Source organism: Acidimicrobiales bacterium, from assembly GCA_041394245.1.
Classification (GTDB): Bacteria; Actinomycetota; Acidimicrobiia; order Acidimicrobiales; family Aldehydirespiratoraceae; genus JAJRXC01.
Genome location: JAWKIR010000004.1, coordinates 287,406 through 399,125 on the forward strand (window position 1 = coordinate 287,406; position 111,720 = coordinate 399,125).

121 protein-coding genes (2 of these 121 running past the window's edge) are annotated in these 111,720 nt (G+C 68.8%); 71 read left to right on the forward strand and 50 right to left on the reverse strand.

Annotation, left to right across the window (positions count from 1 at the left end):
• The 3 genes from R2707_20110 to R2707_20120 form a co-directional block, all read right to left on the reverse strand.
• Positions 1-110, reverse strand: the start of a protein-coding gene (locus R2707_20110) for a phosphotransferase family protein (GenBank protein MEZ5247403.1). It extends 937 nt beyond the left edge of the window; only the first 110 of its 1,047 coding nucleotides appear in the window; it begins with the start codon at positions 108-110; the stop codon falls past the left edge of the window.
• 13 nt (positions 111-123) lie between these two features.
• Complete coding sequence (locus R2707_20115; GenBank protein MEZ5247404.1) at positions 124-537, reverse strand: cyclic nucleotide-binding domain-containing protein; 414 nt, start codon at positions 535-537, stop codon at positions 124-126.
• A 68-nt stretch (positions 538-605) separates the two neighbouring features.
• A complete protein-coding gene (locus R2707_20120; protein ID MEZ5247405.1) occupies positions 606-1,565 on the reverse strand; it encodes a cyclase family protein in 960 nt (319 codons plus the stop codon).
• A gap of 72 nt (positions 1,566-1,637) precedes the next feature.
• On the opposite strand from R2707_20120, the gene R2707_20125 reads away from it, so the two are divergent.
• Positions 1,638-2,165: an NfeD family protein gene (locus R2707_20125; protein MEZ5247406.1), complete on the forward strand. Its 528-nt coding sequence runs from the start codon at positions 1,638-1,640 to the stop codon at positions 2,163-2,165.
• Between the two features lie 64 nt (positions 2,166-2,229).
• Positions 2,230-3,564 carry an SPFH domain-containing protein gene (locus R2707_20130; GenBank protein ID MEZ5247407.1) on the forward strand — a complete coding sequence of 445 codons (1,335 nt, stop codon included), beginning with the start codon at positions 2,230-2,232 and terminating at the stop codon, positions 3,562-3,564.
• Positions 3,565-3,567: 3 nt separating this feature from the next.
• Here the strand turns inward: R2707_20130 and R2707_20135 are convergent, their stop codons facing one another.
• On the reverse strand, positions 3,568-4,212 hold the full coding sequence (locus R2707_20135) for a Crp/Fnr family transcriptional regulator (GenBank protein MEZ5247408.1): 645 nt from the start codon (positions 4,210-4,212) through the stop codon (positions 3,568-3,570).
• 71 nt (positions 4,213-4,283) lie between these two features.
• On the opposite strand from R2707_20135, the gene R2707_20140 reads away from it, so the two are divergent.
• On the forward strand, positions 4,284-4,907 hold the full coding sequence (locus R2707_20140; GenBank protein MEZ5247409.1) for a TetR family transcriptional regulator: 624 nt from the start codon (positions 4,284-4,286) through the stop codon (positions 4,905-4,907).
• A 15-nt stretch (positions 4,908-4,922) separates the two neighbouring features.
• Here the strand turns inward: R2707_20140 and R2707_20145 are convergent, their stop codons facing one another.
• A complete protein-coding gene (locus R2707_20145) occupies positions 4,923-7,094 on the reverse strand; it encodes an EAL domain-containing protein (protein ID MEZ5247410.1) in 2,172 nt (723 codons plus the stop codon).
• Positions 7,095-7,307: 213 nt separating this feature from the next.
• Here R2707_20145 and R2707_20150 point away from each other — a divergent pair, with 213 nt between their 5' ends.
• From R2707_20150 to R2707_20180, 7 genes are all read left to right on the forward strand, one after another.
• On the forward strand, positions 7,308-8,225 hold the full coding sequence (locus tag R2707_20150) for an SDR family oxidoreductase (protein MEZ5247411.1): 918 nt from the start codon (positions 7,308-7,310) through the stop codon (positions 8,223-8,225).
• 2 nt (positions 8,226-8,227) lie between these two features.
• Positions 8,228-9,010, forward strand: coding sequence for an SDR family oxidoreductase (locus R2707_20155; protein MEZ5247412.1), 783 nt, complete (start codon positions 8,228-8,230; stop codon positions 9,008-9,010).
• A gap of 184 nt (positions 9,011-9,194) precedes the next feature.
• Entirely contained in the window at positions 9,195-10,901 is a 1,707-nt protein-coding gene (locus R2707_20160; GenBank protein ID MEZ5247413.1) for an ABC transporter substrate-binding protein, read from the forward strand.
• Between the two features lie 69 nt (positions 10,902-10,970).
• Positions 10,971-11,975: an ABC transporter permease gene (locus R2707_20165; protein ID MEZ5247414.1), complete on the forward strand. Its 1,005-nt coding sequence runs from the start codon at positions 10,971-10,973 to the stop codon at positions 11,973-11,975.
• A gap of 52 nt (positions 11,976-12,027) precedes the next feature.
• Positions 12,028-12,924 carry an ABC transporter permease gene (locus tag R2707_20170; protein MEZ5247415.1) on the forward strand — a complete coding sequence of 299 codons (897 nt, stop codon included), beginning with the start codon at positions 12,028-12,030 and terminating at the stop codon, positions 12,922-12,924.
• A 7-nt stretch (positions 12,925-12,931) separates the two neighbouring features.
• The gene (locus tag R2707_20175; protein MEZ5247416.1) at positions 12,932-13,993 is read left to right on the forward strand and encodes an ABC transporter ATP-binding protein; all 1,062 of its coding nucleotides are present in this window, start codon (positions 12,932-12,934) and stop codon (positions 13,991-13,993) included.
• A complete protein-coding gene (locus tag R2707_20180; GenBank protein ID MEZ5247417.1) occupies positions 13,993-14,997 on the forward strand; it encodes an ATP-binding cassette domain-containing protein in 1,005 nt (334 codons plus the stop codon). Before R2707_20175 ends, R2707_20180 begins: the two co-directional genes overlap by 1 nt.
• Positions 14,998-15,000: 3 nt before the next feature.
• Here the strand turns inward: R2707_20180 and R2707_20185 are convergent, their stop codons facing one another.
• The 6 genes from R2707_20185 to R2707_20210 are packed head-to-tail and all read right to left on the reverse strand — an operon-like array spanning position 15,001 to position 20,496.
• On the reverse strand, positions 15,001-15,996 hold the full coding sequence (locus tag R2707_20185) for an MBL fold metallo-hydrolase (protein MEZ5247418.1): 996 nt from the start codon (positions 15,994-15,996) through the stop codon (positions 15,001-15,003).
• On the reverse strand, positions 15,996-16,580 hold the full coding sequence (locus R2707_20190; GenBank protein ID MEZ5247419.1) for a DUF4202 domain-containing protein: 585 nt from the start codon (positions 16,578-16,580) through the stop codon (positions 15,996-15,998). The genes R2707_20185 and R2707_20190 overlap by 1 nt, the downstream gene beginning before the upstream one ends.
• Positions 16,581-16,593: 13 nt before the next feature.
• Positions 16,594-18,384, reverse strand: a complete 1,791-nt coding sequence (locus tag R2707_20195) for a nitrite/sulfite reductase (protein MEZ5247420.1) — start codon at positions 18,382-18,384, stop codon at positions 16,594-16,596.
• Positions 18,381-19,160 carry a uroporphyrinogen-III C-methyltransferase gene (cobA, locus tag R2707_20200; protein MEZ5247421.1) on the reverse strand — a complete coding sequence of 260 codons (780 nt, stop codon included), beginning with the start codon at positions 19,158-19,160 and terminating at the stop codon, positions 18,381-18,383. Before cobA ends, R2707_20195 begins: the two co-directional genes overlap by 4 nt.
• Positions 19,157-19,804, reverse strand: a complete 648-nt coding sequence (locus R2707_20205) for a bifunctional precorrin-2 dehydrogenase/sirohydrochlorin ferrochelatase (protein ID MEZ5247422.1) — start codon at positions 19,802-19,804, stop codon at positions 19,157-19,159. Before R2707_20205 ends, cobA begins: the two co-directional genes overlap by 4 nt.
• Complete coding sequence (locus R2707_20210) at positions 19,801-20,496, reverse strand: phosphoadenylyl-sulfate reductase (protein MEZ5247423.1); 696 nt, start codon at positions 20,494-20,496, stop codon at positions 19,801-19,803. Before R2707_20210 ends, R2707_20205 begins: the two co-directional genes overlap by 4 nt.
• A gap of 144 nt (positions 20,497-20,640) precedes the next feature.
• Here R2707_20210 and R2707_20215 point away from each other — a divergent pair, with 144 nt between their 5' ends.
• Complete coding sequence (locus R2707_20215) at positions 20,641-20,901, forward strand: hypothetical protein (protein ID MEZ5247424.1); 261 nt, start codon at positions 20,641-20,643, stop codon at positions 20,899-20,901.
• A gap of 5 nt (positions 20,902-20,906) precedes the next feature.
• On the opposite strand, the gene R2707_20220 is transcribed toward R2707_20215, so the two are convergent.
• Together R2707_20220 and R2707_20225 are read right to left on the reverse strand one after the other, a co-directional pair.
• Positions 20,907-21,179: a hypothetical protein gene (locus R2707_20220; GenBank protein MEZ5247425.1), complete on the reverse strand. Its 273-nt coding sequence runs from the start codon at positions 21,177-21,179 to the stop codon at positions 20,907-20,909.
• Positions 21,176-21,982 (reverse strand): SDR family oxidoreductase, encoded by an 807-nt coding sequence (locus tag R2707_20225; protein MEZ5247426.1) that lies wholly within the window; start codon positions 21,980-21,982, stop codon positions 21,176-21,178. Before R2707_20225 ends, R2707_20220 begins: the two co-directional genes overlap by 4 nt.
• 107 nt (positions 21,983-22,089) lie before the next feature.
• On the opposite strand from R2707_20225, the gene R2707_20230 reads away from it, so the two are divergent.
• The 4 genes from R2707_20230 to R2707_20245 are packed head-to-tail and all read left to right on the forward strand — an operon-like array spanning position 22,090 to position 25,874.
• Positions 22,090-22,953: a CoA-transferase gene (locus R2707_20230; GenBank protein ID MEZ5247427.1), complete on the forward strand. Its 864-nt coding sequence runs from the start codon at positions 22,090-22,092 to the stop codon at positions 22,951-22,953.
• On the forward strand, positions 22,950-23,735 hold the full coding sequence (locus R2707_20235; protein ID MEZ5247428.1) for a CoA-transferase: 786 nt from the start codon (positions 22,950-22,952) through the stop codon (positions 23,733-23,735). The genes R2707_20230 and R2707_20235 overlap by 4 nt, the downstream gene beginning before the upstream one ends.
• Positions 23,735-24,880, forward strand: a complete 1,146-nt coding sequence (locus R2707_20240; GenBank protein ID MEZ5247429.1) for an acyl-CoA dehydrogenase family protein — start codon at positions 23,735-23,737, stop codon at positions 24,878-24,880. The genes R2707_20235 and R2707_20240 overlap by 1 nt, the downstream gene beginning before the upstream one ends.
• 4 nt (positions 24,881-24,884) lie before the next feature.
• Positions 24,885-25,874 (forward strand): acyl-CoA dehydrogenase family protein, encoded by a 990-nt coding sequence (locus R2707_20245; GenBank protein ID MEZ5247430.1) that lies wholly within the window; start codon positions 24,885-24,887, stop codon positions 25,872-25,874.
• A gap of 3 nt (positions 25,875-25,877) precedes the next feature.
• On the opposite strand, the gene R2707_20250 is transcribed toward R2707_20245, so the two are convergent.
• On the reverse strand, positions 25,878-26,060 hold the full coding sequence (locus R2707_20250; protein MEZ5247431.1) for a hypothetical protein: 183 nt from the start codon (positions 26,058-26,060) through the stop codon (positions 25,878-25,880).
• 133 nt (positions 26,061-26,193) lie between these two features.
• On the opposite strand from R2707_20250, the gene R2707_20255 reads away from it, so the two are divergent.
• A complete protein-coding gene (locus R2707_20255) occupies positions 26,194-27,528 on the forward strand; it encodes a hypothetical protein (protein ID MEZ5247432.1) in 1,335 nt (444 codons plus the stop codon).
• Positions 27,529-27,535: 7 nt separating this feature from the next.
• Here R2707_20255 and R2707_20260 read toward each other — a convergent pair whose 3' ends face one another.
• On the reverse strand, positions 27,536-28,411 hold the full coding sequence (locus R2707_20260; protein ID MEZ5247433.1) for an S-layer homology domain-containing protein: 876 nt from the start codon (positions 28,409-28,411) through the stop codon (positions 27,536-27,538).
• Positions 28,412-28,674: 263 nt separating this feature from the next.
• Between R2707_20260 and R2707_20265 the strand changes: the two genes are divergently transcribed.
• Genes R2707_20265 through murA form a run of 6 tightly spaced genes read left to right on the forward strand, consistent with a single transcriptional unit; the run spans position 28,675 to position 32,940 of the window.
• On the forward strand, positions 28,675-29,451 hold the full coding sequence (locus R2707_20265) for a hypothetical protein (GenBank protein MEZ5247434.1): 777 nt from the start codon (positions 28,675-28,677) through the stop codon (positions 29,449-29,451).
• On the forward strand, positions 29,448-30,095 hold the full coding sequence (locus R2707_20270; GenBank protein MEZ5247435.1) for a hotdog fold domain-containing protein: 648 nt from the start codon (positions 29,448-29,450) through the stop codon (positions 30,093-30,095). The genes R2707_20265 and R2707_20270 overlap by 4 nt, the downstream gene beginning before the upstream one ends.
• Positions 30,088-30,657, forward strand: a complete 570-nt coding sequence (locus R2707_20275; protein MEZ5247436.1) for a hypothetical protein — start codon at positions 30,088-30,090, stop codon at positions 30,655-30,657. The genes R2707_20270 and R2707_20275 overlap by 8 nt, the downstream gene beginning before the upstream one ends.
• A 3-nt stretch (positions 30,658-30,660) precedes the next feature.
• The gene (locus tag R2707_20280) at positions 30,661-31,323 is read left to right on the forward strand and encodes an AzlC family ABC transporter permease (GenBank protein MEZ5247437.1); all 663 of its coding nucleotides are present in this window, start codon (positions 30,661-30,663) and stop codon (positions 31,321-31,323) included.
• Entirely contained in the window at positions 31,320-31,646 is a 327-nt protein-coding gene (locus tag R2707_20285; GenBank protein MEZ5247438.1) for an AzlD domain-containing protein, read from the forward strand. Before R2707_20280 ends, R2707_20285 begins: the two co-directional genes overlap by 4 nt.
• A 4-nt stretch (positions 31,647-31,650) precedes the next feature.
• Positions 31,651-32,940, forward strand: coding sequence for a UDP-N-acetylglucosamine 1-carboxyvinyltransferase (gene murA, locus R2707_20290; GenBank protein MEZ5247439.1), 1,290 nt, complete (start codon positions 31,651-31,653; stop codon positions 32,938-32,940).
• A gap of 1 nt (position 32,941) precedes the next feature.
• Here murA and R2707_20295 read toward each other — a convergent pair whose 3' ends face one another.
• Positions 32,942-33,121 carry a hypothetical protein gene (locus tag R2707_20295; GenBank protein ID MEZ5247440.1) on the reverse strand — a complete coding sequence of 60 codons (180 nt, stop codon included), beginning with the start codon at positions 33,119-33,121 and terminating at the stop codon, positions 32,942-32,944.
• Positions 33,122-33,225: 104 nt separating this feature from the next.
• On the opposite strand from R2707_20295, the gene R2707_20300 reads away from it, so the two are divergent.
• Positions 33,226-33,486, forward strand: a complete 261-nt coding sequence (locus R2707_20300; protein MEZ5247441.1) for a NifU family protein — start codon at positions 33,226-33,228, stop codon at positions 33,484-33,486.
• Between the two features lie 6 nt (positions 33,487-33,492).
• Here the strand turns inward: R2707_20300 and otsB are convergent, their stop codons facing one another.
• Positions 33,493-36,063 carry a trehalose-phosphatase gene (gene otsB / locus R2707_20305; GenBank protein MEZ5247442.1) on the reverse strand — a complete coding sequence of 857 codons (2,571 nt, stop codon included), beginning with the start codon at positions 36,061-36,063 and terminating at the stop codon, positions 33,493-33,495.
• A gap of 91 nt (positions 36,064-36,154) precedes the next feature.
• On the opposite strand from otsB, the gene R2707_20310 reads away from it, so the two are divergent.
• Positions 36,155-37,009 (forward strand): rhomboid family intramembrane serine protease, encoded by an 855-nt coding sequence (locus R2707_20310; protein MEZ5247443.1) that lies wholly within the window; start codon positions 36,155-36,157, stop codon positions 37,007-37,009.
• 17 nt (positions 37,010-37,026) lie between these two features.
• On the opposite strand, the gene R2707_20315 is transcribed toward R2707_20310, so the two are convergent.
• A complete protein-coding gene (locus R2707_20315; GenBank protein MEZ5247444.1) occupies positions 37,027-37,461 on the reverse strand; it encodes an SRPBCC family protein in 435 nt (144 codons plus the stop codon).
• 70 nt (positions 37,462-37,531) lie between these two features.
• Between R2707_20315 and R2707_20320 the strand changes: the two genes are divergently transcribed.
• The gene (locus R2707_20320; protein ID MEZ5247445.1) at positions 37,532-38,221 is read left to right on the forward strand and encodes a hypothetical protein; all 690 of its coding nucleotides are present in this window, start codon (positions 37,532-37,534) and stop codon (positions 38,219-38,221) included.
• A gap of 13 nt (positions 38,222-38,234) precedes the next feature.
• Here R2707_20320 and R2707_20325 read toward each other — a convergent pair whose 3' ends face one another.
• Positions 38,235-38,969: a class I SAM-dependent methyltransferase gene (locus R2707_20325; GenBank protein MEZ5247446.1), complete on the reverse strand. Its 735-nt coding sequence runs from the start codon at positions 38,967-38,969 to the stop codon at positions 38,235-38,237.
• A gap of 49 nt (positions 38,970-39,018) precedes the next feature.
• On the opposite strand from R2707_20325, the gene R2707_20330 reads away from it, so the two are divergent.
• On the forward strand, positions 39,019-40,170 hold the full coding sequence (locus R2707_20330; GenBank protein ID MEZ5247447.1) for a cysteine desulfurase family protein: 1,152 nt from the start codon (positions 39,019-39,021) through the stop codon (positions 40,168-40,170).
• Positions 40,171-40,180: 10 nt separating this feature from the next.
• Here R2707_20330 and R2707_20335 read toward each other — a convergent pair whose 3' ends face one another.
• On the reverse strand, positions 40,181-41,200 hold the full coding sequence (locus R2707_20335; protein MEZ5247448.1) for a beta-ketoacyl-ACP synthase III: 1,020 nt from the start codon (positions 41,198-41,200) through the stop codon (positions 40,181-40,183).
• Between the two features lie 23 nt (positions 41,201-41,223).
• Here R2707_20335 and mnmA point away from each other — a divergent pair, with 23 nt between their 5' ends.
• A complete protein-coding gene (gene mnmA, locus R2707_20340) occupies positions 41,224-42,306 on the forward strand; it encodes a tRNA 2-thiouridine(34) synthase MnmA (protein ID MEZ5247449.1) in 1,083 nt (360 codons plus the stop codon).
• A 112-nt stretch (positions 42,307-42,418) separates the two neighbouring features.
• Here the strand turns inward: mnmA and R2707_20345 are convergent, their stop codons facing one another.
• The gene (locus R2707_20345; protein ID MEZ5247450.1) at positions 42,419-43,309 is read right to left on the reverse strand and encodes a hypothetical protein; all 891 of its coding nucleotides are present in this window, start codon (positions 43,307-43,309) and stop codon (positions 42,419-42,421) included.
• A 61-nt stretch (positions 43,310-43,370) separates the two neighbouring features.
• Between R2707_20345 and ligA the strand changes: the two genes are divergently transcribed.
• From ligA to R2707_20370, 5 genes are read left to right on the forward strand one after another with little or no spacing between them, the layout of a single operon-like run.
• Complete coding sequence (gene ligA / locus R2707_20350; GenBank protein MEZ5247451.1) at positions 43,371-45,428, forward strand: NAD-dependent DNA ligase LigA; 2,058 nt, start codon at positions 43,371-43,373, stop codon at positions 45,426-45,428.
• The gene (locus tag R2707_20355) at positions 45,425-45,832 is read left to right on the forward strand and encodes a hypothetical protein (protein ID MEZ5247452.1); all 408 of its coding nucleotides are present in this window, start codon (positions 45,425-45,427) and stop codon (positions 45,830-45,832) included. The genes ligA and R2707_20355 overlap by 4 nt, the downstream gene beginning before the upstream one ends.
• The gene (locus R2707_20360) at positions 45,829-47,406 is read left to right on the forward strand and encodes a hypothetical protein (protein MEZ5247453.1); all 1,578 of its coding nucleotides are present in this window, start codon (positions 45,829-45,831) and stop codon (positions 47,404-47,406) included. The genes R2707_20355 and R2707_20360 overlap by 4 nt, the downstream gene beginning before the upstream one ends.
• On the forward strand, positions 47,403-48,704 hold the full coding sequence (locus tag R2707_20365) for a diaminopimelate decarboxylase (protein ID MEZ5247454.1): 1,302 nt from the start codon (positions 47,403-47,405) through the stop codon (positions 48,702-48,704). Before R2707_20360 ends, R2707_20365 begins: the two co-directional genes overlap by 4 nt.
• 49 nt (positions 48,705-48,753) lie before the next feature.
• Positions 48,754-49,395: an HAD family phosphatase gene (locus R2707_20370; protein MEZ5247455.1), complete on the forward strand. Its 642-nt coding sequence runs from the start codon at positions 48,754-48,756 to the stop codon at positions 49,393-49,395.
• Here the strand turns inward: R2707_20370 and R2707_20375 are convergent.
• On the reverse strand, positions 49,388-49,813 hold the full coding sequence (locus R2707_20375; protein ID MEZ5247456.1) for a hypothetical protein: 426 nt from the start codon (positions 49,811-49,813) through the stop codon (positions 49,388-49,390). The genes R2707_20370 and R2707_20375 overlap by 8 nt on opposite strands.
• 84 nt (positions 49,814-49,897) lie before the next feature.
• Between R2707_20375 and R2707_20380 the strand changes: the two genes are divergently transcribed.
• A complete protein-coding gene (locus R2707_20380; protein ID MEZ5247457.1) occupies positions 49,898-51,751 on the forward strand; it encodes a PASTA domain-containing protein in 1,854 nt (617 codons plus the stop codon).
• A gap of 7 nt (positions 51,752-51,758) precedes the next feature.
• Here the strand turns inward: R2707_20380 and R2707_20385 are convergent, their stop codons facing one another.
• On the reverse strand, positions 51,759-52,193 hold the full coding sequence (locus R2707_20385) for a hypothetical protein (protein MEZ5247458.1): 435 nt from the start codon (positions 52,191-52,193) through the stop codon (positions 51,759-51,761).
• Between the two features lie 56 nt (positions 52,194-52,249).
• Between R2707_20385 and gatC the strand changes: the two genes are divergently transcribed.
• From gatC to R2707_20405, 4 genes are read left to right on the forward strand one after another with little or no spacing between them, the layout of a single operon-like run.
• On the forward strand, positions 52,250-52,552 hold the full coding sequence (gatC, locus tag R2707_20390; GenBank protein ID MEZ5247459.1) for an Asp-tRNA(Asn)/Glu-tRNA(Gln) amidotransferase subunit GatC: 303 nt from the start codon (positions 52,250-52,252) through the stop codon (positions 52,550-52,552).
• Positions 52,549-53,991, forward strand: coding sequence for an Asp-tRNA(Asn)/Glu-tRNA(Gln) amidotransferase subunit GatA (gene gatA / locus R2707_20395; protein ID MEZ5247460.1), 1,443 nt, complete (start codon positions 52,549-52,551; stop codon positions 53,989-53,991). Before gatC ends, gatA begins: the two co-directional genes overlap by 4 nt.
• The gene (gene gatB, locus R2707_20400) at positions 53,988-55,466 is read left to right on the forward strand and encodes an Asp-tRNA(Asn)/Glu-tRNA(Gln) amidotransferase subunit GatB (GenBank protein ID MEZ5247461.1); all 1,479 of its coding nucleotides are present in this window, start codon (positions 53,988-53,990) and stop codon (positions 55,464-55,466) included. Before gatA ends, gatB begins: the two co-directional genes overlap by 4 nt.
• 39 nt (positions 55,467-55,505) lie before the next feature.
• Positions 55,506-56,531, forward strand: coding sequence for a hypothetical protein (locus R2707_20405; GenBank protein MEZ5247462.1), 1,026 nt, complete (start codon positions 55,506-55,508; stop codon positions 56,529-56,531).
• Here the strand turns inward: R2707_20405 and R2707_20410 are convergent, their stop codons facing one another.
• Positions 56,532-57,854, reverse strand: coding sequence for an MATE family efflux transporter (locus tag R2707_20410; protein MEZ5247463.1), 1,323 nt, complete (start codon positions 57,852-57,854; stop codon positions 56,532-56,534).
• Positions 57,855-57,929: 75 nt separating this feature from the next.
• On the opposite strand from R2707_20410, the gene R2707_20415 reads away from it, so the two are divergent.
• Positions 57,930-59,966 (forward strand): acyltransferase family protein, encoded by a 2,037-nt coding sequence (locus R2707_20415; GenBank protein MEZ5247464.1) that lies wholly within the window; start codon positions 57,930-57,932, stop codon positions 59,964-59,966.
• A gap of 69 nt (positions 59,967-60,035) precedes the next feature.
• Positions 60,036-62,120, forward strand: coding sequence for an acyltransferase family protein (locus R2707_20420; protein MEZ5247465.1), 2,085 nt, complete (start codon positions 60,036-60,038; stop codon positions 62,118-62,120).
• A 30-nt stretch (positions 62,121-62,150) separates the two neighbouring features.
• Here the strand turns inward: R2707_20420 and R2707_20425 are convergent, their stop codons facing one another.
• On the reverse strand, positions 62,151-62,687 hold the full coding sequence (locus R2707_20425; protein ID MEZ5247466.1) for a hypothetical protein: 537 nt from the start codon (positions 62,685-62,687) through the stop codon (positions 62,151-62,153).
• Between the two features lie 193 nt (positions 62,688-62,880).
• On the opposite strand from R2707_20425, the gene R2707_20430 reads away from it, so the two are divergent.
• Genes R2707_20430 through ilvC form a run of 3 tightly spaced genes read left to right on the forward strand, consistent with a single transcriptional unit; the run spans position 62,881 to position 66,253 of the window.
• Positions 62,881-64,686, forward strand: coding sequence for an acetolactate synthase large subunit (locus R2707_20430; protein ID MEZ5247467.1), 1,806 nt, complete (start codon positions 62,881-62,883; stop codon positions 64,684-64,686).
• Entirely contained in the window at positions 64,683-65,171 is a 489-nt protein-coding gene (gene ilvN / locus R2707_20435) for an acetolactate synthase small subunit (protein MEZ5247468.1), read from the forward strand. Before R2707_20430 ends, ilvN begins: the two co-directional genes overlap by 4 nt.
• Before the next feature lie 47 nt (positions 65,172-65,218).
• Positions 65,219-66,253: a ketol-acid reductoisomerase gene (gene ilvC / locus R2707_20440; GenBank protein MEZ5247469.1), complete on the forward strand. Its 1,035-nt coding sequence runs from the start codon at positions 65,219-65,221 to the stop codon at positions 66,251-66,253.
• A gap of 13 nt (positions 66,254-66,266) precedes the next feature.
• Here the strand turns inward: ilvC and R2707_20445 are convergent, their stop codons facing one another.
• Positions 66,267-66,659, reverse strand: a complete 393-nt coding sequence (locus R2707_20445) for a hypothetical protein (GenBank protein ID MEZ5247470.1) — start codon at positions 66,657-66,659, stop codon at positions 66,267-66,269.
• Between the two features lie 62 nt (positions 66,660-66,721).
• Between R2707_20445 and R2707_20450 the strand changes: the two genes are divergently transcribed.
• The 4 genes from R2707_20450 to R2707_20465 are packed head-to-tail and all read left to right on the forward strand — an operon-like array spanning position 66,722 to position 70,274.
• Positions 66,722-67,333 (forward strand): YbhB/YbcL family Raf kinase inhibitor-like protein, encoded by a 612-nt coding sequence (locus tag R2707_20450; protein MEZ5247471.1) that lies wholly within the window; start codon positions 66,722-66,724, stop codon positions 67,331-67,333.
• Positions 67,334-67,335: 2 nt separating this feature from the next.
• Positions 67,336-68,247, forward strand: a complete 912-nt coding sequence (locus R2707_20455) for an ABC transporter ATP-binding protein (protein ID MEZ5247472.1) — start codon at positions 67,336-67,338, stop codon at positions 68,245-68,247.
• Entirely contained in the window at positions 68,244-69,071 is an 828-nt protein-coding gene (locus R2707_20460; GenBank protein ID MEZ5247473.1) for an ABC transporter permease, read from the forward strand. The genes R2707_20455 and R2707_20460 overlap by 4 nt, the downstream gene beginning before the upstream one ends.
• A 60-nt stretch (positions 69,072-69,131) precedes the next feature.
• Positions 69,132-70,274: a hypothetical protein gene (locus tag R2707_20465; protein ID MEZ5247474.1), complete on the forward strand. Its 1,143-nt coding sequence runs from the start codon at positions 69,132-69,134 to the stop codon at positions 70,272-70,274.
• On the opposite strand, the gene R2707_20470 is transcribed toward R2707_20465, so the two are convergent.
• From R2707_20470 to cofC, 7 genes are all read right to left on the reverse strand, one after another.
• Positions 70,271-70,597, reverse strand: a complete 327-nt coding sequence (locus R2707_20470; GenBank protein ID MEZ5247475.1) for a hypothetical protein — start codon at positions 70,595-70,597, stop codon at positions 70,271-70,273. The genes R2707_20465 and R2707_20470 overlap by 4 nt on opposite strands.
• A gap of 2 nt (positions 70,598-70,599) precedes the next feature.
• Positions 70,600-71,343 (reverse strand): hypothetical protein, encoded by a 744-nt coding sequence (locus tag R2707_20475; protein ID MEZ5247476.1) that lies wholly within the window; start codon positions 71,341-71,343, stop codon positions 70,600-70,602.
• A gap of 61 nt (positions 71,344-71,404) precedes the next feature.
• Positions 71,405-72,133, reverse strand: a complete 729-nt coding sequence (locus R2707_20480; protein ID MEZ5247477.1) for a mechanosensitive ion channel family protein — start codon at positions 72,131-72,133, stop codon at positions 71,405-71,407.
• The gene (locus tag R2707_20485; GenBank protein ID MEZ5247478.1) at positions 72,130-72,438 is read right to left on the reverse strand and encodes a hypothetical protein; all 309 of its coding nucleotides are present in this window, start codon (positions 72,436-72,438) and stop codon (positions 72,130-72,132) included. The genes R2707_20480 and R2707_20485 overlap by 4 nt, the downstream gene beginning before the upstream one ends.
• Positions 72,435-73,115, reverse strand: coding sequence for an RNA polymerase sigma factor (locus tag R2707_20490; protein ID MEZ5247479.1), 681 nt, complete (start codon positions 73,113-73,115; stop codon positions 72,435-72,437). The genes R2707_20485 and R2707_20490 overlap by 4 nt, the downstream gene beginning before the upstream one ends.
• A 256-nt stretch (positions 73,116-73,371) precedes the next feature.
• Positions 73,372-74,103 (reverse strand): PIG-L deacetylase family protein, encoded by a 732-nt coding sequence (locus R2707_20495; protein MEZ5247480.1) that lies wholly within the window; start codon positions 74,101-74,103, stop codon positions 73,372-73,374.
• Between the two features lies 1 nt (position 74,104).
• Positions 74,105-74,686, reverse strand: coding sequence for a 2-phospho-L-lactate guanylyltransferase (gene cofC, locus R2707_20500; protein MEZ5247481.1), 582 nt, complete (start codon positions 74,684-74,686; stop codon positions 74,105-74,107).
• Between the two features lie 55 nt (positions 74,687-74,741).
• Between cofC and R2707_20505 the strand changes: the two genes are divergently transcribed.
• Together R2707_20505 and R2707_20510 are read left to right on the forward strand one after the other, a co-directional pair.
• A complete protein-coding gene (locus R2707_20505; protein MEZ5247482.1) occupies positions 74,742-75,743 on the forward strand; it encodes an NAD(P)H-dependent glycerol-3-phosphate dehydrogenase in 1,002 nt (333 codons plus the stop codon).
• Positions 75,743-77,158, forward strand: a complete 1,416-nt coding sequence (locus tag R2707_20510; GenBank protein MEZ5247483.1) for a hypothetical protein — start codon at positions 75,743-75,745, stop codon at positions 77,156-77,158. Before R2707_20505 ends, R2707_20510 begins: the two co-directional genes overlap by 1 nt.
• Here R2707_20510 and R2707_20515 read toward each other — a convergent pair whose 3' ends face one another.
• A complete protein-coding gene (locus R2707_20515) occupies positions 77,159-77,464 on the reverse strand; it encodes a hypothetical protein (protein MEZ5247484.1) in 306 nt (101 codons plus the stop codon).
• 45 nt (positions 77,465-77,509) lie between these two features.
• Here R2707_20515 and R2707_20520 point away from each other — a divergent pair, with 45 nt between their 5' ends.
• Genes R2707_20520 through R2707_20530 form a run of 3 tightly spaced genes read left to right on the forward strand, consistent with a single transcriptional unit; the run spans position 77,510 to position 78,939 of the window.
• Positions 77,510-78,211, forward strand: coding sequence for a ribonuclease HII (locus R2707_20520; protein MEZ5247485.1), 702 nt, complete (start codon positions 77,510-77,512; stop codon positions 78,209-78,211).
• 22 nt (positions 78,212-78,233) lie between these two features.
• Positions 78,234-78,596: a hypothetical protein gene (locus tag R2707_20525; GenBank protein ID MEZ5247486.1), complete on the forward strand. Its 363-nt coding sequence runs from the start codon at positions 78,234-78,236 to the stop codon at positions 78,594-78,596.
• Positions 78,597-78,609: 13 nt separating this feature from the next.
• Positions 78,610-78,939, forward strand: a complete 330-nt coding sequence (locus tag R2707_20530; protein ID MEZ5247487.1) for a hypothetical protein — start codon at positions 78,610-78,612, stop codon at positions 78,937-78,939.
• 36 nt (positions 78,940-78,975) lie between these two features.
• Here R2707_20530 and R2707_20535 read toward each other — a convergent pair whose 3' ends face one another.
• Positions 78,976-79,341 (reverse strand): hypothetical protein, encoded by a 366-nt coding sequence (locus R2707_20535; protein MEZ5247488.1) that lies wholly within the window; start codon positions 79,339-79,341, stop codon positions 78,976-78,978.
• Positions 79,342-79,458: 117 nt separating this feature from the next.
• Between R2707_20535 and R2707_20540 the strand changes: the two genes are divergently transcribed.
• Positions 79,459-80,199, forward strand: coding sequence for a VOC family protein (locus R2707_20540; protein MEZ5247489.1), 741 nt, complete (start codon positions 79,459-79,461; stop codon positions 80,197-80,199).
• 18 nt (positions 80,200-80,217) lie between these two features.
• Here the strand turns inward: R2707_20540 and R2707_20545 are convergent, their stop codons facing one another.
• On the reverse strand, positions 80,218-80,631 hold the full coding sequence (locus R2707_20545) for a cyclic nucleotide-binding domain-containing protein (GenBank protein ID MEZ5247490.1): 414 nt from the start codon (positions 80,629-80,631) through the stop codon (positions 80,218-80,220).
• Positions 80,632-80,840: 209 nt separating this feature from the next.
• On the opposite strand from R2707_20545, the gene R2707_20550 reads away from it, so the two are divergent.
• Complete coding sequence (locus R2707_20550; GenBank protein ID MEZ5247491.1) at positions 80,841-81,263, forward strand: DUF1330 domain-containing protein; 423 nt, start codon at positions 80,841-80,843, stop codon at positions 81,261-81,263.
• Positions 81,264-81,287: 24 nt separating this feature from the next.
• Here the strand turns inward: R2707_20550 and R2707_20555 are convergent, their stop codons facing one another.
• Positions 81,288-81,911: an RNA methyltransferase gene (locus tag R2707_20555; GenBank protein MEZ5247492.1), complete on the reverse strand. Its 624-nt coding sequence runs from the start codon at positions 81,909-81,911 to the stop codon at positions 81,288-81,290.
• A complete protein-coding gene (locus tag R2707_20560; GenBank protein ID MEZ5247493.1) occupies positions 81,908-83,224 on the reverse strand; it encodes a M48 family metalloprotease in 1,317 nt (438 codons plus the stop codon). Before R2707_20560 ends, R2707_20555 begins: the two co-directional genes overlap by 4 nt.
• A gap of 93 nt (positions 83,225-83,317) precedes the next feature.
• On the opposite strand from R2707_20560, the gene R2707_20565 reads away from it, so the two are divergent.
• The 5 genes from R2707_20565 to R2707_20585 all read left to right on the forward strand — a co-directional run bounded on the left by R2707_20565 (position 83,318) and on the right by R2707_20585 (position 86,844).
• A complete protein-coding gene (locus R2707_20565; GenBank protein ID MEZ5247494.1) occupies positions 83,318-83,872 on the forward strand; it encodes a hypothetical protein in 555 nt (184 codons plus the stop codon).
• Positions 83,869-85,041: an S-layer homology domain-containing protein gene (locus tag R2707_20570; protein MEZ5247495.1), complete on the forward strand. Its 1,173-nt coding sequence runs from the start codon at positions 83,869-83,871 to the stop codon at positions 85,039-85,041. The genes R2707_20565 and R2707_20570 overlap by 4 nt, the downstream gene beginning before the upstream one ends.
• On the forward strand, positions 85,038-85,733 hold the full coding sequence (locus tag R2707_20575) for a hypothetical protein (GenBank protein MEZ5247496.1): 696 nt from the start codon (positions 85,038-85,040) through the stop codon (positions 85,731-85,733). Before R2707_20570 ends, R2707_20575 begins: the two co-directional genes overlap by 4 nt.
• 74 nt (positions 85,734-85,807) lie before the next feature.
• Positions 85,808-86,392, forward strand: a complete 585-nt coding sequence (locus R2707_20580) for a hypothetical protein (protein ID MEZ5247497.1) — start codon at positions 85,808-85,810, stop codon at positions 86,390-86,392.
• Entirely contained in the window at positions 86,389-86,844 is a 456-nt protein-coding gene (locus R2707_20585) for a hypothetical protein (GenBank protein MEZ5247498.1), read from the forward strand. The genes R2707_20580 and R2707_20585 overlap by 4 nt, the downstream gene beginning before the upstream one ends.
• 3 nt (positions 86,845-86,847) lie before the next feature.
• On the opposite strand, the gene mutM is transcribed toward R2707_20585, so the two are convergent.
• Complete coding sequence (gene mutM / locus R2707_20590) at positions 86,848-87,663, reverse strand: bifunctional DNA-formamidopyrimidine glycosylase/DNA-(apurinic or apyrimidinic site) lyase (GenBank protein ID MEZ5247499.1); 816 nt, start codon at positions 87,661-87,663, stop codon at positions 86,848-86,850.
• Between the two features lie 25 nt (positions 87,664-87,688).
• On the opposite strand from mutM, the gene R2707_20595 reads away from it, so the two are divergent.
• A complete protein-coding gene (locus R2707_20595) occupies positions 87,689-88,795 on the forward strand; it encodes a hypothetical protein (GenBank protein MEZ5247500.1) in 1,107 nt (368 codons plus the stop codon).
• Positions 88,796-88,802: 7 nt separating this feature from the next.
• On the opposite strand, the gene R2707_20600 is transcribed toward R2707_20595, so the two are convergent.
• Entirely contained in the window at positions 88,803-89,642 is an 840-nt protein-coding gene (locus R2707_20600) for an NAD-dependent epimerase/dehydratase family protein (GenBank protein MEZ5247501.1), read from the reverse strand.
• An 88-nt stretch (positions 89,643-89,730) separates the two neighbouring features.
• On the opposite strand from R2707_20600, the gene R2707_20605 reads away from it, so the two are divergent.
• The gene (locus R2707_20605) at positions 89,731-92,151 is read left to right on the forward strand and encodes a DNA topoisomerase (ATP-hydrolyzing) (protein ID MEZ5247502.1); all 2,421 of its coding nucleotides are present in this window, start codon (positions 89,731-89,733) and stop codon (positions 92,149-92,151) included.
• 9 nt (positions 92,152-92,160) lie between these two features.
• Here R2707_20605 and R2707_20610 read toward each other — a convergent pair whose 3' ends face one another.
• From R2707_20610 to R2707_20630, 5 genes are all read right to left on the reverse strand, one after another.
• Complete coding sequence (locus tag R2707_20610; protein ID MEZ5247503.1) at positions 92,161-92,466, reverse strand: hypothetical protein; 306 nt, start codon at positions 92,464-92,466, stop codon at positions 92,161-92,163.
• Between the two features lie 3 nt (positions 92,467-92,469).
• Positions 92,470-92,745, reverse strand: coding sequence for a hypothetical protein (locus R2707_20615; protein MEZ5247504.1), 276 nt, complete (start codon positions 92,743-92,745; stop codon positions 92,470-92,472).
• Positions 92,746-92,930: 185 nt separating this feature from the next.
• The gene (locus R2707_20620; GenBank protein MEZ5247505.1) at positions 92,931-93,230 is read right to left on the reverse strand and encodes a MarR family transcriptional regulator; all 300 of its coding nucleotides are present in this window, start codon (positions 93,228-93,230) and stop codon (positions 92,931-92,933) included.
• Between the two features lie 95 nt (positions 93,231-93,325).
• The gene (locus R2707_20625) at positions 93,326-93,586 is read right to left on the reverse strand and encodes a hypothetical protein (GenBank protein MEZ5247506.1); all 261 of its coding nucleotides are present in this window, start codon (positions 93,584-93,586) and stop codon (positions 93,326-93,328) included.
• 65 nt (positions 93,587-93,651) lie between these two features.
• Positions 93,652-94,449 carry a sigma-70 family RNA polymerase sigma factor gene (locus tag R2707_20630; protein ID MEZ5247507.1) on the reverse strand — a complete coding sequence of 266 codons (798 nt, stop codon included), beginning with the start codon at positions 94,447-94,449 and terminating at the stop codon, positions 93,652-93,654.
• A 162-nt stretch (positions 94,450-94,611) separates the two neighbouring features.
• Between R2707_20630 and mbhE the strand changes: the two genes are divergently transcribed.
• The 7 genes from mbhE (at position 94,612) to R2707_20665 (ending at position 102,596) form a co-directional block, all read left to right on the forward strand.
• Positions 94,612-97,425 (forward strand): hydrogen gas-evolving membrane-bound hydrogenase subunit E, encoded by a 2,814-nt coding sequence (mbhE, locus tag R2707_20635; protein MEZ5247508.1) that lies wholly within the window; start codon positions 94,612-94,614, stop codon positions 97,423-97,425.
• The gene (locus R2707_20640) at positions 97,422-97,850 is read left to right on the forward strand and encodes an NADH-quinone oxidoreductase subunit K (GenBank protein MEZ5247509.1); all 429 of its coding nucleotides are present in this window, start codon (positions 97,422-97,424) and stop codon (positions 97,848-97,850) included. The genes mbhE and R2707_20640 overlap by 4 nt, the downstream gene beginning before the upstream one ends.
• On the forward strand, positions 97,847-99,340 hold the full coding sequence (locus tag R2707_20645; protein MEZ5247510.1) for a proton-conducting transporter membrane subunit: 1,494 nt from the start codon (positions 97,847-97,849) through the stop codon (positions 99,338-99,340). The genes R2707_20640 and R2707_20645 overlap by 4 nt, the downstream gene beginning before the upstream one ends.
• A complete protein-coding gene (locus R2707_20650) occupies positions 99,337-99,831 on the forward strand; it encodes a Na+/H+ antiporter subunit E (GenBank protein MEZ5247511.1) in 495 nt (164 codons plus the stop codon). The genes R2707_20645 and R2707_20650 overlap by 4 nt, the downstream gene beginning before the upstream one ends.
• Positions 99,828-100,097, forward strand: a complete 270-nt coding sequence (locus tag R2707_20655; protein MEZ5247512.1) for a monovalent cation/H+ antiporter complex subunit F — start codon at positions 99,828-99,830, stop codon at positions 100,095-100,097. The genes R2707_20650 and R2707_20655 overlap by 4 nt, the downstream gene beginning before the upstream one ends.
• 13 nt (positions 100,098-100,110) lie before the next feature.
• A complete protein-coding gene (gene mnhG / locus R2707_20660; protein ID MEZ5247513.1) occupies positions 100,111-100,443 on the forward strand; it encodes a monovalent cation/H(+) antiporter subunit G in 333 nt (110 codons plus the stop codon).
• A gap of 104 nt (positions 100,444-100,547) precedes the next feature.
• Complete coding sequence (locus tag R2707_20665; GenBank protein MEZ5247514.1) at positions 100,548-102,596, forward strand: ATP-binding protein; 2,049 nt, start codon at positions 100,548-100,550, stop codon at positions 102,594-102,596.
• Positions 102,597-102,621: 25 nt separating this feature from the next.
• On the opposite strand, the gene R2707_20670 is transcribed toward R2707_20665, so the two are convergent.
• Positions 102,622-103,971, reverse strand: a complete 1,350-nt coding sequence (locus R2707_20670; GenBank protein MEZ5247515.1) for a YhjD/YihY/BrkB family envelope integrity protein — start codon at positions 103,969-103,971, stop codon at positions 102,622-102,624.
• Between the two features lie 52 nt (positions 103,972-104,023).
• Here R2707_20670 and R2707_20675 point away from each other — a divergent pair, with 52 nt between their 5' ends.
• Positions 104,024-104,932, forward strand: coding sequence for a PD-(D/E)XK nuclease family protein (locus R2707_20675; GenBank protein ID MEZ5247516.1), 909 nt, complete (start codon positions 104,024-104,026; stop codon positions 104,930-104,932).
• Between the two features lie 26 nt (positions 104,933-104,958).
• Here the strand turns inward: R2707_20675 and R2707_20680 are convergent, their stop codons facing one another.
• The 4 genes from R2707_20680 to R2707_20695 are packed head-to-tail and all read right to left on the reverse strand — an operon-like array spanning position 104,959 to position 108,579.
• Positions 104,959-105,234 (reverse strand): hypothetical protein, encoded by a 276-nt coding sequence (locus tag R2707_20680; GenBank protein ID MEZ5247517.1) that lies wholly within the window; start codon positions 105,232-105,234, stop codon positions 104,959-104,961.
• A complete protein-coding gene (locus R2707_20685) occupies positions 105,224-106,012 on the reverse strand; it encodes a ParA family protein (protein ID MEZ5247518.1) in 789 nt (262 codons plus the stop codon). The genes R2707_20680 and R2707_20685 overlap by 11 nt, the downstream gene beginning before the upstream one ends.
• Positions 106,013-106,057: 45 nt before the next feature.
• Positions 106,058-107,365, reverse strand: coding sequence for a DUF1501 domain-containing protein (locus tag R2707_20690; GenBank protein ID MEZ5247519.1), 1,308 nt, complete (start codon positions 107,363-107,365; stop codon positions 106,058-106,060).
• A complete protein-coding gene (locus R2707_20695) occupies positions 107,362-108,579 on the reverse strand; it encodes a DUF1800 domain-containing protein (protein MEZ5247520.1) in 1,218 nt (405 codons plus the stop codon). Before R2707_20695 ends, R2707_20690 begins: the two co-directional genes overlap by 4 nt.
• An 86-nt stretch (positions 108,580-108,665) precedes the next feature.
• Between R2707_20695 and R2707_20700 the strand changes: the two genes are divergently transcribed.
• The 3 genes in view from R2707_20700 to R2707_20710 are tightly spaced (at most 21 nt apart) and all read left to right on the forward strand, a layout consistent with a single transcriptional unit that may run on beyond the window.
• Positions 108,666-109,373: a response regulator transcription factor gene (locus R2707_20700; GenBank protein ID MEZ5247521.1), complete on the forward strand. Its 708-nt coding sequence runs from the start codon at positions 108,666-108,668 to the stop codon at positions 109,371-109,373.
• Entirely contained in the window at positions 109,370-110,551 is a 1,182-nt protein-coding gene (locus R2707_20705) for a HAMP domain-containing sensor histidine kinase (GenBank protein MEZ5247522.1), read from the forward strand. Before R2707_20700 ends, R2707_20705 begins: the two co-directional genes overlap by 4 nt.
• Before the next feature lie 21 nt (positions 110,552-110,572).
• Positions 110,573-111,720 carry the 5' portion of an MFS transporter gene (locus tag R2707_20710; protein ID MEZ5247523.1) on the forward strand. 331 nt of this gene lie beyond the right edge of the window, so only the first 1,148 of its 1,479 coding nucleotides appear in the window; its start codon is at positions 110,573-110,575; its stop codon lies beyond the right edge, outside the window.

The window sequence follows — 111,720 nt, forward strand, 5'->3', positions numbered from 1 at the left end:
CCGGCCGCGATCAGCGAGTACTCGAACGGACCGCTGGCATCGAGATGCTCGTCGAGCCAGCGGCTGACGGCCGCGGTTTCGAGGCCCCGCGCGCCCCCGGTCTCGCTCATCTGACGCTGCGTTCTACTTGACGATGCCCTCTTCGAGTTCGTGGAGTCGTTTGACCGCACCGACGAGGATCTTCTTCGCCAGCTTCGAACTCTCGTCGAGCATCGAGCTGAACTCGCGGCGATTGAGCGCCTCGACGACCATGTCGGTGTCGGCGGTGACCGTCGCGGTGCGAGGAACGCCGGCGATGACGGCGAGTTCCCCGAAGAAGTCGCCGGGTTTGAAGTGGGCGATGACGCGGCCATTGCGACGCACCGTCGCCTCGCCCTCGGCGATGATCATGAACTCGCGACCGGGCTGACCCTGCACGGTCAGATCGCGGCCGGCCTTCACGGTGATGGGCGTCATGTACGACGCGACCTTCTTGAGTTCCTTCTTCGTGAGCTCCGAGAAGAGTTCGATTTCGGCGAGCTGCTCGATGAGCGCCATGGCTACCTCCCGGCAGGCCCGATGCCTGCGTTCTCCCGTGATGTCATAGCACCTGTGTCACGTCGAGGTCAGAAAACCGCGACCGGCACGACGGGCGCGCCGGTGCCGCCGACGAACGGCTCAGGGGTGGCATTGAGGAAGAACGTGTGGCGCCCGTACTCGTTGCAGACCTGCGCGAGTTCCTCGAGATGCCAGTTCTGTCCCTGAGTGAACCCCATGTCGACGATGGCCAGACAGTGCACGGCGAGTGCGTTGTCCCAGTCGGATGGTGGGAACACTTCGAACATGTAGGTGTCGGTCGCCGCGGCCGCGATGTCGTTGCGGCGGAACCATCGCACGGCGTCGATTCCGGGTCCCGGACTGTCGGCGGTGCCCGCTTCGCCCATCGTGTAGGTGTGGGCGCTTCCCCCCAGGTAGTACTGCATCCGACCCGTGCGGATCAGCACGATGTCGCCCGACTGGATGTCGACGCCGGCCCACTCGGCGGCCGCATCGAGGTCGGCCCCGGTGACCTCGTGGTTGTCGGGCAACCGGCCGAGCCCCTTCGAACCGGCGATGTCGAGCAGGACCCCGCGACCGACGAGCGCCTTCACGTGCTCGATCCCGAGCACCGTCGAGCCGTCGCGTGCCGTGATGGTCGATGCGGGAATGCCGTTGTAGAGCTTGTGGTCGTAGCTCACGTGCGAGAGTCCGTCCCAGTGCGTGCCCGCCTGCAGTCCCATCGTGACCATGTCGTCGGAGAAGTGCGGCACCATGCCGTTGCCGTCGGCGTCGCCGAGATCCGCATGGTCGATCGTTCCCATGACATGGACCGGATTGATGCGAGTGGGGATCTGCCCGATCTGGACACCGTCGTGCTTGAGGTCGATCGCCAGTGAGATCGCCCGCCCGTGTTCGACCGATGCCGCGGCTGCGGCGATGGCTTCGGGAGTGATCAGGTTGAGCGTTCCGATGCGGTCGTCGTCGCCCCACCGGCCCCAGTTGCGGACCTCGGCGGCGACCTCGTGGAAGAAAGCGTTGAACGACATGGGCGGGAGCGTAAACCAGCTCGGCGCCGCCCCGCAGACTCGAATCCGTACTAACTTCCGCTCAGATACGAAATGAGCGGGCTCTACCTCTTCTTCCTCGCCGTCGGGGCGCCGTTGTTGCTCTGGATGGTCTTTGTCGGGGATTCCGACGGCGGCGACGGCTTCGGTCTCGATGGCGACAGCGAGCTCACCGTGCTGCCGTTGTCGGCCATCGCCGCCTTCATGGCGACCTTCGGTGGCATCGGGGTGATCGGAGAGCTGACCGGAGCCGGCTTTCTCGCCACCTTCGTTCTCGCGATCGTGCTCGCGCTGGGCGTGGGCTACGCCAGTCATCGCCTGTTCAAGTGGATCAAGACCCCGGGTGCGTCGAGCGAGGTGACCGACGCCGAACTCGAGGGAAAGATCGCGCGGGTGTCGCTCCCCATCAGCGGCGAGTTCCGCGGCAGGATCGTGCTCGACGTTGCCGGTGCTCGCGAACAGATGACCGCGTCGCCCTTCGACGGCTCGGCGATCGATGTCGGCGAACCGGTCGTGATCGTCCGGATCGAACACGGCGTGGCGCTCGTGGCACCGATGACCCCCGATCTCTCACTCGAATGACCGACAATCCTCGGCGGCATGGGCCGCCTCGTGAACGCGTCGTAGACGCAGAAGGAATCTCCACATGGGACTCATAATCGGCGCAGCACTCTTGGTGGTCTTCGTGTTGCTGGCGATCATCTCGATCGCGAGCTCGGTGCTGGTGATCTGCCCGCCGAACCAGGTCGCCATCATCACGGGGCGCAAGCGGGTGCTCTCCGACGGTCGGACCGTCGGCTACCGGATCATCAAGGGTGGTCGGGCCTACAAGATGCCCATCTTCGAGCAGGTGGCGTGGATGGATCTCAACACCATCCCGCTCGAGGTCTCGGTCACCAACGCGTACTCGAGAGGCACGATCCCGCTCAATGTGCAGGGCATCGCCAACGTCAAGATCTCGAGCCGGGAGGGTGTCCTCGAGAACGCGGCGGAGCGTTTCCTCAACGTTCCGAACGCCTCCATCGGCCAGATCGCCAAGGAGACCCTCGAGGCCAACCTCCGGGGCGTGCTCGCCACGCTCTCGCCCGAGGAGGTCAACGAGGATCGGCTGAAGTTCTCCCAGCAGCTGATCGACGAGGCCGACGACGACATGAAGACGCTCGGGCTCGACCTCGACGTCATGAAGATCCAGAACGTCACCGACGACAACCTCTATCTCGAGTCGGTGGGTCGGCGACTCACCGCCGAGGTCGTGAAGGAGGCGCGCGTCGCGGAGGCGAATCGACAGTCCGAGTCGGAGCGGGCCGAGGCCGACGCTCGTCAGCTCGCCGAGATCGCGACGGTCCAGGCGCAGCGGAAGATCGTCGAGGAGCAGAACATGCTCCGCGTCCGCACCGCCGAGCTCGACGCTGTTGCCCGGGCCAAGGAAGAGGAAGCCGCGGTCGCCGGCGACATCGCTCGTGCGGTCGCCGAGCAGGACCTCGAGCAGCAGCGCATCGAGTTGGAGCGGCGCCGACTCGAAGCGAACGTGGTCACGCCTGCCCGCGCCAACCTCGAGGCCAAGCAGCTGTCGGCTCAGGCCGATGCGGCCAGGATCATCGAGGACGGCAAGGCCCAGGTCGAGGTGTTCCGCCGGCTGACCGAGCAGTACAAGGAGGCCGGCGACGACGGCCAGCGGATCTTCGTGCTCAACATGCTTCCCGAGCTCGTCGACAAGATCGTCTCGACCGTCAGTGGCATCTCGATCGACCGGGTCGCGGTCGTCGACGGCGGAGGCGGCGGTGGCGGCGGTGGCATCCCCGGCCTGGTCTCACAGCTCCCGGCTGCAGTCGTGAGCCTCACCGAGCAGATCGAGGCGGCCACCGGCGTCGACATCTTGAAGAGCATGCGACCGGACGACGCGCCGGCCGTGAATGGCGATGACGGTCCGAGTGGATCCGAACTTCCCCCGCCGCCGCCTCCGGCACCGGGTGACGAGTAGCCGCTACCGGGCCAGCCGTTCGAGCAGGGCACGGTCGAGCAGCTCGACCCGGCCCCGACCCACCACGATCGCCCCCTCGGCCTCCGCGGCTTTGAGGGGGCGATTCGCCGTCTGGCGACGAGTGCCGGCCATTGCCGCGATGTCTTCCTGACGCACCCTGATGACGATGGGGGTCGTTCCCTCGTCGAAGGCATCGGCGAGCCTCAGCACGACGCGCAGGACCCGGGTATCGACGGACGTGAAGAGCACTTCCATGAGCTGCGCCATGGTCTCGGCCAGCTTCTCGGCGAGGATCTCGAGGAGCCGGCGATCGACATCTGGATCGGCCCGTCGGAGTTCGTCGAGGCGGGCTCGGGGGAGTGAGAGGGTCTCGGTCGGCTCCAGGGCGGTGACCTTGGCCGTACGTCGTCCGTCGCCGACGATCGCCAACTCGCCCAGCACCTCACCAGGGCCGCGCACCGCGAGGGCCGCGACATCGCCGCGGACCGTCGACACCTCGACCAACACTCGGCCCTTCTCGATGACGTGGAACGTGTCGCCGATCTCGCCCTCGTGGAAGATCGGTTCGTCGCGGGCGTATCGCCGCCGGACCATCTGCTGCCGCCAGGCCGGACCTGCGGGTCCGAGCTCCTCGAGGAATCCGACCATGGGCGAAGCGTACCGGTTCCGCTGTTCGCGGATTTCGCGAACCCGGTGGGCGTCCGGCACACTTTCAGGCCATGTCCACTTCGGCCGAGACGACCACCCCGCCCCGCGGGGCCGACGGAAAGGCGGCTCGCCGCGTCCGTGTGGTCGAGGCGGCGATGAACCTCGCCGCAGAAGGCGGCTACGAAGCGGTCCAGATGCGCGAGGTCGCCGACGCGGCCAATGTCTCGCTCGGAACGATCTATCGCTACTTCGGTGGGAAGGACGACCTGTTGCTCGCCGGACTCGCCGGGTGGGTCCATGTGCTGCGGCGCCAGATCGATCCCGACGCCGTCGGCGAGGAGTCGGCCGCCGACCGTCTTGCGAGGGTGCTCGGGCAGGCGGCGCAGGCGGCGGAAGGCGCACCCGTTCTCATGACGGCGCTCATCACCGCCCTGAGCACGACCGACCCGGAAGCCAAGCAGTACAAGCTTCACATCGAGTCAGAGGTGCGGGCGATGATCGTCAGCGCGATCGGCGACGCGCCAGGGGTCGACGCAGTCGGCATCTCGCGTGTGGTCGGTCATGTCTGGTTGTCGGCCATCACCAGATGGGTCGGCGGCCTCGCGGAGCCGGGCAGTGTCGAGGCCGAGCTCCGCCATGCCGTGACGATGCTCATTCCGGGCGCGTCGCCCATTCCGGGCGCGTCGACCGGCTGACCCGACTCGGCCGGTTCAGTTGGCGCTGAGCGCGTGATCGAACGCGGCGGCCTCTCGCGGTTCGGAGAAGAGGAAGCCCAGCGCCTGGTCGCAGTCGAGCTCGCGGAGCACTGCGAGCTGGTCCTCCGACTCAACACCCTCGGCGATGACGATCAGGCCGAGCGCGTGCGCCAGGTCGATGATCGCCGCCACGATGGTGGCGGCAGCGTGGTCGGAGGCGAGACCCGAGACGAACGACCGGTCGATCTTCAACACGTCGAGGGGGAGGCGTTGGAGGTAGGCGAACTGTGACCAACCGGTACCGAAGTCGTCGATGCCGAGGCTGATGCCGATGCGCCGGAGCTCATCGAGCTGCTCGGTCGCCGCCTGCGCGTCGTCCATGAGCGCCGACTCGGTGATCTCCAGACAGATCTCGTCGGTCGAGATTCCCGCCGCCGCCACGGTGCGCTCGACGAACGGGACCAGATCGGGATCACCGAGCTGACGGGCCGAGAGATTGACCCAGATCCGGACCGGCTCCTGGTCGGGTGTGCGGTGGACCCGCCACAGCGAAGCCTGGCGGCACGCCTCCTGGATCACCCAGCGACCGAGGTCGACGATGATGCCGGTCTCCTCGGCCAGCGGGATGAACTCGCCGGGCGGCACCAGGCGGCCATCGGGACGCTGCCAGCGGACCAGTGCCTCGAATCCGACGATCCGCCCCGAATCGAGGTCGAGTTCGGGCTGGTAGTGGAGCCGGAGTTCGCCATTGTGCACCGCGCGTCGCAGGGCCTCCTCGGTGTCGATGCGTTCGAGGGCGAGCGACTGGTCGGTCTCGTTGTGGATGGCGAACCGACCGCGGCCTTCGTGCTTGGCCTCGTACATCGCGGTGTCGGCATTCTCGATGATGCGATGGGGATCCTCGGAGCCGATGGACGTCGCGATGCCGATCGATGCCCCGATCTCGATCTCGCGACCCTCGAGCACGAAGGGCTGCGCGAAGGCGTCGAGGATCCGACGGGCGACCGCGGTGGCGCCGCGGGCGCCATCCGTGCCGGCGCAGAGCATCACGAACTCGTCGCCGCCGATACGGGCGAGCGTGTCGCCGGGGCGCACGATCGCCGTGAGCCGCTCGGCGACCTTCGTGAGTGCGGTGTCGCCGACGGGATGGCCGAGCGTGTCGTTGATGGTACGGAAGCCGTCGAGGTCGATGAACAGGACACCGATCGGCTGGTTGGAACGCTCACTGATGGCGAGCGCGTGGGTCATGCGATCGAGCAGCAGGGCCCGGTTCGGCAGGCCGGTGAGCTCGTCGTGGAATGCCTGCTTGATCAGGCTCTGTTCGGTTTCGCGTTGCTCGGTGATGTCGCGACTCGACGACTGGAGCTGTCGAACGCCGCCGTCGGGCGCCAGGATCGGCGTGATCACCGACTCGAACCAGCGGAAGGAACCGTTGCGGTGGCGCAGGCGGTGGCGGAACCGGGTCGGTTCCGAGCCGCGGCGACCGGCGTCGTGGATCGCCTGGACGAGCGCGTCGCGAGTGCTGCTGTGGGCGATGTCGACCGGGTGGGTGCCGAGGAGCGCGGCGGGATCGAGATCGAGCAGTCGTCGACACGATGGCGACAGGTAGGTGAACGCGCCGCTCGGATCGTGGAGGCAGACGAGGTCGGAGGTGTGCTCGGCAACGGCTCGGAAGATGTCTTCCGCGGCCGCGAGCGCCTGGGTGGTGGCCTCGATCAGGGCATCGGTCTCGCGAGTGTCGGCGAGGCCACGCAGCTCCACGAGCAGGAGCGTCACCGAGCGGGAGTCGTCGAGGACCGGGGTGAGCGACACGCGACCGGGACGGGGTGCGGCACCACCGATGTCGATGGTTCGCTGCCCGGCGCGGCCCTCGGCGCCGGCCTCGACCAGCGGTGCCAGCGTCGACGAAGGATCGTCGTTGGCCCAGATGGGGGCGGCCCACAGGGCGCGGCCGCGAATCGAGGAACGTTCGACACCGAGCCCGTCGGTGTTGCCGTTCATGTCGAGAATGGTGCCGTCGAGGTCGACGAGCAACGCCGGACCGGACAGGCGGTCGAGCGCATCCCGAGCGGTGATCGCCCTGTTCAGATCGTCGGTTTCCGGGTCGGTGATCCGAGCCAGACGCGCAAGCACGTCGGCGCGGGATCGGTCGCCGGTCACGGTCGCGGTTTCGCGCTCGTGGGTCACGCCTTGCTCCTGCGTCGGTGGGGACTCCAGCCCGCCGCAACGCTACGCCCAGCGACCCGGTCGAGCGCGGATGCTTGTGACGCGCGGTGTTGGATTCGATCACGCGCGGTGAGGGCGCGGCGAGGCGGTGCCGCGAACTAGGGCACGGATGTGCACCGTGGGTAGTCTCGGCGTCGCACTCGTCCCACCCAACGAACACAGGAGCACACGGCTGTGGCCGGATTCCTCGAAGGCAAGAACATCGCAATCACGGGCGCCGGCGCCGGCATCGGCAAGGCCATCGCCCTGGCCGCTGCGGCCGAGGGCGCCAACATCGTCGTCGCCGACTACGGCGTGTCGATGGACGGCAGTGATCCGTCGAGCGACGTCGCCGACGCGGCCGTCGCCGAGATCGAGGCCGCCGGCGGCAAGGCCGTCGCGGTCGCGGGCGACATCAGCCAGTTCGACGTCGGTGAGGCGGTGGTCGCCGCGGCCGTCGACAACTGGGGCACCATCGACGGCGTCGTCTGCCCGGCAGGTGTCCTGCGCGAGCGGATGCTCTTCAACATGAGCGAAGACGAGTGGGACCATGTCATCGCCGTGCACCTCAAGGGTCACTTCAACATCTACCGGGCCGCGTTCGCCCGCATGCGCAAGCAGGAGACCGGCGGCTCGCTCGTCGGCTTCACCTCGGGTGCGTTCACCGCGTCGACGGCGCAGCCCAACTACTCGGCGGCCAAGGGTGGCATCGTCAGCCTCACCCGTTCGGCGGCCATGACCGCGGCGAGCATCAAGCTGCGCGGCGGACCGGCCATCAACGCCAACTGCATCGCTCCGGTCGCGAAGACCCGGATGAGCGAGAACGTGCCGTTCGAGATCGAGACGGGTGAGCCCGAAGACATCGCGCCGATGGCGATCTATCTGATGAGCGACGCCGGGCGCGAGGTCAACGCGCAGGTCTACACGGTGGTGGGTCGCCGCATCTCGGTGTGGAACCAGCCCCAGGAGCTGCGGACGATGTGGGCCGGTGGCGACCAGTGGTCCCCCGAGGAGATCGCGAAGGTGTTGCCCTCGACGGTCGGTCAGGAACCCAACCCGTTCATCGCCGACCTCGAGCGACGGATGGCCGACATGGCGAAGAACGAGGGCTGACGGTGCCATCGCTTCCCCAGGAGCCCGAGGGTCGCAACCTGCTCGCGGGCAAGCGTGTCGTGGTGACCGCGGCCGCGGGCACCGGCATCGGTTCGGCCGTTGCCAAGCGATGCCTGCTCGAAGGAGCGAGTGTCCTCATCTCCGACATCCACGAGCGACGGCTCGGCGAGACCGCCGACCGACTCGAGGAGGAGACCGGCTCTCGGCCGCTCACCCAGATCTGCAACGTCACCGTGGAAGCCGACGTGCAGGCCCTGGTCGACGCGGCGATCGGCGGTCTCGGCGGGATCGACGTGATGATGAACAACGCCGGACTCGGTGGCTCGGTCCGCCTCGTCGACATGACCGACGAGCAATGGAGCGCGGTACTCGGTGTCACCCTCGACGGCACGATGCGCTGCACCCGCGCCGTGCTCCGGCACATGATCGACGCCGGGATCGAGGGCGCCATCGTCAACAACGCGTCGGTGGTCGGCTGGCGGGCCCAGGACGAGCAGTGTCACTACGCCGCGGCCAAGGCCGGGGTGATGGCGCTGACCCGCTGTTCGGCGATCGAAGCGGCCGAGCACGGCATCCGGGTCAACGCGGTCGCGCCGAGCATCGCGATGCACGCGTTTCTCGCGAAGGTGAGCGACGAAGCGTTCCTCGATCAGCTCTCGCAGCGGGAAGCGTTCGGTCGCGCCGCCGAGCCGTGGGAGGTCGCGAACGTGATGGTTTTCCTCGCCAGCGACCTGGCCAGCTACATGACCGGCGAAGTGGTGTCCGTCAGCAATCAACACCCGTAGTGGCGCTCGGTTCCGGTCGTTGCCGCAGCGAATCGGAATTCCGCGCGAAGTTCTCTCGGTGAATGCTTGCGCGTGACGCATTGCATGCACCACAGTGCTAAACCTTGTGGCGCGAGTCACACGACCGACGTTGGTCACCCCCCTGGAGGAGTTCCCCATGTTCACACGATCTTCACGCTCGAGGATGGCGAAACTGCTCGCCGTGCTCTTGGCGTTCACCCTCTTCGCTGTCTCGTGCGGCGACGACGGCGACACCACGGCGACAGACGACGACACCGATACCGACACCACGACACCGGACGACGGTGTGGCGCCGACGACCTCGCTCGACACTGTCGGAGAGGGTGAGGACGAGGCGACCGAGGACAGCCCCGGCGTTCGTGGCGGCACCCTGCGCGTCGCCGTCGAGGCGCCGTCGGACGGCCTGAACCCGACGGCCAACAACTTCGCGACGTCGGCCTACGTCATGGGTTACCAGATCTACGACCCGCTCTTCTATGTCGACACCGACGGCAACTGGTTCCCCTTCCTGGCGGAATCGGCCACCCCGGTGGGCGACGGTTCCAGCTGGGACATCAAGCTGCGTGAGGGCATCACGTTCCACGACGGCACCCCGCTCAATGCCGACGCGCTGATCGCAGCGTTCGAGGCGACGCTCGCCGACCCGATCATCTCCCTCGCGGTGGTGCCGAGCTATCCGGCCGAGAACCGTCAGGAGAAGCTCGACGAATACACCGTCCGCTACAACCTGATCCGGCCCAGCCAGCACTTCCCGGTCAACCTGACGAGTCAGCTCGGCTTCATCCCGTCGCCCGACTATCTCGCAGCGGCTGCGGACGATCCGGCTCTCGACCAGATGCCGATCGGCACCGGCCCGTTCAAGGTCGTCGAGCGCGAGCAGGGCGTCCGCACGCTCCTCGAGCGCAACGAGGACTACTGGCAGGGCACCGACGACATCTATCTCGACGCGATCGAGGTCTTCCCGATCACCGACACCGTGATCGCCGCGGAGCGGGTCGGACGTGGTGAGCTCGACCTGATCATCACCAGCAACCCCGAGGCCCAGCTGACGCTCGAAGACCTCGGCGTTCCCTTCACGTCGAACCTGCTCGGCGCCGAGGACGACATCATGATGAACACGTCGAAGCCGCCCTTCGACGACATCCGGGTCCGTCAGGCGCTCACCTACGCGACCGATCGCCAGACCTACGCCGACGTGATCGCCCAGGGCACCAAGCCAATGGCCGAGACCATGTTCCACCCCGACCTCAAGTGGAACAATCCCGACATCCAGCAGGTGACCGACAGCCCTGAGCTCGCCGCACCGCTGATCGCCGAGTACTGCGCCGAGGTGCCCGAGAGCTGCACCAACGGCAAGGTCAACATGGAGCTGCAGTACTCGGGTCCGTCGGTCACCCAGACGCTGATCATGGACATCCTGGTCAACGGTTGGGAGGACTACTTCAACATCACCCGCGAGGAACTCCTCCAGACCGACCACATCACCGATGTCGCCTTCGGCAACTACGACGTGGTCATCTGGCGCCAGTTCGGTCAGATCGAGCCCGACAACGAGGTCGTCTGGCTCGAGTGCGCGACCGCGAGTTCGGCCATCGCGCTGAACTGGGTCCGGGTGTGCGACCCGGCCCGCGACGAGTTGTTGTACGAGCAGCGGGCCACCACCGACGAGGCCCGCCGGATCGAGATCTGGAAGGAGATCCAGCAGAACATGTTCGACACCTACTCGTACATCTTCACCTTCCACTCCAACTGGGTCCTCGGGTACAACGACAACGTCAAGAACATCTGTGGCACCACCGGACCCGACGGTGAGGACGTCGTCTGCAACAGCGACGGTTCGATCTTCCTGCACAACGCGTGGATCGAGTAGACGACGGCAGTATCTGACCGAACGACGAGCAACGAGGACCAGTTGATGCACGAGGGACGTCCCAAGTAGATGCGCAGTTTCATCCTGCGCCGCGTGCTGCAACTGGTTCTCGTGCTCGTCGCGGTCACGTTCGCGACGTTCGCGTCGCTCAACGTCATCGGTGATCCGCTGGAGAACCTGGTCGGTCCGATCATCGCCGGCACCGACTGCGACGCCGTCGATCGCGGGGAGATCCCCGACGCGAGCTCGACGGGTGGTGGTCGTACGGACTGCGAGATCATCCGGGAGGCCGAGGCCGAGTACAACCTCGACAAGTCGATCCCAGTCCGCTACGGGATCTGGGCCGGCGAGATGCTTCGGGGCGACTTCGGGCGGTCGTTGATCACCGGCGTCGAGACGAAGCAGCTGGTCACCGACCGCCTGCCCCAGACCCTCAAGCTCGTCGTGTTCTCCCAGATCATCGCCCTGGGGATCGCCATTCCGTGGGGCGTGGCGACGGCGCGACGGGCCAACCGTGGATTCGACCGGGCCAGCACGATCGGCTCGTTCGGGTTGCTCTCGATCCCCAACTTCGCCCTCGGGGTGATCCTGTTGTGGCTGTTCGCGCTCCGATGGGAGTTCTTCCCGGCCGGCTACGACGACGACAGTTGGAGCCAGGAGCTGAAGTCGTTGACCCTGCCTGCGCTCACACTGGGACTGGGCCTGGCCGCCACCTACCAGCGCTTGTTGCGCACCGATCTGATCACGACGCTGCAGGACGACTTCGTCCACATGGCCCGGGCCAAGGGCATGCCCACCAACTGGATCATGTACCGTCACGCCCTGCGGCCGTCGCTGTTCTCGGTGGTCACCGTCTTCGGCGTCAACACCGGCGCCCTGATCGGCGGCTCGCTCGTGATCGAGCAGATCTTCTTCATCCCCGGCGTCGGCGCAGCCATCGTCGAAGCGGTGCTGCGCCAGGACCAGCCCGTCGTCGTCGTCCTCGTCGCCCTGGTCGCCGTGGCCTTCGTCGTGATCAACTTCTTCGTCGACCTCTTCTACGGCTGGCTCGACCCGCGGGTGCGCGCGGGATGACGAACATGCACATCGGACGGGGTGCGGCCCCAACGACGACAGCGAGGATCCGGTGACCGACACCATCGATGCGACAGCGGGGGGAATCCTCGAGGATCCGCTCCCCGCCGACGCGGTGAAAAAGTCCCTCGGGTGGGGGTTCTGGCTGTGCATCGGCTGGCTCGCCGGACTGGCGCTGGTCGCCCTTCTCGCGCCGATCCTGCCGATCGACGACCCGACCGATTTCGGCGCCGGCCCCAACAGCGAGGGCCCCTCCTGGGCGCACTGGTTCGGCACCGACAAGGGTGGACGCGACGTCTTCGCCCGAGCAGTGTGGGGAGCCCGTATCTCGCTCGTGGTCGGCGCCTTCGCCATCGGTTTCGGGCTCCTCGTCGGCGGTTCGCTCGGGATGCTGGCCGGCTATCTCCGCGGGTGGGTCGACCAGCTCATCAGCTTCATCTTCTTCACGGTCCTCTCCTTCCCCGCCCTTGTCCTCGCCATCCTGATCGTCACCTCGACCGAGCGCAGCCTGACGACGGTGTCGCTCACCCTCGGCATCCTCGCCGTTGCCCCGGTCGGTCGGTTGGCGCGTGCCCAGACCCTGGTGTTCGCCGAGCGCGAGTTCGTCCAGGCGTCGCGGGTGATCGGCGCCAAGAACGGTCGCATCATCGTGCGGGAGCTCCTCCCCAACGTGTTGATCCCGATGGGTGCCCTCGGCCTGCTCGGCATGGGCATCGCGATCGTCGCCGAAGGTGGACTCGCCTTCCTCGGCCTGTCGGTTGCCGGTGAGGACGCCAGCGGGCTCAGCTGGGGCAAGCTGATCAACGAGTCGCGGAGCATCCGCGACCTGCAGAACATCCCCCACGTGGCGTTCGCGATCATCGGAGTGATGTTCTTGACCATCCTGGCGCTGAACTTCGCGGGCGACCGGATACGGGAATACACCGACGTGCGCGAGACGGCGTTCTAGGAGCACCATGTCGGAACCACAGCTCGTCGTCCGTGATCTCACCGTCCGCTTCCCGACCACCCGCGGGGTGGTCCAGGCCCTCAACGGCGTCAACCTCGAACTCGAGAAGGGCCAGATGCTCGGCATCGTCGGCGAGTCGGGGTCGGGCAAGTCGGTGACGGCGAAGACGCTCATGAACCTCCTTCCCCGCACTGCCGAGGTCGAGGGCGAGGTGCGCTTCGAGGGCAAGGACGTGCGCGAACTGGCAGCCAAGCGCCAGGAGCACTTCTGGGGCGTCGAGATGACGATGGTCTTCCAGGACCCGATGACCTCACTCAACCCGGTCAAGCGGTGTGGCGAACAGATCGCCGAGACGCTGCGCTACCACCTGGGTCACAGCAAGAAGGAGGCGCTGGCCGAAGCCGAGGATCTGCTCGGCCAGGTCGGGGTACCCGAACCCTCCAAGCGGATCCACCAGTATCCGCACGAACTCTCGGGCGGTCTCCGTCAGCGCGTGGTCATCGCGATGGCGTTGGCGTGCCAGCCCAAGCTCCTCATCGCCGACGAGCCGACCACCGCGGTCGACGTGACGGTTCAGCGGCGCCTGCTCAACCTGCTCGACCGGCTTCGCGAAGAGCGGGGCATGTCGATGATCCTCATCACCCACGACCTCGGCGTGGCCCGTGGTCGCTGCGACGAGGTGGCGGTCATGTATGCCGGCCGCATCGTCGAACGCTCCAAGACCGAGACCTTGTTCAGCGACTCACGCCATCCCTACACCGATGCGCTGCTCCGCACGATTCCCCGTGTCGACCAGCCGAGCCACACCCGGCTCGAGCCGATCCCCGGTCGACCGCCCGAACTCATCAACCCGCCCGTGCAGTGCGCCTACGCACCGCGATGCCGGTTCGCCCAGCCCGACTGCCTGGAGGCGATCCCCGAGATCCAGGGGGTCAAGGGAATGCACGAGTTCGCCTGCTTCCATCCGGCCAACACCGACCGCGGCCGCGAGGCGCTCGCCGCCAATGTCGCAGCCGGACAAACGGCCACCGGGCTTCCCATCACCGGCTACGCCGGAGGAGGATCCTGATGGCAGGTTCCGGACACGCTCCCCTTCGCGACGATCCCAATGTGCTCTTGACCGTCAAGGACCTCGTCGTCGAGTTCCCCGTCGGTCGTGGCGCGGTGGTGCATGCGGTGAGCGGTATCTCGTTCGACGTGGCCGAAGGGGAGACGCTCGGCATCGTCGGCGAGTCGGGCTGTGGCAAGTCGACCGTCGCGAAGTCGATCATCCGGCTCAACTCGATCAAGAGCGGAACCGTCGACTACCAGGGCCACAACCTCGCCGAGCTCGAGGGTGAAGCGCTGCGTCGCATCCGGCCGGATCTGCAGATGATCTTCCAGGATCCGATCTCCTCGCTCAACCCCCGGCGCAAGATCCGCGACGTGATCTCCGAGGGTCTGGCGGTGTGGGGCGACCAGCAGGGTTCGTGGTCGCAGGATCGCATCGAAGAACTGATGGTCGCCGTCGGCATCGACCCGAAGTTCGGCGACCGCCGTCCGCACCAGTTCTCGGGCGGTCAATGTCAGCGCATCGGCATCGCCCGGGCCCTTGCGCTCGACCCGAAGGTGCTGATCTGCGACGAGCCCGTGTCGGCGCTCGACGTGTCGGTCCAGGCACAGGTCCTCAACCTCCTCGAGGACATGAAGCAGCGCTACGGCCTCACCCTGCTCTTCATCAGTCACGACCTCTCGGTCGTCAAGAACGTCTCCGACCGCATCATCGTCATGTATCTCGGCAAGGCGTGTGAGATCGGCAACGCCGACGAGCTCTACGAGCATCCTCGGCATCCGTACACGCGGGCCCTTCTGGCGTCGATTCCCGAGCCGGCGCCCACGGTGGATCTCAGCGACGGCGACATCGATGGCGAGCTGCCGTCGCCGATCAATCCTCCGGCCGGCTGCCGGTTCAACACCCGCTGCCAGCACACCACCGAGATCTGCTTCACCGACGAGCCCATGATGCAGAAGGTGGAGGGCACCGATCACTACTTCGCCTGCCACCACCCCGTCGAGGTCTCGGTCGGGCTCTGATCGTCAGGTGAGTTCCCAGGTGGTGGCGGTGGCCATCGGCGACGCCGAATCGATGGCCGGGCGAGCCCTGCCGTCGTCGGCGAGGGCGAGCAGGTGTGCGATCACCGAACGCGAGGCGGGCCGCCACAGCTCCCGGGCGACGGCGGCGTAGAGGACTTCGACGATCTCCCTCACCGACCGGGGCCCCGCCTCGAGCTGCTGCACGATCTGCTGGGTTCGCAGCAGACGGTGGTCGTGCAGCGCCTTCACGTAGGCGGCCGGCTTCGTCACCGGTCCACCGTGGGTGGGGTAGAGGATCTCGTCGTCGCGAGCGAGTAGGAGGCGGAGCGATGCCATGTAGGCGCGCAGGTCGCCGTCGGGTGGCGGAATGATCGTGGTCGACCACCCCATCACGTGGTCGCCCGAGAGCACCGCCTTCTCCTCGGCGACGGCGAAGCAGAGGTGATTCGAGATGTGGCCCGGTGTGTGGAGCGCTTCCACCGTCCAGCCCGGACCTTCGACGATGTCGCCGTGGGCCAGCCGCTGGTCGGGCGCGAAGTCGACGTCCGGTCGGTGCTTGTCGTGGTCGGCGGCTGCCTTCGCCTTCTCCTCGGCGGTCTGCTCCTTGCGTTCCTCGCCGGTGTCCCAGTCGCGGTCGTCGTCGATGTCGTCGTCGCCTTCGCTGGTCGCGGCGTGAGGGTGTGGGCCGAACCCGAGAATCGGGGCGCCAGTGGCATCGGCCAAGCCGCGAGCGGCGGGGGAATGATCGCCGTGGGTGTGGGTGACCAGGATCTGACGGACGCGTTCGCCGTCGAGTGCGGCGAGCAGGGCGTCGACATGCGCGTCGTCGCGCGGCCCCGGGTCGACGACGGCGACGTCGCCGTGGCCGATCACGTACGTGCCGGTTCCGTGGAACGTGAACTTCGAGGGGTTGTCGCAGACCATGCGGCGAAGAAGGGCCGAGACGTCGACGAGTTCGCCGTGGTGTGGTTCGAAGTCGAGGTCGAAGAGTGGCGGCATCAGCTGAGCCCGGCTGCGGCGCGGCGCACGATGTCGGCGGCCCGGTCGTCGAGCGTGATGGTGCCGGCCGCCTCGATGCCCGCCGCACTCATCTTCCTGAGCGTCTTCGTGACCACGTCGACCATCTTGTCGTCGTCGGCCAGCTTGTCGGCTGTGGCCAGGAACTGCGTCTCGACGAACGTGAGGCAGACGGCGTCTTCGAACGTCTGCACCTCGGGGTCGGTGCCGAGCCCCTTCTTCTGGACGATCTCGACGGCCCGGTGCAGCTGGGGGACGGGAATGTCGTCGGCCGTCAGCAGTGTGGTGAGCAACTCCGCATGGCGCTTCTTCTGGTCACGCCGCCAGCGGAGATAGCCGTCGCGGCCCTCCGGGTAGTCGGAGCGAGGGAGCTCCCAGCGCCGAAGGTGATGGGCGCGGGCGGCGAGTTGGAGGGCCGCGCCCGCCTCCGGGTCCAACCGCAGGACCCATTCGTGGGCGCGTCGACCCTGCTCCTGTGCGAGCGGACGGTCGTCGATCCGGTTGGGATCGCCTTCGTTGGCGTCGTCGATGCTGCCGATGGCGCGGGCGAGGAGGTCGGGATCCACGCTGGGATCGTACTCAGGTGGCGCACTCCGACTCGCCGATCTCGGCCACGTAGGGGCCGGTCTCGTCGAAGTCGACATAGAAGTCGGGGTCGTCGTCGTAGGCGGGGAACTCGTCGAGGTCCTTCATCGTCGCGCCGACCGCGGCGGCGCCGCCGGCGCGTTCGAGCCATCCTCGGAACGACTCCCCGGCGGTGCGTTCGTCATTGAAGCGGCGTACGACCCGCACTGCGGCGTGGGCCGCGGCCTTCGCCGGAAGCCGCAGCGCCTTGTCGCCGAAGTGCATCTGCTCCTGGCCGACATAGCCGCCGAGCAGCATCTGGTAGCCGGGCGCCGAGCGGCCGTTGGCCCGACGCTCGGCCCCGAAGAACCCGATGTCGGCCGCGTGATGCTGGCCGCATGAATTGGTGCAACCCGAGATGTTGATACGAAGGCCGCCGACGGTGCCGAGGCCTTCCTCGTCCAGCGCGTCGCCGATCGCCTTGGCGAGACCTCGGCTCTGGGTGACGGCGAGGTTGCACGTGTCGGCGCCGGGGCAGGCGACGACATCGCGCACCAACTCGGCGCCCGGCTCGGCCATGCCGAGTTCGCGGAGGCGCTCGTAGAGAACCGGCAGTTCCGATTCGTCGAGGCCCCGGATGATCAGGTTCTGGCGGTTGGTCAGGCGGATGTCGGCGTCGAACTCGCGTTGGACGGCGGCGATCCCGCGGAACTGGTCGGCGGTGATGTCGCCGAGCTGGGCCCACGCGTAGGCCGAGACCTGTCCGCTGGCGATACCGCGGACCACGTTGGCCTGGAACCAGCGGTCATAGGGTGACGCGCCGCCGATGCTCACCGGGGTGCCCTGGCCGACTTCGGTGACGTGGGCGCGATTGCCGACACCGGCCGGAGCATCGCCATTGACGCGGACCTCGGTCGGGAGCCCGCCGGGATACGACGACGAGGCGAGCAGGAACTTCCGGGTGTTGAGGATCCGCCGCTGGACCTCCTCGAAGCCGAGGTTCTCGACGACCCACTTGAGGCGGGCCCGCAGCTTGTTGTCGCGATTGCCGGTTTGCTCGAAGATGCGGAGGATCGCTTCGATGGTCGGCAGCAGCTCCTCTTTGGGCGTGAAGTCCTCGAGCGCCATCGCCGGGAACGGGGTGGTGCCGAGGCCGCCGGCGATGAAGACCCGGAAGCCTGCTTCGACGGTTCCGTCGTCGAGGGCTCGGGTCGTGGCGATCACGCCGGCGTCGTTGAACATGGCCTGGCCGCAGTCGGTCTCACAGCCGGAGAAGTTGATCTTGAACTTGCGGGGGAGGCGCTGGCCGAGCGGGTTGCGGACGAAGTGCTGGTAGGCGGCCTCGGCCCACGGTGTGATGTCGAGGTGCTCGTGGGGGCAGGCGCCGGCGAGGTGGCAGCCCTGGACGTTGCGAACGGTGTCGCCGCAGGCTTCGCGGGTCGTGAGGCCAACCGACGCGAGGTGCTGCATCACGTCGGGGATCTGGTCGAGCTGCACATAGTGGAACTGGAGGTTCTGGCGTGTCGTGATGTGGGCCCAACCGCGGCTGTAGCGCTCCACGAGGGTCGCGATCATCTCGAACTGTGCGGGGGTCATGGAGCCGTACGGCACCTTGACCCGCACCATCTGGTTGGTCCCGCCCTGGCGTTGGCCGTAGATGCCGTTGGTCAGTCGGAACACGCGGAAGACGTCTTCGCCGATCTCGCCGGACCGGTAGCCGGCGAGTACCTCGCGGAACTTGTCGATGTCGGCCTGGATGTCGGGATCGATCTCGGTGGTCTCGACGGATGGTTCGAGGATCGTCATCGGACGGGTCCTTCCCTTTGCGGATCGGCGCCGGAGGCGGCGGGGGTTCGTTCGGTGAGCGGGAGCAGTTCGAGCACGGATCGGGCGGCGACGCCCCCGATCACGAGAGTCGACGGGTTGACGACCGTGAGGTCGGGGAGCCCGGCGAGGGTCGTGCGCTGCACGTCCTGCTCGGCAGTGGTGGCCGCGTGCACGGCGGCGACGGGCGTCGACGGGTCCATGCCCGCCGCGAGAAGACGTTCGCTGAGCAATGCGGTCCGGCTGGCGCCCATCAACACGACCAGCGTGGTGCCCGTCCTGGCGAGCGCGTCCCAGTCGAGCCACTGGTCGGCGTTGGGGTCCTGATGCGCAGTCACGACGGTGAATCCGCTGCTGACGCCGCGCATGGTGACCGGGATTCCGGCCGCGGCGGGGGCGGCGATGGCCGAAGTGATGCCCGGCACCTCGTCGACGGCGATACCGGCGGCCCGTAGCTCGAGGGCCTCTTCGCCACCGCGGCCGAACACGAACGGGTCGCCGCCCTTGAGACGGACCACGCAGTCGAAGCGACGCCCGCGATCGACGAGGATGTCGTTGATGCGGTCCTGTGCATCGGACGGAGCACCGGGGCGCTTGCCGACGTCGACCAGCTCGGCCCACGGTGCCGCGAGGGCGAGAATCCGTTCGTCCACCAGGCGGTCGAAGACGACCACGTCGGCCCGCTCCAGGAGCCGAACGGCCTTGACGGTCAACAGTTCGGGGTCGCCGGGGCCGGCTCCCACGAGATGGACGGTCATGAGCGCACCTCGCGGGCGGCTTCGCCCGTGATCCCGAGGGATGTCCGCAACACGGCGCGGGCGTCCTCGATCCGGCCGGTGCGCACGAGGCCGAGCAGGTCGGCGTCGAGCGCGTCGTCCCAGCCCTCGACCTCGGAGGTGCCGAACGTGGCACGAGCCTCGGCCCGGGTCTCGGACAGGAGGTCGAGCAGCTGGTCGTAGCCGCCGCTGAGCTCGCGCTCATAGCGCCGGCGGAGCCAGCGGGCCAGCCCGGGGCTGCGGCCGTTGGTCGAGATCGCGACCTGGAGATCGCCGTGGCGGGCGACCGCCGGAAGCGTGAAGGTGCAGTTCGCGGGATCGTCGGCGGAGTTCACGAAGATGCCGGCGGTCTCGCCGTCGGCTGCCACCTGTGCATTCACGAGCGGGTCGCTGGTCGCGGTGATCCCGAGGCGGTACGACGCGACCTCGCCGCGCTGGTACGGGCGGGCGAACCAGCGCACGTCGGGGTCGTCGGCGATGTCGGAGACGGCGTCGGGAGCGACCACGGTGACCGCGGCCCCGGCACGGAGCAGACCGGCGACCTTGCGGGCGGCCACCGGCCCACCACCGACCACGAGTACGGGCCGACCTGACAGGTCGAGATTGACGGGGTAGGCGGTACTCACAGGTGGAGTCCGCATTCGGTCTTCGCGGAACCGGCCCAGCGGCCGGCACGGGGATCGGAGGGGTCGGCCGGTTCGGTGCACGGCCAGCACCCGATCGACGGGTAGCCGTCGAACGTCAGCGGGTTCACGAGGACGTCGTGTTCGAGCATGTGCTGTTCGATCGCGGCCGTCGACCATCCGGCCAGCGGGTTGATCTTGACCAGGCCACGAATGTCGAGATCGATGATCGGCGCGTTGGCTCGCTGCGGACTGTCGTCGCGACGCAGGCCGGACATCCACGCGTCGGCGTTCGCGACGAGATGGCGTTCGAGCGGGGCGACCTTGCGGCTTCCGCAGCAAGTGTCGTTCCCGTGGTTCCACACGTCAGCAGCGGTGGGGGCGGGCCGCAGGACGGTCAGATTGAGCGAGTAGCGGGCCATGGCCCGGCGAACCGTGGCGAGCGTCTCTGCGAAGTGGAAGCCGGTGTCGATGAACACGACCTCGATGTCGGGGTCGACGGCCACGGCCAGGTCGATCAGCAGGGTGTCGGCGAACGATGCACTCAGGCTGAGCCGCGAACCGAACTCGTCGACGGCCCAGCGGATGATCTCCCCAGGGTGACAACCTTCGAATCGGTCGCTCATGGTCGCAGCGTCGGCAGAGTCCCAGCGGGCGTGGGTACGGAGGTTCACGGGGGTGTCGACGAGGCTCATGGGGGCCAATCTGGTTAATTCTGATCGGAACAGTCAGGATTGTCAGGTCACCATAGAGTTCGGTCTGCAGTGAATACACCTAATTCCGATCATTTTTGTCAGGTATTAGTCCGGACAATCATGCGGGTTCGATAGAACAGGGGCATGAAGCGCTCGATCGACGACTACCCGGCCGGCCCTGACGACATCCCGCCGGGTTGGGAGAACGATCTCGCCCCGGTGTCCTGGGCGATCCAGATCAGCGACGACTACGACGACGCTGCGCCGCGCATCGTCCTCACCGTCGAGGAGGTCGGCCGACCCGCCGAAGGTCTCGTGATCCATCTGACCCCGGATCTCGCCAGGCGTCTGCGCGTCGCCATCCGCGACGGCCTCGCGGAGATCGGCGAACGTCCGGACCCCTGATCGATTCAGTCGGGCGGGGTGATCGTGCGGCGGTCGCCGGCACGGACGGCCAGGGTGACCTTCACGGCGATGAAGCCGACACCGCAGGTCAGCACTCCGAGCGTCAGCAGCTGGGCGTAGCCGCCCCGGTCGCCGGGGTTCTCCGGCTTCGGGCCGGCATCGGGGCAGCCGATGATGGTTCGGCACGCGTCGGGGATGTCGTCCTGGGCCGCCGCCGGACCGACGGAGATCACCACCAGCAGCAGTGCGAGGGCGACCGCCCGCATCGAGATCCTCACGATGTCGTCGTGACTTCACCGGTCGACGCGCCGAGGTAGCTCGGCTTGTCGCCGCCGCCGTGGACCGGGATCGTGCAGCCGCTGACCCAACGGGCGAGGGGCGAGGCGCAAAAGAGCACCACGTCGGCGATCTCCTCGGGCACTCCCATGCGGCCGAGCGCCAGCGTGTCGCCGACCGCGGCGATGCCGGCCTCGTCGCCGTAGAACAGATGGGCTTCCTCGGTGACGATGAGCCCGACGACCGGTGCGATCACGCGGATCTTCGGACCCCATTCGACCGCAAGGGTCTCCGTGGCGTTGATGAGACCGGCCTTGGCGGCGCCGTAGGCGACACCGGCAGGATTGGCCCGAGTGCCCGACACCGACGCGATGTTGATGATCACGCCTCCATCGTCCTGTGACTGCATCTGGGCGTGCACGGCCTGGGCGAAGTTGAGTGGTGCCAGAAGATTGAGCGCCACGATCTTCTCGTTGAATCGCGGTGAGACGGTCGCGCTGTCGGCGGGCGGCGCACCTCCGGCGTTGTTGACCAGCACGTCGACCCGGCCGGTGGCTTCGATCGCCGCCGCCACGACTGCGGCGATCTGATCGGGTTCGCGAACGTCGCAGGCGACGAATGTGGCCGATCGCCCGCCGGCTTCGACCGGGGCGTGCGGTTCACGCCGTGCGCAGATGACCACGCTGGCACCTTGTTCGAGGAATCGCTCGGTGATGGCCCGACCGAGACCCTTGGTACCGCCGGTGACGATCACCGTGCGTCCGGTCATGTCGAGAGGATCGCGGGTCGTGACGTCGTCGGCCATGACCGAAACCCTACCCGCACGTGTTCGCACGACTCGCAGCCGTGGCCTACCGTCTGGGCGGTTTCTGACACGGTGTCAGGTCGACAGGTGTCAGTGGAGGAGGCAAGGTGCCGGACAAACGAATGACCGACGACGAGGTCATCGCCGAGCTCGAGAGCGGGATGACCATCGGGATCGGCGGCTGGGGCTCGCGGCGCAAACCGATGTCGCTCGTGCGGGCGATCCTGCGCAGCGATCTGACCGACCTCCACATCGTCTCCTACGGAGGTCCCGACGTCGGCATCCTCACCGCGTCGGGACAGGCCACGAAGGTCACGTACGGGTTCGTGTCGCTCGATTCGATCCCGCTCGAACCTCACTTCCGGGCTGCTCGCCAGGCCGGCACCCTCGAGGACTTCATGGAGCTCGACGAGGGTGCGTTCTACCTGGGCCTCATGGCCGCGGCCCACCGCGTGCCGTTCTATCCGACCCGGGCCGGCCTGGGCACGGCGATGCTCTCGGAGAACCCCGGTCTCAAGACCGTGCGGTCGCCCTACGACGACGGTGAGGATCTCGTGGCCATCCCCGCCTTCGAGATGGACGCGGTGATCCTTCACATGAACCGGGCCGATGCCAAGGGGAACGGGCAGTTCCTCGGCCCCGACCTCTACTTCGACGACCTCTTCGCGATGGCCGGCAAGAAGACCTACATGTCGGCCGAGAAGATCATCCCGACCGAGCAGTTCCTCGACGAAGGGCCGGTCCACACGTTGCGGATCCCGCGCATCCACGTCGACGGGGTGGTCGAGGCGCCCATGGGTGCCCACTTCACCGAGTGCCCGCCCGACTACGGCCGGGACGAGGCGTTCCAGCGCGAGTACGCGGCGACGGCGAAGGACCCGGAGGCGTGGGACACGTTCCGGGCCGACTGGCTCGAGCTCGAATCGCACGAGGCCTATGTGAAGAAGCTCGAGGAGAGGGACCGGACATGAGTGGGGAAGCAATGGCTGAGCCGACGTCGAGCGAGGTCACACTCGACGAGATCTGCATCGTCGCGATCGCGGAGGCGTTCCGCGGCGACGGTGAAGTGCTGTGCAACCCGATGGGACCGGTGCCGGTGATCGCGGGCCGGTTGGCCCGGGCGACCTTCGAGCCCGACCTCATGCTGACCGACACGATCGCCTATGCGATCGAGGGCAATCTCGCGTTCGGTGGCGACGCCGGCGATGCCGTCGTCGAGTCCTACATGCCGTTCCGGACGATCTTCGACCAGGTCTGGTCGGGCAAGCGTCATGTGGTGATGGGGGCGAGCCAGATCGACCGGCACGGCAACCAGAACTTCGCTGCGATCGGCCCGTACCGCAAGCCGAAGGCCCAGCTGCTCGGCATGCGCGGCGCCCCCGGAAACCTGATCAACCACGCCACCACGTATTGGGTGCCGAACCAGGCGCGGGCATTCAGCGAGACCGTCGACGTGGTGTCCGGTCCCGGCTACGACCGGATCGCAGCGTTGCCCGAAGCGAGCCGCGCTCACTTCGAGATCCGCCGGGTGGTCACCGATCTGGGTGCCTACGACTTCGAATCCGAGGACCGCACCATGCGGGTCCGTTCGCTGCACCCGGGCGTCACCCTCGAGCAGGCCCAGGACGCGTCGCCGTTCGAGCTGACGGTCACCGGAGATGTCCCGGAGAGTCGTCTGCCGACCGACGAGGAACTGGCGCTGATCCGCGACGTGTTCGATCCCAACGGTGTGCGCAAGGGCGAGTTCCGCTGATGGACCTCGAACTCGCGCCCCGCTATGTCGAGTTCCGCGAGGAATGCCGCTCGTGGCTCGACGCGAACAACCCCGGCACCATCGCGTCCATGGACACGGCCGAGGGGTTCGAGGAGCACCGGAAGTGGGAACGCGTGCTCTTCGACGGAGGCTGGTCGGTGCCGGGTTGGCCCGTCGCCTACGGCGGGCGCGACTGCGACCTGATCGAGTGGCTCATCTACGAAGAGGAGTACTGGCTCTCGGGCGTGCCCGGTCGGGTCAGCGCCAACGGCGTCAGCCTCCTCGCGCCGACGATCTTCAACTTCGGCACCCAGGAACAACAGGACTTCTTCCTGCCGAAGATGGCCAGCGGCGAACACATCTGGGCGCAGGGCTGGAGCGAGCCGGAAGCGGGCAGCGACCTCGCCGGCATCAAGACCAAGGCGATCCGCGACGGCGATCACTATGTGCTCAACGGCCAGAAGACGTGGTGCTCCCGTGGCGCCTTCGCCGACTGGATCTTCTGCATCGTGCGGACCGATCCCGATGCCGAACGCCACGCCGGTCTCACGTATCTGCTCGTTCCCGCCGACGCGCCGGGGATGGAGCGCCGTCCGATCGGCCGGCTCGACGGCGAACCGGGCTTCGCGGAGATCTTCTTCGACGACTGCCGGGTCTCGACCGACCACGTCCTCGGCGAGGAAGGGCAGGGATGGGCGGTCGCGATGGCCGCCGCCGGTTCCGAGCGCGGTCTCAATCTGCGCAGCCCCGGTCGTTTCATGGCCGCAGCCGAGCGTCTGACCGGCCTGGTCCGCGACCTGAAGGCCCAGGGGCGTGACATCGACGTGCGCCTGCGGGACGAGGTCACGGATGCGTGGATCCGGGCCCAGGCGTACCGCTGGCAGACCTACATGATCGCGGCCAAGCTCATGGACGGTGCCGAGATCGGCTCCGAAGCGAGCCTCATGAAGGTGTTCTGGTCGGAGATGGACCTCGAGCTCCACGCAACCGCGCTGCGGCTCCTCGGCGAACGCGGCGAGGTCGTCGAGGGCAACGACTGGCTCGACGGCTACGTCTTCGCGCTCTCCGGCCCCATCTACGCCGGCACCAACGAGATCCAACGCAACATCATCGCCGAGCGGGTGCTCGGTCTGCCCCGGAGGTAAGGCGATGCAGTTCACGTTCACCGACGAACAGGACATGTTCCGCGACACGGTCCGCGACCTCTTCGCCGACCTCTGCCCGCCCGAGGCCGTGCGCGCGAGCTGGGACAACGACGACGGCCGGGTGCCCGGACTCTGGTCGGCGTTGGCCGAGATGGGGGTGCTGTCGGTGCTCGCCCCCGAATCGGCCGGCGGTCTCGGCATGGACGAGGTCGACTTCATCCGCATCCTGGAGGAAGCGGGCTACGCGGGGGTGCCCGACCCGCTGATGGAACATGCGGCGATCGCGGTGCCGGCGTTGGCCGAGGCGGGCTCGGCCCACCTCGAGCCGGCGATCTCCGGCGACATCACGTGTTCGGTCTCGCTCCTCGAGGGCGGCCACACGGTCGGCGCCGGCGCGGCCGACGTGCTGATCTTGGCCCATGGCGGCGCGCTCGTCGCCGCCACGGCGTGGTCGGCCGATCCGGCGACGTCGATCGACCAGTCGCGTCGACTCTCCACCGTGACCGAGATCGTCTCGTCCGACGACCTGATCGGAGCCGATGCGACGCTGGCGTTCGATCGGGCCGCGCTCGGCACGGCGGCCCAGTCGGTCGGAGTCGCCCGTCGACTCCTCGATGCGACGGTGGAGTACGTCGCCGAGCGGTATCAGTTCGGCAAGCCCGTCGGCAGCTACCAGGCCGTCAAGCACCATCTCGCCGACGTGCGCCTCGGGGTCGAGTTCGCCGCGCCGCTGGTGTACCGGGCGGCGTGGTCGGTGGCGCATCCGGAGTCCCACGATGCCGTCATCCGGGGCCGCGACGTGTCGATGGCGAAGGCGATGGCCGCCGACGCGGTCGATCGAGCGTGCCGAGCTGCGCTCCAGTGCCACGGTGCGATCGGCTACACGTTCGAATACGACCTTCAGCTGTGGCTGAAGCGGGGCTGGGCGCTGGCGGCGGCCTACGGCGACGCGCGGCTGCACCGCGACCGGGTGGCCGACGCCCTCGGGATCTGAGGCTCAGGCGGCGACTGGCTGACGCCCGGCCACGGCCTGGTTGGCGTAGCCGTGCACCGTCTTCACGAGGTGTGAGCCTCTGCGGGCCTCGCACGCTTCGCAGGTGATCTGGTAGCGGCCCAGGCGCCCATCGCGGACGTGGCCGTCTCGGTCACCGCACAGGTTGCAGTTGTGGTGGTTGTTCATCAGTGCTCCCGACGTCTCTGTGGGGAGATCGGCACCGACCCGGGCTCGGTGGATGGGTCGGTCGGACCCTGTTGCGGTGCCGATGCCGGCCTGCATGAGCCGTTCGGCCCACGCAGTGTGATAGCTCCAGGGAGTGCGTCTGCTCGGTTCACTCGTTCTTGTCGCTCTTCTGGCCGTCAGCTGCAGTGGAGACGATGTCCCGGCGGGCTCGGATTCGTCGGCAACCGACCTCGCGTCGTCGGCGTCCACGACCGATTCCTCGACGACGACCACCACGCTGCGACCGCCGCCGCCCACCGATCCGCCCGAGCGGGCCGATCCCACGATCGGCGACCTGACCATCCCGTGTCGACCGTCCGATGCGATCGAGCTGCCCGATCGGCCCGGCGTCACGGCCGATGCCGTCACGATCGGCACGGGATCCGATCGTGGTGGACTGGGCACGCCGGGAGCAGGTGACGGGATCATCGAGATGGTCGAGGTGCTCGTGGACCTCTGCAACGCGAGCGGCGGGATCGCCGGGCGAGACGTGCGGGTGGTCGACTACGACGCAGCCGGGTTCGAGGCGGTCGACCGAGTCGAGGAGGCGTGTGCCGAGACGGTCGCGCTGGTCGGACACCGGTTTCTCCAAGAGATCGAAACAGCGCTCTCCGCAGCCGCGTGCGGTCTCCCACTCTTCACCGCCGGTACCGACCTCGTCCCCACGACGCCGTTCGGCCTGCACGGCCACCTGGTTGCGTTCTTCACCGACCCGGAGAATGCGGATGCCGTGGTCCTGGTCGGCCCCGACACTGCGCTCGCCGCGCTCGAACGGGCGGCACGCCGTCGTGCGATCGAGTCGCTCGACGGCGCCCTCACCGTGGTCGGCGAGGTGACGTACCCGATCGATGCGGTCCCCGACTGGGGGAGGATCACCGGCGAGGCCCGCGCCCTCGGAGCCGGTCAGGTCCACATCGACGGCGGCTGTGCGCAGGCGGTGTTGCCCTTCGTCGATGTGGCAGAGGCCGCGTCGTGGCGTCCGCTCGTGACGGCGACCGCCGAGGCGTACGACGAGGCCTGCCTCGCCTCACCGCAGCCCGATCGGCTGCTCGTCGAGCTCCCGTTCCTGCCGTTCGAGGACGGCGGTGCCGCCCCGGCGACGGCCGCCCATGCCGAGCTGCTCGACCGGATCGCTGCGCCTCGTACCGGCCTGGGGTTGCTGGCCGCGACGGAGTTCTGGCGTTGGGCATCGGCGGCGGAAACCTGTCTCGCTGATCTGGATCCGCAGTGTTGGGCGACGGATCGCGCGGCGCAGGAGGCGTGGACGGCGGGTGGCCTGCACCCGGCGTTGGCGGCGGACGGGAGCTCCGAGGGCTGCGCCGTGGTGCTCGGTGTCGAGGATGGCGAGTTCGTGCGTCGCCTGCCGACCGAACCCGGTGTCTATGACTGCAGTCCCGAGCTCAGCGCGGTGGTGCCCGCCGCCGGGTGACGACGCGTCAGAGGAAGATGCGGCTGAGATCGGCGACGCGATCGGGGGTGAGGCACTCGGCGCCGATGGTGGCCGCTGCGAAGATCAGGTCGATCGAGGCCGTCTTTCGGTCCTGCACGACATCGAGGAGGTAGTCGACCTCGAAGTCGGTGAGCCAGGGCGCCGCGCACTTCGCCTCGGTGGTCGTGAGACCGCCGATCTCCAGGGCAACGCGGAGATCTCGGGTACAGGTTCCGGTCGAGGCGAAGGTGGGAACCTCGACGGGATCGACGAAACGGAAGAGGAATGTCGCAGCCTGTGCTCGCGTGACCGCGCCGTCGGGATCGAATCGGAACGGGCTCGTGCCGGTGGTGATGTCCTGTTCGGCCATCCAGGCGACCGCGACCCGTTGGTAGTCGCGGGTGATGTCGACGAACGGCAGTGGGGCCGCGGCCGCGGGCGATCCGGCATAGCGCCAGAGCAGGACGGCGAAGTCGCCGCGTGAGATCGAGCGCTCGGGCGCGAACCTCGTGGGCGAAACACCGGTGGTGAGGCCTTCGCCGTACAGCCAGCCGACCGGGCCCTGCTGGTAGGTGGCAGTGACGTCGGTGAAGGGGTGTGACGTGCTGATCGGGTCGTTTCCTGAGCTCTCGTCGAGGCGGTGGAGGAACGCGGCGACCTGGCCCCGGGTGACGTCGAGCGTGGGCCCGAAGCAGCCGGTTTCGATGCCGGTCGTGATCTCCTCGCCCACCATCCAGGCGACAGCGTCGGTGTAGTAGGCGTCGTGTTCGACGTCGCCGAATCCGCCGGTTGCGCCCGCCACTGCGGGTGTGGCGGCGGCGAGGGCGATGGTCGTCGCGATGGCGGTGGTGAGGAAGCGGCGCAGACGCGGTGTTCGTCGCATGGTGGTGAGTGGTCCTTGGTCGAGTGGTGGTTGGGTCGTTCGCTGCGTCGGACCCGAACGGCAGGGCTGCCGGTGGGGGAGCGTCGAACGGGGACACGTGTCGATGTGGTGACGGCAGGGTAACCCCCGGTGCGCGGATCAGCCCGGCAGCGTGACGCACGTCATGATGGGTGACGTAGGTCACACATCGGCGTCGCGCGGGCGATCGCCACGTGTGGGGGTACGGATGGAGTGCCGTCGGATCCGTCGCGTACGCTCCGACGATGCCGGATCCCCTCAGGAACTCGTCCACCGCGTCAGGTGTCGACTCGTGGGTCGTCGTGGTGATGGCGATGGAAGTCGAAGCGGCGCCGCTGCGTGCGGCGCTCGGCGCTGAGCCGATCGATTCGCCGCGATGGGCGGCCTCGCTTCCCGTTCGACTCGCGGTCGCGCCTGCGAGCGGGACACGACCGAATGTCCTCCTGGCCGTCAACGGCGACGACCCGGTCTCCGGCGTGCCCGCGATCGGCACGACCGCGGCCGCGTTGACGACACACGTCGCCCTCAATCTCGACACTGTTCCCCGTCCCGCACTCGTGTTGTCGGTCGGAACAGCGGGTGGGTGGTCGCGCAACGGGTCCGACATCGGTGACACCTACTTCGCCTGGCCGCACGTCAGCTGCCACGACCGTCGGATCGACCTCCCGGGCTTCCAGGCCTATGGCGACGCCGATCTGCCGACTGCGGACCTGCGGCACCACGCCGAGGCGCTCGGTTGCGGGATCGGCGTCGTGACGACGGGCGACAGCCTGGACGAGTCGCCCACCGACCGCGACCGGATCATCGGCAACGCCGGCGTCGTCAAGGAGATGGAGGCGGCCGCAGTGGCCTGGGTGGCTCATCTCCACGGGGTGCCGGTCGGGGCCGTGAAGACGATCACCGATCTCGTCGACTCCGAGATCGCCACCCCCGAACAGTTCATGGCGAACCTGGCCGTCGCGGCGGCGTCGCTGCAGCGGACCACGCTGGGCCTTCTCGATCGGTTGGGGACACCGGCGTGACCGTGTCCGAAGAAGAGGTCGTTGCCGCGATACGGGAACTCGGTCGGATCGCTCACGCGGTCGAAAGCGCGCCGGCCGCACGCGGGGAGGCACTGGCGCTCATCGAGGCGGCGCGCGAGCTGCTCGGCGGCGGAGCGCCCAGGCGGCGATGGTACGAGCTCGCACCGGGCGACACCGATTCGACCCGCGCCCGCAACCGGGAGCTGTCGACATTCTCCGGCACCCTCAACCCCGTCGCTCCGCCGATGACGATCCGTGCCGGCTCGCTCGACGACGGACGACCCGCGCTCATCGGGTCGGTGCGCCTCGACCGCCTCCGTGAAGGCCCTCCCCACGCGGTGCACGGCGGTGTGCTCGCCGGCCTCTTCGACGAGCTGCTCGGCGGGGGACAGCGGCTCAACGGGGGTCCTCCCGGGGTGACCGGCCGACTCACCATCCGCTATCGGAGACCCACGCCGCTCGACGCCGATCTGGAACTCCGCGTCTGGATCCACGAGGAGCGAGGTCGCCGCGTCAGGGTGCGGGGTGACTGTGTCGTGGTCGGCGACGACACCGGCCGGGTGACCGCCGACGCGGAAGCGATCTTCCTCCGGGTCGACTTCGACCAGATGAGCGAGATGATGCGGGGCCGGGTCGATGGCTGAACCGCCGCCCCTTGTCGAAGCCCCCCGTCCGGACGACGATCCGGCGCGACCGCTCGTCTATTTCCTGTGCACCGGCAACGCGGCCCGGTCCGTCATGGGCTCCGCCATGCTGCGCGTGCTGCTGGGTCCCGAGCCCGAGATCTCGGTGAACAGCGGCGGTACCCACGTACTCCCCGGGCAGATCATGAGCGTGCGCACCCGAACGGCGCTCGAACGCCACGGCATCCGCGACCCGTTCCACCGGAGTCGTCAGCTGACGGTCGGCGACATCGAGCGGGCCTCGGTCATCGTGGCGATGGAGCCGGATCACCTGCGGTGGATCCGACGGATGCATCCCGAGGCCGCGGCGATCACCGGGAGCCTCAAGCGGGTGGTGCGCGACCTGGCACCCGCCGCCGAGGGGACGCTCGACGAGCGGGTGAAGGGTCTGGAGCTGGCCAGGATCGAGTTCGAGGACTGGGAAGAGGTGATCGATCCAGGCGGGGGAGAGCAGCCGGTCTTCGATGCCGCGGCGGACGAGATCGCCGAGCTCGTCGCCGGTCTCCATCAACGCCTTCTGTAGCGCATGGCGTCGCACCGTCGGGAGGGGCTGCTGCTGGCGATCGCCGTCGGCGTCGTGGCGTTGACCTTCGGCGTGCTCGCCGACGCCGCCGGTCTGGAGCTGGCCCAGATCATCGTCATGTCGGCGCTGGTCTTCACGGGCGCATCACAGTTCGCCGCGGTGTCGGTGGTCGACAGCGGAGGTTCGGGCGGCGCCGCGGTCGGCTCGGCCATGTTGCTGGCGGCCCGCAATGCGCTCTACGGACCGGTCGTGGCTCGACTGCTGCCGTCGGCCTGGCTCCCGCGGGCGATCGGCACCCATCTGACGATCGACGAGACCGCAGCGATGGCGAGCGTGCAGGATGACGACGACGCCGCCGCCGACGCGTTCTGGTGGACGGGCATCTGGCTGTGGTCGCTCTGGAACATCGGTTCGGTCGCCGGCGCGCTCATCGGTGCAGTGATCGGCGAGCCCGAGACCTGGGGTCTCGATGCGGCCTTTCCCGCTGCGTTCGTCGCCCTCCTCGCCCCCCACCTCCGCACGGCGCCCGGACGAGTGGCGGCCCTGCTCGGCGCCGCATTCGCGATCGGCACCGTGCCGATCGCCCCCGCCGGAGTTCCGCTGCTCGTGGCGGCGCTCGCCGTCGTGCCCGCGTTCGCGTTCTCCCGCCGAGGGCCGATCGCATGAGCTGGTCGGCGATCGTGCTCCTCGTGATCGGCTCGTTCGGTTGCAAGTGGTTCGGCGTGGCCGTGCTCGGTCGGATCGGTGGCGCCGACGCGATGGTCGGCGGACGATTCGGATGGTTCCCGGCGATGACCGCGCTGATCCCGCCGGCGCTGTTCGCCGCGTTGGTCGCGGTCCAGACGCTCGAGTTCGAGGGCGCGTTGCAGATCGACGCCCGCTCGGCCGGCGTCGCCGCGGGAGCGATCGCCGTCTGGCGCAGGGCGCCGTTCCTTCTCGTGGTCGTCGTCGCGATGGCCGTCACCGCGGCGATTCGCTGGCAGACTTGACGCGATGTCCGCGCCCTGCCCTCCCGAGTCGACCGAGCAACACCTCGTCATCACCGGTGGCGGACCCCTGGAGGGGACGATTCGTGTCGGTGGCGCGAAGAACAGTGCGCTGAAGCTGATGGCGGCGACCCTCCTGGCCGAGGGCACCTACCGATTCGTCAACGTGCCCCGGATCACCGATGTCGCCCTGATGTCGGACCTGTTGCGAGCCACCGGCACCCAGGTGCACTGGGACGAATCGGGTGCAGTGCCGGTGTTGGTCATCGATGTCCCGTCAGTGATCGAACCCGTCGCGCCATACGAACTGGTGGAACAGTTCCGCGCCTCCATCGTGGTGTTGGGTCCGATGTTGGCCCGCTGCGGCGAGGCCCGGGTGGCGCTCCCCGGGGGCGACGACTTCGGGCCCCGACCCATCGACATGCACGTCCGAGGTCTTGCCGAACTCGGCGCCGAGTTCGAGACCCGCCACGGCTACATCCACGCCACGGCGCCGAACCTGCTCGGAGCCCGTGTGCTGCTCGAGTTCCCCAGCGTGGGTGCCACGGAGAACCTGCTGATGGCCGCCGTGCGGGCGAAGGGCACGACCGTGATCGACAACGCGGCGCGTGAACCCGAGATCGCCGACCTGTGCGAGCTGCTCAACAAGATGGGCGCCCGTATCGAAGGGTCCGGTTCCTCGACGCTGCTGATCGACGGTGTCGAAGAGCTCCACAGCGCCGACCACACGGTGATCGCCGATCGCATCGAGGCCGCGACCTATCTCGCCGCGCTGGGCATCGCGGGCGGTGAGGTGACCGTCGAGGGCGCTCGTCACGATCACATGGCCATGCTCTGTCAGAAGCTGGGAGAGATGGGTATGCGGATCTCGCCCGACGCGGGCGGCATCTGGGCGTTCTCGGGTCGCCGGCTACGGGCCAGCGATTGCTCCACGCTGCCGTACCCGGGGCTCGCGACCGACTTCAAGCCCTTCCTCGTCGCGCTGCTCGCGACAGCCGAGGGTGTGGGCATCGTGACCGAGAACCTCTTCTCGGGCCGGTTCCGCTATGTCGACGAACTCCGCCGGATGGGAGCCGACATCCGCACCGACAGCCACCACGCCGTCGTGCGCGGGGTCGAACGGCTTTCGGGTGCGCCGGTCAAGGCCCACGACATCCGCGCCGGCGCCGCTCTCGTGATCGCCGGGCTCGCTGCCGATGGTGAGACCACCGTCAGCGAGGCCCACCACGTGGCCCGGGGCTATGACGACATCGCGGCCAAGCTGCGCGGCATCGGCGCCGACGTCCGTCTGGTCTAGATCAGTCGTCGGCGTCGTCGACCGCGTCGGCCTGTCCGCCGCCCGCGCCGGCGGCGGCGGCATGGCGCAGCGCTCGCCGCCGAGCGACGGCCAACAGCCCGGCGAAGACCACGATCGGGCCGGCCACCAGCGCGATCTCGTCCCATCCGCCCTGATGGGCGAGGATGTCGAGCGAGTGCATGGTTCGAGGCTACGGGCCAACTCGTCGCCGCGGGAATACGGGGCCGACGTCGTGGTTGCCCTTGCTGCCCTGCCACACTGGTGGAAGTCCCGACGGAGGAACTCGTGCGCGAAAAGGTCGAGAAGGTCATCACCGCGATTCGCCCGGCGATTCAGGCCGATGAGGGCGACATCGCACTCGTCGGCGTCGACGAGGCGACCGGCGTGGTCACTGTCGAGTTGATGGGCGCGTGTGTCACCTGTCCGGCCTCGACGCAGACCCTCAAGGCCGGCATCGAGCGGATCCTGAAGGATCGCGTGGAAGGTGTCACCGAGGTCGTCGAGATCAACGCCGTCGGGATGAGCGAGAGCCCCGTCTCGCTCTAGCGATATCTAGCGACCGGCCTCGGCGAGGTTGCAGGCGTTGTTGATCAGACCGAGGTGCGAGTACGCCTGCGGATGGTTTCCCAGGCCGCGCCCGGTGTGGGGGTCGACCTCCTCGGGGATGAGGCCGGTGGCACCGGCGAGCGCGAGATAGCGACTGAAGAGGTGGCGGGCGTCGTCGAGGTCGCCGATGAGGATCTTGGCGTCGATGAGCCAGCTCGTCATCAGATTGAAGCCGCCCTCCTCGCCGGGGAGCCCGTCCTCGTGCGTGTAGCGGTAGACGGTGTCGCCGTCACGCAGCCACGTCTCGACCGCGTGCACCGTCGCGACGAAGCGAGGGTCGTCGGCCGCGACGAGACCGAACAGGCCGACGGCCAGTACCGACGCGTCGATGTCGGTGTCGTCATAGGCAGTCGTGAAGTGGCCCACGGTCTCGTTCCACCCGTGGGCGAGGATGTCCTCCGCGATGCGGCGTCGCAGGTCGTGCCACTCGGGTCGCTCTCGTCCGAAGACGTTCTCGGCGATGTCGATCGCCCGATCGACGGTGACCCAGCACATCACCTTGGAGTTGGTGTGGTGGCGGGGAGCGGAGCGGACCTCCCAGATGCCCTGGTCGGGCTCCACCCAGCGCTGATCGACCGCGCCGACGAGATCCTCGACCAGGCGCCAGTGCTTCGTCGACAGCGGGGCATCGATCGCCCCCAAGCGGTGGATGAGGTCGAGCACGGGACCGAAGACGTCGAGCTGCACCTGGTGATCGGCCGCATTGCCGACACGAACCGGCCGCGAACCGGCATAGCCGGCGAGTTCGTCGATGGAGGCTTCGGGTGGCAGTCGCTGGCCATCGACCGTGTAGAGCGGTGAGAGCCGTTCGGGGCCGACGTCGCTCGTCTCGATCACCCCCAGCAGCCAGTCGAGCAGCTCCATGGCCTCCTCGATCGACCCGAGCCTCACGAGCGCGGCGGCGGAGAGCGAAGCATCGCGGATCCAGCAGTAGCGGTAGTCCCACTGGCGTACACCGCCGATGAACTCGGGCAGGCTCGTGGTCGCGGCGGCGAGGATCGCGCCAGTGGGTCCGTAGCAGAGCGCCTTCAGCGTGAGCGCCGAGCGGCGGACCATGCCCGTCTCGACCGGGGGCAACTTCAGTTGGCGGGCCCAATCGGCCCAGAACGCATGGGTACGGGCGCGCCGTTCGGGTTCCTCGGACCGGTCGGGGCGCAGCGAGCCGGTGCCGCACCGGAGCTCGAGCGTGATCGGTCGGACACTCAGATCGACCGTCGCCGTCGCCGTCTGGTGCATGCCGTGATCGACGATCTCCCACTCGACTCCGGGGGACCGCAGGACGACGAGGTCGTGCGCGTTGACGATCTCCAGACCACCCTCGCGCACCTCGATCTTGGTCGGGAATCGACCGAAGTCGAGGCGGGGCGCGAAATCGATGACCGCCGAGCCCGACCCCTCGATCATCCGGACGAGGTCGGTCCGGCCGGCCATCCGGTTCGGTCGGCCCTCGGAGCAGTCGAGATAGTCCGTCACCGACATCTGGGCCCATTGCGTCCGCAGCACGAGTGAGTCGTCGATGTATGCCTGCGTGGGTTCGCCGTTGCCCTCGAAAGGGCGGACCGAGAAGTGGCCGGCGGCCGGTCCGCCGAGGATCTCGGCGAAGATGGCGGCGGAGTCGATGCGGGGAACACACATCCAGGTGATGCGGGCGTCGGGGGTCACGAGCGCGGCCGTCCGCTGATCGGACAGGATCGAATGGTCCTCGATGGCGGTGAGTCCGGCGCCGGCGAGCCACTCCGAGCGCCGGGCGCACAACTTGGCGAGCAGCACAGCCACCTCGTCCGGGGTCGAGACCCGGAACGCGGCTGCCGTGATTCCATCACCCACCTTCACACCGACGTCGGGGCCGGCGAGGGTGGCGAACGCGTCCTCATCGGTCACGTCGTCGCCGAGGAACAACACCGCGGTCGCGCCCACATTGGCGCGCACGGTGGCGAGCGCCCGCCCCTTGTCGGTGGGGATGACCAGTAACTCGCACACCATCTTCCCGTGGCGGACGGTCAGGTCGGGGGCCGCAGCGGCGATCCGGTCGAGGTCGGCGAGCACGTCGTCTATCCGTTCGGGCTCGACGTTGCGGTAGTGCACGGCGATCGATGCCGGCTTCTTCTCCAGCGTCACGCCTTCGTGGGATCCGGCGAGGGCCAGGAGTTCATCGGCCACGCGGTTGCGTAGGGCGCGGAGCTCGGGGTCGAGCTCGAGCGCGAAGTCGATGTCGAACTCGGTGCCGTGCGAACCCACGAGGTGGATCTCGGCGGGCAGTCGGGAGAGGGCAGCGAGATCGCGCAGCGAACGGCCCGAGATGACCGCGACCTCGGTCTGGGCGAGATTCGCGAGGCTACGGAGCGCGACGCTGGTCTCACGGAGCGGCAGTGCCTTCATGGGATCGTCGACGATCGGGGCGATCGTGCCGTCGTAGTCGCAGGCCACGAGAAGATTCGGTGTCTGAGCCAGCTGGTCGAGTCGGTCGGCGAGATCGGTGTTCGCGAGATCTGTGGTGGCGGTGAGGTCGCGGTTCACAACGCTTGACGCTACTTGCCGGAGCCGCTCGGCCGTCGGGAACTTCGTCGTGCCGTCAGTTGCCGTCAACGCAGGCGGTACCGTGTTGCCGGTGAGTGAGTCGTCGAACGAGTCCGGGATCACGACCTGCTATCGGCACGACGGCAACCGGGCCGGTGTTGTCTGCCAACGTTGCGATCGGCCGATCTGCACCCAGTGCATGCATCAGGCCTCGGTCGGTTTCCACTGCCCGGAATGTGTGAAGGGCGGCAAGCAACAGGTCTTCCGTGGACCGCCGGTCTTCGACCCGATCGTGACCAAAGTGCTGATCGGCATCAACGTGGCGGCCTGGTTGTGGTCCTCGTCGCAGTCGGGTTCGATCCAGCGCATCAGCGGTCAGGTGCTGCAGGACTTCGGTCTCTTCGGCGGCGACGGCTTCGCCATCGGCGTGGCCAACGGCGAGGTCTACCGGCTGTTCACCTCCGGCTTCCTGCACGACGGCATCATCCACATCGGCTTCAACATGTATGCGCTCTGGATTCTGGGCCCGCAGCTCGAGCGGGCGCTCGACCGGCCACGTTTCATCGCGCTCTATGTCGCCTCGCTGCTCGGTGGCGCCGCCGGGGTGATGCTGCTCGACCCCGATTCGTTCACCGTCGGCGCATCGGGTGCGGTGTTCGGTCTCTTCGGGGCGGTCGCGGTGATCCAACGCGCCGCCGGTGTCAGCATCTGGACCAGCGGCATCGGTCAGGTGCTCGCCCTCAACCTCTTGTTGACGTTCGCGATCCCGCGGATTTCGGTCGGCGGCCACGTCGGCGGCCTCGTGGCCGGTGCGGCCATCGGGGCCGTCTACATCGGGATGGTGCGGGCTGGTCAGAAGCCGTGGGTCGGTGCGGTGATCGCGACGGCGCTCGCCGTGGCGCTCGGTGTCGCCGCGACCGCGTTCGCCGTCAATCCCGTCTTCTGAGCCTGTCTTCTGCGCGATCAGGAGAAGCGGGCGGCGAGCAGCCGGAGGTTGCGGCGCCAGATGAGCTTCAGGACCCGACCGCCGACCAGCGCGCCGAGCGGGCCGCCCATCCACCACGGGAAGCGGAGATCCTCCTCCCACGCGAAGTGGGTGCCGCCGGAGGCGGTTGCCGTCAGCGTGAATCGGCCCGAACCCTCGACGAGGCCGACATGGCGAACGCCCATGACCGCCTCCGGTTCCCACTCGGTGATCTCCATCTTGTCGGTGAGGCGGAGAGGCCCGACCTTCGTCGCGCAGTCGAACGTGGTGCCCGCGCCGGCGGTGGACGACGAGGTGAAGGTGATCGACTCCGCGTCGTGCATCCACTCGACGTGACGGTCGATGTGTTGCACATCGGCCCAGACCACGGCGGGTGATGCGGGAATCTCGGTTTCGACGCGGATGCGAGCCATCGAGCAACCCTACGGGCCGGGTGAGGCCGGCGGATGCGGTCCGTCGGGTCGGTTCGCTAGGTTCTTCCAGGTGACCGATCCTTCCGATGACCGACCGTTCGACCTCGAGTTCTTCTGGGACCCCGTGTGCCCATTCGCATGGGTGACGAGCCGGTGGGTCACGCTCGTGGCGGAACAGCGGGACCTTCATGTCGACTGGCGTTTCATCGGCTTGCGCATCCTCAACGAAGACAAGGACTACGAGAAGGACTTCCCGCCCGGGTACCCCGAGTTCCACGCGCTCGGCCTTCGCGGCCTGCGGGTGGCCGCCGCGGTCCGTGCCGCCGAAGGGCGGGCCCTCATGGGACCGCTCTACACGAAGCTCGGCGAGGGGATCTGGAATCGGCTGCCCGACGGCTCGGGCGACATCCTCTCGGGCTACGACGAGGAAGCAGCCACGCGGTCCGCCCTCGTCGCGTGCGGCCTGGACGGTTCGTTCGCCGACCACCTCCACGACGAGTCGCAGGACGACATCATCCGGGCCGATACCGAGGACGCGCTCGGTCGCACCGGGCGCGACGTCGGCACACCGATCGTGGCGTTGGCCGACGATGGCCCGGCGTTCTTCGGGCCGGTGATCTCCCGGGTGCCGAGCGCCGATGAGGCAGGCGATCTGTGGGACGCCGTCATGACGCTCGCCCGATGGCCCGGCTTCAGCGAGATGAAGCGCAGCGCCCGCGAGTGGCCGCAGATCCCCCTGCTCACCGGTGAACCGGGGTGATGCCCGACCGCGTTCAGGAGAGGCGATAGACGCTGACATGGGCATCGGACTCGGGTCCGAGGTGCCCTCCGGTCCAGTCGGCGCTGCGGCGCTCGAGCGTGAAACCGTGCGCCGCGAAGAGCGAGTCGAGTTGCTCGGGCGTGCGATAGTGCAGAACCCAGGGTCGCATCACGATGCCGGCGGCGGAGATGTCGATGTGGTGGCCCTGGATGCGTTGCGCATCGGCGTCGTGCTGCGACACGCTCATCACCGCTCGATCGGCGGTGAGGTTGCGGACCGACACCCCGCCGTCGTTCATGCCTTCGAGCGGAGGAACGAAGGCCTCGACGGCGACGCACCCGCCGGGGCGTAGGGCCGCCGCAAGCGATGCCGCGCAGCGTTGTTGCGCGGCGTCGTCGGTGAGATTGAACCAGGTGTTGAAGGCTGCGAATGCCACGGCGAAGTGACCGGCGTCGACCGGAGGGGCAGCCATGTCGGCCTCGATCGCCCTGACGGCGTCGGCCCCCGGCTTCGTCGCGAGCCGGGCGAGCATGGCGGGGCTGGCGTCGACGCCGACCACCTCGAGACCGGTGGCCGCGATCGGGATCGCGAGGCGGCCGGTACCGACGCCGAGCTCCAGCACGGGCCCGCCGTCGGCGAGGGCCACCACCCCTGCGACGGTTGCGGCGACGTCGCTCACCACTCCGTACCAGTCGTCGTAGACGTCGGCGAAACTCTCGCCGTAGGTCTCGGGTCCGTAGCCGTCCATCGGCGCCAGTCTGCCGTGCGCCGGTGCGGGTCGTCTCTAGGCTGTGGGGATGGAGCGTGAGATCTACCTCGATCATGCGGCGAGCACGCCGATGCGTCGCGAGGCGCGCGACGCGTGGATCGCGGCAGCCGACATGCATCACGCCAACCCCACCGGATCCCACCGGGCCGCTCGCCATGCCCGCCGCGTCCTCGACGACGCCCGCGACGTGATCGCCGCCGCCCTCGGCCGCCCGCCCGCCGAGGTCGTGTTCACCAGCGGAGGCTCCGAGGCCGACAACCTCGCGATCCGCGGGGTGCTCGGTGCCCGTGGCGGGATGGCGGTGTGCTCGGCCGGGGAACACCACGCGGTGCTCGAACCGGTCGAACACGCCGGCGGGGTGGCCGTGCCGCTCGACCGTTGGGGGCGGGTGACCCCCGACACGCTGCGCGCCGTGCTCACGGGGCTCGACGACGTGTCGATCGTGTCGTTGATCGCCGTCAACAACGAGACGGGCGCGGTCAACGACCTGCCGGCGCTGACCGCCGTGGTCCGCGAGGTCGCGCCCGAGGCGCTCGTACACACCGACGCCGTGCAGGCGATGAGCTGGATCGATCTCGCAACCGCGGCGGCCGATGTCGACCTCGTCTCGATCACCGGCCACAAACTCGGCGGGCCGACGGGGACCGGCGCCCTCTTCGTGCGGCAGGGGATCACCCTCGACGCGCAGATCCTGGGCGGCGGGCAGGAGCGGGGCCGGCGGGCCGGCACGCCCGACGTCGCCGGTGCCGCCGCGTTCGCTGCCGCGGTCGACGCATCGCTCGCCGACCGAGAGGTCGAGGTGCAACGCCTCGGTGCGCTGCGCGACAGGCTGATCGCCGGCCTCGTCGACCGGCTCGGTGCGAGGGTGCGTCCAACGGTCGCGACGGCCGGCGACTACATCACCGTCGCCGCCGGCATCGCCCACGTCCTGCTGGCCGGGGTCGAGGCGGAAGCACTGTTGTTCCTCCTCGATGCCGAGGGCCTGTGCGCGTCGGCGGCATCGTCGTGTTCGAGTGGCGCGCAGGACCCGTCACACGTGCTCGCCGCGATGGGCATCGAGCGCGAGATCGCGGCCGGCTCGTTGCGGCTGTCGTTGGGCCACACCACCACCGATGCCGACATCGATGCGGCACTCGACCTCATCCCGCCCGCCGTCGAACGGCTCGTGGCTCACGCCTGAACGGTCACCGCTACCAGCGGACGAGCGAGCTGGCCCAGGTGAACCCGGCGCCGAAGGCGGCGATGCACACGAGCATCCCCGGCTCGAGCCGGCCCGCCTTGAGTGCCTCGTCGAGTCCGATCGGGATCGTCGCCGCGGTCGTGTTGCCAAAGCGTTGGATCGTGTTGAAGACCTTGTCGTCGTCCTCGATGCCGAGCTGCTTCGCGGCGAAGTAGTTGATGCGCATGTTGGCCTGGTGGAAGATCCAGAGATCGACGTCGTCGACCACGAATCCGTTGGCGTCGAGCGCTTCCATCGCGACCTCGGGCATGCGGGTCACGGCGTGCTTGAAGACCGTCTTGCCGTTCATCTTCGGCCAGTGGGCGCCGCGCTCCATCCAGTCACCGCTGTAGCGGTTCGGCGCGTAGGTCATCGACGGGCCCTCGATCCACAACTCCTTGGCATAGGTGCCATCGGCGTGGAGGTGTGACGAATAGATGTGGGGCTGGGTGTCGGGGTCGTCGACCTCGGTGGCCTGGAGCACTGCAGCGCCGGCCCCGTCGCCGAACAGCACCGAAACATCGCGACCGGCATCGGAGATGTCCATGCCCTTGGAGTGGATCTCCGCACCGACGAGCAACACGGTGTCGGCCATTCCGCCACGGATGAACATGTCGGCCTGAGCCATCCCGTAGACGAAGCCGCTGCACTGCTGACGCACCTCGATCGCAGGGATCTCGGGGCAGCCGAGCTTGGCCTGCAGGAAGCAGGCCGTACCGGGGAACTCGTGGTCGGGGCTCAGGGTCGCGAACACGATCATGTCGAGGTCTTGGGGCGTGACGCCTGCTGCGGCCATCGCCTTGTTGGCAGCCTCGAGTCCGAGGTCGCTCGTGGTCGTGTTGTCGGGCTCCACCCAGTGGCGTTCCTCGATTCCGGACCGCGTCCTGATCCACTCGTCGGACGTGTCCATCCACTGGCTCAGGTCGTCGTTGGTCACGATGCGGTCGGGCACGTAGGAGCCGACTCCGAGAATGCGGGTGCGTCGAGTCATGCCGGAGAACTTACGCTGATCATGTGAGTTCCGACCGCATCACCGACCCCGGGGTTACCCCGGCCGGCCCCGTGATGGTCATGATGTCGGGCGGCGTCGATTCGTCGGTGGCGGCGGCCCTTCTCCAGCAGGCCGGTCACGAGGTCGTCGGCGTCACCATGAAGCTCTGGGGCGGACCGAGCGACACCGGGTGCTGCGCCGTGAGCGATGTCGACGACGCCCGCCGGGTCGCCGACCGCCTCGGTATCGAACACCACGTCTTCAACTTCGGCGACGACTTCGAGCGCGACGTGGTCGGTCCCTACGTCGCCGACCATGCGGCCGGCCGCACACCCAATCCGTGCATCGAGTGCAACCGCCACCTGAAGTTCGACCGGCTGTTTCGGCGGGCCGACGCGCTGGGGTTCGCGACCGTGGCCACCGGGCACCACGCTCGCGTCGTCCGCACCCCCGACGGTCCGCGGCTCGCCCGGGGTGCCGATGCCGCCAAGGACCAGTCCTACGTGCTGCACGTGCTCGACGAATCGGTGCTGTCCCGCCTCCTGCTCCCGCTCGGGGGAATGACCAAGGCCGACGTGCGCCGTATCGCCGCCGAGCTCGATCTTCGCACGGCACACAAGCCCGAGAGCCAGGACGTCTGCTTCATCACCAACGAGCACGGTCGCAAGGCGTTCCTCGGCGATCGGATCCCGCTCAGGCCGGCGACGGTCGTCGACCACGATGGCGTTGCGGTGGGTGCGGTCGAGTCGGTGGAGTTGGTGACGATCGGCCAGCGCAAGGGGCTCGGCCTCGCCGGCGGCACCGACCCGCGCTACGTGATCGATGTCGACGCGGCCGGGGGCACCGTCACCGTTGGCGAGAAGGCAGATCTGCTCACTTCGGTCACCCCACTGGAGTCGTGGATGTGGACGGGCGCAGAGGGCGTCGGGGACGTGCTGCTCCAGTGCAGCGCCCACGGCACCGCCGAGTCCGGGCGAGTCGTCGACGGCGCGATCGAGTGGAGCGCACCGCACCGACGCATCGCCCCGGGTCAGAGCATCGTCGCCTATGCCGACGACATCGTCATCGGCGGCGGCATCGCCACCCGCCCCCCAGAAGGTATCTAGGGGTCAGACACCCATACTTTCTCGCATCGATCGCTGACCCCTGCCCGCGAGAAAGTATTGGTGTCTGACCCCGAAATACTTACCCCGGCGATGCCTTGTCGATGGGTACCTGTCAGACGATTCGGAAGCCGCGGGTCTGGGCGAGGGTCATGACGGCGGCCGGACGGCTGGGGGCGATCAGGAGGGCGCGTACATCGCGGTCTTCGGTCTCCTTGCGGCCTGCCACCATCGGGAGGGTCGCCGGCGCCGCGAGCTTCAACTCGAGGGCGAGTCCGAGCGCGGCGCCGGTCATGTCGTCGGCCGCCGTGTCGGCGAGCGCCGGCGCGAGTCCAGCGATCTCGCGTGACTGGAACAGCACTGGTTCGCGCATCACCGTCAGGTCGTGGACCACGAAGCCGTTGGGCACGAAGACGACGAACCGGTTGGTGAGCTGGTGCAGCGCCCGGGCGCCGAGGACAGCCGGTGGCCAGCCGACGACGGTGAGGATTCCGCCGAGCACCCACTGCTCGTCGGCGAGGAGGAGGGGACCGGCGCAGGCGCCCGCGACCACCACGGCCCATGTCGGGACCAGCAGCCCGACGAGCACCGGGCCGGGCGGCCGGAGTGCGAAACGGCGCTCCTCGCCGTAGCTGACCCCGTCGATGAACCGGTCGGCGAACGTCGGTGCGAGCACGACCCCCGCCGCCGCGATGGCGCTCAGGAGACCGACGACAGTCAGCGTCGTTTCGTCCGTCCCGACGGCCGCCCACACGGCCATCGGGACCGTCGCCGTCGCCCCGATGCGGGTGACCGTCAGCGTGATGGGCCGGGGTAGGGCGAGGGCGACGAGCACCTCGAGCCACCCCAGCCAGAGCGCCCAGCTGCATGCGGTTCGGAACAGATCACGCGTCGGGTCGAGGGCTTCCCCCAGCAGCGGTCCGAGCGTGAAGGGCTGGACGACCCACACGATGAAGGCGAGCCATCCGTTGAGCTTCTCGGGTTGTCCGCGAAGTCGTTCGATCATCGACGCAACGCTCCCACACCACCCCTCCTGCTGCCCACCCGCGTTGGTAGGGTCACGGCCGATGGTTGCCGACAGTCCCGCCGAGAGAATCGCTGCACTTCGCGCCGTGATCGACCGCCATGCCGAGGCGTACTACGAGCGCGATGCTCCCGAGATCCCGGATGCCGACTACGACCGCATGCTGCGCGAGCTCCTCGATCTGGAGGAGGCCCACCCCGAACTGGTGACCCCCGACTCGCCGACACAGCGCATCGGCGGCGACATCAACTCGGCGTTCGCTCCCGTTCGCCATCAGGTCCGGATGATGTCGCTCCACAACGCGTTCGACCTCGACGAGTTGCGATCGTGGAGCGGACGGGTCGAGCGGCGTCTCGAGGGTCGCGCCGTTCCCGAGTACTCGGTGGAGCTGAAGTTCGACGGACTCGCGATCTCGCTCCGCTACGAGAACGGCGTGCTGGTCCAGGGGGCGACCCGCGGCGACGGCGCCGTCGGTGAGGACGTCACCCACAACGTGCGCACCATCGGCGACATCCCGACGACCCTGCCACCGGGCGCGCCTGCGGTGCTCGAGGTCCGGGGCGAGGTCTACATGCGGCTGTCGAGCTTTGCGGCGCTCAACGCCCGCCAGGTCGCCGAGGCGGAGGCGGCAGGCAAGGTGCCGAAGCTCTACGTCAACCCCCGCAACACCGCAGCCGGCTCGCTCCGCCAGATCGATGCTGCGGTCACCGCCGATCGTGAGCTCTCGTTCTTCTGCTACCAACTCGGTGTCGTCGACGGGGCACCGGACCTGCCGACCCACACCGCGACGCTCGAGTGGCTCGGCACGCTCGGCTTCCCGGTCAACGAACACACCGTCACACGAACGTCGATCGAGGACGTGGCCCGAAGGGTCGAGGAACTCAACGCCCGCCGTCACGATCTCGACTACGAATTCGACGGTGTGGTCGTCAAGGTCAACGACCTGCGCCTGCAGAACGAACTCGGCGCCGACGCGAAGGCCCCTCGTTGGGCGATCGCCTACAAGCTGCCGCCGGAGGAACGCACGACCACCCTGCTCGACATCGAGGTGTCGATCGGGCCGAGCGGGCAGGCCACTCCGTTCGCAGTGCTCGATCCCGTCTTCGTCGGCGGGGTCACCGTCGGCACGGCGACGCTGCACAACCAGGATCAGGTCGCGGCCAAGGACGTTCGGCCGGGCGACACCGTGATCGTGCGCCGCGCCGGCGACGTGATCCCCGAAGTCGTCGGTCCTGTCCTGTCCGCACGTGACCCGGCGTCGAAACCGTGGAAGTTCCCGACGAACTGCCCGGTCTGTGGCGAGCCGCTGGTTCGGCCCGCCGGTGTCGCGGCGACCCACTGCGTCAACTTCCACTGTGCGCGCCAGGTGCGGGGGCGTATCGAGCACTGGGCCAGCCGCAACGCGATGGACATCGAGTTCCTCGGCGAGAAGAACGTCGACCGGTTCGTCACCGCCGGCCTGTTGAACGACGTCGCCGATCTCTACTCCCTCGACTTCGACGCGATCCTCGAGATGGACGGGTTCAAGCAGAAGTCCGTCGACAATCTGCGCCACGCGATCGAGGTGTCGAAGGAGAAGCCGCTCGGGAATCTGCTCTTCGGACTCCGTATCCCAGAGATCGGCCAGGTCAACGCGCAGACGCTGGCATCCGCCTTCGGCACGATGGATCGCATCGTCGAGGCGACCGTGGAGGAGCTCGCCGCCGTCGACGGCTTCGGCATGGTGATCGCCGAGGCGGTTCACGCCTGGTTCGCCCAGGACGCGGCACGCGACCTCGTCGATCGACTCGAAGCGGCCGGGCTCACCATGGCGGCTGCTCAGGTCGACGAGACGCTCGAGAAGACGCTCGACGGACAGACCGTGGTCGTCAGCGGCACCCTCGAAGGTTTCACCCGCGACGGCGCCAAGGCGGCGATCGTCGCCCGCGGGGGGAAGTCGCCGGGCAGCGTGAGCAAGAAGACGTTGGCCCTGGTGATCGGCGGCGATCCCGGCGCGTCGAAGGTGACCAAGGCCGAGGAGGCCGGAGTGCCGATCATCGACGAGGCCGCGTTCGTCCACCTGCTCGAAACCGGAACGCTGCCAGAAGGGATCGGATCATGACCTACACGACCGCCGTCAAGGAGTTCAGCGACGCCTGCCACGACGGCAACAACCCGGCGACCCCACAGTTGATGGACGCGGCTGCCGTCGCGTTCGTCGTGGAGATGGTCAACGACGAGTTGGAGGAACTTCGTGAGGCGACCGACATCGCCGAGCAGGCCGATGCGTTGGTCGACGCGATCTACTACATCTGCGACACGGCGGTCCGCCACGGCATGAACCTCGATCGGATCTTCGACATCGTCCACGGGGCCAACATGCAAAAGGTGGTCGACGGACGCGTGATCCGCCGCGACGACGGCAAGATCCTCAAGCCGGAGGGGTGGCAGGATCCGGGCCCGATCCTGCTCGACGAACTCAACCGCCAGCGGATCGAAGGAAGTTGGGAGCGACCAACTCGATGACTCTCTCGCTCGACCCGGTGGCACTCAGAGATCTCTCGACCGCGGAGCTGCTCGCGACCGGCGGCGATTCCCGCCACACGCCGGGCGCGAGCGGTCGCAACCGCTATGGCAACACCTACACGCCGGAGCGGGGCCTGCTGACCTTCGGCTCGTGTACCTCGTCCACGCTCTCGGTCGATGCGTTCGCTGCGGCCGAGCGGTTGCACGGGTGGTTGGGGGCCCTCGAGCCGGCCCTGATCGACCGGGCCCTCGACGACCTCTACGAGCGGGTGCGGATCGAGATCGTCGCCAACGTCTCGATGACGAACGCGGAGACGATGGACGTCGTCATCACGCCCTCGGGCACCGACGCCGAGCTGATCGCCCTTCTCGTCTGCATGGGCGAGCGGCCCCTCACCAGCGTCGTCGTCGGCGCTCCCGAGGCGGGATCGGGTACGGCGCTGGCGGCTGCCGGCCGGCACTTCGACACCTCCACCCCGTCGGGGCGTCCCGCCGTGGTCGGGGAGCCGATCGACGCCCGAATCGCCGATCGGGTCCGCACGGTGTTCGTCGGTGTCCGCGACACCCACGGGTCTCCGAGGGACGAGGACGAACTCGACGACGAGGTCCGTGCCGTCGCCCGGCAGGCCATCGCCGAGGGTCGAGACGTCCTGCTCCACGTCATCGCCCACAGCAAGACGGGCGTCCACGCGCCGTCATTGTCGACCGTGCACGAGTTGGTCGCCGCCCATCCCGACCGCGTCGACGTGGTGATCGATGCAGCACAGGGGCGGTTCAGTCGGCGCGGACTGCGCGAGTCGCTTGCTCGCGGGTATGTGACCATGACCACCGGGTCGAAGTTCTTCGGCGGTCCGCCGTTCGCCGGCGCGGTGCTCGTGCCACACGTGCCGGGCCGTCGCGATCTCGGTATCGACGCCTTTCCCGACGGGTTCAGCGACTACTTCACCCCGGCGATGATGCCGCAGTCGTGGGTCGGCGCGCGTGCGTCACTCGACGAGTCGTCGAACGTCGGGCTTCTCCTGCGATGGTGGGCTGCGCTCGCCGAGATCCGTGACTACTACTCGGTCCCAGCCCAGCTCCGGCTCGAGGTGCTGCGCCACGTGCAGACCACCTTCCCGGCCAGGATCGCGGCGTCCGAGCACCTCGATCTCGACGCCGTGCCGCCACCGCTCGTCGAGAACGACGTCGCCCGCCTGCTGGAGTCGAAGACCACCGTCTTCCCGTTCACCTGTCGTGGGCGCGATGGCGTCCTCCTCGAGAGTGACGAGCTCCGTCGTCTGCAGCTCGCCATGCGCGACCCGATCGCCCCCACGCCCGGAGGACCACCGGTCCCGGCCGCGATCGCCGGTCTGCGCGCGGAGATGGGCCAGCCGGTGTCGCTCGGTGGCGCCTCGTCTCCGTCGGTGCTGCGCTTCGCCGTCGGCGCCCGCGAGATCATCCGGACCTGTGTCATGTCGGCGACCGGCGCCACCTTCGGTGATCGACTCGATGCGCTGACCGACGACATCACCCGGACGGTGCAGAAGCTGGATCACCTCGTCGGACGGGTCGGCGGCGACCGGAGCGCTTCGTGAACGACGGAGCGTGGCATCGTCGGCCCAGCGACGACGAGATCGGCCGAGTGGTCGACGACGCCCGCCGTCAGGGGCTGATCGGCGAGCTCGACACGGCGGTGCTCTTCCACGATCTCGACCTCCTCGAAGCGCGTCTCGACGAGCTCGCAGCGGCGTTTCCACCAGCGACCCTGCACTCGATCGCCATGAAGGCGAACCCGCTGGTCGAGGTGTTGAAGGTCGTCGTCGAGCGAGGGTGTGGCCTCGAGGCCGCGTCGTTCGAAGAGGTCAAGCTCGCGCTCGCCGCCGGCTGCCCGCCCGACCGGATCGTCTTCGACTCGCCTGCGAAGACCGTTCCCGAGTTGCGCGCCGCGCTGGAGTTCGGCATCCGGATCAACGCCGACAACTTCGTCGAACTCGATCGGATCATCGAGCTCCGACCCGACGACTCCACGTCGATCGTCGGGCTCCGCGTCAACCCGATGGTGGGCGCCGGGACGATCCCGATGACGAGTGTGGCCGGACGCGGATCCCGCTTCGGCATCGGTGTCGACGATGTGCTGGAGGGACTCGTCCCGCGGGCCGCCGATCATCCGTGGATCCGATGCCTGCACCATCACGTGGGGTCACAAGGGATCTCGCTCGAGGCGCACGCGGCCGCGGCGGCGGCCACCGCTGCGCTTCGAGACCGGCTCCACGACGCGCTCGGGCGCCACCAATTCGACATCGTCGACATCGGCGGCGGCGCGACCACCGACTACACCGGCGAGGGCGCGACCGATCCGGTGGCCTTCGCTGCCGCGGTGCGAGCAGCTGCGCCGAGCCTGTTCGACACCGACACGACGCTGGTCACCGAGTTCGGCCGGGCCATCCAGGCCAATTGCGGGTGGGCCATCTCGACGGTCGAGTACGTCAAGGAGACCCCCGACGGCCCCATCGCGGTCCTGCATCTCGGTGCCGACTTCCTCCTGCGACCCGTGTACCAGTCCGAACACTGGCGCCATCGCTTCAGCACGATCGGCACGCCGTCGACCGGGACCGCCGACTGGACGGTCAGCGGACCGTTGTGTTTCGCCGGCGACATCACATCCCGTTCGGCTGATCTCGGCCCGGTCGCACCAGGCGACACCGTGGTGATCCACGATGTCGGCGCCTACACACTCGCCATGTGGTCGCGGCACTGCAGTCGCGGGATCCCGCTGGTTCTGGGGCACCGGGCCGACCCGACCGGCGCCACCCGTTTCGACCTGTTGCGGGCCCGTGAAACAGCCGACGACATCGTCACGTTCTGGTCGGCCCGGCCGTTCGCTCCCCGGTGACCTCGACCGGATTTGTCCCGGGGGGAGTCGGGCACCACGCTGTCGGATCATGATCGAAGCAATTTGTTGGGATGTCGGCGGTGTGTTCTCGGGTCGTCCGGTCGACGCCATCGCGTCGGTGGCGGCAGAGCACGACCTGGATGCCGATGCCGTCTTCGCTGCGATCTTCGGGCCCTATCACCTCGACGGTGACCACTCCTGGCATCGGGTGGAGCGCGGCGAGATCCCGCTCGCGGAGGCGTGGGGCGACATCGAAGCGTCGATCGCCGAGTTCGGGATCGAGCTCTCCCTCGCCGACTTCTTCCGCCGATTCGGCGACGACCCCCACGACCGCACCATCGTCACCGAGACGGTCCTCGAGCTGCACGGACGCGGTATCGCCATGGGCATCATCACCAACAACGTCAAGGAGTTCTCCGAGTCAGAGGGAGGAGGGTGGCGAACGCTGGTGCCGATGGAGGTGATGTCCGTCGTCGTCGACTCCTCGGCCGTCGGCCTGCGCAAGCCCGACCCGGCCATCTACCAGCACGCGCTGGCGGAGCTCGGCGTCGCGGCGGCCGACACCGTTTTCCTCGACGACATGGTGGCCAACGTCGAGGCGGCGAGAGCGATCGGGATGCACGGGATCGTCGTCGACGACCCCGTTCCCGCGATGGCGGAACTGCGGGCGTTGGTCGACCGGCTCAGTTGACCGTGAACGCCCACTCGACATCGGCGAGCTCGCCGGGGCGTTGGATGTTCTCGATCGTGATCCGAACACAGTTGTCGTCGGGCGACAGCGCAGTGACGGGCAGGCCGTCGCCGGGTTGGTAGACGAACAGGTTGACACCATCGGTCGGGCGCACGAAGTCGACGAGCTCCACGGGTTCGAGGCATCGCGCATCGGGTGAGATCGTGAACGACCGCACGACGTAGCCCGGCTCGAGATCGATACCGACCTGTTGCTGCTGGAGGACCTCGTCGCCCCGTTCGGGGATGAGCGCCTCGACCCCGGGAATCCGCAACGCGGCATCGGGCGGATCGGACCGACCGATCAGGCCTGCGCCGACGAACATGCTGATCCCGGCGATGAGGAGTGCGGCGAAGATCAGGTATTGCTTGCGGCCCATGGACTGATCCTGCCAGATGAACGACCGCTACCTCGGGCTGGGGGAGCCACCGTCGGTGGTCGAGGTGCTTGTACGTTGTCAGCGATGGCCACCAACAACTCCGATGCCGAGATCGGTCGCGTCCTCGGTGGGCGCTACCGGATCATCGCCCCCATCGGGGTCGGTGCGTCGGCGCGCGTGTACCTGGCCGACGACATCACGCTGCGTCGCCGCGTCGCGGTCAAGGTCCTCCACGAGGCGCTGGCCGCCGACGACAGTTTCCTGCGCCGCTTCCGGGCCGAGGCCCAGGCGGCTGCCTCGCTGAACCATCCCCATGTCCTGGGGGTCTACGACTGGGGCAACGACGACGTCCCGTACCTCGTCAGTGAGTATCTGGGTGGCGGCAGTCTCCAGTCGATGCTCGATGCCGGGCACCGACTCACCGTGTCACAAGGGCTCCTCGTCGGACTCGAGGCCGCTCGGGGCCTCGAATACGCCCATGCCCAGGGTCTCGTGCATCGCGACATCAAACCGGCCAACCTCCTGTTCGGTGAGGGAGGTCGACTCCGCATCGCCGACTTCGGGCTGGCCCGGGCCCTGGCCGAGGCCGGATGGACGGAGCCCGACGGCTCGATGGTCGGCACCGCTCGTTACGCGGCCCCCGAGCAGGCCCGTGGCGAACGCGTCGGTCCGCCCGCCGACGTGTACGCGCTCGCCCTGCTCGTGAACGAAGCCGTGAGCGGCGAGTTGCCCTTCGCGGCCGACACGACGATCGCAACCCTGATGGCGCGGGCCGAGAAGCCCTTCGAGCCGAGTGCCGAGCTCGGGCCGCTCGCCGCGACGCTGCGCAGGGCCGGGGTGCTCGATCCGGCCGAACGCCCCACTGCCGGTGAGTTCGTGCGGGGGTTCATGGAGGCGGCAGAGGATCTCCCGAGGCCGTCGATGTTGCCGCTCGTCGGTCCGGTCATCGACGAGGCCGGGGGCGACCGCACCCGGCTGGTGGCGCACGGGTCGTCGGCCGCACCGTCGACACCCGGACCCGCCGCGCCCGCAGAGGACGATGGTGTCACCGGACGTTGGCCGTGGCTGGTCGTGGCCGTCCTCGCGCTGATCGCCGCCGTCGTCGGTGGCTTCATCGCCTTCCGCAACAGCCAGCCGACGACGCACGAGGTGCCCGAGTTGGTGGGAGCGAGCGCCGACGACGCCGCTTCGGCCGCGACCGAGTTCGGGTGGCTCCTGAGCCTCGACGAGATCCGCCGCGACGGTACGACGGCGGGCGAGGTGCTCGAAACCGATCCGGTCGCCGGAGTCGATCTCGAGGAGGGCGAGATCCTCCTGGTTATCGTTTCGGGCGGCGAGGAGCTCATCCCCGTCCCGAACCTCGTCGGGCTGACCCAGGAGGACGCTGCCGCCCGTCTCGAGGCCGTCGGGCTGCGGGTGGGCGAGGTCAGCACGAGCGAGAGCGAGACGATCGCCGAGGGCAGCGTGATCGAGGTGCTGCTCGGCCCGGGCCAGACCGAGGCCGAGCCGAATGAGGCGATCGATCTGCTGATCTCCGAGGGGCCGATGTCGCGGGCCGTTCCCGATCTGCCCGAATCCGGCGACGCCGAGGAGGCCCGCGAGCGCCTGCTCAATCTGCGACTGGTTCCCGCGGAGCAGACCGAGTACTCGACCGACGTGCCGGAAGGGTCGGTCATCAGGTTCGAACCGTCGTCGGGTGCGGTCGTCGACGTCGATCAGGTCGTCACGGTGTTCATCTCGCTCGGCCCGGAGCCGATCGAGGTGCCGCAGTTGGCCGGCCTCGACGTTTCCGAAGCCGACCAAGAACTCCGTGCCCTCGGGTTCGTGGTCGAGATCGAGGGCAACACTGCCCTGCCCGTCCTCTTCACCACACCGCGGGCAGGCGAGCTCCACCTGCCCGGCACCCGGATCACGATCGTCACCGAACCGCCCGGCTGAGGTCGGATCAGTGCGCCGTGACGGAGTCGATCCGGTGGGCGATCTCGCGCGTCAGCGACGCCGCCTCGGAGTCGCCCGACGGCGGGGCTGCCATTCCTGCGAGGCCGAGGATCTTCGATGAATCGCCGGTGAGCTTCACCTGGCCTCCGAGGAGCGCGCCCAGGATGGCCTGGGGATCCCGGTCGACGAAGAGGGTGCGGGCGAGTTCGTAACGGACCTCGACCTGGAAGTCGCTGTTGTCGAGATGGCCCTGGTCGAGCGAGATCGTCCCGCCGGTCGTGTCGACGTGGCCATGGATGGTCGGTTCCTCGAACGGGGCCTCGGTGACGGTGACGTTGGCCCGGATGGCGACCTCGGTGGGGCCGACGCGGTCGCGGTACTCGTCGCGGATCGCCGCGACGGCGAGGATCCATTCGGGGCTGAGGAAGGGGTACGCGCTCACGATCGGCACGATAACCGGCCGCAGCGTCCGCGCTTCGGCTGCGTATCCTCGTCTGCATGTCTGAACGCATCACCCGGGACGATGTCGAGCACGTCGCCCGGCTGGCCCGACTCGATCTGACGGCCGACGAGATCGAGCTCTTCACCGGCCAACTCGGCGACATTCTCGAGCACGCAGCCGACATCGAGGCGCTCGACGTCGGCGACATCCCGCCCACATCGCACCCGCTTCCGATCGTCAACGTCATGCGAGCCGACCGCGTCGTGCCATCGGCCGACCGCGAGGAGGTGCTCGCCCAGGCACCGTCGGCCGAGGCCGGCCGGTTCCGTGTGCCGCCCGTGCTGGGGGAGGAGCCGTGAGCGCCCGGGCGATCACCGCCGCGGTGCGAGCCGGCGAGCGGTCGGCGGTGGAGGTGCTCGACGAGCACCTCGGGCGGATCGAGGCGCGAGACGGTGAGATCCATGCGTTCAACATCGTGACCGCCGACGAGGCCCGTGCGCAGGCCGAAGCCGTCGACGAAGCCGTCGCCGCCGGCCGCGACCTCGGACCACTTGCGGGTGTCCCCATCGCCCTGAAGGACAACATGTGCACCCGGGGGATCCCGACCACGTGCTCGTCGCGGATTCTCGAGGGATGGCGGCCGCCCTACGACGCCACGGTCGTCACTCGCCTGCGCGAGGCCGGTGCCGTGATCGTCGGCAAGACCAACCTCGACGAGTTCGCCATGGGTTCGTCGACCGAGAACTCGGCGTTCGGGCCGACCCGGAACCCGCTCGACACGACCCGGGTGCCCGGAGGCTCCAGCGGTGGCTCGGCGGCGTCGGTCGCAGCGGGGTTCTCCTCGCTGGCGATCGGGAGCGACACCGGCGGTTCGATCCGGCAACCCGCCGCGTTCTGCGGTCTCGTCGGGATGAAGCCGACCTATGGCGCCGTGAGCCGCTACGGGCTCATCGCGTTCGCCTCGTCGCTGGATCAGATCGGGCCGTTCGCGGCCGACGTCGCCGATGCCGCCCTGATGTTCGACGTCATCGCCGGCCACGACCCGCTCGACTCCACCTCGATTGCGGATTTCGAGCCCGGCGCCACGGCCGCGCTCGGTCGGGGTGTCGATGGGTTGCGGGTCGGTGTCGTGCGTGAGCTGTTCGGCGGCGAAGGGTCTGTCGACGGTCTGTCACCCGACGTCATCGCGCGCACCGAGGAGGCTGTCGACGCCCTCGAAGCGGCCGGGGCGACCATCGAGGAGATCTCGGTCCCCTCGAGCACCCTTGGTCTCAGCGCCTACTACCTGGTGGCGCCGGCCGAAGCGTCGAGCAATCTCGCCCGCTACGACGGCGTGCGCTACGGCCTGCGGGTCGACGCCCCCACGACCGGCGAGATGAACACCGCCACCCGCACGGCCGGCTTCGGTCCCGAGGTGAAGCGACGGATCATGCTCGGTACCTACGCCCTGTCGGCGGGCTACTACGACGCCTTCTACGGCAAGGCCCTGAAGGTCCGCACGATGATGATGAGGGAGTTCGCCGCCGCCTACGAGCGGGTCGACGTGTTGATCACCCCGACGGCGCCGACCACCGCCTTCCCGTTGGGGGAGCGCACCGCCGACCCGATGACCATGTACGTCAACGACGTCTGCACCATTCCCTCCAACCTGACCGGGCAGCCGGCGATCTCGGTGCCGTTCGGCGTCGGCACCGACGGCCTGCCCGTCGGCGTGCAGGTGCTCGCACCCGCCCTGGACGACGATCTGACGTTCCAAGTCGCCGCCGTACTCGAGGCCGCCGCCGGAGGTGCACGATGACCGACTTCTCCGCCGCTGCGGCAACCGCCGAGACACCGATCGAGCCGACCCTTCCCGACGGGTGGGAGCTGATCGTCGGCCTGGAGGTCCACGTCGAGCTCGACACCGCCACCAAGCTCTTCTGCGGCTGTGCGAACCAGTTCGGATCCGAGCCCAACACCAACGTGTGCCCGACGTGTCTCGGCCTGCCGGGTTCGTTGCCGGTGATGAACGGGCGTGCCGTCGAGCTCGCGATGATCCTGGGCCGTGCCCTCGGCTGCGATGTCAACCGTTCGGTGATGGCCCGCAAGAACTACTTCTACCCGGACATGCCGAAGGACTTCCAGACGACCCAATACGACCAGCCGACCAACTCCGACGGTCGCATGGTCCTGAGCGACGGCTTCGTCGTGGGGATCGAACGGGCGCACATCGAGGAGGACACCGGAAAGTCGACCCACGTCGGCGGCGGCGGGCGGATCAACGACGCGCTCTACTCGCTGGTCGACTACAACCGCGCCGGCGTTCCCCTGGTCGAGATCGTCAGCAGACCCGACATCCGCACCATCGAGCACGCGAAGGCCTATGTCGAAGAGCTGAGGGGAATCCTCCTGGCCACGGGCGTGTCCGACGCTCGCATGGAAGAGGGATCGATGCGCGTCGACGCCAACGTCTCGGTCCGCCCCCACGGCTCCGACGAGCTGCGCACGCGGTGCGAGATCAAGAACATCAACTCGGTGCGATCGCTGGGCCGAGCCATCGAGTTCGAGGCGCGGCGCCACATCGATCTCTGGACCGGCGGCGATGCTCCGCATCAGGAGACGCGCCACTGGGACGAGGAGGGCGGGCGCACCCGGGCCGGCCGGTCGAAAGAAGACGCCGACGACTATCGCTACTTCCAGGAACCGGATCTGGTTCCGCTCGAGCCGAGCCCGGAGGTCATCGCCGCGATCGACGCGGCGATGCCGCCGCTGCCATCGGCTCGACGAGCCGCGCTCACCGATGCGACCGGGGCGGGCCCCGACACCGTCGGACTCCTCGTCGAGCGGGGGCAGGACACGCTGGCCCTCGATGCGATCGCCGCAGGGGCCGACGCCGAGAAGGTCGTCACCCGGCTGGTCAACGACCTCGCGCTCGACGATTGGTCGCGGGTCACCGCGTCGTCGCTCGCCGCGCTGATCGAGATGGAGTCGACGGGCGAGCTCACTGCCACCCAGGCAAAGCAGGTCCTCGCCGATCTGGCCGAGAAGGGTGGCGAACCAGCCGCGCATGCCGATGCACGCGGTTTCGAGGCGATGGACACCGGCGAGCTCGAGACGCTCGTCGATCGACTGATCGCCGACAACTCAGCGGAGTGGGCGCGGTTCACGACGGGTGACGACGGCGATCGAAAGAAGATGCAGGGCTTCTTCACCGGCCAGATCATGAAGGCCACGCAGGGTCAGGCCGACGGGAAGGCCGTCGCCGAGATCCTCGATCGCAAGGCCGGTAGCTGAGTCCGGGAACCAGCGCCGGCACGACGACGTCTGATCGGTATGTCTCCTCGTCGTACGCGCCCCGTTCTCCTCGGTCTCCTGGTCGCCATGGTGTTGGGTGCTGCGGCCTGCGGCGACGCGACCACCGACGTGGGCACACCGACCACAACGGCACCGGGCGACCCTGCGCCTGCAGGGCCGGTACCGCAGATCGTCGGCGGCGGCTACTCGTTCGGAGAGTGCAGCGAACTCTGTGTGGGTGAACTGCAGATCTCGGGAACCGAGGTACGTATCGAACGACGTTCCTGGGACCGTTCGCTGTCGGTGGTCGCCACCGGCCGGCTGAGCGACGATGCCCGCAACCGACTCGACACGATGCAGGCCGCGTTGAGCGGCACACCGCTCGACGACGTGTACGGCTGCCCCGACTGTGCCGACGGTGGCGCGGCCTGGATCGACCTCGTGCCGGTCGCCGGCGCGCGCCGTGTCACCTACGAGTTCGGCGCGGCACCCGACGTGCTGTCCGACTGGGAGGCATTCCGTCGCGGGGTGAGCGACGCGCTCGCCGCTTGCGAGAGCAGTGCCGTCATCGCGGTCGGCACCGACTGCGTCACCGAACCCGCAGCGCCCGTCGCCGAGCCCTTCGGGGTCGTGCGGGGCGGCTTCTCCTTCGGGATGTGCTTCGGGTACTGCTTCACCGAGATCGAGATCGACGGGACCGACGTGCAACTGACCCGTCGGGCCTGGGACGACATCTCCGATGGAGAGTTCCCCGATCAGATCGTCATCGGCGAGCTGACCGACGTGGGTCGTGCGCGACTCGACGATCTCGAGGCCGGTCTCGCGGCCGAGGCCCTGCAGGAGACCTACGGCTGCCCCGACTGCGCCGACGGCGGATCGGGCTGGGTCGTGGTGCGCGACGCGACAGGCGAACGACGGTCGACGTTCGAGTACGCCACCCCGCCGGACGCGCTGGTCGACGTCGACGCGCTGTTGCAGGAGTGGATCGCGACATTGCGCGAGTGCGGGACCGACCTCGACCTCGCGAGTTCGCCAGACTGTGTTCCCGCGATCGACCCAGGCTGATCAGCGGCGGGTCGCACCCGTGACCATCCAGGCGTCGCCTCGGAAGCGGGCGAGCAGGGTCACGGCCCGGGTGAGGATCCACGCGTGGAGCGCGACCCAGAGCCAGCCGATACCGGCGTCGAGTTGGAGAACGAGCAGGCCGCCTCCGATCAGCACGACCGCGGCCGCCCACATCGCCCAGGCGAGGTAGCGGAGATCGCCGGCGCCGATGAGCACCCCGTCCAGAGCGAACACCACACCGGCGACCGGCTGCGAGACGGCGACGTGGATGAGGAGGAACGATGCGAGGCCGAGCACGGCGGCGTCCTCGGTGAAGATGTGGGGGAGCAGCGGCGACGTCGCCAGCAGCACGAGTCCGAGGACCAGCCCGGCGACGACGCCCCATTGCGTCATCCGGCGCCCGAGGGCGCAGGCGCGTTGCGCGTTGCCGCTCCCGAGCTCTCTGCCGATCATCGCCTGGGCCGCGATGGCGATCGCGTCGAGGGTGAGGGCCAGCAGGTTCCAGATCTCGAAGGCGATCTGGTGAGCGGCGAGATCGTCGTCGCCGATGCGAGCGGCGACCGCGAGCGTGACCGTGAGGCTGCCGCGGAGCGCCGCAGTGCGCACGAAGAGGTGGAACCCGTCGCCCGCGAGCTCACGGATGACTCCGGCATCGGGCCGGAGGGTGACGTGATGGGCTGCCACCGCAGTTCGGATCCAGACGACGAAGACGGCGGCCGCGACCCATTGTGCGACGACGGTGCTGAGGGCCGACGCTCCGATGCCCTGGTCGAACCCGTAGATGAGCACCAGCTCGAGCACGAGGTTGACCACGGCGCTGCCGAGGGCCACGTAGAAGGGTCGAGTGGTGTCCTGCAACCCGCGCAGGTAGCCGACCCCGGCGAGGCCGATGAGCATGGCCGGGACGCCGAACATCGAGATCCGGAGATACACCTCGGCATTGGTCGCGACCTCGCCCTCGCCGCCGAGCAGACCGATCAGGGTGGGTCCGAAGACCAGACCGGCCACGAGGAGACCGCAGCCGACGATTGCGGCGAGCCACAGGGACTGGACGGCCTGGTGCGCGGCGCGCCGGTGCTCGCCCGCGCCGAGCAGGCGGGAGACGGCCGAGGTCGTGCCGTAGGCGAGGAAGATGAACACCGCATGGCTGATCAGGAGCAGTGACGACGCCAGGGCGAGGCCGCCGAGCTGTGGTGTGCCGATCCGGCCGACGACGGCGGTGTCGGCGAGGATGTAGAGCGGCTCGGCGATCAGGGCGCCGAGCGCCGGCACGGCGAGGCGGAGGATCTCGCGGTCCGTCGGCGTCCATCGGATCCCGCGCATGCCGCAGGCTACGGGCCGTTCGACTCAGGCGCCACGAAACCCCGTTGGTACGGTTGTGCGGCGAGGAGATGGGGAATGGCCGAGCCGGCACCGGGGGATCGGAATCGCACGACCGTGCGGAGCGACGCGCCCCCCGCACCACAGTCCCGACGCCACATTCCGGCGCTCGACGGGCTGCGGGGCGTGGCCGTCATCGCCGTCGTCGTCTACCACCTCTGGCCCGATCTCCTGCCCGGTGGTTGGCTCGGCGTCGGCCTGTTCTTCACCCTGAGCGGGTTCCTCGTGATCGGCCTCCTGGTCGACGATCTCGCCGACGGCGGGGTCGACTACGGGCGCTTCTACCGCCGCCGGGTGCGGCGGCTGCTCCCGGCCGCGCTCGTCACGATCCTGGTGGTGGTCGTGTGGTCGGCGACCACGGACGCGACGATCCGTGATTCGGTGACACGCGACGGCTTCTGGGCGGTGCTCAACCTCGCCAACTGGAACCAGATGGCCGATGCCGGCGGCTACGCGGCGATCTTCGATCAGACGGCTCGCCCGCTGGGTCACATGTGGTCGTTGGCGATCGAGGAGCAGTTCTACCTGACCATCCCGTTGCTGATCGGCCTGACCCGCCGCCCGGCGGCGGTCGTCGGTGGTGGCTTCGTGGTGGCCGCAGCGGCTCACGTGCTCTGGTGGGGGACGACGGACGCGTACCTCGCCACCCCGGTCCGTATCGCCGAGATCCTCGCCGGCGGCGCGCTGGCGATCGCGATCCGGCGCCGGCCCTCGGTCGCTCGCATCGGCATCGTCTGGCCGCTGGCGCTCGTGGTCGGCGCGGTTGCGACAGCGACCGTGGGCGAGTCGGAGGCCATCGTCACCCGCGGGTTCCCGGCACTCATCTCGCTGGCCTGGGTGGGCCTGATCGCTGCGTGTCTCGGGTCGGGAATCCTGGCCCGGGCGATGGCCGATCCGCTGCTGCGGTGGGTCGGCATGCGCTCCTATGCGATCTACCTCATCCACTGGCCGCTCATCGAGCTGACCGACTGGAACGGCCCGCTCGTGATCGCGGTGACGCTGCTGCTCGCGGAGGTGTCGTATCGGATGATCGAGGACCCGATCCGGCGCGCCCGAGTGGTCTCTCGTCCGCTCCTGGTGCTGCTCGGCACGTCACTGGTGGCGGCCGTGGGCCTCGGGGTCGCCTCCGCCGCGATCGAGGAGGATTCGTTCCTCGTCGAGGCCGGGTTCGCCGACGAGCTCCCGGACTGGTTCGCCGACGCACCGGTCGTGGCCGCCGCAATCCAGGAGAATCCCGACTCCGAGAGGCCCGCTCCGCTGCCGTCCGAGCCGCCGCCGTCGTCGGCTTCGGGGACCCCGAGCGTTGCCGCGAGCGAGGAAGCCGTCGAGATTCCGTCGACCACAGCCGTTCCGACGACCACGACGGTGAAGATCGTCGTTCCGCCGGTCGTGGTCGTGCTGGGCGACTCGACGGCGACCCAGATCGCCGCCGGGCTGCGGGAGCGGGCCGACGCGACACGCGAGCTCGCGGTGGTGGACCGGACGACATCGGGATGCTCCGCGCTCATCGACGAGCTCGTCGCGTGGCGCCGCTACCGCCTGTCGTACGGCTACCTCGGCGAGTTCTCCTTCGACGCGCCGTGTCGGGTCGGGCTCGACGACACCGGGGTGCGTGCCGACCTCGCCGTGATCATCGACCACGGATCGGTGATGGCCGACCACGAGCGCCCCGACGGCACGTGGGCCTCGATCCTCGACCCCGAGGTGCAGGACGACCTGCGGCTCATCTATCGGACGCGCATCGCCGAGGCCCGGGCCCGCGGCACCCTGCTCGCACTCACCACGGCGCCGGCCATCGACGACCCGTCGGGCCTCATCGGCGACATGGACGACCCGGCACGGCTGGCCGTCTACAACGACATCGTGCGGGAGCTGGCCGCCGAGTCGCCCGGCGTCGTCCTCCTCGATCTCGGGCAGATCCTCGACGCCGCCCGATCGGAAGGGACCTACAGCCGCCCGGATGGGCTGCATCTCGACCTCCCCGGGGCCGAGTTGTTCGCCGAGCGGGTGCTGGTGCCGGCCCTGCTCGAGATGGCCGGGTCCAGAGCGGGCTGATCCTCGCGCGGCCACTAGCGTGTGGAACGCCGTGATCCGCCACGTCCCTGCCCCGAGCGCGCTTCCGTCGTGACCGCCACGACCTCGGCGCCTGCCCCCGACGCCTCGCCGTCGCGTCGCCGTTTCCGCTATGTCGCGACCTTTGACGGGATGCGCGGCTTCTGGGTGCTCATGGGGCCGCTGCTCTACCACGCTCGGCCCCAGTCGGTTCAGGGCGGGCCCGACATCGTTCCCGGCGGGATCCTCAGTCTCGACCTCTTCTTCGTCCTGTCGAGCTACCTGATCGTGAGCATCGCCCTGCGGGAGTGGGACGGCACCGGCGGGATCGACCTCGTCGCCTACGGCGGACGTCGGGTGCGTCGGCTGTTCCCGGCGCTTTTTCTGGCGCTGGGCTTTCTCAGCATCTATCTCGCGATCGTCGACGATCCCGCCCTCATCGACCGCTGGACCGGTGCCATCGTCTCCGCGCTCACCTACAGCGCCAATTGGCACGAGATCGCCGCCGACGTCTCCTACTTCGAGCAGTTCAGTACGCCGTCGCCACTCAAGCACGTCTGGTCGTTCGCGATCGAGGAGCAGTTCTACCTGTTCGCCCCGCTGTTCCTGATCGCCGGTCTGCGCTGGGGAGGCCGGCGGGGCCGCGAGATACTGCTCGCCGTCTCGGTGGCCGGTGCCCTGGCGTCGGCCTGGTGGATGGCCCGAGTCCATGTCGAGGGCCAGGACCCGTCGCGGGCCTACTACGGCACCGATACCCGGGCCCAGGCGCTCTTCGTGGGCATCGCGATCGCGCTCGCCGTGCACCTCTACGGCGCGCCGCGCTCGGTGTGGGGCACCCGTATCGCTGCGTTGATCGCGTATCCGGCGACGGCGTGGCACCTGTGGGCGGTGCTCAACATCAGCGAGCGGGATGTGTGGCTCTTCGAGGACGGGGGGTTCCTCCTCGTCGCAGTGGTGGCCGGGCTGGCGATGTTCGGGCTGTCCCAGGACGCACCGTGGAGTCCCCTGCACCGCCTGTTCGCGTCGCCACCGTTCCGCTACTCGGGCAAGATCTCCTACGGGCTCTACCTCTACCACTGGCCGATCTATCTCCTCCTCACGCCGTCACGGGCCGGGGCGCTCTTCGGGGTCGACAACATCACCGGCTGGCCGCTCCTGGGGATCCACCTCACCCTGACGGTGATCGTCTCCGTCCTCTCGTTCCACTTCGTCGAGCAGCCCTTCGTGAAGCGGCAGTGGCCGCTGAGTGGGCGCTCCCTGACCCCCGCCATGGGGTGGCTGGCCGGTGCGGCTGCGATCATCGTCATCCTCGGTGGCCTCCTGGTGGCGCACACGCGACGGCCGCCGCAGGAGGTCGAGCGGGTGGTGTTCGTCGAAGCGGCCGACGGGCTCGGCGCGACGCCCGCCGAGCCACAGAACGACGATGTGGACCCGGCTGCCCCGGTCGAGGCCGAAACGGTCCGCATCCTGACGGTCGGCGACTCGGTGATGGACCAGATCGGGGTCACCCTCACCGACTGGGCGATCGAGAACCCCGAGGAGGGGATCGTCGCGTACAACGAGGCCCACATCGGCTGTGGCACGGTCCGCGGTGGCGACAAGCGAGTGCCGGAGGGACTCGAGGGGCCGGTCGGCGAGCTCTGTTCGGCGTGGGCAGTGCCGGTCGATCCCGACGTCGTGACCGAGTACAACGTCGTGTCGTGGTCGACGATTCTCGAGGTGTTCAAGCCCGACGTCGTGGTCACCCACATCAGCCCGTGGGATGTGACCGATCGGCGGGTCCCGGGGGTCAACGACGGCGAATGGACCCACGTCGGTGAGCCGGTCTTCGACGCATACGTGCGCAGCGAGTACGGCGAGGCGATCGATCTCCTCACCTCGACCGGCGCGACGCTCTACTTCCTCGAAGGGGCCCCGCTCAATCGCGAGATCACGCCGCAGAACGATCCGGCCCGGATCAGCCTGCTCAACGAGATGGTCGCCGAACTCGCTGCCGAGGCGGGCGACGACGTCGTCATGCTCGACTATCCCGGATGGGTGGGCCCGGTCGGCAGCGACCAGGAGCTGAGTCGCCGCGACGACGGCGTCCATCTCAGCGACTCCGGTCTCGTCGAGATCATCCCCTGGCTGCTCGACCAGATCATCCCCTCCCCCTGACCCGCCACACTGACCCGCCACACCGACCCGTCATCGGGGGGACCAGGCGCCGGTGCGGTGGTGGTACTCCCGGGCGGCATCGGTCATCCAGTCGGCGCGCCCGGCGCGGGCCGCGCTCGACGAGATCTCGAGCAGGTCCTCGGCCACGGGCAGCCGGTACTCGTCGGGGATGTCGTGGGGTGGACGCGGGGCCAGCGCGAGGCGGGGGAGTCGGGCGACCACCGCGTCGCGTTCGGCGGGATCGTGGTCGTACCAGGCCGGGTCGTTGACCTGGGCCCACTTGTCGGCGCCCATGACCACGACGTCGTAGCCGACGGCGATGTCGGCGACGAGTTGTGCCTCGGTGACGATCAGCTCCAGCCCCTCCACATCGGCGATCGAGGCCCGGATCACCTCGAGACGGTCGTCGAATCTGGGTAGGTCGACGGCCGCCTTTCCGAGCGGGACGGTCGAAACGGCGAGGTCGACACGGGTGAGACCGTGCGTCTCCCGCGCCGCGACGGCGATCTCGAGATGCGCCCGGGTCGGCGGATTGAATGACCCGGGGTAGACGCCGATGCGACTCATCGATTGCAAACCTCCGCGAATCGATGTTGTCATGCGCCGACGGAGTGGTCATACTCGTCGAGTGGACACCGCGCTCGCCCTCGACCTCGTAGTAGGCCTCGGCTAGCGCACGTTCGCGATCGAATTTCTTCGACAATCGTGCGCCTCGACCTCCCAGAAGGGAGGTCGTTTCGTTTTTTCGGCCCATACTTCTCTGTCCCTTTCCGGGGCACCGCAATCCAGTGAGAGTCCAATGAGCGACAACCAACAGATGCCCGGCGGCGAAGCACTCGTCAAGAGCCTCGAACACGAGGGTGTCGACATGGTCTTCGGCTACCCCGGCGGCGCCATCCTCCCGGTCTACGACCCGATCATCGATAGCTCGATCCGCCACATCCTCGTGCGCCACGAACAGGGCGCCGGTCACATGGCCGAGGGATACGCCCACGCCACCGGGCGCCCCGGCGTCGCGATGGTCACCTCCGGACCCGGCGCGACCAACATCGTGACGCCCCTCGCCGACGCGTTCCTCGACTCCGTCCCGATGGTCTGCATCACCGGCCAGGTGCCCTATGCCGCCATCGGGACCGATGCGTTCCAGGAGTGCGACACCACCGGCATCACCATGGCCGTGACGAAGCACAACTTCCTGGTGACCGAGGCGCAGGACATCCCGCGCATCATCCACGAGGCGTTCCACATCGCCACCACCGGACGCCCCGGGCCCGTGCTCGTCGACATCCCGAAGGACATCGTCGACCCGACGAATCCCCGATCGGCGATGAACTGGTACCAGGCCACCGATGCCGACATGGAGCTTCCCGGCTACCAGCCCGTGACCGAGGGCGATCGCGAGCTGATCCGTCAGGCTGCGGAGCTCATCCGCGACGCCGAGCGCCCCGTCCTCTACGTCGGCGGCGGCGTGCTCAAGGCCCGCGCGGCCGACGCCCTCCGCGAGCTCGCCGAGATGGTCCAGATCCCGGTCGTGACCACGCTCATGGCCCGTGGCGCGTTCCCCGACAGCCACGAGCTGAACCTCGGCATGCCCGGCATGCACGGCAACTACAGCGCCGTCACCGCCATGCAGAAGAGCGACCTGTTGATCTCGCTCGGAGCCCGCTTCGACGACCGCGTCACCGGCAAGCTCGACGGCTTCGCCCCGACGGCCAAGATCATCCATGTCGACATCGATCCTGCCGAGCTGGGCAAGGTCCGATGGGCCAACGTCGGCATCCAGGGCGACTGTCGCCTGGTCATCGAGGGTCTGAACCACGCCCTCCGGGAGCTCGGCGGCGCCGAGGTCCAGGCCGACCGCAGCGCGTGGCGTTCGACCGTCTCGGGCTGGCAGGAGAAGTTCCCGCTGACCTACGAGCAGTCGGGACCCGGCGAGAAGCTCAAGCCGCAGTTCGTCATCGAGCAGCTGCGGGACGGCAACCCGAGCGACACGATCGTGGCGTCGGGTGTCGGCCAGCACCAGATGTACACGAGCCAGTGGTGGCAGTTCGACCATCCCTACACGTGGATCAACTCCGGTGGCCTCGGGACGATGGGCTTCTCGATTCCCGCGGCGATCGGCGCCAAGGCGGGTATGCCCGATCGTCGCGTGTGGGCCGTCGACGGCGACGGCTGTTTCCAGATGACGGCGCAGGAGCTGGTGACCGCATCGGTCGAGAACATCCCGATCAAGGTCGCCCTGCTCAACAACTCCTACCTGGGCATGGTCCGCCAGTGGCAGGAGATGTTCTACGACGAGCGCTACAGCGAGGTCTACCTCCAGGAGCGGGTGCCCGACTACGTCAAGTGGGCCGAGGCGATGGGATGCGCGGCGATCCGGGTCGAGGCGCCCGAAGAGGTCGGCCCGGCGATCGAGAAGGCCAACGAGATCAACGACCGCCCGGTCGTGGTCGAGTTCGTGACCGATGCCCGCGAAAACGTGTTCCCGATGGTTCCCGCCGGGGCGACCAATTCCGAGCTGCTCGTCGATCCGAGTCAGCAGCACCTGCTGGAGGGCGAGTCGTGAACGCCGACCGATTCCACACGATCGTCACCACTGTCGAGAACAAGCCGGGTGTGCTCGCTCGCGTGGCCGGGCTGTTCAGCCGTCGCGGCTTCAACATCGAGTCGCTGGCCGTGGCTCCGACCGACGACGACCGGTTCAGCCGGATCACCTTCACCGTCGATGTCGAATCGGCGCCGCTCGAGCAGGTGGTCAAGCAGCTCAACAAGCTGATCAACGTCGTCGAGATCCGCGAGCTCGCGCCGAGCGACGCCGTCTCCCGCGAGCTGATGCTGGTCACCGTGTCGGCCGATGCCGGACACCGCAAGGAACTCATGGAGCTCATCGAGGAGTGGCGGGCGTTCGTGCTTGCCGAGAACAGCGAGCAGCTCATGCTGTCGTTCTCGGCCCGCACCTCCCGGCTCGACGAGTTCGAGGAGTCTCTGCGACCCTTCGGGATCGCCGAGATCCAGCGCACCGGTCGAGTGGCCCTTCCCGCCCTCGACTGACTCAACCACCAACCAATCTCTCACCAGACAGAAAAGAAGGTTCCGCCGTGGCGAACATCTACTACGAGAAGGACGTCGACCGTTCCGCGATCGCCGACCGCAAGGTCGCGATCCTCGGCTACGGCTCGCAGGGGCACGCGCATGCCCTCAATCTGAAGGAGTCGGGCATCGACGTGCGCGTCGGTCTTCGCGAGGGCTCCGGCTCGGTGGCCAAGGCGGAGGCCGCAGGCCTGCGGGTGCTGTCGATCGCCGACGCGACCGCGGAAGCGGACGTCGTCATGATGCTGATGCCCGACACCGAGATGGCGGAGATCTACGAGGACCATGTCGCTCCCAACATGAACGCGGGTGACGCCCTGTTCTTCGCCCACGGCTTCAACATCCGCTTCGACCTGATCACGCCCGCCGACAACCTCGACGTGTGCATGGTCGCCCCCAAGGGCCCCGGGCACCTCGTGCGCCGTACCTACACCGAAGGCGGCGGTGTGCCCGCACTCATCGCCGTCGAGCAGGACGCGACCGGTGGGGCCAAGGCCCTCGCGCTGGCCTACGCCGATGCCATCGGCGGCGCTCGCGCCGGTGTGATCGAGACCACCTTCACCGAGGAGACCGAGACCGATCTGTTCGGTGAACAGGCTGTGCTGTGCGGTGGCACCACCCGTCTGGTGCAGTCGGGCTTCGAGACGCTGATCGAGGCCGGCTACCAGCCCGAGGTTGCGTATTTCGAGTGTCTCCACGAGCTCAAGCTGATCGTCGACCTCATGTACGAAGAGGGCATCGCCGGCATGCGCTACAGCGTGTCCGACACCGCCGAGTGGGGCGACCTCACGTCGGGGCCCCGTGTCATCGACGACAACGTCAAGGCCACCATGAAGCAGGTCCTGACCGAGATCCAGGACGGCACCTTCGCCGCCAACTGGGTCGCCGAGTCGCGCGCCGGTCGCGAGAAGTTCCACGCCCTCGAGCAGGCCGGCCACGATCACCCGATCGAGAAGGTCGGCAAGGAACTGCGCGCGATGATGCCGTGGATCTCCGCCGGCAAGCAGAGCGTGGCCGAGACCTCCGGCGGACAGGGCATGTAGCCGCCTGTTCCCGTCACGGGAACAGGCTGCGCAGGATCCACACGGAGATGATCAACGCAGTGGCGGCGATCGGACCGATGAACGCGAGTCCCAACGCCCAGGTCGCGCCGCGCACCCAGCTCGGTCGGTCGGCGAAGCGCCGCTGATAGAACGCGGCATCGAGCTCGGCGGCCTCGGTGTCGGGTGGGAGGTCATCGGTGAGCACGCGGCGCGCGTGGTCGGCGATCTCGTCGCGCACGACCAGTCGGAAGCCGCGTTCGGTGACGTGGTGCGGGGCGACCGAGTAGGCCGGGTCGCCGAGCACCACCGACTCGAGGCCGGCGTCGGTGAGCCGAGCCCGGCCGACATCGGCATCGAAGCGGGTGTCGTACTCGGCGACGACGGACCTTCCCGGGAGCGGACGCATGCCGAGAGTGTTCCACCGATCGGCCGCGAAACGAGTCGCGACCGTTGGATAGGGTGACACACATGGAACTCACCGTGGACGGCATCACCGAGGGCGAGCGGATTCCCACCCGCCATGCGTTCTGCGCAGGCGAGGAGATGGGCGACAACATCAGCCCGGCGCTGCGCTGGAGTGGCGTCCCCGCGGGGACGCAGTCGATCGCCATCACCTGCACCGATCCCGACGTGCCGAGCGACCCGACCGATGTGAACCAGGAGGGGCGCACGGTGCCGGCCGACCTGCCCCGCATCACCTTCGCCCACTGGCTCCTGGTCGATCTCCCGGCCGACACCACCGAGATCGCCGAAGCCGCGGAAGGCAGCGGCATCGTCGCCCGCGGCAAGCCCGTCGACGCTGGTGCGCTCGGCGGCGTCCGCGGTGCCAACGATTTCACGTCGTGGTTCGAGGGTGATGCCGAGATGGGTGGAACGTACGGCGGCTACGACGGCCCGTGCCCGCCCGGCAACGATTCGATCATGCATCACTACACGTTCACGGTGCACGCGCTCGACGTGGCGTCGCTCGGTCTCTCGCCCGGGTTCCGCCTGGCCGACTTCGAGGCCGCCGTCGCCGGCCACGTGCTCGACTCGGCCGTTGTGATGGGGCTCTATTCGCTCAATCCCGAAGTCGACTGACCATGGCCAACGCCATCGAGGTCACCGATCTCGTCAAGGCCTACGGCGCCAACCGGGCCGTCGACGGGGTCTCGTTCACGGTGGAGGAGGGAGAGGTCGTCGCGATCCTCGGTCCGAACGGCGCAGGTAAATCCACCACGGTCGAGATCCTGGAAGGTCACCGCGCTCGCAGTAGCGGTGAGGTACGCGTCCTCGGCGTCGATCCCGGAAACGCCGGTCCCGGCTTCCGGGACCGGCTCGGAATCGTCCTCCAGTCGGCCGGCGTCGACAAGGAACTCACGGTGCAGGAGGTACTCCACTTCTATCGAGTCGCCTACTCCCGCCCCCGAGACGTCGACGAGCTGATCGCCCTCGTCGAACTCGAGGAGAAGGCCGACGAGCGGGTGAGCACCCTCTCGGGCGGCCAGCAGCGACGCGTCGATCTCGCCCTCGGGCTCATCGGCGACCCCGACCTCATCTTCCTCGACGAGCCCACGACCGGCTTCGATCCCGCAGCCCGCCGGCGGAGCTGGGATCTGGTCCGCAACCTGACCGATCTCGGTCGCACGGTGGTCCTCACCACGCACTCGCTCGAGGAAGCCGAACAACTCGCCGACCGGGTGATGGTCCTCGCGGCCGGTCGCATCGTCGCCGACGGCACCGCGGCCCGACTGCGGGCAGAGTTCGGCAAGGGCACGCGGATCTCGTTCGGCCTGCCTTCGGTCGACGAGCCGCTCAGCGGCCTGCTCGACCCGCTCCGCGGCACCAGCCGAGGACGAGATCGACGCATCGAGATCACCACCGACACCCCCACGGCTGACCTCGCCCACGTCACCGCCTGGGCCACGGCCCGCGGCATCGAGCTGGAGGGGCTGTCGGTGAGCTCCACCGACCTCGAAGACATCTATCTCGGTCTCGTCGGGGAGGATGCATGACGCGGTCGCTTCGACTTCTCGCCCACCAGGTCCGGGCCCAGAATCGCTTCTTCTGGCGGGTTCCGGTCGGTGCGTTCTTCACGCTCATGTTGCCGGTGATCATGCTCGTGTTGTTCGTGGCACTGTTCGGCAACGACCTGGGCGACACCGGCGGTCCGGACGACACAACGGCGGCCCAGTTCTACACACCGGCACTCGCGGTCTTCGCCGTCGGATCGGCCACCTACACCAACATCGCGATCAACATCTCGACCCGTCGTGAGGAGGGGATCCTTCGCCGGGTTCGGGGCACCCCGCTGCCGCCGTGGATCTACATCGCCGGCGTGATCCTCTCGGCCGTGTGGATCGCGCTCGTCTCCGCGACCGTGATGGTCGCGCTCGGTGTGGTGGCGTTCGACGTCAACATCGAGCTCGCCAAGTTCCCCGCCATGCTGCTGTCGTTCGCGGTGGGATCAGCCACCTTCGCCACCCTCGGGGTCGCCCTCTCGAGTGTGGCTCGGTCGTCGTCGGCCGCCTCGGCCCTCGCGAACGCCACCATCCTCCCGATGGCGTTCATCTCGAACATCTTCGTCAACCTCGGGCCGACACCACCGAAGTGGCTGCGCGTGGCGGCCGACATCTTGCCGCTCAAGCACTTCGGCACGTCGTTCTCCCACGCGATGGAGCCGTGGACCGAAGCCCCCGCCATCTTGTGGGACCGCCTCGGTGTCATGGTGCTGTGGCTGGTGGTCGGCGCGGTCGTGGCGGTCCGCCGGTTCCGCTGGGACCCGCTCCCCGGAGCGACCGGCCGGACCGCGCGCCGCGGGCGAGCCGCGGTCGCCTGATCGGGCCGAGCGGCCCGGACGGGCTGGCGTCGCCACCCTCCAGCTGCGAACCTGCGGGGCGTGCTGACCAAATTCGACGACTATCCGATCCATCAGACGCCCGATCCGATCGCCCATCCGGCGAGCAGCGACAAGGATGTCTACGAGCGCTACTGGTTCAACGGCTACTCGAAGGCCGGCGACATGTACCTCGGGATCGGGACCGCCCTCTATCCCCACCTCGGGATCCAGGACTGCGGCATCTCCGTCGTCCACGAGGGGCATCAGTACGCCTTCCACGCGTCGGCGCGGGCAACGCCGGAGCCGAGCGAGCTGCGGGTCGGTCCGTTCAACATCGACATCCTCGAACCGATGCGGACGCTGCGGGTGACGCTCGAACCCAACGAGACCGACTTCGCCTGCGACCTCCTGTGGGAGGGTCGAACCGGCAATGTCGAGGAGCCGCGTCACCACTTCGGTGGGGGTGGCATCCGCAAGAACATGGACACCACACGGTTCACCCAGCTGGGACACTGGAGTGGTTGGATCGAGTTCGGCGGAAAGCGGCTCGAACTCGACCGCGACGAGACGTGGGGCACCAAGGACCGGTCGTGGGGCATCCGGCCGCTCATCGGTGGCGACACCCGAGGCGCGCCGCAGCCGCGCAATCCCGGGGGCGGCCTGTTCTTCCTCTGGGCGCCCTTGCACTTCGACGACGTCTGCCTGCACTACCAGCTCTTCGAGGACTGGAAGGGTCGGCCCTTGTTCAACGTCGGCGCCAGACTGCCGGTCTACGACTCGCCCGAGGAGATCCCCGGCGTGGAGGACGAGGCCGCAGAGCACATGCGGGCCCTCGAACACCAGCTGACCTTCAAGGACGGGAGCCGGATGGCGAAGGCGGCCACGATAGCGATGACCTCGATCGACACCGGCGAACGCCACGAAGTGACGCTCGAGCCGATCTTCACGTACCGCATGAAGGGCATCGGCTACATGCATCCCAAATGGGTGCACGGCAAGTGGCACGGCGAGCTCGCGATGGAGAGCGAGTCGTGGGCGCTTGCCGACGTCGACGAGACCGCGTTCGAGAACCAGCACGTGCAGCATCTGGTGCGGGCCTACTACGGCGATCGGGTCGGTATCGGTGTGCTGGAGCAGATCGTGATGGGGCCGTACAAGCCCTATCGCATGGAAGGGGCGTTCGACGCGCCGTCCTACGACTAGAGCCCCGGTGGCAACGGCTCGCTGACGACCCAACGGTCGAACGGTGCGTCGTCGAGTTCGATGACGCATCCTGGACCCTTGCCGTGGACGGCGACGAAGTCCTTGCGCCCCCGCGCCCGCCATGTGCCGAGCAGCAGCACACCGGGGACGCTCGTGCCGGGCACCCGGAATCCCCGGACCTCGCCGTAGGCGCTCTCGACGGCGTTCGCCGCCCGGATCTTCGACACCGGCACCCGCAGATCGTCTCGTTGCAGGGCGCCCAGGCGCTCCCATGGCCCGAGGCGAAGGACCAGATCGGCCCCGTCGATCGCAAGTGATGCCATGGTCAGTTCACCGGATAGGAGGGAGCGGTGGTTGCGGGCGGGGGCGTGACGACCGGGTAGGTCGGTCCGGACCGAAGGAACCCCCGGATCGGTACGGAGCCTTCGATCTGGGTACCGCTCACGGCATCGAGGTCCTGGACCGGCGGAATCGTGGCGATCTCGACCACATAGGCGAACACGCCGACGTCGGTCGGGCCGTCGATGATGTCGATCGGTGTCTGTGTGCTGTCGGTGTGTTCGATCGTCAACGAGATCACGTCCGGCGCGACACGGCCCCAGAGGAAGCCGATCGTCTTCTCCCCGTCGAGCGTCCCGACGTCGACGCTCAGCCCCGAGTCGAGTTGGTCGAGTCCGCCATCGGGTTCGAGGCATGACGACACACCCTGACCGATACGGTCGCTGACACCCGGATCGGGGTGCGACAGTTCGGCCTCGAAGCACAGGGATGTGGTCGATGCGGTCAGCGACCAGTTCGCCGTGACGCCCCCGGCGGTCGTCAGGGTGCCTTGGGCGAGCTGGCCGAGCGGCTCCGCGGCCTCGGTGGTCGTCGTGTCGGTGGCATCGTCCGGCGTGCGTGTGGTGGTCGATGTCGTCGTGTCGGGGCTGTCGTCGGCATCGATCGTGGTGGTCGTCGAGTCGGTTGTCGAGTCGTCGGCCGATGAGTCGTCGCCGTCGGAGCCGCAGGCTGCGGCAACGAGCGCGAAGGCGAGGAGGGTGAGGGCGACGCGGGGGAGGAGTCTCAGCACGGGTGTCACGATACGCAATGGCGACGGCGTTCGGCCGTACCCCGGTCCCGGACGCGCGGGCTCAGTCGGCCCGGGTGATACCGACGACGGCGTCGAGCAGCGACGAGTAGGGGACGAGCACGTGGCGGCCGTCGGCCGTCTCCACCTCGGCCTTCACGCCGTGGAGCTCGACGATCGTGCCGGTGACGATCTCGGTGTCGACTCGATCGCCGACGCGCAGGATGCGTCGCAGCGCGCGGCTCGCCGCCACCTCGGAGGCGACCGGACCGGAACCCGAGTACGCGACCAACGCCGCGGTGAGGGCGATGCCGAAGAAGACGGCGGCCGCAGCCAGCGTCAGGATCTCGGTGTCGATTCCGAGCTGGTTGGCGGCGATGAGCCCGCCCATGAACAAGATGGCACCGCGCGCGATCGGGGGCACGCGTCGGCGAACGCCGGCGGAGACATGGCCGAGCGATCGCTCGAGCGCAGCGACCACGAAGGTCGCTGCGATGTTGGCGACGATCAGCACGATCGCGGCGGAGAGGGCGCGGGGAACGTAGGCGATGAAGTCCTTGGGGAGATCGTCGACCGCGGTGTCGTCGACGAAGCCGAGCGCGGTGATGAGCCCGACGATCACCGCGGCGGCGAAGAACATGCTGGCGATCGCGCCGGCTGCGCCTCGGATGGGTTCGGGCCGGCGCTCGCGGGACAGGAACCCGCGCACGAGCCTCGCCAGCACGCTGCCGACCGCGATGCCGGCCGCCACCGCGATCGCCGCGCCGATCCAGTTCGGATCCGTGTCGTTCATCGGTCTTCCTCCGTCATCAGATTGCGAACCGTATCCAACGGGACGCCCATGAGTTCGAGAAGGATCTGGAGGTCTTCACGGGTTCGCATCGCGTCGGTCATGCGGACTCCGAGTCGCTGGACGAGGTCGTCGGGCGCTCGGAGTGATCGGGCGAGTGCGTTGGACAGTTCGGGCAGCGGGGTGGCGAGTTCCTCGAGCCGGTTCGCGCAACGGGCGCAGAGGGCGACGTGGCTGTCGACGTCGGCGGGCGTGCCGTCCTCGAGCCACCGCTGCAGCGTTCGCGTCGACGGATGGAGCCACCTCACGGCTGCCATCCTTCGAGGGATGCGGCCAGTACCCGTCGGGCCCGCAGGAGCCGGGTCTTCACGGTCGGCAGGGGAACATCGAGTACCTGCGAGATCTCTTCGTAGCTGAGACCTTCCACCTCGCGCAGGACGACCACCGAGCGGCTCAGATCGTCGAGCTCGCGCAGTGCCGTCCCGAACGCGTCGATGGAGATGCTCGCCTCGACCCGGGCCTCGACCGATGTGTGGGGCGGTCCGGGATGCTCGGGCAGATCGGCGGGGTCGACGTGGACGTCGCGTCGACGGCGGAGGGCGGAGATCGCCGTGTTGTGGGTGATCCGCAGCAACCAGTTCTTCAGCGGCGCGTCGCCGCGGAACGACGGAAGGGCTTGCCATGCCTTGAGCAGCGCGTCCTGGGCGACGTCCTCGGCCATCTCGTGGCTGCGGGAGACGGACAGGGCGACCCGGTACACGGCGTCGGCGTGGCGCCTGGTGAGCTCGGCAAGCGCTTCGGCCGGGTCCATGGCGAGCAGATCGGCATCGGGCCGCGAAGGAGCCGGGTCGGAGGATCGGTCCGGTGTCGGGCGGGTCGGCGGGGAGGTCGACGGGTCGAGCGAGCCCGCCATCGCGAGCAGGTTCTCCCACCACGGATTCCGTGGACGCAGCGCCGCCGTCATGGCATTTCCGACGCACGACACGTGCACAAGGTCGCGTGCAACGGAAATCGAGAAATCCCGCGACAAATCGCGACGTCGCAGCGTCGGGTTGAGTGCCGTGGCTCCACGGCCCGGTCGCCAGAAACGCAAGGTGCCATCTTCGCAGGAATTCACGAGGACGAGACGGTCTTCGATCCACGAGAACGTCGACTGCGGCACACCCAACCCGCCTACGCAGTCGGCCAGTCAGGGGGCGCATCCTTCGGGGTGTGCCCCCTGACGCGTGCCCCGGCCTCCGCTAGGAGGCGGGGTCGAGCAGGCGGAACGATTCGGCGAGCGCGACGCCGGCGAGACGTCCCTGGCGACGCGCGTCGGTCCGGATCCGGTTGCGGAAGGCAGCGGCCTGGGTGCCGTCGTCGTCGGCGTCGATCACCATGGTCGTCTCGAACTGGCTCTCGTGCGCGAGAAGGGCCCGGACTTTCGCCTCGACATGCGATTCGCCCACCGACTCGGAGAGGTTCGGTTCCTCGCTCTCGAAGAGCAGGAGGTGCGCCGGGCGGTGGTGAGCGATGCCGTGCTCGCGGTGGTAGTGGGGATCGCGGGCCGCGACGACGGCGTCGACGGTGAGGAAGCCGGCCGCCCGATGGTCGGGGTGCATCCTCCAGCGGCGCCAGGGGTCGTGGCCGAGCACGATCTCGGGTGTGAGTTCCCGGATGATGCGGGCCACCTCGCGGCGCCGGTCCACGCCGTGGTCGAGCTCGCCGTCCTCGACACCGAGGAAACGGACCTCGCCGGTCGCGCCGAGGCGCCGGGCGGCCTCGCGCTGCTCGGCCTGGCGCCGCAGGATCAAGGCGGCGGTGTCGGCATCGACGTCCCAGGTGCCCTTGCGCCCATCGGTGCACACCAGCAGATGACAGGTCGCGCCGGCCTCGCTCCACTTGGCGAGCGTCGCACCGCACTCGAACTCGATGTCGTCGGGGTGCGCGGCGATCGCCAGCGCACTCGCCGGGGTGGGGAGGTCGACGCGCATGTCAGTCGTTCCAGTCTTCCCAGTCGTGGGGGAGGTCGTCGGGGTCGTCGACGTCCCACGCGAGGGAGTCGTCGTCGACCACGGTGAGCGGCAGCCCGAGTCGTTCGGCTTCGGCACAGTGCCGACGGAACGACTCGGGGCCGTAGGCGAACGCGAAGCCGGCATCGGTGGGCACGCACATCACGTTGGACCCGTCACGTGCCCGGTCGGGCGCGATGCGCACGCCGGGGCCGGCGACGACCGACAGGTCGAGCGCGGCCGGTAGATCCGCGTGCGCGACGATGGCTCGCGTGTAGCCGACGCGGGCGGCATGGGCGACGGCCGCCGTGACCGACGGGTTGAGTCCCGTCACCCCGACCGACAGCACCCCCACGTCGTTGCCGTGGGCCCAGTCGACGACCCCGGAGTCGTCGGTGACGATTCGCACCGGCAGGTCGCGTGCCGCGGCGATCACCCGAGCGGCCATCCGCATCGTGAGTCGTCGTCGCGAATCGTGATCGAGAGCGCCGGCCAGACGGGACTTGCTGTCGTCGAAGGACCGGATCGGTATCAACACGACGGTGTCGGCGGTGGGCGTCTGCACGATGCAGGGAACTCTACGGACCATGCAAACGGGGGGCCACGTCTAGGGTGATGGCATGAGCATGAATGTCGCGGTGATCGGAGCGGGTTCGTGGGGGACCACGGTCGCTCATCTGTGTGCCCACAACGAGCCGACGATGATCCACAGCCGACGCCAGGACGTCGCCGATGCGATCAACGAACGCCATGAGAACCCCAGGTATCTGGAGGGCTACGCGCTGCATCCGGATCTCACGGCATCCACCGACCTGGCCGAAGTCGTCGGATGGGCCGACGTGCTGGTGATGGGGGTGCCGTCGGCGGGTTTTCGCGAGACGCTCGCCGAGCTTCGCCCTCACCTGCGGCCCTGGGTCCCGGTCGTGTCGCTGTCGAAGGGGCTCGAGCTCGGCACCCGGAAGCGGATGACGGAGATCGTCGAGGAGGAGCTCCCCGGTCATCCGGTGGGTGTGCTCACCGGTCCGAACCTCGCGAAGGAGATCCTCGCCGGCAGCGCCGCCGCAGCGGTGATCGCCTTCACCGACCTGACCATCGCCGAGAAGCTCCAGGGGATCTTCTCGTCGTCGCTGTTCCGGGTCTACACGAATGTCGACGTCGTGGGCTGCGAGATCGCGGGCGCGTTGAAGAACGTCATCGCACTCGCCGCCGGGATGGCCGACGGTCTCGGAACGGGTGACAACACGAGGGCGGCGGTGATGACCCGTGGTCTCGCGGAGCTCACTCGGCTCGGTGTCGCGATGGGTGGTGATCCGGCCACGTTCTCGGGCCTCGCCGGGATGGGCGACCTGCTGGCCACCTGCATGAGTCCGCAGAGCCGCAACCGCTATGTCGGCGAGCAACTCGGCCGGGGCCGCTCACTCGACGAGATCATCGAGGAGATGAACCAGGTCGCCGAGGGCGTGAAGTCCGCCAGGATCGTGCTCGAGCTGGCGGAGGAGTACGGCGTGGAGATGCCGATCGCCACGGAGATGCGGGCGTGCGTCACCGAGGGGCGGAGCGCCACCGACGCCTATCGCGGTCTGGTGGCCCGGCCGGCCACGAGCGAGAACGCTCCCGACTGATGAAGCGGTGGTTGCAGGACCGACGCGGCCGGTCCGGTCCCGATCGCTCGCACGCGCTCGACGGGGCGATGATCGGTGATCTCGAGGGGCCGACGGCGGTCGTGGACCGCTACGGACGGGTCGGTGCGGTCGACGGGAGCTGGTGGGTCGAGTGGGGGGTCGGCGCGCAGGACCGGTGGCGGGTCGCCCACGACGAGGTGGCCGTGCGTCAGTCGCGTGTGGCCGATGCTCCGGTCTACGAGACCTGGATGCGCGTCCCGGGCGGCGACATCGTGGCGCGGGTCGCCTCCGCCAACGACGGTCTCGGGCGCGTGCTGGTACTCGAGTTCGAGAACCTCTCGCGTGACGCGGTCTCGCTGGCGGTCGTCGGACGCGTCGCCGGCACTGCGGCGATTGCCGCCGATGCCGACGGTGTGGCGATCGACGGCATCGAGTGGATCCGGGGGGAGCGACCCGCCGGCGGCGTACTGGCCACGATCGGCGATCCCTGGGACGTCGTCGCCGACGGGCCCGACGCATCGCGCTCGGCCTGCCATGGCGACGGCGCGTCCGGTGGCATCGTGCTGGCCCTTCCCCATCGCCAGAAGGTGCAGGTCCATGTGTTGGTCGAGGGCGACTTCCCCACCCGGCCGGTCACTCCCGACGAGATCTCGGCAGGCTGGCGCACGATCACCGCAGGCTCGCTCGCCATCGACGTGCCCGACGTCGACCTCGGAGAGGCCTGGAATCGCATCCTCCCCGATCTGATCGTGCAGGCCGGGTCACTCGACCCGCGCACCGCAGCGGAAGCGGCGGTCGCGCTCGACATCGCCGGGCTCCACGACGAAGCCGACCGGGGCCGGGCGACCGTCGTCGCCGCAGCCGAGGACGGCACCGTGCGCGGTGTCGATGCCGTCGCGGCGTTGCGGGCGCTCGCCTCGCGTGACCTGTTGGCCGGCCACGAATCGGGTCTCGCCGACCTCGCCGGGCCGCTGGCGGCAGCTGCCGGGACTGCGCTCGACGCGCCGACGCTCTCGCAGGTGGCGCGAGCGCTCGAGGCCGTCGCGCCGGCCGCGGCGGCCGATGCTCGCGCCGCCGCGGCCCGAGCGGTCGGCACCTTCGCTCCCGACAGCGCGCCGGCGGCCGCCGCCGACCGCGTGCTCGCGTCCGTGGTCGCCGCACCCGACCCAGGCGTGGTCCATCTCCTCCCGTCGGTTCCGGAGGCGTGGCTCGGTCAGCCGATCGACGTCAGGTCCTGCGGCACGCCCAACGGTCGCGTGTCGTTCAGCATCCGCTGGCACGGACCCCGTCCAGCCCTGCTGTGGGAGCGTCTCGGGGGCAGCGATGCGGTGGAGCTCCGCTGCCCCGGCCTCGACCCGAGCTGGTCGTCGCTCGAGCGCTCGGGTGAGGCGCTCCTGGCCGAACCGCCGTCGTAGTCAGCGGTCGAGCCAGGCGGCGGCGATCCCGATCGCCGCGATGAGCTGCCCCGAACGCTCGTGACCGATCACGCCGCGTCCGCCGATCGCCCCGATCGATCCACTCGACCCGATGGACAGGATCGACCCGCTCGATCCGACCGACAGGAGCGAGCCGCTCGAGCCGATCGAGAGGGCGGAACCGGCCGATCCGAGCGACGCGACCGAGAACGCCGACAGCGCGGAGTAGGCCGAGGCAACGCTCGCCGCGCTGCGAAACGACAGCACCGATGCCCGGGAGCGGTGGGAGCGCAGGTTCTCGATCACTCGCGCCACCGTAGTCGGACCGTGCAATGGACTACCGTCCCGTCGATGGCCACCACCGCGCCGCAGCTGCGTCGATCGATCAAGGGCAAGGCTCCGGGTCTTCGCCTCGAGCGGGACCTGTGGGCCGACGGGTGCGACATCGTGGCGGGGATCGACGAGGTCGGTCGTGGTTCGTGGGCCGGACCCCTCACGTTGGCTGCGGTGGTGGTGCCCCGTCAGAGGAAGCTCTACAAGGTCCGTGACTCGAAGATGCTGACGGAGGCCGAGCGCGAGTTGATGTTCGACCGGATCATGGATTGGGCCGAGCACGTGGCCGTCGCCCATGCGACGCAAGAGGAGTGCGACGAGTTGGGCATGTCGGCAGCCCAGAAGCTGGCGGCGCAGCGCGCACTCGCCCAGCTCCCGGAGCCGGTCGACCACGTGCTCGTCGACGGCAACTGGGACTTCGTCGAGACCCATGCAACCACCACGATCGTGAAGGGCGACGCGATCAGCATCTCGATCGCGGCGGCGTCGATCGTGGCCAAGGTGACCCGTGACCGCATGATGCGGGCGTGGGATGTCGATCATCCCGCGTACGGGTTCGCCGGCAACAAGGGCTATCCCTGTCCACGTCACAAGGCGGCACTCGCCGCGTTCGGGCCGAGTGCGATCCATCGCCGTCGTTGGGCGTTCATGGACGATCTGCGCTGGACGGGGCTCCCTCGGGTTGCCGACGACGACGAACCCCAGCTCGGCTTGTTCTGATCATCGGCCGTAGCCTCGCCCCATGCGCAACCGGCTCGCCGTCCCCGTTCTGCTCGGGTGGACGTTGTTCGTCTGGGTCAGCCGAATCCGCAACATCCTCGACGACGACGGCATCTCGGGCGGCGGGCGAGCATGGCGCCTCGGTGCCGCCGTGCTCTTCGTCGTGTTGGCCGTCGTCGTGTTCGTCGCCCGGCGTCGGCGTTCGCCCCGCGCGGCGGCGCTGCTGGGCGGGCTTGTCGTGTGGACGATCGGCTGGTGGTCGATCCGCGGCGTCGGCATCCTCCTCGATCCCAACCACGCGGTCGGATTCAAGGTCGTGCACTCCGTGTTGATGATCGTGTCGATTGCCCTGGCGATGTGGGCCTGGACCCGCCGCGACGGGTAACGTTCTCCCCGTTATGGGTCAGCCGGTCACGTTCCTCTCCACCACCTCGCCGAAGCCGGGCGTACTCCGCTTCGAGCTCAACCGAAGCCTGACGGGCATGGGGCACGAGCGCTACTCGGCCGGCGACGAGATCCTCGGCAATCGCCCACCCGACGTGCTGGCGCGGCGGGTGTTCGCATCCGGCCAGGTCGACGCGATCCACATCTACGGCTCGATGGTCACGGTGACGTTGGCCAGCACCGACGCCGGCGATGTCGAGACGGTGCTGCGCGAGCTCTACACGTACTACGTGCCGGGTGTGGAGATCCCCAGCGATGAGGAACTCATCGCCATGGTGGAATGAGCAGCGTCGAGTAAGCAGGGTGGAATAGGCCGGGTTCTACTCCGAGACGAGAGTTCCCCCGAAGGCGACCCGGCCACGCGCATCCTGGCCGAAGAGCACGTGGACGTGCTCTGCTCGTGTGCCGGCCACTCCTGCCACGGCGGCAGACAGCTTCGGGGCGACTGCAGCGAAGTCGTCGGGGTGCGGGTGGCGTCGAGCCGAGACCGTCACGAACACGGGGGTGACATCACCGGGCACCGGTCCTCCGGACTCGGCGTAGTGATGTCGGCCGAGGGTTCGGAGGCGGACCCACGTGCGGCCGGGGTCGGACCCGAGCGCGTCGCCGATCGCGTCGGCGAGTCGTCGCGCGAGGTCACCGGACACCTCCGCGTCGGTGACGATCTCCACGTCGACAATCGGCACGTCAGCACAGTAGCCGGGTCCTGATCCGAGTCGGAGTGCGAACGTCGGGCCCGGCACGACGGTGTGGGCCGACAAACCGGCGGGTCGAGTGCGTTCGCTCGTTCTACGGTGACGGATGTGGAAGTCCGTTGGATCACTGCGTTCGTCGATCGAGGACCGGATCGTTTCGACCCGACGGTGGAGTTCTGGTCGGTGATCAGCGGGACGTCGGTGTCGGCGTGGCGCGGGAGCGACACCGAGTTCGCGACACTGCTGCCCTCGGATGGATCGGACGCCCACCTCCGGTTGCAGCGGACCCGTGGTGGATCGTCCGGGTCACACATCGACCTCCATGTCGCCGACGTTCGTGCCGGCGCAGAAGAGTGCGTCGGATCCGGTGCCGCGACCCTGGACGACAACGGTGATTTCGTCGTGCTCGCGAGTCCTGGCGGCATGCCGTTCTGCATCGTGGGGCACCACGGGGAGGAGCATCGGCAGCGTCCGGTGGTCTCTGCGCCGGGGGGAGCGGCGACGCTTGTCGACCAGGTGAGCATCGATTGCGACCCGGATGTGTTCGACGACGAGGTTCGCTTCTGGTCGTCGATCACGGGCTGGCCGCCGCTGCCGGCGCGGGCGGGTGAGTTCGTTCCGCTGGACCGTCCTGCGGCACTGCCCCTGCGCATCATGCTGCAGCGCCGGGCGCAGGCGCTCGGTCCGACGTCGTGTCATCTCGACCTGGCGTGCGACGACGTCGCCGCCGCCGTCGACCAACACGTCGGTTTCGGCGCGGCGCTGATTGCACGCCACGACCGCTGGACCGTGATGGCCGACCCGTCGGGTGTCGCCTACTGCCTCACGTCGCGTCGCGCTGCTCCCTGACGACGCCGGGCGCGGCATTCAGGCGGGTTGGGGAAGTCGCTCGATGGCGGTTCGCAGCATCTCCAGCGCGAGGCTCGGACAGGCATCGAGCAGCGAGTTGAGCTCGCGGGGGTTCATCGCGTAGACGGTGGTGCCTACGGCGGCCGTGACATCGGCGGTGCAGGGGAGGCCGGTGATGGCCGAGATCTCGCCGGCCACCTCGCCTGCGCCGAGATCGGCCACGTGGGCGCCGTTGCGTTCGACATGGAGGAGGCCGTCGATCACCACGAGGCACTGCCGACCGTGTTCCCCGTGTCGGATGACGCGGGAGGGTGACCTCAGCGTGACGATCGTCGCCATCCGGTCGAGCCGGCGGAGCTCCGCCTCGGGCAGCCGGTCGCCGAGTGGGCTGTCCTTCAGGGTCTTCGGAACACGGGTTCGCTTGGTGACCATGGTGCTCCTCGCATCGCGATCTGGTGAGCATCGTGCCCGGGTCACGTTTCGGACCGGCGTCGGTCGAGGGGCGGATCGAAGAACGTTGGCTGAACCCAATCCGTCGGTGACGGACCGAGCGCGGCCGACGAGCACCGGGAGCGCGGGTGGACGCGGTCGCAGTCGTCACTGCAACCAACACGGGACCGACGGCTCGCTAGGGTCCGGCCATGGCATCGATCGATCCGACACCCACGCAGCTCGAGCAGCTGGCCGAACGGGCCGCATCCCTCACGGGGCCCATCCGCATGATCAACCTGCTCCGGTTCCGTGACGTGGCCGACTACGGCGGCGCCCCCGATCCTGGGGCCGACGGCCCCAGCACCGGGGCCGAGGCCTACGGTCGGTACGGCGAGATCGCGATGCGTGAAGTCGCGGCAGTCGGTGGGTCGCAGTTCGAGGCGGCGGCCGCCCACATGACGGTGATAGGCCCGGAAGACGAACACTGGGATCTCGTGGCGATCATCGAGTATCCGAGTCCCGCCGCGTTCCTCGAGATGATCGCCAAGCCGAGCTATCAGGCCGGCGTGCACCATCGCACGGCCGGGCTCGCCGACACCCGCATCATCATGACCACATCGCTGCTGCGCTGATCCCGGATCGGTCGGCGGTCGCGTTCAGGCGTCGGCGGCCCAGCGCCGGATCCAGGCGTGCATGGCGATCCCTGCGGCCACGCCGGCGTTGATCGATCGGGTCGACCCGAACTGGGTGATGGAGCAGACCCGTTCCGCGGCGCCGACTGCGGCGGCGGACAGGCCCGGGCCCTCCTGGCCGAACAGCAGGACACACGCACGGGGCAACTCGGTCGACTCGATCGCTACGGAACCCGGGTGGTTGTCGATCCCGATGATCGGGAGCTCGGCCGCCCTGGCCCACGCGAGCAGATCGTCGATGGTCTCGTGATGGCGGACGTGTTGGTAGACGTCGGTCATCATCGCGCCCCGCTTGTTCCACTTCCGGCGCCCGACGATGTGGACCTCGGCGGCCAGGAACGCGTTGGCGGTTCGTACGACCGTGCCGATGTTGCGGTCGTGCTCCCAGTTCTCGATGGCGACATGGAAGCCGTGGCGTCTCGTGTCGAGGTCGGCGACGATCGCCTCGATCGTCCAGTAGCGGTAGTCGTCGGCGACGTTGCGACGATCGCCCGCGGCCAGAAGATCGCGATCGAGGCGAGGGTCGTCGGGCCACGGATCGGGATGCGGGCCGACGCCGACGGTTGGTTCGTCGGCGGGGTCGATCATCGCGTGCGACCCTGCCGCGGCGGTCGGGGGAGCCGGCTGCGGCGAGCCGTTTCGGGGGCGACCATGTTGCGGTCGGGAATGTCGTGGCGGTGCTCGGTCCAGCGGCTTCCGTCCCAGTAGCGCAGGGCGCCATCTGCGACCTCGGGGTCGTGGTACCAGCCCGCCGGCGCATGATCGGGGTGGTCGTCGACCGGCGCGACCTCGCCCATGCCCGGGAAGATCGCGGCGAGATCAACCGTCTGCAGCGCGTTGTCGGCGGCGCTCGGCTGTTGGAACGACATGCCGCGCTCGGGGTTCACGCGGCTGTCCTGGAGCGTTCGCAACCCTTCGGCGAGGACGGGGTCGGGGCCGTCGTAGGCGGGCAGGCCCTCCATGGCTCGAAGGATGTTGATCCGCTCGCTGAGCGGCGGGTGGGTGCTGAACATGTCGTTGAACTTCCGCCCACGGGCGTTGGTCTCGTGGTCGTCGGGCGACTCGATCCAGAGGTGCGACGTGGCATGGGAGGTCCGGCGGACGACGGTGATGTCGGCATCGAGTTTCTCGAGCGCCTGGCGTAGTCCGGCCGGGTAGCGGGTGATCTCCACGGCGGTGGCATCGGCGAGTGACTCCCTCGAGCGGCTCACGGCCGCCCTGAGCAGTGCTGCGGCCAATGGCGCGAGCACGGCCACCGCGACCATGCCGATGATCACCAGTGGGTTGGGGCCACCGTTGTTGTCGTTGCTGCGGCGCCGGTGCGAGGCGCCGCCGCCGGTGAGCGCGCCCCAGTAGAGCATGCGCCAGAAGATGTCGGCGATGAGGGCGATGGCGCCGGCGGTGGCGACGGCAACGGTCATCACGAGGATGTCGCCGTTGCGGATGTGGGCGATCTCGTGGGCGATCACGCCTTCGAGTTCCTGGCGGTTCATCTTGTCCATCAGGCCGGTCGTGACGGCGACGACTGCGTTGTCGACGTTGCGGCCCGTGGCGAACGCGTTGGGGGAGGGGTCGTGGACGACGAACACCCGTGGCTGGGGGATTCCCGCGGCGAGGGACACCTCGGCGACGAGGTTGTTGAGCTGGGGGAACTCGCTTGGATCGGCCTCGACGGCGCGGGTGGAACGCAGGGCCAGGGTGTCGCTCTGGAAGTAGGAGGCGAAGGTGAAGCCGAACGAGACGGCGACGCCGATGATCACCCCGACGATGCCCCCGCCGAGGGCCAACGAGATGACGGCGCCGACCACTGCGAGCAGCAGGAAGAACATGATCATCAGCATCCAGGTACGCCGACGGTTGCTGGCGATCAGGTCGTAGAAGTCGGGTCGGTCACCAGCCATGGGTGCCACGGTACAAGCGCTCCCTCGACCCACGGTGCCGGGTCGCTCCTCCGGTTCGACGCGATCTGTGTCGGCCGCGTTACGTTCACTCCCATGGACGTTGTCGTTGCGCTGCATGCGGCTGCCGCGTTGCTGCTGCTCGTGGCCGGCGTGGCCAAGATCGCCAGGCCCGGGCCGACGACCGACCTGCTCGCGGCCCTCGGCCTACCGGAGCGGCGGTCCATCACCATGTCGATCGGCATCGTGGAATCGGTGGTCGGACTCCTCGCCCTGGCGTTCGGCGGACCGGCCGCCGCTGTGGCCACCGGTGCGCTCTACGTCGGATTCGTCGTGGTCGTCTGGCGGGCGATGGCCGCCGGAGCAACGTCGTGCGGGTGTTTCGGTCGCGTCGACGCACCGCCCTCGTGGATCCACATCGCCGGCAACGCCGCGCTCGCCGCGGTCTCGTTCGCCGCAGTCGGCGGTGATGCCGCGGTCGACGTGATGGCCCGGCAGCCGGCCGGCGGGATCGGCTTCGTGGCCGCCGTGGGTGTGCTGGCTGGGCTCGCGCTGGTCTCCTTCACGGCGTTGCCCGAGGCCCTCGCGGCGCGTCATGGCACCACAGCGGTGGCGGCTCCGTTCCGCATCGACGGGCAGCGCCGCTCATGAGTCGACGGGTCGTGCAGACGCTGAGCCGTGTGGTCGAGAGCCGGTCGTCTCGACGGGGGTTCCTCAGCCGATCGGCGATGGGGGCCACGGCCCTCGCGGTCGCGCCGGCGGCCTACGCGCTGCGCCCCACCACCGCGTACGCCGCGATCTGCACCTGCGCCGGCTCGAGTTGTGACTGCGGGTCGTCGTGCTGCGACGGCTACACCGATTTCTGCTGTCAACTCACCGGCCAGAACCTCTGCCCGCCGGGGACCATCGTCGCCGGCTGGTGGAAGGCGAACGGCAGCGGGTTCTGCGACGTCGACGGCAAACCGCGGCCCCGCTACTACCTCGACTGCAACCACCCGTGCGACGACGGATGCGGCTGTGGCGGCTCCGGCGTGTGCGCATCGACCTGCACGAGCGCGAACTGTCGGTGCCTCGAAGGTTGTGGGAGTCGCGCCGTCGACTGCACCCGGTTCCGCTACGGACAGTGCAACCAGGACGTGCCCTGTGTCGGGCCGATCGCCTGTCGGATCGTCACCTGTGTCGTGCCGTGGCAATGGGATCCGAGTTGCAACGACTCGCCGTCGCTGACCGACAACGGCACCCGTTTCCACGATCGCGCGTGCCTGCACGACGGTTTCACCGACCTCGCCCCCAACGCCTTCTACACCGAGGCGGTCGAGTGGGCGATCGACGCGGGGATCGCCCAGGGCTACAACAGCGACATCTTCGGCCCCGGTGAACTCGCGCCTCGCTCCCACATGGCGACCTTCCTGTGGCGCTACCAGGGCAAGCCGGAGGCGACCGAGCCGTCGCCCTTCGTCGACGTGGCGGCGGGCGCCTGGTACGCCGACGCCGTCGACTGGATGGCCTCGGCGGGCATCACGACCGGCACGGCCCCCGACCGGTTTTCGCCCGACCAACTGGTCACCCGGGGCGAGGCCATCACCTTCCTCTGGCGTCTTGCCGGCGAGCCGCCCTCATCGGTCGAGATCCCGTTCGTCGACGTTCCGGCCACCGCGTTCTACCGCCAGGCGGTTGCCTGGGCGGTCGAGACCGAGCTGACGACGGGCATCTCCCCGACACGCTTCGGCGGCGGGTTCTGGATCGATCGGGCCCAGGCGCTCACCTTCCTTCACCGCTACGAGCTGCGTTTCGGGACACCGGCGGAGGTGTCGGCATGATCGTGCTGGTCATCGTGCAGAGCATCGCCATCGCCCTGCTGGCGGTGATCGTCTTCGGGCTGTTGCGGACCCACGCCGAGATCCTGCGGGCCCTCGACCGGGCCGGGGTGCCCCTCGACGACGGTGCCGAACCCGCTCGGGTCGGCCCGGTGCCGGTCGCCGCCCCGACCACGCGTGGTGATGCGGTCGACATCGTCGGCACCGTCCCGGGTGGCGGGCCGGTGAAGGTCGCGCTCGGCGGCGACCACCACACACTGCTCGCCTTCCTCTCGTCGGGATGTCGCACCTGTCAGGCGTTCTGGACGGAGTTCGCGTCGCCGATGGTCGATCTGCCCGGCCACGACACCCGGCTGGTGATCGTCGCCCAGGATCCGGCGCACGACTCCGAGAGTCGGCTGGCCGAACTCGCCCCCACCGGCGTGCGGACGGTCTGCTCCTCGGATGCATGGACCGCCTATGGCGTCCCCGGCTCGCCCTACTTCGCCCTGGTCGACGGCACCTCGGGTCGAGTCGTCGGATCCGGCACCGCCACCGCGTGGGAACAGGTGCGCGGCCTGTTGTCACAGGCGCTCGGCGACGAGGCCCTCGGCACGACCGTCGACGATGCACTGGCCGCCTCCGGCATCGGCCCCGGCCACCCGAGCCTCTATCCCGACACCGCCGGACCCGACGTCCCCCAGGTCGGCGCGTGACCCCGCTGGTCGTCGCCCTGGTCATCGGTGTGGCCGCTGCCGTTCGCGCCGCCTGGTCGCCTTGAGGGACATCGATGCTCACGAGCATCACTCCGCTCGGTGAGCGGGGCCGCGGCAACCGATTCTGGCTGACCCGTAGCTGGCTGATCCTCGGCCATCTGGTCGGTGGTCTCCTCCTGGGCGCCCTCCTCGCGGCGGCGAGCGCCGTCGTCGGTGCGCTGGTCGGCCGGCCGGGCGATGCCGTCACGCTGGTGATCGTCGCGGCGGCCACGGTCGTCGCCGGGGTCGGCGACCTCGTCGGGATCAGCGTGCCCGGTCGGCGGCAGGTCGACGAACGCTGGCTCACGTCGTATCGGGGCTGGGTGTACGGGTTCGGCTTCGGCGCCCAGCTCGGCTTCGGTCTGGTCACGGTGGTCAACACGCTGCTGCTCGGTGTGGTCCTGCTGTCCGGCGTGCTGCTGCCGCCCGTCCAGACGCTGGTGCTCGGCGGGGTCTACGGGCTGACCCGTGGGGTCGGGGCGACCCTCAACGGTCGCGTGCGCACGGTCAACGATCTTCGACGGCTGCATCGACGGCTCGACCAGAGCGAACGGGCCGTCCGGTGGACGTCGCTCGGTGCCGTGGCGATCGTCGCAGTCGGCGCGGCGGTGGTCGCATGAGCTCCCATCGACTGGCCGCGAACGGCATCGAGGTCGTCGTCCGCGACGGGTGGGAGGTCGAGTTCAGCGAACTCCGGGTCAATCCGGGCGCCACCCCCCGTTCACTCGTGCATCTGGCCAACTTCGCGCTCCCGGCCGAACGTGGCGACTACGGATCGGGGGCGGTGGAGACGATGGACTCCGGCGGGATCCTCGTCGTCCTCATGGAGTTCGACTCCGGCTCGGCTCGCACGGCGATGTTCACCGACGCGGTGCTGCCGCTCGCACTCGCGGCCGACGACTTCTCGCCCCAATCGCTCCAGCGGCGCCTCGCCGGACAGTCGGGGGCGCAACGGTTCTTCCGCACCGGCGCACGCGCCTTCGGCCTCTATGTGGTGCTCGGCTCGCACCGACAGGCGGGCCTGTTGGTGCGCGAGGTCAACCTGAGCCTCGCCGGCGTCTCGTTCGGCTGAGCGTCATCGCGCCTGGCACTGCGGGCACCATGTCGTCGTGCGGGCATCGAGCTCGCGTCGGCGCAGGATCGTGCCGCAGCGTTCACACGGCTCGCCGCTGCGCCCGTAGCAGTGGAGGCGGTGTTGGTTGGCCCCGCGCTCGCCCGCGGAGTCGACATAGTCACGCAGCGTCGTGCCGCCGTGGTCGAGGCCGGATTGCAGGGCGACGCGGACCGTCTCCACGAGGCGGTCGGCCCGCTCCCGGCTCAAACGCCGGGTCGCCGGATTGATCTCGGCCATCCACAACGCCTCGTCGGCATAGATGTTGCCGACTCCGGCGACGGCCCGCTGTCCGAGGAGCAGGGTCTTGAGATGGCGGTTGCTGCGCTTGACGAACGCGGCCAGGTCACGCCCGTTGAAGGCCTCGTCGAAGGGCTCGGGACCGAGCGCGGCAAGCGTCGGGATGCCCGCGTGGTCACCGCGGTCGACGACATGGATACGACCGAACCGGCGAGCATCGTGGAACGTCAGTGACCGGCCGTCGGCGAGGCGCCACCAGGCCCGCAGGTGCGGATGATCGAGATCGGGGTCGTCTCGCACCGCGAGCCGACCCGTCATCCCCAGGTGGACGATCAGTTCCCGCTCGGCATCGTCGGGGGCCGCGAGATCGATGATCAGGTACTTGCCTCGGCGCCCGGTGCCGGTGATCTCGTGGCCGATCGCCTCGAGCGCCGGCGTGAACTTCGCCGACCAGTGGCTGCCCGCATCGACGAGTTCGGTGCCGCGTAGCAGCGGCGCCAACTGGCGCCGGATGGTCTCGACCTCGGGTAGCTCGGGCACCGCCGGACTCTAGACTCGCAGCGCCGTGACCGACCCCACCGACACCCCGCCGACACCGGAGCTCGACGAGCTCGTGGCCGAAGTGCTCGAGCAGATCGAGGAGATCGCCGCGCTCGATGCGGCGCGGGCCGAAGCGTGGGCGAGCGACGTGCTCTCGCTGGCGGCGGAAGCCGGGGTGGCGCCGGTTGCCCTCTTCGACGCGCTCGCCGGGGTCGGTGGCGATGGCGCGGCGACGGCGCTCGTCGCGTTGGCGGGTCTGCACGACGGGGTGCCGTGTCCCGATCCGGCCCGAGTGGTGCCGTCGTGGTCGGAGGCCATCGGCACCAGTCGCTGTGAGGGGGCCTGGGCGCTGCGCAGTGGCGGCAGCGAATCGATCGCATTCCGATTCGTCGACGTGCTCGACGACCGGCACGTGATCACCGTCGATCTGCTGCCCGGGGCCCCGGAGACGGTCGGCGAGGTCATGGTCGGGCCGGGCGACCTGCTCGATGCGCTGCACGAGGAGGATGCCCGCATCGACAGCGAGGACGGCGGTCCCGCGGCGCTGGCCGACCGCTGCGTGGCGGCGCTGCGCGCGACGAGCCGCCCCACGCTGTCGGCCGTCGTCAACGGGCGGCTGCTGCTCCGGCGTCTGGCGACCCTCGTCGAGGTCGACGTGGAGCCGCCCGTCTCGGTCGAGGACGAGATCCCCGACGCGCCGCGGCGCGATCCCGACGACGACGCCTACGCGCTCGAGATCCTCACCCGCGCCCTCGGCGGCTCCACGGTCGCCGAGGATCTCGACGCCGCCGCGGCCGTTGCCGCGCTGGTCGCGCCCGTCGACCTTGCGCCGTTGGGTCCGGCCGAGCGCGATGCGGTGTTCATCCTCGAATGGGCCGACTGGTTGGGTGCCGTGATCGGACTGGTCCGCGGCGGCGAGGGCATCGTCGTCGACGGTGCGGCGATGGTCGATCTGGTCAATCGGTGCCCCGAGGTGACCACGACCATCCCCAGGGCCGACCGCGCCCGGATCGCGTGGGCGTTCGACACGGCGATCGCGTCGTGGACCGACCTCGGCATCCTCGACGACGGCCGCCTCACCGGGCTCGGGGTCGAGGTGCTTCCCGCCGCGCTGCGCCGGGCGTGGACCTGAGCATGGCTCACCGGAGCAGGGCGTCGTAGCCCTCTCGATACGTCGGGTACTGCGGCTCCCAACCGAGCGCCCGGAGGGCGGCGTTGCGGCAGCGCTTGCCGGTGGGCGACGGCACGTCGATGGTCGACGGCCGTGGTGCGTCGAGCCGGGCGACGAGATGGCGGATGACGTCGTCACGTGGTGCCGGCTCGTCGTCGACTGCGATCAGGACGTGGGACGGCGTCGGATGGGTTGCGGCGACGAGGAGTGCGCCCACGACGTCGTCGCGATGGACGCGGTTCGTCCACCGTGGGGTGCCGTCGGACGAGACCGGTTCCTCGCCGGCGCGCACCCGCTCCAGCAGGGAACCGCGGCCGGGACCGTAGATGCCGGCGGGGCGGACGATCACCGTGGTCGTGGCCTGCCCGGTCAGACGTCGCTCGCCTTCGACCACGACCGCGGCGCTGGCGCGGGAGGGTTCGGTGGGGGAGGTCTCGTCGACCCACGAACCGTCGTCGACCCCGTAGACACCGGTGGTGGATGTGAGGACGAGGCGGTCCGGCATGGATGGCAGCGCAGCCAGGATGCGGGCCGGGCCGTCGACATAGGCGAGTCGGTAGTCGGACTCGCCGCGACCGGGCGGCGCGGTGGTGAAGATCACCGTGTCGGCCATCGGGAGGTCCACCAGCGTTGCCGGATCGGCGAGGTCGCCGCGCCAGGCTCGGGCCCCGTCGGCGCTGCGGCCCGAGCGGTTGAGAGTGGTGACGTCGACGCCCAGTGCGCCCAGGCGGCCGGCCAGGGACAACCCGACGTCGCCGGCTCCCACGATGAGGACTCGGGACGGGGGCGGGGGAGCGGCGGATGTCACGAGATGACCGTAGCGAGTGGCCCCGCACTGTCACTCCGCGCCACTACGGTCGGGTCGCAACTCGCCAATCTGGAACTCCGGAGTCAACGTGCCCCGACAGCTCGAATTCGAGCCCAACTACGCCCGAGAAGTGATCGACGTCCCCGTCGCCGACGAGATGAGCGAATCCTTCCTCGCGTACTCGCTCTCGGTCATCACCTCGCGTGCCATCCCCGATGTGCGCGACGGTCTCAAGCCCGTTCAACGCCGCATCCTGTGGTCGATGCTGCAGATGGGCATCCGCCCCAACACGCCCTATCGCAAGTCGGCCCGCATCGTCGGCGACACCATGGGTCGCTACCACCCCCACGGCGACGCCGCGATCTACGACACGCTCACGCGGATGGGGCAGGACTTCTCGCGGATGGTCCCGTTCATCGATCCGCAGGGAAACTTCGGTTCGCTCGACGATCCGCCTGCCGCGGCCCGCTACACCGAATGCCGCCTGTCCGACGCGGCGATGGACATGGTCGCCGAACTCGACGAGGACACCGTCGACTTCCGACCGACCTACGACGGCGAGGGGGAGGAACCCGTCGTTCTTCCCGCCGCGTTGCCGAGCATCATCGTCAACGGCACCAGTGGCATCGCCGTTGGTATGGCGACCAACATGGCGCCCCACAACCTGCGCGAGGTGGAGCAGGCGATCCGGCTGGTGATGACCCAGCGGCGCCCGAAGCCGACGGTCGACGAGATCATGAAGGTGCTGCCGGGTCCCGATTTCCCGACGGGCGGCATCGTCGTCGACGACGGGCTTCGTGATGCCTACGAGACCGGACGTGGATCGTTCCGCATCCGGGCCAAGGCCCATGTCGAGCAGGTGAGCCGCTCCCGTCAGGCGATCATCGTCACCGAGTTGCCGTATCTCGTCGGGGCCGAGCGGGTCCTCGGCAAGGTGCAGGAGCTCGCCAACAACGGAAAGATCGTGGGCGTCGCCGGCATCGCCGACCTGAGCGACATGCACGGTCTGCGGATCCAGATCGACATCAAGCCCGCGGTCAACCCGCAGGCGGTGCTGCAGGAGCTCTACCGGCTCACCCCGCTCGAGGAGACGTTCGGCATCAACAACGTCGTGCTCGTCGACGGTGTGCCCACGACGCTCGGCATCTACGACCTCTGCCGCCACTACATCGACCATCGGCTCGAAGTCATCGTGCGGCGCACCGAGTATCGCCTGGCGAAGGCGCAGGATCGTCTCCACATCCTCGAAGGTCTCCTGATCGCGCTCGACGCGATCGACGAGGTGGTGCAGATCATCAGGAGTTCGCAGGATGCGGCCGAGGCCCGGCAGCGGCTGATCGAGCGGTTCGGCCTCAGCGACATCCAGGCCGCCCACATCCTCGACATGCCGCTGCGGCGGCTCACGGCGCTCGCGAAGCTCGAGCTCGAGGAAGAGGCCGCCGGCCTGCGTGCCGACATCGCCGACTACAACCTCCTCCTCGGATCCGAACAACGACGGCGCACCCTCGTGCTGGCCGAGCTGGCCGAGCTGGTCGAACGTCACGGCGTCGACCGACGGGCCGACATCATCGCGGCCGACGAGATCCCGGTGTTCGAAAAACCCTCCGAGACGTCGGCGGCGTTCGATCCCGATGCCGACGAACCCTGCGTCGTGACCCTGTCGACGTCGGGCAACCTCGGTCGGATCCCGACGGAGGGAGCCAAGCGGGCCACCGCCGGTCGCCATGACCTCCTCATCGCCCAGGTCGTCTCCACAACGGCCTCGCCGATCGCGGCGGTGACGTCGGAGGGGCGGGTGTTCGTCGTCCGCGGCGCAGAGGTCGCCGACGCGACCGGCCGCACCCGGGGCGGTCCCGCGGCACAGCTGCTCGGCCTCAACAAGGGCGAGGAAGTGCTGGATCTGGTCGTGGCCGATGGGGATCCGCTCGTGCTGGTCACCGCGAACGGGATGGCGAAGCGGGTCGCGGTCGACGAGGTGATGGGAACGAAGAGCGGCAAGACGGTGATCGGCCTCAAGGGCAACGACCGTGTCGTTGCGGCGTTTCGCGCCGCGGAGGGCGCCGACATGGCGATCGTGGCCAGTGATGCCCAGGTCCTTCGGCTCCCGGTCGACACCGTCAGCATGCAGGGGCGCGGCGCCGGCGGCGTTGCCGGCATGAGGTTGCGAGACGGCGCCTCGGTGGTGGGCGCCGGCGCGCTCATCGGTGACGGGGCTTCCATCATCGTGACGGATGCCTCGGGTCTCAAGGCGACCCCGTTCGAGGAGCTGCCGGTCAAGGGGCGCGGTGGCCAGGGTGTTCGGTTGGCGAAGATCGGCGACGGCGAAACGGTCACGCTCGCCTGGTTCGGCGCGATGCCGGCCGATCTGCTCGCCCAGATGGCCGACGACGACGATCCGAAGAAGATCGATCCGAACCCGGTGCCGCTCGATCCCGAACCTTCGGGGCGCGACCTGGTGCCGGCGCGAACCGAACGGCAGATCCTGGTGCTGGCGCCGGCGCGCTGGTAGCGGTCGCGCTCAGCCCAGGGTCGGGAGCGCGTCGAGGATTCGCTGCTGGTCGGACGCACCGAACCCGTAGAAGAGTTCGGTGCTCGAGTTCAGGTCGGCGCTCATCAGCAGCATCTGGCTGTTGATGCGGACCCCGAAGCGCGACCAGGTCTCGAACGAGGGGTCCCAGATCATGTCGGGGGTCGCGAGCCCGGTGGAGTCGACGAAATCGACGGCGAACTCGAAGTCGTCCTGGGCGCCGACGCCCACGACCTGGATCTCAGCGGCGTTGTCGCGAGCGAACTGCTCGACGGCGGGGGCTTCCCCCCGGCACACCGTTCAATGAGGCGCCCAGAACCACAGCAGCACCGGCCGGTCGCCGGTGACCGTGTCGGTCAGTGTGGTGATCTCGCCGGTGTCGACCTCGAGGACCTCGATGAGGCGGACGTCGTCGTTCGTGGCGAGCGTCTCGGCGTTGCCCTCGGCGACGGCTGTGGCGCTCGTGCCCGATGCCGCGTCGGTGGTCTCCGCGGCGGGGTCGCTGCCGCAGGCGGTGGCCGTGAGCGCGACAGTGACGAACAACGCACCGACGGAGAAGCGGGAGGAGCGATGCACGGATCTCACTGTGCCGACCCCCTCGTGAGGGTGGGCGCCTGACAGTGGGCAAGTGTTCTCACGTGGTCAATCTCCCTGTGCCGGCGGCGTCCGTCGAGGACTGCGCTGGTCGATGGTCAGGGTGGTAACGACGGCAGCGCCGATTTTGTTCCCGAATATCGGGGAACGTGCCGAGGCGGTCGCCGTCAGGGCTCGAGGGTGGTGAGGAGTTCCTGGACGCTGTGCGGACGCTCGAGGGGGTGGCGCAAGGGGAGGTCGGCGGTGACGAGGTAGTGATTTCGGCGACCGACACGTTCTCGGCGGATGTAGCCCCCCTCCTCGAGGTCGTCGATGATCCGCTGTACCGCTCCGGTGGTGATGCCGACCGCGTGGGCGATGTCGCGCTGACGCAGCTCACCGTCGCGGCTGATGGCGATCAACACGTGCGCATGGTTCGTCAGGAACGTCCAGGAGGGAAGATCAGGCTCCGGCTCTCGCAACCCCATGGCGGAACCATACGGTTCCGAGGGCGCCGATGCGTGACTCATCGGAGTGCTCGCTTCGCCGCTCCGAAGACCGCGGGCCGCAGGAATCGCATGCCCTACGCCGCCTGCCAGTGGAGGCGGAGCCGCTGCAAACGACTCGCGCAGTCGTGGATCGACCGTTCGTCCTCGACGGAGAGGTCCGATCGGTCGAGCTTGCGCTCGAGCGTTTCGAGGTCGACGCGCACGGCGGTGAGTTCGCTCATGATGCGGGTGCGGAGCGGTCCGTGGACGCTGGGTTCGCGGCGCCACATCGCCCGAGCGTCGCGGGCGAGATCCCCGATGCTCGGTGTCGTGTCGGGGTCGATCAGCTTCGTCATGCTCGTTCCTCTCCCTGTTGTCAGATCGGATGGTGTTGTCGGATCGGAGGGTCGTATCGGTGCCGCTATGCGGCCAGTTCGAGCGCTCGCGGCCGCAGTCGTTGCAGGGTTCGGGAGACCTGGCGGCGAACCGACTCCTCGCTGCGACCGAGCGCCGCGGCGACGAGGGCGTACGTGGCCGGCTCGTAGCCGCGCAGGCCGAATCGGCGGGCGATGGCATCGGCGAGCTCCGGGTCGAGATCGCCCAGCAGATCTTCGACGGCTTCGGTGACCGCGATCCGTTCCGCGGCGTCGGCCGGGTCGTCGTCGCCGGCGACGAGGCTTCCGAGCGGGGTGGCGTCGTCGTCGATCGCCCGATCGAGAGAGTCTGGGGTCCCGATCCGTTCGAGGCGGGCGAGTTCCTCGGTGAGCGGCGTGCCGTGGCTGTCGCGGTCTCGTTGGGCGGAGCGAAGCGCGCCACGCTGGTGTTCGGGGATCCGGATGGTGGTCGACGTCGATTCGAGCCCGCGCTGCATCGCCTGGCGGATCCACCACGCCGCGTAGGTGGAGAACTTGAATCCCTTCGTGTGATCGAAGCGTTCGACGGCTCGCTCGAGGCCGATCATGCCGTCCTGGATGACGTCGTCTCGCTCGATGTGGGCAGGGAGGCGAACCCTTCGCGCCAATGAGAGCACCAGACGCACGTTGGCTTCGATGAACTGGCGTCGGGCGGTCTCCCCGGCGCGAATCAGCTTCGGATCGCCGCTGAGTCCCTGGCCTGATTCGACGCGATCGCGGGCGGCGCGGCCTTCGGCGATCGCCTTCGCCAGGCGGACTTCGTCGGCCCGGGTGAGCAACGGAGCGAACTTCGTGTGGCGGTGCATGCGCCCAACATAACAGACCTGTTAGAAAAGACCTAATAAAAGATACCTATTGAGCGCAGTCTATTGAAGACTGCCTCTACAGTGACGGCCATGACCTCGCCCGGCGCATACCATCGGAGCCCGAATGGCACTTCGCATGTCCCGGCACCGACGGTCTGATCCATGATCGCGGTGCTCCTCGTCCATGTTGCGGTCGGCGTCGTCGCTGCCGCACTGGGCCCACGCCTTCGGGCGAGGGTGTTCTGGATCGCGGCGCTCGCTCCGGCGACGACGCTGGCGTGGGTCGCGTCGCACGCCGCCGACGTCCACGACGGGTCCCCGGTCGTCCAGGATCAGCCATGGGTGCCGGGGCTCGGGCTCGATCTGCGGTTCGTCGTCGACGAGTTCGCCCTCTTGATGTTGGGCATCGTCAGCGGTGTCGGCGTGTTGGTGATGGCCTACGCGAGCCAGTACTTCGGCGACGAGGACGGTCTGGGTCGATTCGCCGCGCTGCTGACGATCTTCGCCGGCGCGATGACCGGCCTCGTGAGCGCAGACAGCCTCATCCTCATCTTCGTGTTCTGGGAGCTCACCTCCGTCACGTCCTACGGCCTCATCGGGTTCAAGGACACGAAGTCCGCGGCGCGCAGTGCGGCCCAACAGGCGCTGATCATCACCGGTGCCGGCGGCCTCGTGCTCCTCGCCGGTCTGATCATGCTCACGATCAGCACCGGCTCCACCACACTGTCCGGCCTCGCCGACGCGTCGATCGGCGGCTCTCTCGCCTCCTGGGCGGCCGCGTTCATCCTGATCGGGTGCTTCACCAAGTCGGCGCAGGTGCCCTTCCACGGGTGGCTGCCGGGGGCGATGTCCGCCCCGACCCCCGTGTCGGCGTATCTTCATTCGGCCACCATGGTGAAGGCCGGTGTCTTCCTGATCGCCCGCCTCTCACCACACCTGTACGACCTCCCGCCGTGGCGACCGATGACCCTGATCGTCGGTCTGGCCACCATGGCATGGGGCGGCTACCGGGCACTCCGTCAGACCGACCTCAAGCTGCTGCTCGCCTACGGCACCGTCAGTCAGCTGGGCATGCTCGTCGCCGTGTTCGGCGCGGGCACGCCGAAGCTGCTGTTCGCCGGCACCGCGTTGCTGGCAGCCCACGCGGTGTTCAAGGCCAGCTTGTTCATGGTCGTCGGCATCATCGATCACAGCACCCACACCCGGGAGATCTCCGAGCTGAGCGGGTTGCGACGATCCATGCCGCTCGTGGCCATCACGTCGGTGGTCGGGGGTGCCTCGATGGCCGGGATCATCGGGCTCGCCGGCTTCCTGGCGAAGGAGGCGGCGATCGTCGGTCTGCTCGATGCCGAGATCGCCGGTGTCGGATTCGCCACTGCCGTCTTCGTCGGCGCATCGGCGCTCACCGGTGCCTACACCCTGCGTTTCCTGTGGGGAGCGTTCACCGACAAGCGAGGCGTCGAAACATCGATCCACACGCCCGGCGCTGCGCTGGTGGCGCCGGCAGCCCTGCTGATGATCCCCACGATCGTCCTCGGCCTCGCCGACGGGTGGGCAACTCGTGTCGTGCGCCCTGCCGCGGTTGCGCTCGAGAAGAAGGCCGAGGTCTACGAGCTGGTGCTCTGGCCGGGTTTCAAGACCGCGTTCGTCCTGTCGATCGTCGCCGTCGTCGGTGGCGCGGCCCTGTTCGCGGTCCGCCGGCCACTCGAGGCGGGGCAGGCCCGGCTCGGCCGGAACCACGATGCCGCCGGCATCTTCCAGGGCGGACTCCGCAAGGTGCTGGCCGGGGCCACCCGCTTCGTCGGCGTGATCCAGCCCGGATCGTTGCCGATCTATCTCGCGGTCATCCTGCTCGCGGTCGTCACGCTGCCGCTGTTCACGGTGCTCGGCGATGTCCGCCTTCCCGCTGATCGCGTGGTGGCGGAGTCGCCCCTGCAGTTCGCGGTCGTTGCCGCGACGATGCTCGCGGCCGGGCTCCTCGCGTTCTCGGAGCGTCGCTTCGCCGCCGTGCTGCTGCTGGGAGGCGTCGGCCTCGGATCGGCCTCGCTGTTCGTGATCCAGGGAGCTCCCGACCTGGCGTTGACCCAGCTCCTCGTCGAGACCGTGTCGGTCGCCATCTATGTGTTCGTGTTGCGTCACCTCCCCGCTCGGTTCAAGGCGCCGCCGATCTCGGGTGCCAACGGTCTTCGGGCGTTGGTGGCTGCGGCCGTCGGCGTCACCGTGTTCGTGCTCACGATCACCGCCGTCGCCGACCGCGACGCCGAGCCGGTCGACGCGCAGCTGACGGCGCTCAGCTACCCCGAGGCCGACGGCTCCAACATCGTCAACGTCACCCTGGTCGACTTCCGTGGGTTCGACACGGTCGGTGAGGCCCTCGTGCTCGTCGTGGCCGGCCTCGGCGTCGTCTCGCTCGTCCGGTCGAGCGGCCCGGTCGTGACCGCCGTGACCAGGGGACGTCGACGCCGCGACCCCGATGCTGCATCCACCGGGAACGCCAGGTCGTTCGCTCCGCTGGTCCTCGGCCGACCCAGCGTGGTGCTCGACACCACGCTCAACGCCGTCTTCCACACGATCATCCTGTTCTCGGTGTATCTCCATTTCGCGGGCCACAATCAGCCCGGTGGTGGCTTCATCGCCGGGCTGGTGGCCGGAGTGGGGCTGGTTCTCCGTGTGATCACGGGCCGCGAGCTACTGCGCAGTCGCCTGTCGGTCCCCTCCGGGCATCTCCTGGGAATCGGCGTGGTTCTGGTCACCGGGACCGCCCTGGCCAGCATGATCCTGGGCAACGCGCTGCTCGAGCACCACACGTGGGAACTCGATCTGCCGGTCCTCGGCACGGCCAAGACGACCTCGGCCCTGGTGTTCGACACCGGGATCTATCTGGTCGTCGTCGGCGTCGTCGCCACGCTCATCGAAGTCCTGGTCGGCGAGCCCGACGCGGGCCGAGACGACGCTCGAGCGGAGGTCGGCGCATGAGCATCGCGATGGCGGTACTCGTCGCGTGGCTCTTCGCCGCGGGGACCTACCTGATCCTCCAGCGGGCGCTCACCCGCATCGTGCTCGGGTTCGGACTCCTGAGCCATGGAGCCATCCTGTTGCTGATCACCGTGGGCGGACGGGCCGGTCGTCCGCCGCTCGTGGGCAAGGGTGACGATGGCGCCGGCATCGCCGCCCCGCTCCCGCAGGCCTTCGCGCTGACCGCGATCGTGATCGGCTTCGGCATGACCTCGTTCCTTCTCGCGCTGGCCTATCGCAGCTGGACGGGGACGAACGACGACGAGGTCCAAGACGACGTCGAAGACCGCCGTATCGCGCTGATGGCCGACGAGGAGGGCCACTTCCGGGACCCGGATCCGAGCGTCGACGAGCCGTGGGACGAATGGGACGAGGCGCAGTCGTGAACGTCGTCGTCCTTCCGGTCATCCTCCCGCTGTTCGCGTCGGGCATCGCCATTCTCGCGATGCGTTCGCTCATGCTCCAGCGACTGATCGCGTTGGGGGCCAACCTCGCCGCGCTCGGCGCCGCGATCGCGCTGCTGGTCGCCGTGGAGTCCGACGGCGTACAGGCCCAGACCATCGGCGCATGGCCCGCCGGGGTCGGCATCACGCTCGTGGCCGACCTCGCCGCGGCCATGTTCCTGGTGGTCAGCCTCGTGGTCATCGTCACGGTCCAGGTGTTCGCGATCGGACAGGGGGCCGACGAAGGGCGTCCGCGGATCGGTCAGCCCGTGTACCTGGTGCTCTCGGCGGGGGTCTCGCTCTCGTTCCTCACCGGCGACCTGTTCAACCTGTTCGTGGCCTTCGAGGTCATGCTCATCGCCAGCTATGTGCTGCTGACGCTCGGCGCCGGCGCCGAGCAGGTTCGGTCGGGGATGACCTACGTGGTCATCAACGTGTTGGCGTCGACATTGCTCCTGTCGACGGTCGGGCTGATCTACGGCGCCACCGGCACCGTGAACATGGCCGAACTCGCCACCCGCTACGCCGAACTCCCCCAGTCGACGCAGACCGCGCTCGGGATCCTCCTGATCTCGGTCTTCGCCATCAAGGCCGCGCTGTTCCCCTTCTTCTTCTGGCTCCCCGACAGCTACCCGACGGCACCCGTCGCGGTCACCGCGGTCTTCGCCGGGTTGCTGACCAAGGTCGGCATCTACACACTCATCCGCGCCACCACCATCCTGGATCTCGACAGCACCCGATGGGTTCTCGTGATGGCGGCGACCCTCACCATGGTCGTCGGCGTGGTCGGTGCCATCGTGCAGAGCGACATCAAGCGGATCCTCAGCTTCCACATCATCAGCCAGGTCGGCTACATGGTCATGGGTCTCGCCATCGGAACCGTGGCCGGACTCACGGGTGCCGTCCTCTACGTGGTGCACCACATCCCGGTGAAGACGGCGCTGTTCCTGGTCGGAGGGTTGGTCGAGGACTCCACGGGAACCGGGCAGCTCCATCGACTCGGCGGTCTGGTGCGCAGGGCCCCGATCTTCGCGATCCTGTTCACCATTCCGGCGCTGAGCCTCGCCGGCATGCCACCCTTCTCCGGCTTCCTGGCCAAGCTGGCCGTCATCACCGCAGGGCTCGAGGCCGAGGAGTACCTGATGGTCGCGGCCGCCCTCGTGGCCTCGCTGCTCACGATCTTCTCGATGTCCAAGATCTGGGCCGGTGTCTTCTGGGGAACCGCCGATGACCCCACCCCGGCGATGGCGGAAGCCGACGCCGAGGATCGACGTCTGCCGATCGACCGTGTCACCACTGCTGCCACCGCCGCCCTGGTTCTCGCCACGCTCGTCGTTCCCGTCTTCGGTGGGTCGGTCTACGACCTCGCCGAGCGGGCGGCCGTCCAGCTCCTGGATTCCGCCGACTACATCGAGGCGGTTCGCAACTCGTGAGACACCGCCTCGTACTGCTGCTGTGGCTGACCCTCGCATGGGTCGCGCTGTGGCGCGACCTCTCGGTGGCGAACACCGTGTCGGGCCTGCTGGTCGCGGGTGCCGTGGTCTGGCTGTTCCCGCCGGCGGACGAGACTCGCCTTCGTGTCCGGCCGCTCGCACTCCTGCGGTTCGTCGCTGCCACCGCGGGCTCGATCGTGCGGGCCAACCTCGTGGTCGCGTGGGAAGTCGTGACGCCGAAGAACCGGATCAACGAGGGCGTCGTCGCGGTCGAGCTCGCATCGAACGACGCCGTCGTCATCACGCTGGTCAGCCATGCCATCATCCTCGCCCCCGGCACGATGGTCATCGACATCGACAAGGGCACCGACGACCGACCGACCATGCTCTACGTCCACGTCCTGCACCTTCGCGGCATCGACGAGGTGCGCGACGAGGTGCTCCAGCTCGAGAAGCTCGCGCTGGCCGCTGTCACCGGAGGCTCACGATGACCGAGGTTCTCGAGTACGCGACGTTGGCGATGCTCGGACTGGCCGGAATCCTCGCGTTGGTGAGGGTCGGTCGCGGCGGCTCGCTCCCCGACAAGGTGCTGGGGGCCGACACCCTCCTGCTGGTGTTGGCAGCCGGGGTCGCAGCGGGCGCCGGAGTGGCGGGCGACGGGACCTTCCTCGATGCGCTCGTCGTCGTGACCATGTTGAGTTTCGTGGGCACGATCACGGTGGCCCGATACGTCGAACGACGAGGAGCTCGGGCATGACCGGGAGGTGCTCATGGATGTGATCTCCGCGGCGCTCATGGCCATCGGTGCGGCCTTCGTGCTGTTGGCCGGTGTCGGCTTGCATCGCTTCGACGACGTCTTCGCTCGAATGCACGCTGCCGGCAAGGCGTCGACCCTGGGCTTGCTGGTGATCCTGCTCGGCGCCGCATTCCGTCTGACCGAGTTGGGCGAGGTGCTCAAGCTCGCTCTCGTGGCGGTGTTGGCCGTCATCACCATTCCCGCCGGTGTGCATCTGATCGCTCGGGCCGCATGGCGAGCCGGCACCGAACTGGCCGATGCGACCTCGTTCGACGAGGCGTCGCAGCGTCGCTTCGACGAGTTCTGACCCCGGCCGGCGCGGCCATCAGCGGGAGAGACCCGGAACTGTCACCGGGTGGCGCTACGGTCGGCCCCTGACCACCTTCGCCCGCGCGCGACCCGGAGAATCCCTTGGCTGCAAAGAAGTCCACCGGCTACGACGCCGACGCCATCCAGACCCTCGAGGGTCTCGAGGCGGTGCGAAAGCGGCCGGGCATGTACATCGGGGGGACCGGCTCGGAGGGGCTGATGCACCTGGTGTGGGAGCTCATCGACAATGCCGTCGACGAGGCTGCCGCCGGCCATGCCGACAAGGTCGATGTCACCCTGCACCGCGACAAGTCGATCGAGGTGAGCGACAACGGTCGCGGGATCCCGATCGACCTCCACACCAAGCGAAAGGTGTCGGCGCTCGAGGTCGTCTTCACCGAGTTGCACGCCGGCGGCAAGTTCGGCGGCGGGGCCTATTCGTCGTCGGGCGGCCTCCACGGCGTGGGTGCATCGGTCGTCAACGCCCTGGCGGAGAAGCTCATCGCCGAGGTCGACCGCGACGGAGCCACCCATGTGCTCGGGTTCTCCGAGCGCATCGCCGGCCAGTTCACCGGGTCCAAGTTCAAGGCCGGTCACACGCTCGAGAAGATCAAGCGGATCTCCCCCAACAAGACCGGCACCCGGGTCCGGTTCTGGCCCGACTTCGACATCTTCGACCCCGAGGCCGTCATCGACGTCGACGAGATCTGTGAGCGGGTGACACAGGCGTGCTTCCTGGTGCCGGGGATGAAGGTCTCCATCACCGACAAGCGAACCGGCGGCCGCAAGGAGCCGTTCTCGTTCGTGTCGCGCGGCGGTCTGGCCGACCTGGTCGACCATCTGGCCATCGGCGAGAGCGTGAGCCAGATCATCACCTGCAACGGCATCGACACCTTCACCGAGAAGGTGCCGGTCAACGGAAAGATGACCGATGTCGAGCGTGAGTGCACGGTCGACGTCGCCCTGCGCTGGGTCAAGGGCTACGAGTCCGAGGTCGTCACGTTCGTCAACACGATCCCCACCAGCCAGGGCGGAACCCATCGAGCGGGCTTCGACAAGGCACTCACCCGGGTCGTCAACAGTGTGGTGCTGAAGGACAACCGGAAACTGGCGAAGCTGGCGAAGCAGGACAAGCACAAGGCCACCAAGGAGGACGTGCAGGAGGGCCTGGTCGCGGCGGTGAAGGTGACCTTCCCGGAGCCGCAGTTCCGCGGACAGACCAAGCAGGAGCTCGGAACCCCGGCCATCGAGGGCATCGTCTCACGCGTCGTCTACGAGCAGCTCAAGGAATGGTTCGAACCCGGCGGCGGTCCGCGGACCCACGTCAAGGCCATCGCCGACAAGCTGGCGACCGCCATCCAGAACCGGGTCGAGTCGAAGACGCTGCTCGAGAACAAGCGCAAGGCCGCGAGCCTCGGGTCGACCGGGATGCCCGAGAAGCTGGCCGACTGTCGCATCCACGGGCCCGACGCCGAGCTGATCCTGGTCGAGGGCGATTCCGCCGCCGGTCCGGCCAAGCGGGGCCGTGACTCCGAGACGATGGCGATCCTCCCGCTGCGGGGCAAGGTCGTCAACGCAGCCAAGGCGAGCCAGAAACAGGTGCTCGACAACGCCGAGGCCCAGGCGCTCTTCACCGCGATGGGTGCCGGGGCGGGCAAGGAGTTCAATCTCGACGACGCTCGCTACGGCCGCATCGTCATCCTCTGCGACGCCGACGTCGACGGCAGCCACATCCGCTGTCTCCTGCTCACCCTGATCCACCAGTACATGCTGCCCATGCTCGAGGCGGGCAGGGTGTTCGCCGCTCAGCCCCCGCTGTTCACCACCAAGATCGGCGACGAGGTGTATCGCGTCTACTCCGACGAGGAGAAGGAAGCCGTCACCGACGAGCTCTGCAAGGGCAACCGCAAGCGCGAGAACGTGAAGTGGCAGCGCTTCAAGGGCCTGGGCGAGATGAACGTCGACGAGTTGCGCCATTGCGCACTCGATCCGTCGACCCGCACGTTGCGCCGGCTCACGATGGACGACGCCAAGGAAGCCGCCGATGCGGCGAGGATGTTCGACGTCTTGATGGGCAACGACGTCAGTGTGCGCCGCGACTTCCTGGTCAAGAACTCCGCTCTGGTCGACGCCACCACGCTCGACATCTGACCCGCCGGCCGACCCCGGTGGTCGCTCAGCGACCGATCCGGGCCCGGAGCCGGCCGAGCCCGCGCACGATCCGGGCCGTCGGTGACGTGTCGCCCGGTCGGAACCCCAGCTGATCGGCGACGGCCGCGGAGTCGAAGAGTTCGTCGACCTCGACGATGAACCCGTCCTCGAGGCTCAGGAACACGACGACGTCGATGTCGAGGCCACGCCCGTTCGGTTGCGTCCCCGCCCACGGAGTCCCGGTGAAGGTGCCGGTCATGCGGTACCGGACGGTCGCCGTCGTCGGCGTGGCGCTCGTCGACCCGATGTCGAACTCGAGGTCGGGCAGCGCGCCGAAGAGCGCGGTCAGGTGCTCGCGGAGCCCGGCCGGCACCGCGAGCTCACCGAACAACGGGTGGCGGTGCACGCCCCGCCGGTGCCATTGGGCGAGGACCGCGTCGACATCGTGGGCGGTCATCGCGGCCACGAGGGCGCCCGCCGCCTCGCCGCCTTCGGTCGCCGCGGTGTGCGGGTCTTCGAGCCCGGTTCGCGCCCGCCATTCGCGCTCGGAGAGCTCCGCGTCGAGCTCCGCGCCGATGATGACCGACAGGGCGGAGAGCTGGAACCAGAGGAGGAGCACGATGATGGTGGCGAGCGGACCGTAGGTCTCGCCGTAGCTGCCGAGGTTGGCCGTGTAGAAGCTGAACAGGCCGGACAGGACGACGAACAGGACGGTCGCCACGAGCCCGCCGGCGCTGAACAGACGCGGTGACAGCGGGCGGTCGTTGCCGCCGTGATCGGGGCCGAGGCGGTAGAGCAGTGACAGGCTCGCCGCCATGACCAGACCGAGAATGGGATAGCGCAACGTGTTGAGGCTGAAGCGGGCGAGATCGCCGAGCCCCCATGTCGCGAGCAGCGGCGGCAGCACGGCCATGAGGAACATGACGACACCGAGTACGACGATGCCGCCGATCATGAGAATGAGGGCGACGCCACGCAGGGTCCAGGGCTTGCGGGTCTCCTCGAGGTCGTAGGCGACGTTGAGAGACTTCATGAGGTTCGCGACGGCACCGGAGGCGCTGAACAGGGCGAGGGCGAGGCTGACGGCAACACTGAACCCCAGCGCCCCGGAGCTGCCTGCCGCGATGCCGGTCATCTGCTCGACCAGGAACGTCCGGGTCGATTCCGGCGCGCCCGAGAGTGCGTCGGTGATCTGGCGGGTGACGTCGTTGGGGTCGGCGACCAGTCCGTAGACACCGATGACGGCGGTGAGGGCCGGAATCAGGGCCAGAAAGGCGAAGAAGGCGATCGCTGCTGCGAAGATCGGCGCATTGTGGCGCGCGATGCGTTCCTTCAGCGCCACCGCGAGCTCTCTGGCTTCGGCGGGACGAGACATGCCCATCAGGGTAACGACGCAGCTGTCACACCCGTGGGGTAGAACTACAGGCATGGAACTCGACCCCGACGCCATCGGTCTCGCCGATCCCGTCGAGCCCGTGTCGCTCGATCTCGAGGGCGGTGTACGTGAGGTCGGCGTCCCTACTCCGCCGCCGCGCCTGTCGCCGTCGGGTGCGGGAACCTTCGAGCAATGCCCGCGGCGTTGGCGCCATCGCTATGTCGACCGCCTGCCCGACCCGCCCGGCGAGGCGGCGTTGGCCGGGAGCTTCGCGCATCGGGTACTGGAGCTGCTGATGCAGCGTCCACCCGCCGAGCGCACTCCCGATGCGGCGAAGGCCATCGCTCGCGAGGAGTGGCCCGAGACCGAGGCCGCGCCCGACTACGCCGCCCTCGGCTACGACGAGGCGAAGGGTCGGCATTTCCGATGGAAGGCGTGGCAGGCGATCGAGGGGCTGTGGAAGCTCGAAGACCCCACAACGGTCGATGTCGCCGCCACGGAGCGCGACATCGAGGCCGATCTCGCCGGCGTGCCGTTCCGCGGCATCGTCGATCGGCTCGAACGTGAGGGCGACGGTCTCGTGGTGACCGACTACAAGTCCGGAAGGGCACCGTCGCCGAGGTTCCGGCGTCCTCGTCTCGACCAGGTCCTGCTCTACGCGGCCGCAGTCGAGGCCGACACCGGCGAGATGCCGGTCCGTGCCCGGCTGCTCTATCTCGGGCAGCGTCCGGTGGGGATCGATGTCACCCGCAAGGAGCTCGACGTCGTGACCGAGAAGCTGGCCGGCACCTGGGCCGGCATCACGACGGCGTGTGAGACCGACGAGTTCGAGCCGCGCACCGGGCCGCTCTGTGGCTGGTGTCCCTACCTCGATCGTTGCCCCGAAGGCGCGAAGGCCGTCGAGAAGCGCAACCGGGCCAAGGCCGCGCAGGAAGCCGCCTATCTCGAAGCGGCCGGCTGAAGCTCGCCCGCACCGCGTCGGACCTGCTACTCGTCGTCGCCCTTGCGGCGGCGCCTCCAGAGGTGGCGCAGCGCCAAGAGTGCGGCAAGGCCGCCGATGGCCGTGGCGAGACCGGAGCTGATGACGAGCTTGTCGGAGATCGGGTCGGCGGGCGCCGGGGTGACCGCCGGTGTGGGCGGGGGATCGTCGACGACCTCGGCCGTCGTCGGCGGGGTTGGTGCGCCGAGCAACGCGTCGACCGGTGCGGTGTCGTCGGCCTCGGGCTTGGGGCGTCGGCGAGTGGCCTGCGGGTCATACGCCATGGGCAACCTCCATCGGCAGGACCAGATCGAACAGCTGGTCGAATTCTGCGGCCGCTTCCTGCGCGCCGGGGCGCAGGCCGAGCGCGTGGATCGGCAGCGATCCAGCCGATGCCTCGGGCACTGCGGCGCGGAGATGGACGGCGGGCAGGACGATGTCGCCATGGTCGGCGCGGAGCTGTTCGTCCCAGTAGCGGGCGTCGCGGGTGCGGCCCAGCCGGTTGACGGCGACACCGGCGACCGTGAGCGGCGTCGTGCGGCGCGCCGCGATCCGCTCGATCGTGCGCAGGATCTGTCCGACACCGTCGGAGGCCCAGGCGCCGGGTTCGGTCACGATCAGGGCCCGGTCGGCGGCGAAGAGCCCGTTGACGGTGAGCAGGCCGAGCGACGGCGGGCAGTCGATGATCACCACGTCGTGTTGTATGCCCTCGAGGGCAACGGCCAACCGGTCGTTGGCGCCGATCGGATCGGTCAACAGCTGCGGCTCGCGGGCGGCGAGCGCCGGTGTTGCCGGTACCACCGACGGCGGGCGGCCGCCCTCGGTCGGCCATCCGGAGGTGACGCGGAGGCCGGCGATCGAGCCGGGACGTTCCTCGGCCAGTGCCTGGTCGACGCTGAAGGGTGGGTCCCAGACACCGAGACCGGTGGTGGCGTTTCCCTGCGGATCGAGGTCGATGACGAGGGCATCGAGTCCTCGCGACCAGGCGGTCGCGGCCAGGCCGAGCGCCACGGTCGTCTTGCCGACGCCGCCCTTTTGATTGACCACCGCGAGTACAGCCACAGCCACAACGTAGCCAACGCAGCCCCTCAGCGGCCATGCGCAGGTTCAGACAGCGATGATCTCGGGTGCCGGGGTCGCCGCGGTGGGGAGTACGTCCCGGGCGGGGACGCCGAACCACGACTCCGCCAACGTGGCGTAGTAGTCCTCGAGCATCGTCGTCGCGAGCAGGTTGCCGTCGTCGTCGAGACGGTCGAGCGAGGGAGCGTCGCCGTGGAGCCCCGGAACGACTGGCCCGCAGAGTAGGGCCGGACCGGCGGTGCCGTGGTCGGTTCCGCTCCCGTTCTGCTCCGGTCGTCGACCGAACTCGCTCGTCGTGGCGATCAGCACCCGGTCGCCCAGGTCGCGTGTCGCGAGATCGTCCAGTAGCGCCGCGACGGCGCCACCGAGCTCGTCCATGAGGCGGCCGTGCTCGCCGAGTTGATCACCATGGGTGTCGAACCCGCCGAACGGGACGTGGACGACGCGAAGCCCGATGTCGCTGTCGAGAAGACCGCCGGCGAGGCGGAGTTGTCGCCCGAGGTTCGTCTCGGGGAAGCCGCGGTCCGTCTCGTCGTCGATCGACCGCACCACGTCGGCGAACGACAATGCGTCACCCAGCCCCCGACGGGCCCGCTGGACCCGTGGCAGTTCCCCGTTCGTCGGGGACCCGAGTGAACGCAGCCCGTGCCGCAGGTTGGCGTACCAGGGATCGTCGTCGTCTGTCAGGAACCATGCCGCCCCCGGGTCGGGCAGGCCGATGGTGGTTGCATGGTCGGCGATCAGCGCCGGGGTCGCTCCGGCGCCGAGCGACACGCCGGCGACGCTGGCGGCGGGAGCGAGGACGTCGCACAGGCGACCCAGGAATCCGGTGGTACGGCGGCCGGCCCCGGTGCCGTCGCCGGCCCACCATCGCCGCTCCATCTCGAAATGGGATCCGTCGGGGTCGGCCGTACCCACTCCCTGGAGGACGGCGATGCCGCGTTCGCGTACCGGCGAGAGCCCCGGGTGGAGCTGGGTGCCGGGGACGAAGTCGGTCAGCGCCACATCGTCGGGCAGCAGACCGCGTCGGAGATCCCGAAGTCGACCAGACTCCGGCACGACGGTGGCCAACCCGTCGTTCCCACCGTTCAGCTCGATGACGACGAGCATGCGGCCCTCGACGGCACCGGCGGGGAGCGGGGCTCGGTCGGGCGCGGGACCACGGGCTGCGAGCGCGGCAGGCGTCGCGACACCGCCGGCGGCGTCGGAACCGATGCTGCGGAGCGCCCCGTAGCCCGACGCGGCGGCGACCACGCCCCCGGCGCCGAGGAGGCCGAGCACCTGTCGGCGCGACGGTCCGTCGGTCGTGGTGGGAGGGGGTGCGGTGATGCTCATGCCAGTGCGAACTCGGGGGACGTCAGGGTCAGTGCGAAGAGCAGTTCGAGGCCGCGGTCGTATTCGGACTGTCGCCGGATCGCGTCGTCGAGCACGGCACGGGTGGTCGGGGAGACGTCCCAGATGCCGCATCGGGCGAGGACGGTGTCGACATCGGGCTCCACCTCGAGGTCGATCGCCTCCTGCCATCCGAGGTCGAGTACCCGGTTGATCCGGTTCAGGACCTGGCTGCCGTCGACCCACCGGTCACCGTCGGGCCAACCGGCGACGTTCGGAGGGTGGAAGGGGAGCTGTCCGGCCACCGAGAGCGACCACACATCGATCTCGGCATCGTCGGCGCCGAGGGCCGGGAGGGCGGCCACGAGCCATTCGATCGGCTGGCGAGTGCGTGTCCGCCTCGCCCCCGCGAACGCGTCCGACCGCAGGATCGCCTCGACGAGGGGCGTGATCTCGAGATCGTGCGCACGAAAGACCGCGGCGAGTCGGTCGAGCTGCGCCGGCTCGGCATCGAGTCCCACCAGGTGCCGATGCAGACGTCCCGCCACGTGGCGGGCACAGGCCGGCTGGTCCAGGAGCGCCTCGACGACGCGGTCGACGTCGTAGTGGGCCCGCTCGCCGAGGAAGCGGACGGGGCGGTCGTAGTGATCGGCCGCCTCGAAGTGGACTTCGGCGGTCTCCCAGTCGACCCAGTATCCGGAGAGCGCCCGCGCCGCGGCCTTGACGTCGTCCTCGGTGTAGTTGCCGACGCCGAGCGTGAAGAGTTCCATCAGCTCCCGGGCGAGGTTCTCGTTGGGCTCCTCGCCTCGGGATCCGGACCCGTCGAGGTACACGAGCATGGCCGCGTCCGTGAGCAGTTCGCGTGTGAGGTCACGGAAGTTGCCGAGCGCGTGGCGACGGATCCGCAGGTGCTGCTGCCACATCATGTCGGCCGTGACCTGGGCCAGACTCGTGGTGAAGTGGCCGTGCCAGTACCAGACCATGCGTTCGTGGAGGCCGGCGCGTGGATCGCGGAGTCGATTGAGCCACCAGACGACGAGCTCGTCGTCGGCGTCGAGATCAGGCGCGGCCGCACCCTCTGCCCGATCGCCCCGGTCGTCGACGATCTCGGTGATCACGTCGTCGAGATCGCGATCGACCAGTCGCTCGACCTGACCCGGCCGGGGCCCGAAGGTGGTGCGGCGAAGAAGGTGGGCCACGGCCTCGTGTCGTTCCATGGAGCAGACCGTACGGATGACTGCATGGAGCGAACATGAAGCCGGCCTTCACGTCACCTTCACGAATCCCGGGCCAGACTGGGACGATGCGCCTGCTCCTCGTGGAAGACGACACGTCGCTGTCGGCGGTGGTCGAGCGGGGCCTGCGCGAGGACGGCTACGCGGTCGACGCGGCGGCGACGCTCCTCGACGCCCGTTTCCAGCTGGACGTGAACGACTACGACCTGCTGATCCTCGATCTCGGCCTTCCCGACGGGAGCGGACTCGACCTCTGTCGGGAGATCCGGGCCAGCGGTCGGCATCTGCCGGTCCTCGTGTTGACCGCTCGTGACGGTCTGTCCGACAAGGTCTCGGGTCTCGACGCCGGCGCCGACGACTACCTCACCAAGCCGTTCGACTACCCGGAGCTGACGGCCCGGATCCGCGCCCTGCTGCGCCGCCCACCCGAGGCACACCGGCCGGTTCTCGAGGTGGCCGACGTGCGCCTCGATCCTGCATCGCGTGTCGCCTGGCGTGGCGCCGTCACCGTGCCGCTCACCGCCCGAGAGTTCGCCCTCCTCGAGTTCCTGCTGCGCCATCCCGGTGAGGTGGTGACCCGGGAACAGCTCCTCGAACACGTCTGGGACGCGAACTACGACGGCCTCTCCAACGTGGTCGATGTCCACATCGCGAACCTTCGTCGCAAGCTCGCGAGCCCTGATGGCCCCGACCCGCTCACCACGGTCCGGGGCGCCGGCTACCGCATCGGTGATCCGCCCCGCGACGCCCGCCCCGACCCCGACGCCGCCCCGTGAACCTCCATCGCACCCGACTCCACCTCGCGATCATCTACGGGCTGCTCTCGGCCGTCGCCGTCGGGGCGATCAGTTGGTACGCGGTCCGAACCGCCACCGACAGCATCTACGACTCGGCCGAACGGCAGGCGGAGCGGGTCGTGCAGGAACTGGGGCTGCAGAACTTCGACCCACCCGAGGGTTCGGCCCCGGGCAACACATGGATCGTCAGCGTGGACGAAGGCTGGAACGATCCCCTCGGGGACGTGTGGGTCGAGCCGCCGCTCAACACGATCGCCGAAGAGGCCTACGGCTGGCCCAGCTTCGGACGGTTCGACTTCGCCGGTGTCACCTATCTGTCGTACGCGGTGCCCCTCGGCGACGATGGCGCCCGCACCCTCGTCACCGCCCTCGATCTCACCGAGTTCGACAGCGATGCGTCATCGACGCGGCTGCGCATCTGGCTGGCGGCGATCGGGTCCACCGCCGTGGCGGCCGTCGCCGGGTACTGGGTGGCGGGGCGGTCGTTGCGTCCGGCACGTTCGGCGCAACAGCAACAGCGCGACTTCATCGCCGACGCGGCTCACGAGCTGCGCACCCCCCTCGCCGTGATCCAGGCGTCGGCCAGTCACACGCTGTCTCGGCCCCGCGACGGTGATGACTACCGGCGGTCGCTCGAAGAGATCCGCGCCGCCGCAGAGCGGGCGGGAACCGGCGTGGCCGAGCTTCTCGAGCTGGCCCGGCTCGAGGCGGGCCAGGCGAAGCCCCGGCTGGCGCCCCTTCGGCTCGATCTCCTGACCGAGGAGGTCGCCGCCGCGATCCGAGCGGACCACACGGTGATCGAGGCGATGCCCGGAGAGGCGCTCGTGGTCGAGGCCGACTACGGGTTGGTCCGCCAGGTGCTCGAGACGCTGACCCGCAACGCCGTCGCGAGGGCGTCGCACGTGTGGCTCACCACCTCGCCCTACGAGAGGTGGGCGGTGCTCGACGTCGTCGACGACGGGCCCGGCTTCGACCCCGAGATCCTTCCCCACGTGTTCGATCGGTTCCGTCGCGGCGACACCGGGGGCTCGAGTGGGCTCGGGCTCGCCATCGCGAAGCGCATCGTCGAGTCCCACGGTGGACGCATCGAAGTGACGAATCGGCCGGAAGGTGGTGCACTCGTGCGCGTGCTCCTGCCCCGTCACACGATCGCCTGACCCGATGAACCGACCGAACCCGTGAACCGACGCGTCCTCGCCGGCCTCATCTTGGCCATGGCGCTTCCCGCGCTCGACCTCATGGCGCTCGGCGCCGCCGCGCCCGAGATCGCCGGAGACCTCGGACGGCTCGACCAGGTGGCGTGGCTCTTCGTCGCCTACCAGCTCGCGCTGGTGGTGTCGGTGCCCGTCTACGGGAAGCTCGGTGACCTGCACGGGCGGCGTACCGTGTTCCTGTCGTCGGTCACGGTCTTCACGTTGGCGTCGATGTTGGCGGGGTTCGCATGGTCCTTCCCCGTGCTGGTGATCAGCCGCATCGCACAGGGTCTCGGAGGTGGCGGCATCCTCAGCCAGACCCATGCCGTCGTCGCCGATCTCGTGCCTCCTCGGGAGCGGGGGCGTTATTCGTGGATCACACCGACGGTCTGGACCATCGCGTCGTTCCTCGGCCCGGTCTTCGGTGGCGCGCTCGCCGAGCACGCGAGCTGGCGATGGATCTTCCTCGTCAACCTGCCGTTCGGGCTGATGTCGATCTGGTTCGTGCGCGACGCGTTCCCGAGTCGGTCCACGGGGGAGGTGCGCTCGTTCGACCTCCCGGGCGCGGTCCTGCTCGTGGTGTCGTACGGCGCCCTCGTGTTCTCGGTGTCGGTTGCCGGGGACCTGCTCGAGTGGAGCGATCCGGTCGTGCTCGTCGGACTCGTGGGCGGTGCGGCCCTCCTGGTCGGATTCGTGCTGCAGGAGCTCCGCTCCGTCGATCCGGTGATGCCCCTCTCGCTGCTGCGCATCCCGGTGGTTCGGGCCAGCGCGGCGACGACCTTCCTCATCGGCACCGTGAACTTCATGGCGGTCGCCTTCCTGCCGTTGATGCTGCAGGTGGTCACCGGCGTCGGGAGTACCGCCGCGGGGCTCGCCCTGCTCCCCACGACTCTCGGCATCGCGATCACGAGCACGATCGTCGGCCGGCTGGTGGTGCGAACCGGGCACTATCGGATCTGGCCCGCCCTCGGGTCGGCGGTGTTCGCCGCCGGCTACTTCGTGCTGTCGTCGCTCGGTCCCGACCCCGCGACCACGGTGGTGTGGATCGGCACGGGCCTCCTCGGCCTCGGGATGGGCGCCGGGTCCCCGGTGTTCATGCTGTCGATGCAGAACGCCGTGCCGCACCGTGATGT

What these genes read in the sequence shown, in the direction of transcription:
- R2707_20115 (MEZ5247404.1), bottom strand. Translation starts at nt 537, where the DNA reads ATGGCGCTCATCGAGCAGCTCGCCGAAATCGAACTCTTCTCGGAGCTC.
- R2707_20120 (MEZ5247405.1), bottom strand. Translation starts at nt 1,565, where the DNA reads ATGTCGTTCAACGCTTTCTTCCACGAGGTCGCCGCCGAGGTCCGCAAC.
- R2707_20125 (MEZ5247406.1), top strand. Translation starts at nt 1,638, where the DNA reads ATGAGCGGGCTCTACCTCTTCTTCCTCGCCGTCGGGGCGCCGTTGTTG.
- R2707_20130 (MEZ5247407.1), top strand. Translation starts at nt 2,230, where the DNA reads ATGGGACTCATAATCGGCGCAGCACTCTTGGTGGTCTTCGTGTTGCTG.
- R2707_20135 (MEZ5247408.1), bottom strand. Translation starts at nt 4,212, where the DNA reads ATGGTCGGATTCCTCGAGGAGCTCGGACCCGCAGGTCCGGCCTGGCGG.
- R2707_20140 (MEZ5247409.1), top strand. Translation starts at nt 4,284, where the DNA reads ATGTCCACTTCGGCCGAGACGACCACCCCGCCCCGCGGGGCCGACGGA.
- R2707_20160 (MEZ5247413.1), top strand. Translation starts at nt 9,195, where the DNA reads ATGGCGAAACTGCTCGCCGTGCTCTTGGCGTTCACCCTCTTCGCTGTC.
- R2707_20165 (MEZ5247414.1), top strand. Translation starts at nt 10,971, where the DNA reads ATGCGCAGTTTCATCCTGCGCCGCGTGCTGCAACTGGTTCTCGTGCTC.
- R2707_20175 (MEZ5247416.1), top strand. Translation starts at nt 12,932, where the DNA reads ATGTCGGAACCACAGCTCGTCGTCCGTGATCTCACCGTCCGCTTCCCG.
- R2707_20180 (MEZ5247417.1), top strand. Translation starts at nt 13,993, where the DNA reads ATGGCAGGTTCCGGACACGCTCCCCTTCGCGACGATCCCAATGTGCTC.
- R2707_20185 (MEZ5247418.1), bottom strand. Translation starts at nt 15,996, where the DNA reads ATGCCGCCACTCTTCGACCTCGACTTCGAACCACACCACGGCGAACTC.
- R2707_20195 (MEZ5247420.1), bottom strand. Translation starts at nt 18,384, where the DNA reads ATGACGATCCTCGAACCATCCGTCGAGACCACCGAGATCGATCCCGAC.
- cobA (MEZ5247421.1), bottom strand. Translation starts at nt 19,160, where the DNA reads ATGACCGTCCATCTCGTGGGAGCCGGCCCCGGCGACCCCGAACTGTTG.
- R2707_20210 (MEZ5247423.1), bottom strand. Translation starts at nt 20,496, where the DNA reads ATGAGCCTCGTCGACACCCCCGTGAACCTCCGTACCCACGCCCGCTGG.
- R2707_20215 (MEZ5247424.1), top strand. Translation starts at nt 20,641, where the DNA reads ATGAAGCGCTCGATCGACGACTACCCGGCCGGCCCTGACGACATCCCG.
- R2707_20225 (MEZ5247426.1), bottom strand. Translation starts at nt 21,982, where the DNA reads ATGGCCGACGACGTCACGACCCGCGATCCTCTCGACATGACCGGACGC.
- R2707_20235 (MEZ5247428.1), top strand. Translation starts at nt 22,950, where the DNA reads ATGAGTGGGGAAGCAATGGCTGAGCCGACGTCGAGCGAGGTCACACTC.
- R2707_20240 (MEZ5247429.1), top strand. Translation starts at nt 23,735, where the DNA reads ATGGACCTCGAACTCGCGCCCCGCTATGTCGAGTTCCGCGAGGAATGC.
- R2707_20245 (MEZ5247430.1), top strand. Translation starts at nt 24,885, where the DNA reads ATGCAGTTCACGTTCACCGACGAACAGGACATGTTCCGCGACACGGTC.
- R2707_20250 (MEZ5247431.1), bottom strand. Translation starts at nt 26,060, where the DNA reads ATGAACAACCACCACAACTGCAACCTGTGCGGTGACCGAGACGGCCAC.
- R2707_20260 (MEZ5247433.1), bottom strand. Translation starts at nt 28,411, where the DNA reads ATGCGACGAACACCGCGTCTGCGCCGCTTCCTCACCACCGCCATCGCG.
- R2707_20265 (MEZ5247434.1), top strand. Translation starts at nt 28,675, where the DNA reads ATGCCGGATCCCCTCAGGAACTCGTCCACCGCGTCAGGTGTCGACTCG.
- R2707_20275 (MEZ5247436.1), top strand. Translation starts at nt 30,088, where the DNA reads ATGGCTGAACCGCCGCCCCTTGTCGAAGCCCCCCGTCCGGACGACGAT.
- R2707_20280 (MEZ5247437.1), top strand. Translation starts at nt 30,661, where the DNA reads ATGGCGTCGCACCGTCGGGAGGGGCTGCTGCTGGCGATCGCCGTCGGC.
- R2707_20285 (MEZ5247438.1), top strand. Translation starts at nt 31,320, where the DNA reads ATGAGCTGGTCGGCGATCGTGCTCCTCGTGATCGGCTCGTTCGGTTGC.
- murA (MEZ5247439.1), top strand. Translation starts at nt 31,651, where the DNA reads ATGTCCGCGCCCTGCCCTCCCGAGTCGACCGAGCAACACCTCGTCATC.
- R2707_20295 (MEZ5247440.1), bottom strand. Translation starts at nt 33,121, where the DNA reads ATGCACTCGCTCGACATCCTCGCCCATCAGGGCGGATGGGACGAGATC.
- R2707_20315 (MEZ5247444.1), bottom strand. Translation starts at nt 37,461, where the DNA reads ATGGCTCGCATCCGCGTCGAAACCGAGATTCCCGCATCACCCGCCGTG.
- R2707_20325 (MEZ5247446.1), bottom strand. Translation starts at nt 38,969, where the DNA reads ATGGACGGCTACGGACCCGAGACCTACGGCGAGAGTTTCGCCGACGTC.
- R2707_20330 (MEZ5247447.1), top strand. Translation starts at nt 39,019, where the DNA reads ATGGAGCGTGAGATCTACCTCGATCATGCGGCGAGCACGCCGATGCGT.
- R2707_20335 (MEZ5247448.1), bottom strand. Translation starts at nt 41,200, where the DNA reads ATGACTCGACGCACCCGCATTCTCGGAGTCGGCTCCTACGTGCCCGAC.
- R2707_20345 (MEZ5247450.1), bottom strand. Translation starts at nt 43,309, where the DNA reads ATGATCGAACGACTTCGCGGACAACCCGAGAAGCTCAACGGATGGCTC.
- ligA (MEZ5247451.1), top strand. Translation starts at nt 43,371, where the DNA reads ATGGTTGCCGACAGTCCCGCCGAGAGAATCGCTGCACTTCGCGCCGTG.
- R2707_20355 (MEZ5247452.1), top strand. Translation starts at nt 45,425, where the DNA reads ATGACCTACACGACCGCCGTCAAGGAGTTCAGCGACGCCTGCCACGAC.
- R2707_20360 (MEZ5247453.1), top strand. Translation starts at nt 45,829, where the DNA reads ATGACTCTCTCGCTCGACCCGGTGGCACTCAGAGATCTCTCGACCGCG.
- R2707_20370 (MEZ5247455.1), top strand. Translation starts at nt 48,754, where the DNA reads ATGATCGAAGCAATTTGTTGGGATGTCGGCGGTGTGTTCTCGGGTCGT.
- R2707_20375 (MEZ5247456.1), bottom strand. Translation starts at nt 49,813, where the DNA reads ATGGGCCGCAAGCAATACCTGATCTTCGCCGCACTCCTCATCGCCGGG.
- R2707_20380 (MEZ5247457.1), top strand. Translation starts at nt 49,898, where the DNA reads ATGGCCACCAACAACTCCGATGCCGAGATCGGTCGCGTCCTCGGTGGG.
- gatC (MEZ5247459.1), top strand. Translation starts at nt 52,250, where the DNA reads ATGTCTGAACGCATCACCCGGGACGATGTCGAGCACGTCGCCCGGCTG.
- gatB (MEZ5247461.1), top strand. Translation starts at nt 53,988, where the DNA reads ATGACCGACTTCTCCGCCGCTGCGGCAACCGCCGAGACACCGATCGAG.
- R2707_20405 (MEZ5247462.1), top strand. Translation starts at nt 55,506, where the DNA reads ATGTCTCCTCGTCGTACGCGCCCCGTTCTCCTCGGTCTCCTGGTCGCC.
- R2707_20410 (MEZ5247463.1), bottom strand. Translation starts at nt 57,854, where the DNA reads ATGCGCGGGATCCGATGGACGCCGACGGACCGCGAGATCCTCCGCCTC.
- R2707_20415 (MEZ5247464.1), top strand. Translation starts at nt 57,930, where the DNA reads ATGGCCGAGCCGGCACCGGGGGATCGGAATCGCACGACCGTGCGGAGC.
- R2707_20425 (MEZ5247466.1), bottom strand. Translation starts at nt 62,687, where the DNA reads ATGAGTCGCATCGGCGTCTACCCCGGGTCATTCAATCCGCCGACCCGG.
- R2707_20445 (MEZ5247470.1), bottom strand. Translation starts at nt 66,659, where the DNA reads ATGCGTCCGCTCCCGGGAAGGTCCGTCGTCGCCGAGTACGACACCCGC.
- R2707_20450 (MEZ5247471.1), top strand. Translation starts at nt 66,722, where the DNA reads ATGGAACTCACCGTGGACGGCATCACCGAGGGCGAGCGGATTCCCACC.
- R2707_20455 (MEZ5247472.1), top strand. Translation starts at nt 67,336, where the DNA reads ATGGCCAACGCCATCGAGGTCACCGATCTCGTCAAGGCCTACGGCGCC.
- R2707_20460 (MEZ5247473.1), top strand. Translation starts at nt 68,244, where the DNA reads ATGACGCGGTCGCTTCGACTTCTCGCCCACCAGGTCCGGGCCCAGAAT.
- R2707_20470 (MEZ5247475.1), bottom strand. Translation starts at nt 70,597, where the DNA reads ATGGCATCACTTGCGATCGACGGGGCCGATCTGGTCCTTCGCCTCGGG.
- R2707_20480 (MEZ5247477.1), bottom strand. Translation starts at nt 72,133, where the DNA reads ATGAACGACACGGATCCGAACTGGATCGGCGCGGCGATCGCGGTGGCG.
- R2707_20495 (MEZ5247480.1), bottom strand. Translation starts at nt 74,103, where the DNA reads ATGCGCGTCGACCTCCCCACCCCGGCGAGTGCGCTGGCGATCGCCGCG.
- R2707_20505 (MEZ5247482.1), top strand. Translation starts at nt 74,742, where the DNA reads ATGAGCATGAATGTCGCGGTGATCGGAGCGGGTTCGTGGGGGACCACG.
- R2707_20510 (MEZ5247483.1), top strand. Translation starts at nt 75,743, where the DNA reads ATGAAGCGGTGGTTGCAGGACCGACGCGGCCGGTCCGGTCCCGATCGC.
- R2707_20520 (MEZ5247485.1), top strand. Translation starts at nt 77,510, where the DNA reads ATGGCCACCACCGCGCCGCAGCTGCGTCGATCGATCAAGGGCAAGGCT.
- R2707_20525 (MEZ5247486.1), top strand. Translation starts at nt 78,234, where the DNA reads ATGCGCAACCGGCTCGCCGTCCCCGTTCTGCTCGGGTGGACGTTGTTC.
- R2707_20530 (MEZ5247487.1), top strand. Translation starts at nt 78,610, where the DNA reads ATGGGTCAGCCGGTCACGTTCCTCTCCACCACCTCGCCGAAGCCGGGC.
- R2707_20545 (MEZ5247490.1), bottom strand. Translation starts at nt 80,631, where the DNA reads ATGGTCACCAAGCGAACCCGTGTTCCGAAGACCCTGAAGGACAGCCCA.
- R2707_20550 (MEZ5247491.1), top strand. Translation starts at nt 80,841, where the DNA reads ATGGCATCGATCGATCCGACACCCACGCAGCTCGAGCAGCTGGCCGAA.
- R2707_20555 (MEZ5247492.1), bottom strand. Translation starts at nt 81,911, where the DNA reads ATGATCGACCCCGCCGACGAACCAACCGTCGGCGTCGGCCCGCATCCC.
- R2707_20560 (MEZ5247493.1), bottom strand. Translation starts at nt 83,224, where the DNA reads ATGGCTGGTGACCGACCCGACTTCTACGACCTGATCGCCAGCAACCGT.
- R2707_20565 (MEZ5247494.1), top strand. Translation starts at nt 83,318, where the DNA reads ATGGACGTTGTCGTTGCGCTGCATGCGGCTGCCGCGTTGCTGCTGCTC.
- R2707_20570 (MEZ5247495.1), top strand. Translation starts at nt 83,869, where the DNA reads ATGAGTCGACGGGTCGTGCAGACGCTGAGCCGTGTGGTCGAGAGCCGG.
- R2707_20575 (MEZ5247496.1), top strand. Translation starts at nt 85,038, where the DNA reads ATGATCGTGCTGGTCATCGTGCAGAGCATCGCCATCGCCCTGCTGGCG.
- R2707_20580 (MEZ5247497.1), top strand. Translation starts at nt 85,808, where the DNA reads ATGCTCACGAGCATCACTCCGCTCGGTGAGCGGGGCCGCGGCAACCGA.
- R2707_20585 (MEZ5247498.1), top strand. Translation starts at nt 86,389, where the DNA reads ATGAGCTCCCATCGACTGGCCGCGAACGGCATCGAGGTCGTCGTCCGC.
- R2707_20620 (MEZ5247505.1), bottom strand. Translation starts at nt 93,230, where the DNA reads ATGGGGTTGCGAGAGCCGGAGCCTGATCTTCCCTCCTGGACGTTCCTG.
- R2707_20625 (MEZ5247506.1), bottom strand. Translation starts at nt 93,586, where the DNA reads ATGACGAAGCTGATCGACCCCGACACGACACCGAGCATCGGGGATCTC.
- R2707_20630 (MEZ5247507.1), bottom strand. Translation starts at nt 94,449, where the DNA reads ATGCACCGCCACACGAAGTTCGCTCCGTTGCTCACCCGGGCCGACGAA.
- mbhE (MEZ5247508.1), top strand. Translation starts at nt 94,612, where the DNA reads ATGATCGCGGTGCTCCTCGTCCATGTTGCGGTCGGCGTCGTCGCTGCC.
- R2707_20640 (MEZ5247509.1), top strand. Translation starts at nt 97,422, where the DNA reads ATGAGCATCGCGATGGCGGTACTCGTCGCGTGGCTCTTCGCCGCGGGG.
- R2707_20655 (MEZ5247512.1), top strand. Translation starts at nt 99,828, where the DNA reads ATGACCGAGGTTCTCGAGTACGCGACGTTGGCGATGCTCGGACTGGCC.
- mnhG (MEZ5247513.1), top strand. Translation starts at nt 100,111, where the DNA reads ATGGATGTGATCTCCGCGGCGCTCATGGCCATCGGTGCGGCCTTCGTG.
- R2707_20670 (MEZ5247515.1), bottom strand. Translation starts at nt 103,971, where the DNA reads ATGTCTCGTCCCGCCGAAGCCAGAGAGCTCGCGGTGGCGCTGAAGGAA.
- R2707_20675 (MEZ5247516.1), top strand. Translation starts at nt 104,024, where the DNA reads ATGGAACTCGACCCCGACGCCATCGGTCTCGCCGATCCCGTCGAGCCC.
- R2707_20680 (MEZ5247517.1), bottom strand. Translation starts at nt 105,234, where the DNA reads ATGGCGTATGACCCGCAGGCCACTCGCCGACGCCCCAAGCCCGAGGCC.
- R2707_20690 (MEZ5247519.1), bottom strand. Translation starts at nt 107,365, where the DNA reads ATGAGCATCACCGCACCCCCTCCCACCACGACCGACGGACCGTCGCGC.
- R2707_20695 (MEZ5247520.1), bottom strand. Translation starts at nt 108,579, where the DNA reads ATGGAACGACACGAGGCCGTGGCCCACCTTCTTCGCCGCACCACCTTC.
- R2707_20700 (MEZ5247521.1), top strand. Translation starts at nt 108,666, where the DNA reads ATGCGCCTGCTCCTCGTGGAAGACGACACGTCGCTGTCGGCGGTGGTC.